The 115,343-nt window shown below is 46.0% G+C and carries 100 protein-coding genes, 4 pseudogenes and 1 riboswitch (1 of these 105 running past the window's edge); of the genes and pseudogenes, 23 read left to right on the top strand and 81 right to left on the bottom strand.

From position 1 onward, the window contains the following. The first annotated feature begins 921 nt into the window (after positions 1-921). Positions 922-1,164: an IS3 family transposase gene (locus BM358_RS27130; RefSeq protein WP_091002005.1), complete on the top strand. Its 243-nt coding sequence runs from the start codon at positions 922-924 to the stop codon at positions 1,162-1,164. Positions 1,165-1,953: 789 nt separating this feature from the next. Here BM358_RS27130 and BM358_RS06335 read toward each other — a convergent pair. Further along, positions 1,954-2,715 carry a collagen-like protein gene (locus tag BM358_RS06335; protein ID WP_028540716.1) on the bottom strand — a complete coding sequence of 254 codons (762 nt, stop codon included), beginning with the start codon at positions 2,713-2,715 and terminating at the stop codon, positions 1,954-1,956. Between the two features lie 482 nt (positions 2,716-3,197). Between BM358_RS06335 and BM358_RS06345 the strand changes: the two genes are divergently transcribed. Further along, positions 3,198-3,755, top strand: coding sequence for a MepB family protein (locus BM358_RS06345; RefSeq protein ID WP_049828348.1), 558 nt, complete (start codon positions 3,198-3,200; stop codon positions 3,753-3,755). 116 nt (positions 3,756-3,871) lie between these two features. On the opposite strand, the gene BM358_RS27135 is transcribed toward BM358_RS06345, so the two are convergent. The 5 genes and pseudogenes from BM358_RS27135 to BM358_RS06365 all read right to left on the bottom strand — a co-directional run bounded on the left by BM358_RS27135 (position 3,872) and on the right by BM358_RS06365 (position 6,362). After that, positions 3,872-4,096 (bottom strand): DNA methyltransferase, encoded by a 225-nt coding sequence (locus BM358_RS27135; RefSeq protein ID WP_370671133.1) that lies wholly within the window; start codon positions 4,094-4,096, stop codon positions 3,872-3,874. Next, complete coding sequence (locus BM358_RS27140; RefSeq protein ID WP_371263066.1) at positions 4,050-4,190, bottom strand: hypothetical protein; 141 nt, start codon at positions 4,188-4,190, stop codon at positions 4,050-4,052. The genes BM358_RS27135 and BM358_RS27140 overlap by 47 nt, the downstream gene beginning before the upstream one ends. A 481-nt stretch (positions 4,191-4,671) precedes the next feature. Next, a complete protein-coding gene (locus BM358_RS06355) occupies positions 4,672-5,127 on the bottom strand; it encodes a DinB family protein (protein ID WP_023989026.1) in 456 nt (151 codons plus the stop codon). Between the two features lie 56 nt (positions 5,128-5,183). Further along, positions 5,184-5,492: a YdcF family protein gene (locus BM358_RS06360; RefSeq protein WP_256253344.1), complete on the bottom strand. Its 309-nt coding sequence runs from the start codon at positions 5,490-5,492 to the stop codon at positions 5,184-5,186. A gap of 231 nt (positions 5,493-5,723) precedes the next feature. After that, positions 5,724-6,362 (bottom strand): annotated as a pseudogene (locus BM358_RS06365) (hypothetical protein). 135 nt (positions 6,363-6,497) lie between these two features. On the opposite strand from BM358_RS06365, the gene BM358_RS06370 reads away from it, so the two are divergent. Continuing rightward, positions 6,498-6,824, top strand: a complete 327-nt coding sequence (locus BM358_RS06370) for a hypothetical protein (RefSeq protein WP_023989029.1) — start codon at positions 6,498-6,500, stop codon at positions 6,822-6,824. Between the two features lie 61 nt (positions 6,825-6,885). Here BM358_RS06370 and BM358_RS26720 read toward each other — a convergent pair whose 3' ends face one another. From BM358_RS26720 to BM358_RS06385, 5 genes are all read right to left on the bottom strand, one after another. Next, positions 6,886-7,011, bottom strand: a complete 126-nt coding sequence (locus BM358_RS26720) for a hypothetical protein (protein WP_023989030.1) — start codon at positions 7,009-7,011, stop codon at positions 6,886-6,888. 170 nt (positions 7,012-7,181) lie between these two features. Continuing rightward, positions 7,182-7,352 (bottom strand): hypothetical protein, encoded by a 171-nt coding sequence (locus BM358_RS26380; protein ID WP_155613684.1) that lies wholly within the window; start codon positions 7,350-7,352, stop codon positions 7,182-7,184. 151 nt (positions 7,353-7,503) lie between these two features. Then, positions 7,504-7,716, bottom strand: a complete 213-nt coding sequence (locus tag BM358_RS06375; RefSeq protein ID WP_028540714.1) for a hypothetical protein — start codon at positions 7,714-7,716, stop codon at positions 7,504-7,506. A 30-nt stretch (positions 7,717-7,746) separates the two neighbouring features. Beyond that, a complete protein-coding gene (locus BM358_RS06380) occupies positions 7,747-8,022 on the bottom strand; it encodes a hypothetical protein (protein ID WP_023989034.1) in 276 nt (91 codons plus the stop codon). 123 nt (positions 8,023-8,145) lie between these two features. Further along, positions 8,146-8,343 (bottom strand): hypothetical protein, encoded by a 198-nt coding sequence (locus BM358_RS06385; RefSeq protein ID WP_023989035.1) that lies wholly within the window; start codon positions 8,341-8,343, stop codon positions 8,146-8,148. A gap of 471 nt (positions 8,344-8,814) precedes the next feature. Between BM358_RS06385 and BM358_RS06390 the strand changes: the two genes are divergently transcribed. Both BM358_RS06390 and BM358_RS26725 read left to right on the top strand, forming a co-directional pair. Further along, positions 8,815-9,249, top strand: a complete 435-nt coding sequence (locus BM358_RS06390) for a hypothetical protein (RefSeq protein ID WP_023989036.1) — start codon at positions 8,815-8,817, stop codon at positions 9,247-9,249. After that, positions 9,233-9,589, top strand: coding sequence for a DUF6199 family natural product biosynthesis protein (locus BM358_RS26725; RefSeq protein ID WP_231517128.1), 357 nt, complete (start codon positions 9,233-9,235; stop codon positions 9,587-9,589). The genes BM358_RS06390 and BM358_RS26725 overlap by 17 nt, the downstream gene beginning before the upstream one ends. Positions 9,590-9,818: 229 nt before the next feature. On the opposite strand, the pseudogene BM358_RS06405 reads toward BM358_RS26725, so the two are convergent. From BM358_RS06405 to BM358_RS06485, 17 genes and pseudogenes are all read right to left on the bottom strand, one after another. Next, a pseudogene (locus tag BM358_RS06405) lies at positions 9,819-9,953 on the bottom strand (DNA polymerase III subunit beta); the annotation flags it as partial. Between the two features lie 214 nt (positions 9,954-10,167). After that, positions 10,168-11,496: a type I glutamate--ammonia ligase gene (gene glnA, locus BM358_RS06410; protein ID WP_013310575.1), complete on the bottom strand. Its 1,329-nt coding sequence runs from the start codon at positions 11,494-11,496 to the stop codon at positions 10,168-10,170. Between the two features lie 117 nt (positions 11,497-11,613). After that, the gene (locus BM358_RS06415) at positions 11,614-12,027 is read right to left on the bottom strand and encodes a MerR family transcriptional regulator (RefSeq protein ID WP_007430683.1); all 414 of its coding nucleotides are present in this window, start codon (positions 12,025-12,027) and stop codon (positions 11,614-11,616) included. 83 nt (positions 12,028-12,110) lie between these two features. Beyond that, on the bottom strand, positions 12,111-13,364 hold the full coding sequence (locus BM358_RS06420) for a methionine gamma-lyase family protein (RefSeq protein WP_023989038.1): 1,254 nt from the start codon (positions 13,362-13,364) through the stop codon (positions 12,111-12,113). 111 nt (positions 13,365-13,475) lie between these two features. Beyond that, complete coding sequence (gene hflX, locus BM358_RS06425; RefSeq protein ID WP_023989039.1) at positions 13,476-14,762, bottom strand: GTPase HflX; 1,287 nt, start codon at positions 14,760-14,762, stop codon at positions 13,476-13,478. A 113-nt stretch (positions 14,763-14,875) separates the two neighbouring features. Continuing rightward, on the bottom strand, positions 14,876-15,859 hold the full coding sequence (locus tag BM358_RS06430) for an AAA family ATPase (RefSeq protein WP_025718768.1): 984 nt from the start codon (positions 15,857-15,859) through the stop codon (positions 14,876-14,878). Between the two features lie 115 nt (positions 15,860-15,974). Continuing rightward, a complete protein-coding gene (locus BM358_RS06435; RefSeq protein WP_023989041.1) occupies positions 15,975-16,670 on the bottom strand; it encodes a YdcF family protein in 696 nt (231 codons plus the stop codon). Next, positions 16,667-17,224 (bottom strand): ribonuclease FAU-1 family protein, encoded by a 558-nt coding sequence (locus BM358_RS06440; protein ID WP_028540711.1) that lies wholly within the window; start codon positions 17,222-17,224, stop codon positions 16,667-16,669. The genes BM358_RS06435 and BM358_RS06440 overlap by 4 nt, the downstream gene beginning before the upstream one ends. Before the next feature lie 164 nt (positions 17,225-17,388). After that, positions 17,389-20,049, bottom strand: coding sequence for a PBP1A family penicillin-binding protein (locus BM358_RS06445; RefSeq protein ID WP_028540710.1), 2,661 nt, complete (start codon positions 20,047-20,049; stop codon positions 17,389-17,391). Between the two features lie 190 nt (positions 20,050-20,239). Next, positions 20,240-20,485 carry an RNA chaperone Hfq gene (hfq, locus tag BM358_RS06450; RefSeq protein WP_023989043.1) on the bottom strand — a complete coding sequence of 82 codons (246 nt, stop codon included), beginning with the start codon at positions 20,483-20,485 and terminating at the stop codon, positions 20,240-20,242. A 20-nt stretch (positions 20,486-20,505) separates the two neighbouring features. Further along, the gene (gene miaA / locus BM358_RS06455) at positions 20,506-21,486 is read right to left on the bottom strand and encodes a tRNA (adenosine(37)-N6)-dimethylallyltransferase MiaA (protein ID WP_023989044.1); all 981 of its coding nucleotides are present in this window, start codon (positions 21,484-21,486) and stop codon (positions 20,506-20,508) included. Further along, entirely contained in the window at positions 21,470-22,321 is an 852-nt protein-coding gene (locus tag BM358_RS06460) for a class I SAM-dependent methyltransferase (protein WP_028540709.1), read from the bottom strand. Before BM358_RS06460 ends, miaA begins: the two co-directional genes overlap by 17 nt. 12 nt (positions 22,322-22,333) lie before the next feature. Beyond that, positions 22,334-24,508 carry a DNA mismatch repair endonuclease MutL gene (mutL, locus tag BM358_RS06465; protein ID WP_028540708.1) on the bottom strand — a complete coding sequence of 725 codons (2,175 nt, stop codon included), beginning with the start codon at positions 24,506-24,508 and terminating at the stop codon, positions 22,334-22,336. Between the two features lie 63 nt (positions 24,509-24,571). Then, entirely contained in the window at positions 24,572-27,391 is a 2,820-nt protein-coding gene (gene mutS, locus BM358_RS06470) for a DNA mismatch repair protein MutS (protein WP_028540707.1), read from the bottom strand. A 110-nt stretch (positions 27,392-27,501) separates the two neighbouring features. Then, positions 27,502-28,737: a putative amidoligase domain-containing protein gene (locus BM358_RS06475; protein ID WP_028540706.1), complete on the bottom strand. Its 1,236-nt coding sequence runs from the start codon at positions 28,735-28,737 to the stop codon at positions 27,502-27,504. Between the two features lie 132 nt (positions 28,738-28,869). Continuing rightward, complete coding sequence (locus BM358_RS06480) at positions 28,870-29,427, bottom strand: outer spore coat protein CotE (RefSeq protein WP_013310588.1); 558 nt, start codon at positions 29,425-29,427, stop codon at positions 28,870-28,872. 126 nt (positions 29,428-29,553) lie between these two features. Continuing rightward, positions 29,554-30,450, bottom strand: coding sequence for a LysR family transcriptional regulator (locus BM358_RS06485; RefSeq protein WP_028540705.1), 897 nt, complete (start codon positions 30,448-30,450; stop codon positions 29,554-29,556). A gap of 115 nt (positions 30,451-30,565) precedes the next feature. On the opposite strand from BM358_RS06485, the gene BM358_RS06490 reads away from it, so the two are divergent. Continuing rightward, on the top strand, positions 30,566-31,882 hold the full coding sequence (locus tag BM358_RS06490; protein ID WP_028540704.1) for an amino acid permease: 1,317 nt from the start codon (positions 30,566-30,568) through the stop codon (positions 31,880-31,882). Between the two features lie 21 nt (positions 31,883-31,903). On the opposite strand, the gene BM358_RS06495 is transcribed toward BM358_RS06490, so the two are convergent. From BM358_RS06495 to BM358_RS06515, 5 genes are all read right to left on the bottom strand, one after another. Next, positions 31,904-32,860, bottom strand: coding sequence for an aromatic acid exporter family protein (locus tag BM358_RS06495; protein ID WP_023989050.1), 957 nt, complete (start codon positions 32,858-32,860; stop codon positions 31,904-31,906). A gap of 117 nt (positions 32,861-32,977) precedes the next feature. Further along, positions 32,978-33,811, bottom strand: coding sequence for an ABC transporter permease (locus BM358_RS06500; RefSeq protein WP_013310592.1), 834 nt, complete (start codon positions 33,809-33,811; stop codon positions 32,978-32,980). 8 nt (positions 33,812-33,819) lie between these two features. Further along, a complete protein-coding gene (locus BM358_RS06505) occupies positions 33,820-34,632 on the bottom strand; it encodes an ABC transporter ATP-binding protein (protein ID WP_023989052.1) in 813 nt (270 codons plus the stop codon). Continuing rightward, on the bottom strand, positions 34,629-35,720 hold the full coding sequence (locus BM358_RS06510; protein WP_028540703.1) for an ABC transporter substrate-binding protein: 1,092 nt from the start codon (positions 35,718-35,720) through the stop codon (positions 34,629-34,631). Before BM358_RS06510 ends, BM358_RS06505 begins: the two co-directional genes overlap by 4 nt. A 146-nt stretch (positions 35,721-35,866) precedes the next feature. Next, a complete protein-coding gene (locus BM358_RS06515; RefSeq protein ID WP_028540702.1) occupies positions 35,867-37,384 on the bottom strand; it encodes a carboxypeptidase M32 in 1,518 nt (505 codons plus the stop codon). Between the two features lie 173 nt (positions 37,385-37,557). Here BM358_RS06515 and BM358_RS06520 point away from each other — a divergent pair, with 173 nt between their 5' ends. The 4 genes from BM358_RS06520 to BM358_RS06535 all read left to right on the top strand — a co-directional run bounded on the left by BM358_RS06520 (position 37,558) and on the right by BM358_RS06535 (position 39,836). Next, entirely contained in the window at positions 37,558-38,121 is a 564-nt protein-coding gene (locus BM358_RS06520) for a beta-class carbonic anhydrase (RefSeq protein ID WP_023989055.1), read from the top strand. A 250-nt stretch (positions 38,122-38,371) separates the two neighbouring features. After that, positions 38,372-38,944 (top strand): PadR family transcriptional regulator, encoded by a 573-nt coding sequence (locus BM358_RS06525; protein WP_028540701.1) that lies wholly within the window; start codon positions 38,372-38,374, stop codon positions 38,942-38,944. Between the two features lie 154 nt (positions 38,945-39,098). Continuing rightward, complete coding sequence (locus tag BM358_RS06530) at positions 39,099-39,554, top strand: hypothetical protein (RefSeq protein ID WP_023989057.1); 456 nt, start codon at positions 39,099-39,101, stop codon at positions 39,552-39,554. A 3-nt stretch (positions 39,555-39,557) separates the two neighbouring features. Further along, complete coding sequence (locus tag BM358_RS06535) at positions 39,558-39,836, top strand: YxcD family protein (RefSeq protein ID WP_013310599.1); 279 nt, start codon at positions 39,558-39,560, stop codon at positions 39,834-39,836. Positions 39,837-39,983: 147 nt separating this feature from the next. Here the strand turns inward: BM358_RS06535 and BM358_RS06540 are convergent, their stop codons facing one another. The 10 genes from BM358_RS06540 to BM358_RS06585 all read right to left on the bottom strand — a co-directional run bounded on the left by BM358_RS06540 (position 39,984) and on the right by BM358_RS06585 (position 51,000). After that, positions 39,984-40,898 (bottom strand): STM4011 family radical SAM protein, encoded by a 915-nt coding sequence (locus BM358_RS06540; RefSeq protein ID WP_049828346.1) that lies wholly within the window; start codon positions 40,896-40,898, stop codon positions 39,984-39,986. After that, a complete protein-coding gene (locus BM358_RS06545; RefSeq protein ID WP_028540700.1) occupies positions 40,895-42,313 on the bottom strand; it encodes an STM4012 family radical SAM protein in 1,419 nt (472 codons plus the stop codon). The genes BM358_RS06540 and BM358_RS06545 overlap by 4 nt, the downstream gene beginning before the upstream one ends. A 69-nt stretch (positions 42,314-42,382) precedes the next feature. Then, positions 42,383-43,165: an STM4013/SEN3800 family hydrolase gene (locus BM358_RS06550; RefSeq protein ID WP_028540699.1), complete on the bottom strand. Its 783-nt coding sequence runs from the start codon at positions 43,163-43,165 to the stop codon at positions 42,383-42,385. Continuing rightward, positions 43,158-44,498: an STM4014 family protein gene (locus BM358_RS06555; RefSeq protein WP_028540698.1), complete on the bottom strand. Its 1,341-nt coding sequence runs from the start codon at positions 44,496-44,498 to the stop codon at positions 43,158-43,160. Before BM358_RS06555 ends, BM358_RS06550 begins: the two co-directional genes overlap by 8 nt. A 66-nt stretch (positions 44,499-44,564) precedes the next feature. After that, positions 44,565-45,407, bottom strand: coding sequence for an STM4015 family protein (locus BM358_RS06560; protein ID WP_028540697.1), 843 nt, complete (start codon positions 45,405-45,407; stop codon positions 44,565-44,567). Between the two features lie 222 nt (positions 45,408-45,629). Beyond that, positions 45,630-47,096: an efflux RND transporter periplasmic adaptor subunit gene (locus BM358_RS06565; protein WP_023989063.1), complete on the bottom strand. Its 1,467-nt coding sequence runs from the start codon at positions 47,094-47,096 to the stop codon at positions 45,630-45,632. A 68-nt stretch (positions 47,097-47,164) separates the two neighbouring features. Then, complete coding sequence (locus BM358_RS06570) at positions 47,165-48,682, bottom strand: DHA2 family efflux MFS transporter permease subunit (RefSeq protein WP_028540696.1); 1,518 nt, start codon at positions 48,680-48,682, stop codon at positions 47,165-47,167. Positions 48,683-48,697: 15 nt separating this feature from the next. Beyond that, the gene (locus tag BM358_RS06575; protein ID WP_023989065.1) at positions 48,698-49,351 is read right to left on the bottom strand and encodes an HlyD family secretion protein; all 654 of its coding nucleotides are present in this window, start codon (positions 49,349-49,351) and stop codon (positions 48,698-48,700) included. 357 nt (positions 49,352-49,708) lie between these two features. Continuing rightward, on the bottom strand, positions 49,709-50,521 hold the full coding sequence (locus BM358_RS06580; RefSeq protein ID WP_028540695.1) for a hypothetical protein: 813 nt from the start codon (positions 50,519-50,521) through the stop codon (positions 49,709-49,711). 20 nt (positions 50,522-50,541) lie between these two features. Continuing rightward, positions 50,542-51,000, bottom strand: a complete 459-nt coding sequence (locus tag BM358_RS06585) for a flavodoxin (protein ID WP_034095047.1) — start codon at positions 50,998-51,000, stop codon at positions 50,542-50,544. Positions 51,001-51,614: 614 nt separating this feature from the next. Here BM358_RS06585 and BM358_RS06590 point away from each other — a divergent pair. Next, positions 51,615-52,478 (top strand): class I SAM-dependent methyltransferase, encoded by an 864-nt coding sequence (locus tag BM358_RS06590; protein ID WP_028540694.1) that lies wholly within the window; start codon positions 51,615-51,617, stop codon positions 52,476-52,478. Positions 52,479-52,487: 9 nt separating this feature from the next. Continuing rightward, positions 52,488-53,234, top strand: a complete 747-nt coding sequence (locus BM358_RS06595) for an RluA family pseudouridine synthase (protein WP_023989069.1) — start codon at positions 52,488-52,490, stop codon at positions 53,232-53,234. Positions 53,235-53,370: 136 nt separating this feature from the next. Here the strand turns inward: BM358_RS06595 and BM358_RS06600 are convergent, their stop codons facing one another. From BM358_RS06600 to leuC, 22 genes are all read right to left on the bottom strand, one after another. Further along, the gene (locus tag BM358_RS06600) at positions 53,371-54,873 is read right to left on the bottom strand and encodes a DHA2 family efflux MFS transporter permease subunit (protein ID WP_028540693.1); all 1,503 of its coding nucleotides are present in this window, start codon (positions 54,871-54,873) and stop codon (positions 53,371-53,373) included. After that, the gene (locus BM358_RS06605) at positions 54,857-55,342 is read right to left on the bottom strand and encodes a MarR family winged helix-turn-helix transcriptional regulator (protein WP_023989070.1); all 486 of its coding nucleotides are present in this window, start codon (positions 55,340-55,342) and stop codon (positions 54,857-54,859) included. Before BM358_RS06605 ends, BM358_RS06600 begins: the two co-directional genes overlap by 17 nt. A gap of 264 nt (positions 55,343-55,606) precedes the next feature. Beyond that, complete coding sequence (locus BM358_RS06610; protein ID WP_013310615.1) at positions 55,607-56,077, bottom strand: MarR family winged helix-turn-helix transcriptional regulator; 471 nt, start codon at positions 56,075-56,077, stop codon at positions 55,607-55,609. A 275-nt stretch (positions 56,078-56,352) separates the two neighbouring features. Beyond that, entirely contained in the window at positions 56,353-58,815 is a 2,463-nt protein-coding gene (gyrA, locus tag BM358_RS06615; RefSeq protein WP_013310616.1) for a DNA gyrase subunit A, read from the bottom strand. Between the two features lie 22 nt (positions 58,816-58,837). Then, complete coding sequence (parE, locus tag BM358_RS06620) at positions 58,838-60,817, bottom strand: DNA topoisomerase IV subunit B (RefSeq protein ID WP_028540692.1); 1,980 nt, start codon at positions 60,815-60,817, stop codon at positions 58,838-58,840. Between the two features lie 98 nt (positions 60,818-60,915). Continuing rightward, positions 60,916-61,905: an ABC transporter permease gene (locus tag BM358_RS06625; protein ID WP_023989072.1), complete on the bottom strand. Its 990-nt coding sequence runs from the start codon at positions 61,903-61,905 to the stop codon at positions 60,916-60,918. Beyond that, positions 61,898-62,974 carry an ABC transporter ATP-binding protein gene (locus tag BM358_RS06630; protein ID WP_028540691.1) on the bottom strand — a complete coding sequence of 359 codons (1,077 nt, stop codon included), beginning with the start codon at positions 62,972-62,974 and terminating at the stop codon, positions 61,898-61,900. Before BM358_RS06630 ends, BM358_RS06625 begins: the two co-directional genes overlap by 8 nt. Further along, on the bottom strand, positions 62,974-63,921 hold the full coding sequence (locus tag BM358_RS06635; protein ID WP_049828345.1) for a GDSL-type esterase/lipase family protein: 948 nt from the start codon (positions 63,919-63,921) through the stop codon (positions 62,974-62,976). Before BM358_RS06635 ends, BM358_RS06630 begins: the two co-directional genes overlap by 1 nt. Positions 63,922-64,096: 175 nt before the next feature. Beyond that, a complete protein-coding gene (locus BM358_RS06640) occupies positions 64,097-64,777 on the bottom strand; it encodes a TIGR00266 family protein (RefSeq protein WP_023989075.1) in 681 nt (226 codons plus the stop codon). Positions 64,778-65,004: 227 nt separating this feature from the next. Further along, positions 65,005-65,745 (bottom strand): CAP domain-containing protein, encoded by a 741-nt coding sequence (locus BM358_RS06645; RefSeq protein WP_028540689.1) that lies wholly within the window; start codon positions 65,743-65,745, stop codon positions 65,005-65,007. 208 nt (positions 65,746-65,953) lie between these two features. Next, a complete protein-coding gene (locus BM358_RS06650; protein WP_013310623.1) occupies positions 65,954-66,415 on the bottom strand; it encodes a GNAT family N-acetyltransferase in 462 nt (153 codons plus the stop codon). Further along, positions 66,408-67,592, bottom strand: a complete 1,185-nt coding sequence (purT, locus tag BM358_RS06655; protein WP_023989077.1) for a formate-dependent phosphoribosylglycinamide formyltransferase — start codon at positions 67,590-67,592, stop codon at positions 66,408-66,410. The genes BM358_RS06650 and purT overlap by 8 nt, the downstream gene beginning before the upstream one ends. Positions 67,593-67,721: 129 nt before the next feature. Further along, the gene (locus BM358_RS06660) at positions 67,722-69,560 is read right to left on the bottom strand and encodes an ABC transporter ATP-binding protein (RefSeq protein WP_028540688.1); all 1,839 of its coding nucleotides are present in this window, start codon (positions 69,558-69,560) and stop codon (positions 67,722-67,724) included. Then, positions 69,557-71,332: an ABC transporter ATP-binding protein gene (locus tag BM358_RS06665; RefSeq protein ID WP_023989079.1), complete on the bottom strand. Its 1,776-nt coding sequence runs from the start codon at positions 71,330-71,332 to the stop codon at positions 69,557-69,559. The genes BM358_RS06660 and BM358_RS06665 overlap by 4 nt, the downstream gene beginning before the upstream one ends. A 263-nt stretch (positions 71,333-71,595) precedes the next feature. Beyond that, complete coding sequence (locus BM358_RS06670) at positions 71,596-75,258, bottom strand: dynamin family protein (RefSeq protein WP_028540687.1); 3,663 nt, start codon at positions 75,256-75,258, stop codon at positions 71,596-71,598. A gap of 477 nt (positions 75,259-75,735) precedes the next feature. After that, a complete protein-coding gene (locus BM358_RS06680) occupies positions 75,736-76,008 on the bottom strand; it encodes a hypothetical protein (RefSeq protein ID WP_013310628.1) in 273 nt (90 codons plus the stop codon). A 56-nt stretch (positions 76,009-76,064) separates the two neighbouring features. Continuing rightward, a complete protein-coding gene (gene nth / locus BM358_RS06685) occupies positions 76,065-76,739 on the bottom strand; it encodes an endonuclease III (RefSeq protein WP_023989081.1) in 675 nt (224 codons plus the stop codon). Between the two features lie 213 nt (positions 76,740-76,952). Then, on the bottom strand, positions 76,953-77,603 hold the full coding sequence (locus BM358_RS06690) for a GerMN domain-containing protein (RefSeq protein WP_028540686.1): 651 nt from the start codon (positions 77,601-77,603) through the stop codon (positions 76,953-76,955). Between the two features lie 45 nt (positions 77,604-77,648). Further along, complete coding sequence (locus BM358_RS06695; protein WP_023989083.1) at positions 77,649-79,148, bottom strand: N-acetylmuramoyl-L-alanine amidase family protein; 1,500 nt, start codon at positions 79,146-79,148, stop codon at positions 77,649-77,651. A 293-nt stretch (positions 79,149-79,441) separates the two neighbouring features. Beyond that, positions 79,442-81,016 (bottom strand): N-acetylmuramoyl-L-alanine amidase family protein, encoded by a 1,575-nt coding sequence (locus tag BM358_RS06700; RefSeq protein WP_023989084.1) that lies wholly within the window; start codon positions 81,014-81,016, stop codon positions 79,442-79,444. A 232-nt stretch (positions 81,017-81,248) separates the two neighbouring features. Beyond that, positions 81,249-81,851 carry a 3-isopropylmalate dehydratase small subunit gene (gene leuD / locus BM358_RS06705; RefSeq protein WP_013310633.1) on the bottom strand — a complete coding sequence of 201 codons (603 nt, stop codon included), beginning with the start codon at positions 81,849-81,851 and terminating at the stop codon, positions 81,249-81,251. Positions 81,852-81,871: 20 nt separating this feature from the next. Continuing rightward, a complete protein-coding gene (gene leuC, locus BM358_RS06710; RefSeq protein WP_013310634.1) occupies positions 81,872-83,296 on the bottom strand; it encodes a 3-isopropylmalate dehydratase large subunit in 1,425 nt (474 codons plus the stop codon). A gap of 607 nt (positions 83,297-83,903) precedes the next feature. Here leuC and BM358_RS06715 point away from each other — a divergent pair. Then, positions 83,904-85,379: an FAD-binding protein gene (locus BM358_RS06715; RefSeq protein ID WP_028540685.1), complete on the top strand. Its 1,476-nt coding sequence runs from the start codon at positions 83,904-83,906 to the stop codon at positions 85,377-85,379. A gap of 475 nt (positions 85,380-85,854) precedes the next feature. Here the strand turns inward: BM358_RS06715 and BM358_RS26385 are convergent, their stop codons facing one another. Both BM358_RS26385 and BM358_RS06725 read right to left on the bottom strand, forming a co-directional pair. Next, on the bottom strand, positions 85,855-86,589 hold the full coding sequence (locus tag BM358_RS26385) for a fibronectin type III domain-containing protein (protein WP_226887760.1): 735 nt from the start codon (positions 86,587-86,589) through the stop codon (positions 85,855-85,857). A gap of 234 nt (positions 86,590-86,823) precedes the next feature. Then, positions 86,824-87,262: pseudogene (locus BM358_RS06725) on the bottom strand (sporulation protein). 837 nt (positions 87,263-88,099) lie between these two features. Between BM358_RS06725 and BM358_RS26390 the strand changes: the two are divergent. Then, a pseudogene (locus BM358_RS26390) lies at positions 88,100-88,361 on the top strand (hypothetical protein); the annotation flags it as partial. A 153-nt stretch (positions 88,362-88,514) separates the two neighbouring features. On the opposite strand, the gene BM358_RS06735 reads toward BM358_RS26390, so the two are convergent. Next, positions 88,515-89,069, bottom strand: a complete 555-nt coding sequence (locus BM358_RS06735; protein ID WP_049828342.1) for a DUF1003 domain-containing protein — start codon at positions 89,067-89,069, stop codon at positions 88,515-88,517. Positions 89,070-89,380: 311 nt separating this feature from the next. Further along, a riboswitch (M-box (ykoK) riboswitch) is annotated at positions 89,381-89,553 on the bottom strand. A gap of 453 nt (positions 89,554-90,006) precedes the next feature. Beyond that, entirely contained in the window at positions 90,007-91,425 is a 1,419-nt protein-coding gene (locus BM358_RS06745) for a helix-turn-helix domain-containing protein (protein WP_028540680.1), read from the bottom strand. Between the two features lie 345 nt (positions 91,426-91,770). Between BM358_RS06745 and BM358_RS06750 the strand changes: the two genes are divergently transcribed. The 8 genes from BM358_RS06750 to hydF all read left to right on the top strand — a co-directional run bounded on the left by BM358_RS06750 (position 91,771) and on the right by hydF (position 101,074). Next, positions 91,771-92,196: a MaoC family dehydratase gene (locus BM358_RS06750; RefSeq protein WP_028540679.1), complete on the top strand. Its 426-nt coding sequence runs from the start codon at positions 91,771-91,773 to the stop codon at positions 92,194-92,196. A gap of 696 nt (positions 92,197-92,892) precedes the next feature. Beyond that, positions 92,893-93,258 (top strand): hypothetical protein, encoded by a 366-nt coding sequence (locus BM358_RS06755; RefSeq protein ID WP_013310644.1) that lies wholly within the window; start codon positions 92,893-92,895, stop codon positions 93,256-93,258. 127 nt (positions 93,259-93,385) lie between these two features. Continuing rightward, the gene (gene fdhF / locus BM358_RS06760) at positions 93,386-95,548 is read left to right on the top strand and encodes a formate dehydrogenase subunit alpha (RefSeq protein WP_028540678.1); all 2,163 of its coding nucleotides are present in this window, start codon (positions 93,386-93,388) and stop codon (positions 95,546-95,548) included. Further along, positions 95,545-96,195, top strand: a complete 651-nt coding sequence (locus BM358_RS06765) for a 4Fe-4S dicluster domain-containing protein (protein ID WP_023989098.1) — start codon at positions 95,545-95,547, stop codon at positions 96,193-96,195. The genes fdhF and BM358_RS06765 overlap by 4 nt, the downstream gene beginning before the upstream one ends. A gap of 32 nt (positions 96,196-96,227) precedes the next feature. Further along, positions 96,228-97,733, top strand: a complete 1,506-nt coding sequence (locus BM358_RS06770; protein WP_231517124.1) for a [FeFe] hydrogenase, group A — start codon at positions 96,228-96,230, stop codon at positions 97,731-97,733. Positions 97,734-97,798: 65 nt separating this feature from the next. Continuing rightward, positions 97,799-98,389 carry a 4Fe-4S dicluster domain-containing protein gene (locus tag BM358_RS06775; protein WP_028540676.1) on the top strand — a complete coding sequence of 197 codons (591 nt, stop codon included), beginning with the start codon at positions 97,799-97,801 and terminating at the stop codon, positions 98,387-98,389. Beyond that, complete coding sequence (locus BM358_RS06780; RefSeq protein ID WP_028540675.1) at positions 98,386-99,834, top strand: aspartate ammonia-lyase; 1,449 nt, start codon at positions 98,386-98,388, stop codon at positions 99,832-99,834. The genes BM358_RS06775 and BM358_RS06780 overlap by 4 nt, the downstream gene beginning before the upstream one ends. Continuing rightward, positions 99,821-101,074: a [FeFe] hydrogenase H-cluster maturation GTPase HydF gene (gene hydF / locus BM358_RS06785; RefSeq protein WP_028540674.1), complete on the top strand. Its 1,254-nt coding sequence runs from the start codon at positions 99,821-99,823 to the stop codon at positions 101,072-101,074. Before BM358_RS06780 ends, hydF begins: the two co-directional genes overlap by 14 nt. Positions 101,075-101,221: 147 nt before the next feature. On the opposite strand, the gene hydG is transcribed toward hydF, so the two are convergent. From hydG to BM358_RS06835, 10 genes are all read right to left on the bottom strand, one after another. Next, positions 101,222-102,634 carry a [FeFe] hydrogenase H-cluster radical SAM maturase HydG gene (gene hydG, locus BM358_RS06790; protein WP_013310651.1) on the bottom strand — a complete coding sequence of 471 codons (1,413 nt, stop codon included), beginning with the start codon at positions 102,632-102,634 and terminating at the stop codon, positions 101,222-101,224. Between the two features lie 49 nt (positions 102,635-102,683). Further along, a complete protein-coding gene (gene hydE / locus BM358_RS06795; RefSeq protein ID WP_226887778.1) occupies positions 102,684-103,736 on the bottom strand; it encodes a [FeFe] hydrogenase H-cluster radical SAM maturase HydE in 1,053 nt (350 codons plus the stop codon). 256 nt (positions 103,737-103,992) lie between these two features. Then, the gene (locus BM358_RS06800) at positions 103,993-105,609 is read right to left on the bottom strand and encodes an alkaline phosphatase (RefSeq protein WP_028540673.1); all 1,617 of its coding nucleotides are present in this window, start codon (positions 105,607-105,609) and stop codon (positions 103,993-103,995) included. 117 nt (positions 105,610-105,726) lie between these two features. Then, positions 105,727-106,866 carry an amidohydrolase family protein gene (locus tag BM358_RS06805; RefSeq protein WP_028540672.1) on the bottom strand — a complete coding sequence of 380 codons (1,140 nt, stop codon included), beginning with the start codon at positions 106,864-106,866 and terminating at the stop codon, positions 105,727-105,729. Next, positions 106,856-107,926: a pyridoxal-phosphate-dependent aminotransferase family protein gene (locus BM358_RS06810; RefSeq protein ID WP_028540671.1), complete on the bottom strand. Its 1,071-nt coding sequence runs from the start codon at positions 107,924-107,926 to the stop codon at positions 106,856-106,858. The genes BM358_RS06805 and BM358_RS06810 overlap by 11 nt, the downstream gene beginning before the upstream one ends. After that, positions 107,913-108,695, bottom strand: a complete 783-nt coding sequence (locus tag BM358_RS06815; protein WP_023989106.1) for an ABC transporter ATP-binding protein — start codon at positions 108,693-108,695, stop codon at positions 107,913-107,915. The genes BM358_RS06810 and BM358_RS06815 overlap by 14 nt, the downstream gene beginning before the upstream one ends. Then, a complete protein-coding gene (locus BM358_RS06820) occupies positions 108,692-109,465 on the bottom strand; it encodes an ABC transporter ATP-binding protein (protein WP_028540670.1) in 774 nt (257 codons plus the stop codon). Before BM358_RS06820 ends, BM358_RS06815 begins: the two co-directional genes overlap by 4 nt. Beyond that, complete coding sequence (locus BM358_RS06825) at positions 109,450-110,316, bottom strand: ABC transporter permease (protein WP_028540669.1); 867 nt, start codon at positions 110,314-110,316, stop codon at positions 109,450-109,452. Before BM358_RS06825 ends, BM358_RS06820 begins: the two co-directional genes overlap by 16 nt. Further along, a complete protein-coding gene (locus BM358_RS06830; RefSeq protein ID WP_023989109.1) occupies positions 110,313-111,311 on the bottom strand; it encodes an ABC transporter permease in 999 nt (332 codons plus the stop codon). The genes BM358_RS06825 and BM358_RS06830 overlap by 4 nt, the downstream gene beginning before the upstream one ends. 4 nt (positions 111,312-111,315) lie before the next feature. Further along, a complete protein-coding gene (locus BM358_RS06835; protein ID WP_023989110.1) occupies positions 111,316-112,917 on the bottom strand; it encodes an ABC transporter substrate-binding protein in 1,602 nt (533 codons plus the stop codon). A 274-nt stretch (positions 112,918-113,191) separates the two neighbouring features. Here BM358_RS06835 and BM358_RS06840 point away from each other — a divergent pair, with 274 nt between their 5' ends. After that, positions 113,192-114,109 carry a LysR family transcriptional regulator gene (locus BM358_RS06840; RefSeq protein ID WP_023989111.1) on the top strand — a complete coding sequence of 306 codons (918 nt, stop codon included), beginning with the start codon at positions 113,192-113,194 and terminating at the stop codon, positions 114,107-114,109. Positions 114,110-114,447: 338 nt separating this feature from the next. Here BM358_RS06840 and BM358_RS26400 read toward each other — a convergent pair whose 3' ends face one another. Together BM358_RS26400 and BM358_RS06845 are read right to left on the bottom strand one after the other, a co-directional pair. After that, the gene (locus BM358_RS26400; protein ID WP_023989112.1) at positions 114,448-114,588 is read right to left on the bottom strand and encodes a hypothetical protein; all 141 of its coding nucleotides are present in this window, start codon (positions 114,586-114,588) and stop codon (positions 114,448-114,450) included. Between the two features lie 82 nt (positions 114,589-114,670). Further along, positions 114,671-115,343, bottom strand: partial view of a hypothetical protein gene (locus BM358_RS06845; protein ID WP_028540667.1) — the 3' portion only. 128 nt of this gene lie beyond the right edge of the window; the window shows 673 of its 801 coding nt (coding positions 129-801); its start codon lies off the right edge, out of view; its stop codon occupies positions 114,671-114,673.

The following is a 115,343-nucleotide window of genomic DNA, read 5'->3' on the forward strand; positions in this document are numbered from 1 at the left end:
TACAATAGTTACCTATATTATACAACATTAACGCGCTGTCGTCTTAAACAAAATCAACATAAAAATAGCTGTCGAGACTTTCTCGACAGCCTGAAGGACCTATCGGTCCTTTTTGAATATATGGCTAAACCTGTTTTTCATGTTTGAAAGGTTAAATTTTTTTTCGCAGGATTAGATTCCTCAGTTTCAAATATAGCTCCCCAAATTTTCCAAACTCGTATGTTTTCTGTTTTTATTATCAAGCATAATCAAATTATCTTTAGGCTGATTAAGCTCCTCTTTTAGACTCTTAGCCTCATTATAATGCTCAATGAAAGTTGCTTCGATGAAGTGAAGCTCGTTAAATATTTTGTTCTTGTCATTTTTGTAAACTTCAAAGATTTCTTCAATATTTGGAAAGTATACATCATCATTTTCTGTTAATCCGATAGTCCTTGGGATTCGCTTGTTTAAATCATGGATTGCTCCAGGTATACGCCAGATCCATGTATTCCTGCCGATCCCGGTTTCCTTTTCTAAGAGAAGATAAGTTAGTTAATGGTCTAGAGGAAAAACGAGGCAAAGCAAACGGGCCAGGCATCGGCAGACCTCGAACACGACCCGAATATCCGGAGGTCAAGCTGAAACGCCTCGAAGCGGAAAATGAAATGCTAAAAAAGCTCTTGCAAATGTGAACGGAGGAATGGATGCTGTACCCAAGAGTAAAAAGTTTGCGGTGATCCAAGAATTGCTTAGTAAGGGACATAGCATCGTACTACTATGGCAAGAAAGTAGCCTACGTTGTTTCTGGCAATCATCTGAACCGGGAGTTTAAGACTGACCAGCCGAATCAAAAGTGGGTAACGGACATCACTTACCTCATGTTCAATGGACAGAGACTCTACCTTTCCACGATTCAGGATCTTCTTAACAACGTAATGGTTGCCTACCAGATCAGCCGCAGAAAGATTTGAGCCTGGTGTTAGATACGGTGAAAAAGGCAAGGAAACGACAGGACGCGCGAGGTGTTACTGCATAGCGACCAAGGATTTCAATATCCCTCTCGCCTCAGCTCAACAGGTGGAGCATGCCATCCAGAAGTATATCCATTTCTACAACCATGAACGCTTTCATGAGAAACTAAACAACCTGACTCCTTATGAATACAGTACTCAGGCTGCTTAATTATTGCTTTTTGATAGCTGTCTGCTTGACAGGGGTCACTTCATGATTGCGGATGCTTCTTAATTTACTTTGCGAAGAAACCAAGATTAGATAGCGACTTGACCTTCTTCGGCTTTTTATTTTCCACCTTACCACCGTGGAGAATGATTTCGAATTCCCGGTTTCTGTTCTTGGCCTTCTTCGTCGTCAGGCTCATAATCTCCATCAGGTGGAAACGACTCCTTATAGAAATCGTTCTAAGAGGCCGTCCAACTCCTTAATGCCCTCTTCGTCTACATTCTCGTATTCATCCTCCGTCAGTCCTTCTACCAACACAAGATTAAAGGCTTCCTTATGCAATGCCTAAACTTTAGGCCAATCGACCTCGGCCCGTTCTTCTGTAGCTTCCCATTTTTCGCAACCAATCGAAAAAGAAAATTTATATTGATTGCCGCTTATGAGTTGTCGTACCTGACGGATCAAAGCAATAGTTCCTATTTTGTCACAACAAAAAAGAAGGTAGGAAAAGTTTCCTGACCTTCTTAGCATTCATATTTCTATGTCTGAATAATATCATTGCTTTTTACCATGTTACTACGGACTTTCCATTTTAACTTTAAAGATAGGCTTTGGAGTAATGGTAATGTTTAATGGATCTTATTACTACCACTACGTTCTCTTGCCATGCTACACAATCCCCATAAATACGTCTGCTCACTTTGGGTGTAATTAGACAAACTGACGATGTGAAATCGTACAGTCTTTTCTAAAGCGGCTACATATAATGTTCTATATATCATTAAGAATGGCTTAAACAGTCAACTTTAATATAGTAAGAGTAGTATTGGTAAAGTTATGAAGTTGGGCTGGGGTTGCATTTGCATTTACTAATTGAATAGTTGTAGGAACGACCCCTACAGTAATAATGACTTCTGCCGAAGTTGGTCCGCCACCGTTACCCGTGAAAGGTACTGGGGTAACAGGGAATCCATTTACAGTAAGGTTAAAGTCAGCATTGCCTTGGTTATGAATTGTAAAATCTATTAGATAGCTCCCCGTTTCGTTGATTGTTATCGTTGGAGATGGAGGAGTGAAAGTAAATGCACCACCAACATTAGCCAAAACTCCAGTAAAGGTAATTGGTGAGTTACCCGGAACTGTGTCAGTTCCCGTACCAGGATCTGCTCGGAAAACACTTAAGAAGTCTGATATCCCGGCGCCAGCAGGCCCTGTTGCCCCCGTTGCTCCTGCTGGTCCTACCGCCCCTACCGTTCCCGCTGGTCCTGCTGGTCCTATCGCTCCTGCCGGTCCCACTGGTCCTGCTGGACCTACTGCTCCTGCTGGTCCTGTTGGTCCAGGAATTCCTTGAAAACCTTGTAGCCCTTGCTGGCCTTGAGCGCCTGGAACTCCCTGTGGACCCGGCAGTCCCTGAGGTCCTTGAGGTCCTTGAGGTCCTTGAGGTCCTCGGATCCCTTTAACAATAACTTTCGGTAAAACTTTGACTTTTTTAACTACACATCTTCTAAATTTTCTCCGATGCATTTTCTTTTGCCAATAATAATGTCGAAACATATTTAATGATCACCTCCAAAGTCTAGTCAAAGTAGTTTATTGTGCAATTAACCAAAAAGATTGGGCTGTTGACTTCATCTTGGGAAAATAGGCATAGGTCTGACTCTATCGTGTTAGCATTATTACAGCTCATCCTTCTGAAGCTTATATCCAGTTCAATCAACCGATCCAGATTCTGCACTATCTGCATTTTTATATTTCTAGCCTGTAGGTCTTTGACCCACTGAGCTATACCAGCCTTAACAATCTTTCGGTACTGTACCATTGATCAAGGATACCCTCGACGAACTCTATTTCGCGCTGTAGTAGTGTCTCTTGCTATTCGTTGTCTGTCCCATTGTCATTGGGGAGACGTTCACACGTCTCCCTTTTTATTTATACTAGGCAGAATATACACAAACTTGTGAACCATCTGCGGTTACATTAATATAGTGAATGCTACGTTAAACAACGGTTTTATATATGGGGGAGAATAAATAACAATGGTTAACAAAGAAATATCTTCTGGTGACCAAAATTCTTGGACAGCATCTGATAAGATTCATACCGACCTGCTTGCCGCTAAAGTTTCAGTTTATAATCCATGCAATTTTAAATGTACTGGACCAATTCCAGAAAAACAAAACGCTGACTATGGGGCCTACTTCTTTAATTTAAATGCCCACTCTATACGATTCCGTATTGCAAAGACAACTCCAAAAAAGATCGGGCAATTTGTGACTATATATAAGAGAATTGGGGATGGACCAATACAACCCTATGACGTATCAGATCCAATCGACTTTTTGGTTATTAGTGCACGTAAAGACAGTAGCTTGGGGCAATTTGTATTCCCAAAATCCATTCTGATTAAACATAAAATATTATCTAACAAAGGTGAAGGTGGTAAAAGAGCAATACGTATTTATCCACCATGGGACACGCCTACAAGCCTCCAGGCTCAAAAAACTCAGACATGGCAGTTAAAGTATTTTCTTAACATACCTGTAAACGAACCAATAGACATTTCTCGTGCAAACGTACTTTACGATTTAGAATAATGTGTTGCAACATTAGAAAGACGTACCGGCTCCATGCCGGTTGCCTGCTGATATCGCATTTTAATCACATCACAAAATACCGGGTCCAGTTCCATGGTCCTGCAACAGCGGTCAAGCTAATCACAGGCCATAAGGGTAGAGCCGCTGCCGCCAAAGAAATTGACAACTACGCCACTAAGCTGGCTACTATTCATAATGGGAATAGCTAGTAGATCAAGGGGCATCTGAGTGGGGTGAACATACTTATTTACATTGCCCCGTGAAACTTCCCATACTGTCCTAGGCAGCGGTTCCTCAACAGGAAGACCAGCCTTCCATACCGTAGTCTGTGTTCCGATCACCGTATCGGGCTGGAGCCTTGCTTTTCAGATGAGCGTAAAAGATCGGCTCATGTTTAAAACGATACTGTGCCCAACCAAAGGAAGCAGCATTCATAGCATCCTCAAATTTTCTTTCTACAATAACAAAAGTATGTTTCTTAGTAGAAACAAAAGCCTGATGAACAAGTGTCATCAGGCTTTGCTAAAATCAGGACGGCTGCTTTGGTTTAAATAGAGAGCGGTATTATGGTAAAGAAATATTTGAAAAGTTAAAGACAGGAGAACATATTTATAAGGGTTTAACGTACATATTTTTAGAATATTAAAAAAAATATAAATCGCAAATATTGGATTTTGGTACACAACTTTATTGTATATCGCACAGGGGAAAATAATTGTAGTTGACTCGCTAGTACACAACTTTATTGTTCGAAGAAAACTCCATAAAATAAGTTTTAGACTGACCTTAGAAATTAGAACAGCGACAACCAAGGATGAAAAAATAAAGGTCCTAGACTGTCGCTGTTCCATTAAACTAACGTGTCCCGTTAGTTCAATACCAATCCCATTCCGAGTAATGGTGATTATTAGCCCTGTTAGAGCCTCGCGAACGTGATGTAATCGACTTGGGCAGGCTCTGCCGATTCGATCCGAAGTGCCCGGTTGATCTGCCCCCGGTGATATTGCCCATGTAAGAGGACCTGCGACAGGATGTCCCGGACGGACGTTCGGAACGGAACCCCGCTCTGGTTCGCATAGTCGATCATCTCGTCCAACTCGGATTCCTCGAACCCTTCGATATAGACGCGATATTGCTCGGCGTTTTCTTCGAACATCGTCCGGATCGCCGTCAGGTCTTCCGCTTCCTCCCACAACGAATATTGCGCGCTGCCCTTGCCCTGCAATCGGGACAGCCAGACTCGTTCCGCGACCGCGACATGCCGAACCAGCTTCAGAAGGTCCTTGTTCTTCACCTCACTCTTCTCAAGCACGTCCAAGATGCGTTCGTCCGCCCAGTACAGGTGGTCCATCATGCACTTGATCGTCTTCATTTCGGTTCCCCCCTCTTCGTTTCATCGATTACTTGAACCTACTGTTATTCGTTAGTTTAATCATTTGAATGAACTAAAACAACCTTTTTTGGATGAATTCCTTGTTGCTGTAACACTTCCAAGGAGAAACGTACATTTTCAAAGGTATTAGTTGCTTTATCTTCTTTAAGTAATGATTCTGAAGGTACTCCTAACGCTACCCCGACATTTTTTAGAAACTCCCATTCGGCTGTTTCTACATGAGGGATCGTACCACCAGAAGGTAGAATAAATTGAGCGATACCGCTATGGTACAATGTTGCGACTCTTTCCATTAATTGTGGATGACTTGCTTCTGGAATTAATATAATGTCTGACTGTTCCAACTCCGTTTAGAAAAACATAAAATTACTAATACATTCAAAGGGGAATGACATATGAAGAACTCCTCAGTATTAACGCCTCTGGAATCCGGTATTTTCGAAGTATTCAAAGACTATCTATTCTCTTTTTGGTTAAATTTTCCTGACCGTTAGCTTAATGAAACATCGTAAGACTATTACTTTATTTTCTTCTGACACCTCAATAAAGACCGCAAAGGCTTAAGCCCTTACGGTCTAATTTACTTCTGGCATCCTAAGTCCGATTTCACCTTCCTTGTTGCGGCCCCGACCATAGTCAATAACCACAAAATCCAAAGTCCGATTAATTTTAAGACTGTTTGCTATATTTACAATCGCTCGTCGTCGTTTAACTGCAAATGTCGTGGCTGAGATACTAGGCACATCTTTTCTGTATCCCTTCTCCATATACTGCTGGGCCTTGAGGTATTTTTTACCGTCTATGAACAGCAGCTTAGCAGCAAGTCCCTCGTGTGGATCCCTCATGTTGTTTACGGCGAAGCGGACATTGTTTGTGATGAATTGATAGAATTTGTAATTCATATGCCGTTTGTCCTTTAGGATTACAGCGTTTGCTGTTACACCTGCCGTTAACTCCTGACCTGACTCTCGTTTTGCAATTGCCCCCTCGGCGGAAAGTAACTCATACGCATACATTCCGTTTTCAATCTACTGGAGAGCAAACTCATAGTTTTTGATCACCTCGATCATATCAACATACTTACTAAGAAGCCACTTTGTTTTTCGAATATCTTCCTGCTCAATGTCCGAAAAAAAGTTTACCTGGATTATCTTTTGTGTATCAGAAGAGTCATCTTCAAGACTATTAACTATACACATTTGATCGTCATTCATCGTTTATCATTCCTTTATATAATGTGATAATTTGGTGAAATCGTTATTTTTGGTAGATATATGTAAATCAAAACACTATAATTACCTTACACCATAGTTTGCATACGAAGAAAACAAACTAAGGAGGCTTTACTTTTGAGAAAATCTATTATTGCTTTGGCTGCTGGCACAGTTCTTCTTGGGGCATTGTCTGTACCGTCTTTAGGTTTTGCAGAACAAGCCCCAACTTCAGCAAATATTTCTTCTCAGTCACCATATGATCCGCCTCAAGGGAACAAAAAATGGGTAAGTGGCATCAGAGGTGCAACAGTTAAAGAGGATATGAAATCGACAGTTCCAACTCAAAAATTTTACATGACAGGAGGATTTGGAGGAAATATTAATTTATATAAATGGCAACAAAAAGGCAACAACAAAGTATGCCCATTATATCAAGGCTACATTTACAAAATATTCCCTTAATAATAAAACTAACTTTAAAGTAAGCACTTTTTTTCAAAGGTGCTTACTTTTTTCATCGTTATTATTTGCCATATTTAATCCTCACCTCGCTTGCCGGCACAGTCTCAATCAACATATACCTATCTACTTGTACTACACCTATAAACAACAGTACAGCAGCTAATATAGTGGTATATGCGCGTATCATGTGGCATCCTCCTTGACCGCCGCATTCGCAAACACTTTAGATAACTCGATATTAATACACGCTTTGCCCTCTGCGTTCGGTGCATTAAAATAATCAGTCCACAGCTGGAAGGCTTTCATGAGTGACCCGTTTAGTCTGGCTATCTCTGCATCCTTTGTTGTATTAGGGATTCAGATTCCTTTTGAGTATCGACGAGTACCTTTATGTTTCCTTTCAATAATTTCATTTTCGGTGTTCGAAAAATACAACCGTTTTTCTATATCATCTACCCAACTTTTTTCTTTTTCGGCTTCCAGTATCCAGTAATCCATTCGCTTTTCCCAGTCTGGTTTATCTGTCATTGTTGTTCCTCCCCCAGCATTCGTCGTCTTCATCGTCTCCTATAAGACGTTCTGAGCAGCACGGACATAGACGATTGTAACAATCCTCGCATCGCCAAGTAGCCCGCGATTCAGGAGAATCCATCGCTTTCCACTCACTATAGGTTAATCTTCATCGCGATTGTTTCCCGTCGTATGAGTACCACAGTGTATGCATTCTCCTGTCACCCAATCGTCGTCTTCGAAATTTCAGTTCTTCTTCTTTTCGATCAATCTCTATATGCAGTTCTGACCAAAATAATCCTTCTGCCAAAATGCGAAAATCTTCTCCTTGCAAGTCTTCTGTGTCTTCTTGTTTTTCCTTTTCTGATTTGATCAAGTCCATGATCGAATATTCGTGTCCGCTTCCTGCTCATTATTCACTACGATTTTCATCTATATATTCTCCCTTTGGTGCCGTGTGACCGACACCCTGTATAGGCTTAATATTCAAATCACGATATCTTATCCCATGTTCAATGGGGCTGCTGCCTAATTCTTCATGTTCATCATCACATTCCCGACAGCAAGCAAACTCCCCATCGTATAACCTGCCTGTAAGTTTTTCTCTAGCTTCGCTTATCGGCTTTCCGCAGTTGGCACATCTGGACTTACCATCTTGTTTAATAGCCGATATCGGCCACACATTCATATCTATCATCCTTCCAACGTTCCTGGGTGAGCGTATTGTATTGGTGGTTACTCCCTACCTCATCCACGTAAAACCGCTCTATGTAGCGTTTGAGGTGTATTACCTCACTGTGCTTATCGCTCATTATAGGTATATTTGTCTAATATCTATGTCAATCAGTTCTAATCCCCCTAATTCTTCTATTTCTTGTGGGGTTATGATCATATTGGGCTTTTCAGACCGAATCTGCGCTCCGATCTCACGCATTCTATTCCCTTCGTATTCTTCTAGATAAACCAACTGTCTCACCGCTACTGTTTCATACACTTTGTATTTACTCACGGGTTATCTCTCCTTTGGTATAGGGGATGCATTGTGTCTCTCTCCTTTATGGAAAGTTGCCCCTCCTTCTTGTCCCCTATGGGTTCAAAACTTTTTAATGCAATGCTCCAAAATACTTTCATGGCATTGGCTTTGTATAAACGGTCTTCGCATCTTCATATGTCAGGCGAAAATATGCACTTTTCTCATCCCATCCGCCTCGTTTTGTAGCTAACCCTTTAGCAACAAGATCATTCCAAACCGATCGACCGTGTCACAGTAAAAATTGTTTTTGTCGGCTTCATATTGTAGTTAAGCACAAAGCGTGCTCACACTCTCCAACTGTTTCTCGCTAAGTTCCATCTTGTATCCTTCCTCTCTACCCTTCGGGGCCGATAATGACGCAATACACCGCATTAGCTTAGAGGCATATCTACCAAGCCCTCAACACTGAATATCTTCTGCATAAACTATCAAAAAGGAGATGAGATAATGACTAGATTGTTAGATGCTCGAACATCTCAAAATGCAAGCTATGGTAATACAATCTCAATTCCCTTGCCAGCCAATACTCCTGTAGCCATCGCAGAGCTTGGCTTAGACGTGACGGGCGCTGGGGAAAATATGCGTGTACAATTATCCGGGATTGCTGAGCTTTCATTTCCCACTACTCCACCATTTGACTCCGTTATTGCTATTTCTATTGTTAGAGGCACTCTCGACTCTCCTGTTGCTTATGCCCTTTACTCTGTTAGTGTCTCCGAGGCAAATCCCAACGCTGTGCAGGTCGTCACCATTAATGCTTCTGATTACAATGTCCCTCTACCACCATCAAATGAATTGGTGTATACCTTATATCTATTTTGCACAGCGGATGCTACCCGAATAGGAATAGAAAGTTTTAACGCGGTTGCCTATTCAGATTAAAATTACACCTTCAGATGGAGGGCAAAGCCCTCTTATTTTTCTTCTATCCGTCCTTGAGGGACGATACTTTCCATCTGTCGTTCTTTTTTGGTATAGTTTACTTAAAGGGGCTGATCCAATGGGATTCATGCTTATTTTTATTGCGATTGTTTTTTTCTCGCTTGGTATTTTAAGTAAACGAAATCCCACCTGGGGATGGCGTGCAAACGAAGCCTGGAAGATCAAAGGTGACTCAGAACCAAGTGATGCTTACATTGATGACATGAAATTTAGAGGCTCTGTATCGATTCTCTTTGGGTTCTTCTTTTTAACATGTGGACTTTTGGTTATATTCCTGTAAGTTCTACTATCTGTTTTCAATCCTCAAATTACCCACATCCATAAGGCACTTGCTGTTTGGCAGCGACTCCCAAAATGTCACTGCTCACGTTTTCAAAAACAGAAATCTGTCTCCTATCCATAGCTTTCAGCAATCGAACTTCCTTAATCTTCAAAGATCAGTCTGCCGCTGTAGTAAGTAGTAAAAATCATTTTTCTCGCATAGTATTTACTCATCTAACCAGCCCCCTTTAAAGAAGAACAATGTAGAAACTCGACTCATCACTTTGGAGTGTGAGTAGCTTAGAAGAGCCAGTATACCCGAGTGTAATGACTTCGTTTTCTAAGACTTTCAAGGCATCCAACACATATTTTGCATTCAACGTTAGTTTGAAATTTTTTCACAGCCTACGTTTATGCACACATTTCCAAAAATAGAGATGAATAGCATGGAGAAATATGAGTCTTTTACCGAGGGTCTATTTCAATAATATTTTTTGTGGGGAGATTATGGGGGAGAACTAATTAGTCTCAAATGACGGATGGATTAGCCACACAAAAAAAATCCCTCAACGCTCACGCGCCAAGGGATTTCACATTTTAGTAAAGCGTCAGATATTGATCCCGTTCCCATTGATGCACTTGGGTTCTGTACATATCCCATTCAATTTCCTTAAGCTCATAGAAGTAGGCCAGAGCATGGTCGCCCAGTGCGTCAGAGATAACTTCGCTCCGAATAAGCTCAGACAAAGCTTCTTTCAAGTCTGCAGGCAGACTTGGAATGCCTTCTTCAATCCGCTCTTCCTCAGACATCACGTAAATGTTACGATCAATCGGAGCTGGCAGAGCCAACTGACGTTTGATACCATCCAAACCGGCTCTCAGCATCACTGCCAAGGCCAAATAAGGATTCGCCGCCGGGTCAGGGTTACGAACTTCGACGCGAGTGCTCAGACCACGAGATGCGGGAATCCGAATCATTGGACTGCGATTGCTTGCAGACCAAGCCACATAACAAGGCGCTTCATAACCTGGTACGAGACGTTTGTAGGAATTTACCGTTGGATTCGTGATCGCTGCCATTGCACGTGCATGTTTAAGAATACCAGCCATATAGTGGCGGGCCGTCTGGCTTAATCCGAGTTCATCCGTTTCATCATAAAATACATTTTCATTATCCTTAAACAAGGATTGATTGCAGTGCATACCGGAGCCATTTACACCAAACAAAGGTTTTGGCATAAAGGTAGCATGCAAACCATGCTGACGAGCAATCGTCTTAACAACGAGCTTGAACGTTTGAATCTGGTCGGCAGCTTTAATTGCATCTGCATATTTAAAGTCAATCTCATGCTGACCAGGTGCAACTTCATGATGAGATGCTTCAATTTCGAAGCCCATCTCTTCAAGCTTAAGTACAATTTCACGACGGCAGTTTTCACCCAGATCCATCGGAGCCAGGTCAAAATACCCGCCTTGGTCATTCAGTTCTGTAGTCGGCTCGCCTTTTTCATCCGTTTTGAACAAGAAGAATTCAGGCTCTGGTCCGACATTCATCGAAGTGTATCCCAACTCTTCTGCTTCCTTAAGTACACGTTTCAAGATACCCCGCGGGTCGCCTGCAAACGGAACTCCGTCCGGCTTATAAATATCGCAGATCAAACGAGCTACACGATCCGAGGTTACCCAAGGGAATACAACCCAAGTGTCCAAATCCGGATATAAATACATATCAGATTCTTCAATACGCACATAACCTTCTATGGAAGATCCGTCAAACATCATTTTATTATCCAATGCTTTTTCCAGTTGACTAACCGGAATTTCAACGTTCTTAATAGTGCCCAGCAAATCTGTAAATTGCAAACGAATAAAACGAACATTTTCTTCTTTCGCAATCCGAAGGATATCTTCTCTGCTATAACTCACTCTAACCTCTCCCTTTCTGTAACGACTATATACGAATCGGCTGTTCTATAAATTACTTAAATGATGAGACCGGGTTTTAAAGTAAAGCGACCTTATACCAGGAGGTAAGTCAAAGCATTATCTCTTATTGAAGAACCGTGATAATTCGCCTTGGATCAGGGATACCTGTCCTGGTCTTTTGCCTGCAACAAGTTGTTGTTTCAGTAAGCGGTGAAGCTGAGTATCGGACATTTCACGGCGTTTGACTTCCGTATCTGCTGTAATAACCGTAGCTTCCTCCGATTCCTTGGTAACCGGATTCATGACTTGTTTAATTCCCGCAATGTTAACACCCTTCTCGATCAACGCCTTAATTTCAAGCAGACGCTCTACGTCATTAAAAGAAAAAAGACGTTGGTTTCCCGATGTACGGGCAGGAACTATCAAGTTATGCTGTTCATAATAACGAATCTGACGTGCTGACAAGTCCGTTAGCTTCATGACAATACCTATTGGAAATAAGGCCATATTTCTGCGAATTTCGTCGCCCATTTGTCATCAACCTTCCAGTGATCTATTATTCACCTTATTGTACATTTAGCTGATGCAAAGTGTCAATGACATGTTAGAAAAACTCACAATAATTTACGTTCTTTCATCGTTTGCAGAGCCATAAGCACTCCAAATTTAACATGAGAGTAGGTTAAGCCCCCTTGCATGTAACCAATATAAGGCTCACGAATCGGAGCATCCGCAGATAGTTCCAAACTTCCCCCTTGTATGAACGTACCTGCAGCCATGATAACTGGATGCTCATAACCCGGCATATCCCACGGCTCCGGCACCACATGGCTATCCACGGCAGCTGCACGCTGAATGCCCTGTACAAAAGCAATTAGATGCTCTGGTCCACTAAAAGAAATAGCCTGAATCAAATCCGTACGCTCTTCATGCCAGGCAGGTTTGGTCTCAAATCCCATCTCCTCAAAGACCGCAGCTGCGAATACGCTCCCTTTAACCGCTTGCCCAACCAGTGTTGGAGCAAGGAATAGTCCCTGAAATATGCCTCGTGTAGTACCTAGCATGGCACCTACTTCTCCACCGATTCCAGGTGCAGTTAATCGGTAGGATGCTAGCTCTACATACTTTTGTTTGCCGCAGATATATCCACCCGTTTCTGCAATGCCACCACCGGGATTTTTAATCAACGAACCTGCCATCAAATCGACACCTACCTGAGTAGGTTCCAACTTCTCGGTAAATTCACCGTAGCAATTGTCAACAAAGACAACGACGTCAGGTTTTATTTCCTTCACACGTGCTGTCATTTCTTCAATATCTGCTACACTAAACGAAGCTCTCCAATCATAACCGCGTGAACGCTGAATACCGATCACTTTGGTATTGGCATAGATCGCAGCCTCCACCGCTTCCCAGTCCACTTTACCTTCCGCTGTCAGTGCGGTTTCTCCATAAGTAACACCAAAATCCTGCAATGATCCTGTTCCGTCGCCGGGCTTACCAATCACTTTGTGGAGGGTATCATAAGGTCTCCCAGTAATGTACAACAGTTCATCCCCTGGACGCAGCACACCAAATAAAGCAGTGGCAATTGTATGAGTACCCGAGGCAAAATGCGGACGCACCAACGCTGCCTCCGCACCGAACACATCCGCATAGACTTCTTCCAGCACCTCACGTCCCCGATCATTGTAAGCATATCCCGTAGAACCCGCAAAGTGAAAATCGCTCACTTGCTTCCGCTGGAATGCCTGAATTACCTTCCACTGATTTGAATCTACAATATGATCTATGTGCTGTATACGTTCTTGTATTTTATGTTCTGCAGTTTCCTGAATTTTCTGAATTTCTGGACTAAAAACTACCATTTACCTTCTTGACCCTCTCTCTTACGCAGCCTTAGGCTATTCATGTTATATTATTGTTCACTTTGAACGATGAGCATTTTCATTTTATTGACCCAAAAACATCATTAGATGTTAACCTTCTGTGAACTCGCTGAGTGCATGACCGTACTTTTCGTACTCGCCTCTTTGAATTTCAACCTCATAAATAACATCATTGCCATCATACTCTGTCAGCAGTACATCTCCGATTCGATAAAGCACCGAGGTTAAATCCCCACGTTCCGCAGGAATGCGGAATCTCAGCGTATCCCCACTCAGATGCTCTTGAATCAGTTCACGAATGTGCAACAAATCCCCTTCATCAAAAGCACTAATTTTCAAATAGCCCTCCCCAGAAGGAAGCATTTCCAGTTGCTCAGGGGTACAGGCATCTTTTTTGTTAAATAATACGATCTGAGGCTTGTCCGCAGCCCCTAGCTGCTGCAAGATCGTCTCTACAACTTTCATCTGTTCGTCTCGCATATCCGAGGAAGCGTCCACGACATGCAAAATGAGATGAGCCTCATTCGCCTCCTCCAAAGTAGCCCGGAAGGAAGCAACCAAATCATGAGGAAGATTTTGGATAAAACCGACTGTATCCGTAAGAATAATTTCTTTTCCACTCGGTAGCTCCATTGTTCTGGAGGTAGGATCCAGCGTCGCAAACAGTTGGTTCTCAATATATACATCGGCTGCTGTCAGTTGCTTCAACAGCGTCGATTTGCCCGCATTGGTATAGCCAACAAGTGCAACCTGAACAATACCGCTCTTTTGTCTGCGCTCCCTGTGCAAATACCGGTGACGAGTCACTTCCTCCAGTTGGCGTTTCAGATCACTGATTCGGTCACGAATATGACGACGGTCTGTCTCCAGCTTGCTTTCACCAGGACCACGTGTTCCGATTCCGCCACCGAGACGCGAGAGATTTTTGCCATGTCCAGACAAACGGGGGAGTAAATATGACAACTGCGCCAGTTCAACCTGAATAATACCTTCCCGTGTTTTTGCACGTTGAGCAAAAATGTCCAGAATCAACTGTGTCCGGTCAATAATTTTGAGATCCAGACTTTCTTCCAGATTCCGTACTTGGGCCCCCGAGAGCTCCTGATCAAAAATAGCTGTATTCGCTCCCAATTCTTCAGCAACTGCACGCAATTCCTCTACTTTTCCTTTGCCAATAAACCATTTTGAATCCTTGGCTTCCTTATTCTGTGTCAGGACGCTCAGTACTTCAACTCCCGCTGTCTCAGCCAATTTCACCAGCTCATCCAACGAGTATTCCGTATTGATGCCAGATCGTTTGACTTCATCCGTAATCAGACTGACCAGTACCGCCTTGTCCTGCATTTCAGTTTGTGTATCATGAGTGGAGTTCGCCATATTGTTTGCTCCTTTATTTTCATGTCAACTCTCGAACAGAGACCGACCTGATGTTCAGGCCGGCCCCCGTTCGATGTCATACCATTCGATGTGATTCAGATTCCTATTATCGCCTATCTTTTGTCCATTTTCAAATCCTCTGGACGCAGCGTCATCAATTCCTGCTTGCCGGGTTGCCCGCTCCGGTACTGATTGAGCAACCTGACAGCTTGGTGCCGAATCGCTTTTTCAATCACGTTACGAACATAGCGTGCATTACTAAATGCATGAAGACTGTCATTACGCTCGTTTAGCAAATGCTCCTTCATTTTAATTATGGACTGAGGCATGAGAATATAGTCCCGCTCCTTGGCCATCATCTCGGAAATTTGGATAAGCTGATCTACAGTATAATCAGGAAAATCCAACTGGATTGGAAAGCGAGAAGGAAGACCAGGATTCGTTCGTAAAAAAAAGTCCATTTCCCCCGAGTATCCAGCGAGAATCAAAATAAATTGATTTTTTTGATCTTCCATGGACTTTACCAAGGTATCAATCGCTTCTTTTCCAAAATCCTTTTCCCCTCCGCGTGCCAAACTGTAAGCCTCATCAATGAACAACACGCCGCCAAGAGATTTCTTTACCAGATCTCGCGTTTTCTGTGCAGTGTGCCCAATATACTCACCGACCAGATCAGCCCTCTCCACCTCAATCAGATGACCTTTGCTCAGTACCCCCATTTTTTGCAGCATTTTAGCGATAATGCGGGCTACTGTCGTTTTCCCCGTACCTGGATTTCCTTTGAAAATCATGTGATATACGTGTGCATTGCTCAACAATCCCGCATCCGTGCGCATATGGGCGATTTGCAAAAAGGCATATACCTCAAATACCAGGTCTTTGATGTTATCCAAGCCGACGAGATGATCGAGTTCTTTCTGAATTTCCTGATAAAGACTGAGATACTGCGGTAGCGCCTGTGACTTGGTTGAAGCCACTGCTTCCGTCTCGTCCACAGTCACCGAAGCTATCGGCTCCGGGCTACGCAGCACGACATTAATTTGTCTGGAAGGTCTCTCCTCCGACCGCTTGCCCGCGGCGATTCCCCGTCCGTTCATGCATCCATCACCTCAACATTTCTTCAGGCACAGCTTACCCTATTAATGTATTCGGTCTGGCATGTCCTTATTAGCATAAAAGCAACGGGAACGTGCACAAAGCCTTTTCTTAAATTCAGGCAACCCAAGTTTGAGCGCTGATCCACCACCGTTGCAGCGTCCATTTAGCGTATGCCAATACTTCTCTTGATTGATGAATTGGCATATTGAGCACTTTGGATTCCGTCAGAGCCATCTGAGGATGATCAAAATTCAAGAATTGAGCAATCTCCATCGCCCGAGGGCCATGATAGCTATGTGTAATGATCACGGTGGAGGTCCATCCATATTCCTTCATAATGCGCTGGCTATAGAGCAGATTTTCGTAAGTACTGGTCGCATGGTTTTCCAACACAATATGCTGTACAGGGACCCCTTTATCTACCAAATAGCGTTGCATGCCCTCAGCCTCCGTATACGGAAAATCTGGTTTATCCAGTCCCCCACTTACAATTAGACGCTGTACCGTCCCGTTGCGGTATAAGTGCAAGGCTTCTTCCAGCCTTTCCTTCAATCCAGGGCTGGGCTCAGCTCCCCACATAGAAGCACCTAGTACGATACCAATTTGCACTTGCTGGAGCGGAGTGGTAGAGGCAGCCGTATTCATGTTCCACACTCGGATACCTGCCCATACCAATCCGACCAAAATGAAAATCATCAAACAAAGTACAAGACGCTTGGATACCATAGATATTTTCTTAAGGCGACTCTGCCTGCTTTTCAACTCAGGACGTTTGGGCCCAGTGTCTTTAATCCACTGCAAAACTTTCACCGTTCTCTCTTGAAATCACCGTTGTGAAACCATTCTGACCGGTGTTTCAGTGACATTTTAAAATAGGGGAACACGTGGGCATCTATCTGATGTAACACATCAGCCGCTGTACGGTTAGCCAATTCTGCCTCTTGCGTTGAGATATGCCCCCGTTGTAACGCCTCCTCCAATTCATCCTCATCCACTAGGAAGATTTCACCGTTTTTAAGCACCACAACATCCAAATACAAATCGTCAAACCATGGGACTCCTTGATCGGTCACACCCTGATTACGGCAGGTGTCAATGTACCATTCAACGATCTGCTCCCGATTGTCAAACATAGCAGTCACCACGTAGTGCTCACCTTTTGGATAATATTGCAGCCAGGAATATCCTTTATCGGCTATGCAAAACGTATGACCACCGTAACTTTTCCATAACGGCTCCTTGAGACTCAAAATTGTATACAGGGTCACATATCCTGTAAACGCGTCACTTTCTACATACCGGCAAGCAAACTTGCGATTGGTGATTCTGCGCCAGTTGGCCCGGTCTCCGAATTTGCGCTTCATAAATGATGTTCCTCTCCAACATTGGTAAAACCAGCTTACCATATTTAAACTGTACACTCAAAAAGAACCCCTTTAAAACAGCAAAAAAGGTATTCTCAGACCAGTTCACGGACTGAGAATACCTTTGATTTGAAACAAATTCAACTTGCATAAAGCAATACTTGCTAATTCCGATTGTGACGTCCACGATTGGAGTTCGAATGACCGTTGGAATTGCCTTCTTGAGTCCCATCCGTTGTGACTTCAGTCGTAGATGCATCCGTGTTTTCTGGATTTACCATAGTATCTTCATCAGAAATACCTGCATCCGGTGTAGTAGTCTGACCATTTCCCTGATTAGTATCGTTTCCATTGCCGGAATTACCACTATTGTTACCTGTGCCGCCAGCACCATTCCCATTAGTATCCCCAGGAGATGCCGGAACCTGACCTGAGCCATTATTGTTATTGATACCGCCAGGAGTTGTATTTCCCTGATCTGTACCGTTTTGTCCGTCTGTAGCCCCGCCATTATCCGGTAAGGTTCCATTCTCGTTTGGATCAGTCCCTGGCTGTGGATCAACCGGAGTAGTCTCAGCCGGAATTTCCACACGGATCGTATTAGAAGCCTCGGATTCTTTACCATCCGCCCCATAAGCTACTACATAATATTCATACGTGTTTCCAGCTATAGGAGACGTGTCTTCACCACTCGTGCCCTTCATGGCCTCCATGATTGCCGTAAAGCCTGTATCGGAAGTCCCCTTGCGATACACGCGGTATTGTACATTATCCCCCGTAGCCGCAGTCCAGGATAACGATACAATTTGGGTGTCCTGACTATAAGACCCGCTCAGTCCGCTCGGAGCGGTAGCCTGAACCGGCTCTTCTGGCTTCTGCTCAACTGGTGGTTCATATCCCTTCGGCTCGCTGAATTGCGTAACCGGGTGTCCCTTGAGAGCTTCACCCATGACCCTTCCGAAAAAGGCTGCCGACTGCCCACTGTAGTTTCTCAGCATATGCTTGCTGTCCGGCTTGTCATAACCCATCCATACCGCTCCGGTATATTCCGGTGTATAACCGACAAACCAGATGTCTCGGTTACCACTGTTACCGCTAATTCCACTTTGGGTCGTACCCGTTTTACCAGCTACAGGCCAGTCAATACGTGCTTTGCGACCTGTACCGCTATTGACTACATTTTGCATCATTTGTGTCATTTCATAAGCCGTTTTTTCACTCATTACAGATTTAGTTTCCTCTTCATGAGTATAAACAACTTGATCATCACTATTGTTAATTTGCTTAATAGAATAAGCTTTTTGGAATTGTCCTTTATTGGCAAAAGCGCTGTACGCCTGCGCCATTTCAAGGGTATTCGTTCCTTTGCTTAATCCACCCAATGCGATAGCAAGTGAGTGATCATTTTTGTCCATCGGAATGCCTACGCTCTCGGCAAATTGAACCCCTTTTTCCACACCGATTTGGTTCAGCAACCATACAGGCGGAATATTTTCAGACTTCGTAATGGCGTCGAGCATGCTGATGGTTGACGAGTAACCATGCAAGTTTTTCGGACTGTATCCGTTAAAACTCTGGCGTTCATTACTCAAAGGGGTATCCATCGTAAACTTACCGGATTCAAGAGCTGGCGCATAGGCTACAATCGGCTTAAATGCCGATCCTGGCTGTCTGCGGCTCTGAGTCGCACGATTGAAGGTTCCCTTTTTGTAATCCCGTCCGGGCGCCATCGCGGCAATTCCACCTGTCTGGTTGTTAATAATGACCATCGAGGCTTGAACAGGCTGATCGTCCGGACTTTTTTCGAACATGTCATCATCTGCCATCGCCTGATCCAGCGCATTTTGAGCCTGGGCATCCATTGTGGTATGAATTTTATAACCACCAATAATCAGATCATTACCGCTAACTCCTGGCAACGCATCCTCTGCCTCATCCATGACGTATTCCATAAAATTTTGATACTTTTGAACTTTTTCCGGCTGTTTGTAATCGTAATTTACAGCCTTGGCCTCTTCCATCTCCTGCTTTCCAATCATTCCCTGCTCAAACATCAGCTGGAGAACCACAGCACGCCGGGCCTTTGAGTTTTCTGGGTTACTAATCGGATTATACTTGGATGGCCCTTTTGGAATAGCTGCCAGTGTAGCGACCTGCCACAATTTTAATTTATTCAAATCCGTTTGCCCAAAATAGCCTTCCGACGCTGCCTTAATTCCAGAATACGAGCGTCCAAACCAAATCCGGTTCAGGTAGAGTGTAATAATTTCATCTTTAGTCAAATTCCGCTCCAGCGCCATTGCGATGGATACCTCTGTCGCTTTACGGAAAAAGGTTTTGTCACGTGTCAAAAACAAGTTTTTGGCCAGCTGCTGAGTCAGCGTACTGCCACCCTCCACTGCCGAACGGGCCACGATATCCTTAACGGCTGCCCGGCCGATAGACCAAATATCAACCCCTTGATGCTCCATAAAACGCTTATCCTCGGTTGCGATAAATGCTTTTTTGAGCAGCGGTGGAATTTCTTCACTTTTGACAGGATCGCTTTTTTGCACAGACAACTCACCCATGAGCACACCGTTGCGGTCATAAACCTTCGATGTCTCGTTCACTGTAATTTTGTCCTTGTTGGCTTTGTAAATTTTTTCGCCATTAACCATGACAAATAAGTATCCACCAAGTGCGCAAAATATGGCTAACGCCGCTGTAATAAATAGCGTCCACCCCACTCGCTTACCTGTTATTTTCTTTTTCTTGCCCTTCGGCTTCTCTTTAGATGTGTTTCTATTGCGATTGCCGGATCTGGACAATGAATCGTTTGGCATTCCCCTGACTCCCTTTCGCGAATAATCATATGATACCTAACATAAGCTTAAAGCTTGCTGTCGGCAGCATGAAAGTAAACGGAATGAAAAGAACAACCCTGATCAGGTTGCTCCCGGTCACATTCCTATACAGTTAGACGAGACGGGCGCCTGAAAAGTTTCATGAACCCGGGCGACCGTCAAGCCGTAATCAGTTATCGCTAGCGTTATCCTGTTGCTGTACAAGCGATACATTGCGTTGCGGTGTAAAGGTGGAGATGGCATGCTTGTAAATCAGCTGTTGCTTTCCATCCGAGTCGATAACAATCGTAAAATTGTCAAATGCTTTAATCGTCCCTCGCACCTGAAATCCATTGATGAGGTATACCGTTACAGGTATAGAATCCTTGCGCAATTGATTCAGAAACGTATCTTGGATATTAATGGACTTGTTCATTTTAGCCGTACCCCCAATAATCATTTGGATTGTTTTGAAGTATATTCAAGGTCTGTCCGGAACTTTCCTGCTATAATTTCGTGTATTCGGGCTGCATGAGCAGAAAAATTTCCGAAATCAGTGACATCTACCCACTGGATATCCTTCATATGGCGAAACCACGAGAGCTGTCGCTTCGCAAAATGACGCGTATCCCGTTTTAGCCAAGTCACCGCCTCTTCCAAAGACACTTCTCCCCGCAGGTAGGAGGATATCTCTTTATAGCCTAGACCTTGCATGGAGATGGCATCGCTTCGCACTCCCCGTTCCATTAAGGAGGTTACCTCAGCAACAAGCCCTTGATCGAGCATCCCGTCAATTCGGTCTTCAATACGTTTATATAGCATTTGCCTATCCATTGTCAAACCTACAATGCAGAGTTGGTAGGGAGATTCCTTTTTTTGACTGGCAAGTTGAGAGCTAAGTGTCGTTCCGCTAACATGGTAAATTTCGAGTGCCCGAACGACACGACGACGATCATTAGGATGCAAACGAAGTGCACTTTCGGGATCAACCGCCTGTAGTCGCGCATGAAGCGCCTCAGCTCCAAACTGTTCGGCATAGTCAAGCTGTTCCTGACGAAAAGCTTCGTCAGCCCCTACCTCGGAAAACTGGTATTCATAGCAGACTGATTCTACATATAAACCTGTTCCGCCTACGATAAACGGTAGCTTTCCTCTAGATTGAATATCAGGTATGAGACGACGACAGTCTTCCTGAAATTGGGCTACTGAATATGGGTATTCAGGCTCATGAATATCAATTAAATGGTGCTTGATTCCTTCCATTTCCTGTTCGGAAATTTTGGCGGTTCCAACGTCCATACGACGGTATACCTGCATGGAATCCCCGGAAATAATTTCTGCGTCAAATTGTCGAGCCATCTCGATGCTTAGTTTCGTCTTGCCAACCGCAGTCGGGCCAACAAGAACAAGTAGTTTAGGCTTAGGTGCCACTGTCAATATCAATCACTCCGTACACTGTTTTCGTTGTGCCCCGCTGCTCCACACGGAAGCCGAGGCGGGCAAATTCCCCGCTACCCCGTTTTTCTTTTAATACAATTGTTTTTCGTGCAATCCGTTTCGCATGAATAATACTTTCCTCACTCAACGCGTCTGGGTTAGCCAGCCCTCTCAATGGACCGATTGCGCTGGAATCGAGCAACGGATCACGGAACATAGGGTCAAAGTAAATAATATCTATACTGCGATCCGGCAAACTACGCAAATAGTCCAAATGATGACCAAAACGAACGTCAATGTTGGAAAAGGCCTGATCTACTTCAGCGTTGCCGGAACGGTAATGCCTCATTCCATCCTTGATTAAAGCATAGACGGGGAAAGAACTCTCCACAGCCGTGACTTGTCCAGAGCTTCCCGTTCCAATTGAAAATAGAAGAGAATCCGTACCAAGTCCTGCGGTGCAATCCAGCACAATATCACCCGGGACGATCCGGGCAGCCGTCAACATCGGGTCAGGTTCACCCTTTAATACTCGTTTGGCGCGAATGAAGCCCATACTCGGGTGAAAAACCATCGGTGATTGTTCTGGACTAATCAGCCTCACTCCGCCCTGCACCAGAACCAACGCTTGACGGACTCTGTGAGCCGCAATTAGCTTAGCTACCGATATGCCACGACGAGGGGCATACAGCACCCCTAACTCGGCTGCAAGCAGCTTCGCTCGCTCCATAACCTCTGCCGAGGGGGAATCCCCTGTCGTGACCAGTAATTCGACTTGCTTCTCCCGTAGCCTCGACCGCTCTTCTTCTTCACGGTTTTCCCGATCCTGCAACATATATATACTCCCTTACATTACTCTTTTAAACAGCTTCTCTAAATCATATGTGGAAAAGGAAACCACAATAGGTCGCCCATGAGGGCAAGTATATGGTTGTTTGCACGCTGCCAAACGCTCTAGCAGCACAATAGCCTGTTGGTCAGTCAGCTTCTGGTTTGCCTTAATCGAAGCCCGGCAGGAGCACATGATCGAGGCCGCTTCCCGCAGCTTAGCAAGATCAATGGCTCTTTCCTCCAGCACCCATCCGGCCATTTCCTCAATGACATCCGCTTCTTCCCCTTGGGGAAGCCAGTACGGGTAAGAGCTGACACGGAAGGTTTGACCGCCAAAATGCTCCAAATACACCCCCGCCTGTTCAAACCAGTGCAGCCTTGTTTTCAACTTTTCCGTCTCGGAAGGCGTAAAATCCAGTGTAATTGGCAGTAGCAGTTCCTGCGATACTGACGCAGGATTGCCGAATTTTTCATAATAAAATTCATAATTCACCCGTTCATGCGCGGCATGTTGATCAATTAAATACAAGCCCTGGTCGTTCTGCGCAATCAGATATGTCCCATGGTGCTGACCGATTAAATTCAGTTCAGGAAAAGTGGGCAACTCTGGAGCTTCTCCCGACACCGCTGCCAATTGCTCGGCATCTAGGCGTTGCTGGCGCGGCTTCTGATCCGCGAAATGACGGGAATCCGTAGCGTGTCCCGCAATCGGCGGCATAGAAGATGGGTAAGCAGCAGAAGCAGCCGTTTCCTGTATCCCTCCACTGTATAAGGAAGATGTGCCTATTGCGGCATTATCTCCTTCGGACGACTGTACAGTCGCTCCATCAGGGAGCGGCACGTCCCATCTAACTTCACTCCCGCTGTTTTCTTCTACAAAATCTGCATCCAGTTCATCATCACTAATACTTTTACCTGAAAGGTTGTTTGCCCGTCCAATGGCTGAGAGGCTATCCCTGCTCGGACGTTGCTCACGCTCCTGGCTACCTCTGTTATTCTCTTCGTTTCTGTTCAAGTAATTGGATTGGCGCGGTACCTGGCTCTCCGGCGAAGTCACGGAAAGTGGCAGTGCTCCCCCCCGGTCTTTGCCGGAAGAAGCATCCCCTTCCGCACTATTTCCCTTCGAGAAGTGAAACTGCTCCTGCACAAACGAGCCACTGTCCTTGCCACCGATCTCGCGCTTGACTGCCTTCGGAATCAGCACTTGCTGCCCTAAAACAGCTTTTACCGAATCTTCAACCAGCTGAAACAGTTCAGTTTCTTTGCTGAACCTTACCTCCAGCTTGGCGGGATGAACGTTAACATCCACCAAAGAAGGATGCATTTCCAGTTGGATCACAGCCAGCGGAAAACGATTGATCGGCAACAAGGTATGATACGCCTTGAGCAACGCCTGATTAAGCCCGTAGCTTCGCACAAAACGTCCATTCACTACCGTCGAGATCGCATTTCGATTTGATCTCGTCCACTCTGGACGGCTGACATAGCCGCTAATTCGGTAATCGAGGCTCTCTCCTTCCAGCAGCAGCATGGATTTCGCAGCAGAAGTTCCGTAAATAGCGGCAATCACCTGCAGCAAATCACCATTACCCAGCGTTTGCAGCAATGTATTGCCATTATGCCGCAATGTGAAGGCTACTTCTGGATGCGAAAGCGCCATTCGATACAATACATCCGAAATGTGTCCCAGCTCGGTCTGGATTGTTTTCATATATTTCAGCCGTGCAGGTGTATTATAAAACAGCTCCCGTACGGTAAAATCCGTCCCTTGTCTACTAGCAGCATCCTCGTGAAGCAACAGCTTACCGCCCTCAATCACTAATTTACGGGCACGTCCGTCATCTCCGGCTGCTGTAAGCAACTCTACTTTCGATACAGCCGCAATACTTGGCAACGCCTCTCCTCGGAAGCCGAGACTTGTGATCTGAAACAGGTCGCGACCATGTCCAATTTTGCTTGTCGCGTGCCGATAGAATGCCGTTTCCACATCTTCTGGCTCAATGCCACTTCCATTATCCGTCACCCGGATACTTTGCAGGCCGCCCTCTTCTACCCATACGTCCACCCGCGTGCCGCCTGCATCAATCGCATTTTCCACCAGCTCCTTCACGACGGAGGCTGGACGTTCTACGACCTCACCGGCAGCAATCTGGTTCGCAATATGTTCATCCAGTACCCGAATTTTAGACATCCTTTTAACCTCCTCCTGACTTCAAAGTGTGATGAAAAATAAGAATAATGTCACTTATTTTAACTACAGGCCATTGGCCTTGTTTTTAAGATCATTTAATAGCTGCATTGCCTGTAAAGGAGTCATATTCATGACATCAGCATTTTTCACCTTGCGCAAAATTTGGCGCACAATCGGATTAGCCTCTACTGTCTCTGCGTGTGGCTTGGAGGCGGCAAGCTCCTGCTCTCCGAAAATGGACAGCTGTACCACTTCGGTTGCTCCTTGCTCCAACGTGCTGGAAGTTTCCACCGTCTGCAGAGTATCTTCTTTTACCAGGGTGGCCTGCTGTGATAAAGACTGAGCTGATGATGCAGTTTCTCCGCTTTCTCGCAATGTCTGGCCTGAATTATATTCGGTCAAAGAAGAAATATCTTCTGTCCCTGAAACTGTACGAAGATCAGTCCCTTCCTTCCCTCCTACTACTGTCTCGGTACCTGCCGTTACTTGAGCCGCTGCCTGTTCAAAACCATTCAGCAGTCCATTCGCTCGCTCAATAATGTTATTGGGCAAACCTGCAAGCCGAGCACAATAAATACCATAGCTACTGCTAGCCGCTCCCGGTATGAGCTTGCGCAAGAAATTCACCTTGTCGCCGCTTTCCTGCACGGCCATAGAGTAATTTCGCAGCGAAGACAGGCCTTGCTCCAAATGTGCCAGCTCATGGAAATGCGTGGATACCAGCGCCTTACAGCCAATCGTGTCATGGACAAATTCGATGACTGCCTGTGCAATTGCCATTCCTTCACTGGTGGACGTACCTCGTCCCAGTTCATCAATAATGATCAAGCTTCGCGGAGTTGCCTTGTCCGTCATTACTTGGATATCTGCCATTTCGACCATAAACGTACTCTGCCCGCCGATGAGATCATCCGCCGCGCCGATCCGTGTGAAAATGCGATCCAGCATTGGCACCTTGGCACGTGCAGCAGGGACAAAGCAGCCAATTTGAGCCATAATTGCAATAAGTGCAACCTGACGCATATACGTACTTTTCCCAGCCATGTTCGGCCCAGTGATAAGTAGAATATGCGCATCGGCTTCCTCCAACACCGTGCTGTTTGCGATAAAACCGCCATCTTTCATTACAGCTTCCACCACGGGATGGCGACCCTGCTCCACTACGAAATCATATCCTGTAGTCAGCTCAGGTTTCACGAATCCCCGTTCCGAGCTAACCGAAGCCAGCGACTGATACACGTCAATTTCAGCCACTTGTTCTGCCAGCTTTTGCAAACGTGGAATTTCAGCGTTCAGTTTACTGCGAAGCTCGGAGAAAAGCGTGTACTCCAGATCAACCATTTTATCCTCGGCTTCCAGAATTAGAGATTCCTTTTCCTTCAACTCCGGTGTAATATACCGTTCCGCATTCGCCAACGTCTGTTTGCGTTCATATCGACCTTCTGGTAATGAAGCCAAATTGGATTTGGTCACCTCGATATAATAACCAAATACTTTGTTGTATCCAATCTTAAGTGACCGAATGCCGGTTGCTGCACGTTCCTTGGCCTCTAGCTCAGCGATCCAACGCTTACCGTTCACACTCGCCTCGCGCAGTTCGTCCAGACGCTGATGGTAGCCTTCCTTAATAAGACCTCCATCCCTTACGGAAATCGGCGGTTCATCCGCCACCGCTTCCTCAATCAACGCACACAGGTCTGTACAGCTATCCAGCGTTTGTGCAATTCGTCTCAGCGTCTTCGAAGGAGATTCAGCGCACAATTCGCGTAAAGACGGAATTCGGGCCAGCGACAGCTTGAGAGCGATCAGATCACGTGCATTAGCACTACCAAAGGCGATCCGCCCAACTAGACGCTCCAGATCGTAAATCTCTTTAAGCTGAGCACGTACATCCTCTCGGAAAATAAATTGGTGGTATAGCTTGTCCACCGCCTCCAAGCGCTCCTCAATAAGATTGCTGCTCAACAGCGGCTTGTCAATCCAACGACGCAACAGACGCGCTCCCATGGAAGTCTCTGTGCGATCCAACAGCCACAGCAGCGAGCCTTTCTTTGAGCGTTCACGTACCGTCTCCACCAGTTCCAGATTCCTGCGGGTAAATGGATCCAGAATCATAAAATGGTTTGGCTCATATACCGAGATTTGGGTCAATTGGCCTAACGATCTTTTTTGCGTTTCATTCAAATAGGAAATCAGGCGCGATACGCACCGTCTACGTTCCTCCGTAAGCCTTGCCCATGTGGCTTCGCCAAATTGATCCCGAACCAGATCATCCTTGGATTTGTCCCAAGCCGTATACACAACGCGCCGTCCAACGGGGGACATACGGGATGTCACAAAATCGAGCAGATGACCATCCCCCAACATTTCGGAAGGCTCATAAATGTTAATTTCATCTAGTAGCCATTCTTTCGAATCAGGCACAGAGGTCACATACAATTCACCTGTTGACAAGTCGCACGCCGCAAGTGCCAGCATCCCGTCCGTCTCTGTGACACATACCATATAGTTGTTGGATTTGTCACCCAGCACCTTGCCTTCCATTACCGTACCCGGGGTCACAACGCGGACAATATCCCGCCGCACCATCCCCTTCGTAGCTGAGGCTTCCTCCATTTGCTCACAGATGGCCACTTTATAACCCTTCTCAATGAGGCGCTGTATGTAATTTTCCGCTGAATGATAAGGCACGCCGCACATCGGAATTTTTTCCGTGGCGCCACCCTCACGACCCGTAAGTGTAATTTCCAGCTCCTTGGATGCAAGAATTGCATCATCGAAAAACATCTCGTAAAAATCTCCCAGGCGGAAAAACAAAAATGCATCTTTGGCCTGCTCTTTTATGGATAAATATTGCTCTATCATCGGTGTATATTTGGACATACCGTTTACTAACCCCCACACTTTGTTCCGTTTAAACTTATAATTATCTCTCATTATATCAAAAATGACAGTCGATAACATGAAACCATTCCTGGTGTCGACACTTCATTTTACGTAAGCTTCCAATACGGGCGCAAATCCCGTGATTCATCCCACTGTTTCCCCTTGCGGAGGCTGTCCAGCAATGGCGCTACATAAGCTTCATATTGCGAGTATATTTCCAGTGAAACCATGTCCAAAATAAGAGGTTCCATATACTCTTTAAGGACAAGTTGATTTCCTTCATAAAAGGCTCTGTGAGCCTCCTCCTCACCCAGCGGCCTACGTTGCAAACGCGGATATTGAGAGGCAATGAGAAACGCCATTCCAATCACACCTTTCGCCAGCTGTGGCGAGATAAGAAAACTGGGCAGTGTACGATATTCAAAGCCTCCATACGACTGACGGCGAAAATCACCTAAATTGCCATAATGCGGTCTGCGTCGAGCCGCACGCTTGTCTTCCAGTAGCGCCAAAGGCAGTGCCAAATAGTTATCTAGTGCCCGAAGCAAGGCACCGTTTAGCGAAACCCCGCTGAAATGCAGATGTCCGCCCAGCGGAAAACCCGGTTGCGGCATCCCCCCTGCCTGCCAGATGAGTGTGCGGTCGGCAATGCGCCGGGCTGCTGTTGCAAAAGCTTGACGCAGGTGCTTCAGCAGATGGGCCGGATCTCCACTCGGCGCAGGGCGAAGCTCAGCGACTGGATACAGTGTTCGTCCTCGACGAGTAACAGCATCGCAGCCGGCTATGCCGAGACGACCCAAATATCTTGAGGCCGGAACGACCCGTCCCTCGGGCATACGAACCAGCACAAATTCAGGGTCCATTCCGATGAGCAGTCGATCTCTTCCTCGTTGCGCTGAAAGATTCTCACTCTCAACATCCCCTTCGCGCGCAGCAATTTCATATAACGTGGCCAAACGTCTATCGTTCAGCCATGGCTGTGCCGAGATTTCGCGCACCTGACAGCTGCGCTCCCCCAGCGGCGTCAGTACCACCTCACCACTGTCCAAACCCAGTGTGTACAACGCTCGTACAGCCAGCCGCTCCATCCGGACATAGAGCGGTGAATGTTGATCCAGTTCAGACAGATCGTATGCGCGGACTTTGGAAGGGCCTTCGATGGCACGTCTACTAATTTCCAACACTCGCAGTAGATGGATTTGCACCGCGTAGCCTATCGCAAAATCTGCTATACTGCTATCCATCCACTGCACCGCTATGCCTGAACGCTCCAGTCTACGCTTTTTTTCATCATTTGGCATCTGTCTGAAGCGTATGAGCGCCTGTCTCGGCTGCTGCATCATATTCCCCCCTACGGACTACGTACGGATTTCAACCCAATTTCAACCCACAATAACAAAAAAGGAGGGCCTTTGCCCCCTGCGCAGAATCAGCCGGCGCAAAGAGTAAAGCGGCCCTCTTTTTGGTTACTTCTGTCAGAGCTCGTCGTCAATGAGGTCGGGGTCGAGCTCCTCATAGTCCCCCTCTTCCGCTCCAAAATCAAAGTCTTTGTCAAAATCATCGCTGCTACCATTCGGGAATACTTCTACAACAATCTTCGTTTCCGCCACCAGCTCCACCGCAAATTCCCGCTCGACCCGGATCATTACGCTGCCACCTCCAGAAGACACACTGGCCTCGACGCAACTCGGCTCCTGTGTAGCTTCGGCGGATACTTCCACTGTAGACGCCCGGTGCTTCGGATCAAGATACGAGAGCGGCACATTTTCCACGTACGACACCGTTTCCTTGGCCACATCGGTCTGCGAGTTTTTATCGTATGAGTACCAAATATTGATATCATACGTCCCGACGACCTCAATGCCGTCCCCCGCCGCCACAGCTTCATACTGGTGGTTAATAATCCATGCCCCTAAAATGCTCGTCGGATTATTCGGCGGAGTTACGGTATGGGTTACGGTAGAGAATCTGCGACCTTTACCACAGATCGCTTTGGTAATAATCTCTCTACGATTTTTATGACTTAATGCCATTCTTGAACCTCCTCCATACAATCAATCATTCCATACATATGTATGCAGGTTGTGGGCGAATGTTGAGTGAATAGGCGAAAAGGAAAAAATATTATTTGTATAAGCATATGCCGCGATGGCTTGAACTCATGCACGCCAATGTGTTACATGCTGCTCAACGATCTGTAAAAATTCACTAAGAGCCGGGGATTTCCACTTTTTCGTGTGATAGGCGACCTGAGTAGCCACCTGCTGTTCACTGTCATCCCAGGCTAAACGCGCCATTTTACCTTCTCGCAGCTCGTTTTGTACCGTTACCAGCGGAAGCAGCGCGATACCCAATCCAGCCATGACACACTGCTTGATGGCTTCAATACTCCAAAATTCCAGGCTAGGGTCTGAAAAAATACCGTGTTTATTCAAATACTGCTCAAAAAGGATACGGTACGTACATCCTGCCTCCGTATGCAAAATGGTTTCGTCTTTCAAGTCAGCAGGCTCTACCCGGGTATAGGTAACCAGCGAATGCTTAAGTGGAGCAACCAAGGCCATCGGCTCATGAATAAGCGTGGTGACATTCAGTTCTCTATCCTCCGTCTCAGGCTGAAGCAAAAAAGCCAAATCCAGCTCACCGGAGCGGATCAAATCGCGTAATTCCCAGCATTCGCCGGGTTTAAGAACAATTTTAACCTTCGGATACCGTTCCCTGTACTCACGGATCAGACTCGGTAGACGAAAAGCGGCCAGAGACTCTGGTGCTCCTATTTTCAGCGTGCCCGCCAATTCCGTTTCTGAACGAAGTGCATCCTTAGCCATAGCATGCATCTTGGAAATTTCCTGCGCATAGGGCAGCAGACGTCGTCCAGCATCCGTCAGCATGATTTTTTTGCCAATGCGATCAAAAAGCGGCGTACCCAACTCTGTCTCTAGCGCTTGAATTTGAGCAGTGATACTCGACTGTGCATAATCCAGTATACGCGCTGCTCGCGTAAAACTGCCTGCCTCAACTACATTTAAAAAGGTAAACAAATGCCGCGATTCCATATTCCGCTCCTTCAATCGGTTTTTCCGATGCAAGCAATCGTTATATTCCGTTTTTCCGATAGATTGATTATCTGATAAGCTGGAGAAAATAACAAGAGAAAGAAGGCTTTTCTGCATGACAAATGAAAGTAAACTTCAATCCACCATTGGTCTTCCACAGGCCATTGCACTCTATATCGGAGCTGTACTGGGTTCAGGGATATTGATTGTGCCTGGACTTGCCGCCCAAATGGCGGGACCGGCATCGCTGCTGGCATGGGGCTTTATGACCCTGCTCATCCTGCCAATGGCACTTTCCATGGGTCTTCTATCCGCCAAATTTCCGAATGCGGGAGGGGTATCGCATTTTGTCACGTTGGCCTTTTCACCACGTGCTGGTGCTTATATCGGGTGGTTTTTTCTCATGTCGGTTCCGATTGGGGCACCTGTTGCCGCACTCACTGGAGCCGGCTATATGACCGCAGCCATGGGCTGGGGAGATGAAAGCCGCATGATGTTAGCCGCTGCTATGTTGGCGGTGGGCCTGATCATCAACTGGATCGGCATGAAGGTCGCGGGACGTATTCAGATCGCTGTCGTCATAGCTATCGTTGCCGTCCTCATATTCGCCATTGCCGCAGCACTTCCTCAGATGGAAACAGTCCATTTCACCCCGTTTGTTCCACATGGCTGGTTCCCTGTCGGTCAAGCGGCCGCGATTCTGTTCTGGTGCTTCATCGGTTGGGAGGCTGTGTCCCATATGTCAGAGGAATTCACCAATCCCCAGAGAGCAGCCGTTAAAGGCGTGACCATTGCAGCCGTCATTGTTGGTTTGCTTTATTTCTTAACTGCGCTGGCTACTGTGGGCACACAAAGTTACCTTGCAGGGGATTCGGATGCTTCGCTCGTATGGGTGATTAGTCGGGCTATCGGGCCATGGGGCGCGATAATTGCAGGCTTGACGGGTATCTTTATTTGTACCGCTACTATTATTGCTTATGTTGGTGCCGCTTCACGTGTCGCTTATGCTTTATCCCGGCAAGGACAGGCCTTTCGCTGGATGGGCATGTTATCCCAACGATTCCATACCCCTATCGGGGGCATTGCTTTTCTTAGCGTCTGCTTCGTGATCATTATGGTGTTGTACAGTAGTGGTACTGTTTCACTCACTAACCTGATCCAGTTCCCGAACGCCACCTTTATTCTGACCTATCTAGGCGGTTGTGCAGCAGGAATTAAGCTTCTGCGTGGTAGTCGCTGGGGCGTTGCCATTAGTTGGATATCGTTCATCTCTACGGCGATCGTTTTCCCCTTTGTCGGATGGGCTATGCTGTACCCTTGCCTGATCACCGCTGTCTTATGGATCACAGACCGAATTCGGCACAAACGGACTTTGAGTCATCCGACTTCTACCATCACTGAACAAGAAAAGGCTACTGTCCGTCATGGATAGTAGCCGCTTAAGGCCTTTACTCTAATTTTTCACTGGAGTAGGGGCCTTGTCCTTTTTCGCAATTTTCAAATACTGATGAAGCTCATGTGTAAGCTGCAATAATGCCGAACGAATCTCAAATTCCTCCCGGGTTGCGGGAAGCTCCATTGCTTTAAATTCTTCACGAACCTGCTCCAGCAGCTTCTCAGTCTGTCCTGTATAATGTCCAGCCAAAACGTCATTGCTAAGCTGGTCGAACAGCTCGGCCAGCAGCTTGGCCTGCGGCATATGCTGATACATTTGTGCGATCAACTGCATCATGTTTTGGATCGAATCCAGTTGTTCTTTTCGCATATAAAAATACACGTTCCAGCCCTCTTGGGGACGAAGCATCTGATTTTCCAAGGAACGCCCTGCCTCCGTAACCCCTTTGGCTATCACGCTGTTCGCTTCAATAACTTCCTTGCCATCCCATATGTATGCTGGACTACGTAGCGTATTGGCCATATTTCTGAATATAACAGAAAATGTCCGATCCACCTCCTGCCGAATTTGTTGCATTGTATTATCAGAACCCGGCATATAGGCTAAGTTGACAATCATCGCGGAACCCAGTCCAATCACTAGCAGAGCTAGCTGGGTCAGCAGTACTTCCATATCAATCACGCCGCCGCTGAATACGCGAAAAACCACGACCGAGCCGGTGACGATTCCTTCTTTAAAGCCCACCCGTACAATGACTGGAAACGCCGTTAAAATATATAATGCTAGTACCCAATCATGAAATCCGAATACCACAAACAAAACACAAGCAAAAAGAAGCCCCACGACGGATGCAAAAAATCTCGCCGAAATGGTACGGAGACTTCTCTTGCGTGTGACATCCACCCCCAAAATCGCTAAAAGCCCTGCTGAGGTGGCTCCATGAATGCCAAAACCCTCCGCAATAAGTACGGCCATTAATGCGGCGATAGCCGTTTTAATCGTACGAAAGCCCATGAAAAAATTCTGTCCTCTCTAGATGAAATCTGTTTCCACATTTTAATGAATATTAAGTATTTCATTTTCATGGTACTTTATTTTCACGTTTTACACAAATGTTCAGAAATTTTATTATTACCGATGAGGACGACCGGAAAGCAGACGATGCTCCACATACACGACCGCCTGATACATCAGTGTAGCTACGACAGCAATGATCAACAAACTGGACATAACCAGCGTGAAATTGAACACCTGAAAACCATAGATAATCAAATAGCCTAAGCCGTTTTTGGCCACCAGAAATTCACCAACTATCACGCCAACCCATGCCATACCGACATTCACTTTCAGCGTAGAGACGATTGCAGGAAAGGATGCAGGTAAAATCACCTTTTGAAACGTATCCCGGCGTGATCCGCCAAACGTACGAACCACTTTGATCAGATTCGAATCAACTTCCTGAAAGCTGTTGTATACGACTAGTGTCGTAATAATGACCGTAATGGAGAGGGTTGTCATTAGGATAGCAGTAAATCCCGCCCCAAACATGACGATAAAAATTGGACCTAGCGCCACCTTAGGCATACTGTTGAACACGACCATATAGGGATCAAGCACCCTCGACAAAAACGGTGACCACCAAATAAGTACAGCCAGCAACGTACCTAACAGTGTACCGAGTAAAAACCCCGCCATCGTTTCTCCCACGGTGACACCTACATGTCCCCATAATTCACCACTGACCGCATCCTTACCGATCTGGGTGAAAATTTTGCTCGGATAGCTGAACAACAGTACATCAATCCACTTCAAACGGCCTGCAATTTCCCATAGCACAAACAAAAGCAGTAAAATAGCTGTCTGTACACCTGTCACTAACCATCGCTGCGAACGCCTGCTGCGTAAATACGCCTGATGTAGTCCTTGAATCCAACGTTGCTCAAGCTGATCCGCTTCGTCCTTCATACGTTAACTCACTCCTTTGCTCCCGAAGCCTCCAGTTCACCCCATATTTCATGAAAAAGCTCATTAAAACCCGGCTGCTCGCGTGCATAAAAAGGCTGAGCTTTTCGGATGCAATCCGGAATCTCGAAGGTACGTCGGACATGACCAGGATTTCGACCCATCACTATAATCCGGTCACTGACCGCAATGGCCTCGGCCAAATCATGTGTGACTAAAATAGCCGTCTTTCTCCGCTCGCGCAAGGTTTCCGCAATCAGATCTTCCAGCTGTAGCTTGGTTTGATAATCCAGCGCGGAGAAAGGCTCATCCAGCAGCAGCAGCCCCGGATTGGTCGCCAGCGTCCGTACCAGCGCCACGCGCTGACGCATTCCCCCAGACAGCTGGGACGGATGCAGATGCTCCTTCCCTCCTAGACCCATGCCTTCCAGCAACAGCCGTGTCCGCTCACGCGCAGCTTCATCCACTCTATTGCCTAGCTCCAAACCCAACAATGCGTTATCCATTATCGTCCGCCACGGGAACAGATAATCCTGCTGCAGCATGTAACCGACCTCTGGACTCGGACCACTTACCGGCTGACCTTGCAGCATGACTTGGCCTGCCGCTGGACGCAGTAGCCCCGCGATCATGGACAGGATCGTCGTTTTGCCGCAGCCGCTTGGACCAACCAAACTGACAAACTCCCCTGTCTCTACAGAAAAATCAATATTCTCAACCGCCAGCGAAGCTTCACGATCCGTTACATAGACATGCGTCACTTTCTCCATTCTCACCATCGGGATGGTCGCGTCCGAAGTGAGGCCACTCCGTTCCTCCATCATGACGAACCTCCAGCACCGACACCTGCATCCGTAGATTCAGTTGTGCTCTTTTTCACAGGCGGTTCAGTATTCCCGGTAGAGTTTGATGAAATCGCTTGTTGTGCAAAGCTTGGGTTCACTAGCTTATCTAGTACAACCGGACTTTTAAGCTCCCCTGCCGAGGTCATGACATCCTGTAAGTTCTTCCATTCCTTTTCCTCAATCATCGGGTTCAAAGCATAGGTACTCTGTTCCTTATATCGTTTGATACTACTCGTCAAAACAGCTAAATCTGTATCTTTAAAATAGGGCGTGATTGCTTCAGCAATCTGTTCAGGTGAATGCGTAGCAATCCACTGTTGTGCCCGATATACAGCATTTGTAAATTTCTGTGCAGCCTCGCTATTTGTGTTCAGGTAGCTTTGCTTAGCCATATATACCGTATACGGCAACTCGCCGCTCTCCACACCGATAGAGGCAACTACCCGTCCACGGCCTTCCTTTTCAAAAATAGATGCCTGTGGCTCAAACAGCTGCACATAATCCCCTGTACCGGAGCCGAAAGCAGAGGCAACATTAGCAAAATCAATATTTTGAATCAGCTTCAGATCCTTATGAGGATCAATGCCGTGTTTGCGAAGCGTAAATTCAAGTGACATTTGCGGCATTCCGCCCTTGCGTTGCCCCAAAAAGTTTTGTCCTCTCAGCTTTTCCCATTCAAAGCTATCCTGCGTTTGACGGGCAAATAAAAAGGTACCATCCTTCTGTGTCAGTTGGGCAAAATTAATGATAGGGTCCTCTGCTCCTTGCTGATACACATAAATAGATGTTTCCGCGCCGATCAGCGCGATATCCGCCTGATTGGACAATAACGCCGTCATCGCCTTGTCACCCCCGGGAATCGTTGCGAGTTGGACATCCAGTCCCTCCTGAGCAAACATCCCCTGGCTCAAGGCTACATACTGCGGCGCATAAAAGACCGTACGGGCTACCTCGCCCAGTCTGATCTCAATCGTCTGCTCCCCTCCTTTAGGGGTGCACCCACTGAGCAACAGTAATCCGAGTAGTGCCGCAGCCACCACAGCTTTGAAACGAGCGCCGTTTTTCATCCTTGTTCCCTCCCCACTTTTTTACATCGGTTGACTTCATATATTGTTATGCGACTGTCGTTATAATGGTTAATCGCACAAAAAAAAACCGCGTTCGCCTAGGAACGCGGGGTAGATGCATATATGATTATTTTATAGTTTCTAAATTACAGCTTGTATATGGAGGTATATTTCTCTTCCAGATAGTCGGCGAGATAATCCGGGTTCAGCTCCTCACCTGTAATGGCTACAATCAACTCGGATGGCGTCCGACTCTTGCCGTAACGGTAAATACGTTCGGTCAGCCATTGCTTGATCGGCTCAAGTTCCCCAGCAGCAATTAATTCATCCAGATTGGGCAACTCTTTGCGTAATGTCGCCAAAATTTGCGCTGCATACATATTGCCAAGCGAGTAGGAAGCAAAATAACCAAAATCACCACCGGACCAGTGAACGTCTTGAAGTACGCCCAGTCCGTCATTCGGTGGTAGAAGCCCCAGGTAGTCCTTATATTTCGCATTCCACACCTCGGGGAGACGCTTCACATCCAGCTTTTCATTAAACAGCATTTTTTCAATTTCATAACGGATAATGATATGTAAATTATATGTTAGCTCATCCGCTTCAATACGAATCAGTGAATTTTCCACACGGTTGACTGCCCGGTAGAATTGCTCTGCCGTAACCTTCGCCAAACGATCAGGAAAATGCTGTTGCAAATCATCGTAATACCGATCCCAAAAAGCACGACTGCGTCCGATTTTATTTTCCCACAAGCGCGACTGGGATTCATGAATCCCCATAGAGGTTCCTCCAGACAGTAGTGATCCTGCTAGCTCTGGAGCAATATTTTGTTCGTACAGCGCATGGCCTCCTTCATGCAACGAACTGAAAATAGCGCTGGTTACATCATCTTGCAGATAATGAGTTGTTATACGCACATCACCTGGATTTAATCCTGTTGCGAAAGGATGTACACTCTCATCCAAACGACCTGCGTCAAAGTCATACCCCATCTGTCCTAAAATGAACAGGCTGAACTTCTCCTGCTGCTTCACATCAAACACACCATCTAAAAAGCTCTTATCCGGCTGGTTCGATGAAGCCTGAATTTTAGACAATAGGGGCACAAGGCGCTTTTTGAGACGATCAAACACAGCATCCAGCTTTTCAACCGTCATCCCCGGCTCATATTGATCCAAAAGCGTGTCATACTCTGTATCCTTAACACCCCAGTAGCCGATAAACTCACGCTTCATGTCGACGATTTTAGACAAGTACGGTTCAAATCCGGCAAAATCGCTATGTTCCTTTGCGTCCTCCCACTTGCTCTCTGCCTGTGCTGCAAGAATGCTATACTGCCGATATCGGTCTGCCGGAACCGAACGATTCAGTTCATAATTTTTACGGCATTCCTCCACCAATCTGCGATCATTGTCCTCCAGTTGCTTCAGCTTGTCTTCTGGGGCAAAAAATTGCAGCAATTGTCCCATTTCATCCGAGATCATCAGCTTGAACATTTCAGTGGACAGCATACCTAACGTCTCCGACCGAATGTCAACGCCCTTTCGCGGGGCACCAGTCCGTAAATCCCAGTGCAGCAGACCTACTGCTTCGCCATAACTACTAATTTTGTGTGCAAGCTCCTTTAAAGCCGTCAATTGATCCAACGTCTGTTGCGCCATATTTGAGGTCACCTCTTTAACTTAAAATGGTTAAAACTTTACAATACCTATACTTGATGATACTTATATTAAAAAGTATAATCAACACACAACATGTACGACCAGCTCCTAAGACCTGAAATAAACGTTGGGCTGTACATATCAAACTTTATAAGAACCTGGAGGGAACAATCGTGGATCACATCAAAGACATTTTAGAGTACAATCGTGTTTTCGTAGAAAACAAAGAATACGAGGCCTATAGAACGGGCAAGTTCCCCAATAAAAAAATGGTCATTATCACCTGTATGGATACACGGCTAACAGAGTTACTCCCTAAAGCCATGAACCTGCGTAATGGTGATGTGAAAATCATCAAAAATGCGGGTGCGATTATTTCACAGCCCTTTGGAAGCGTAATGCGCAGTGTACTAGTCGCCCTGTATGAGCTGGGAGCAGACGAAGTAGTGGTCGTGGGCCATTATGAATGCGGCATGGCTGCATTAAATGCAGACCACATGGTCAATGAAATGCTCGATCGCGGAATTTCTCAGGAAGTGCTGAATACATTAGAAAATTCAGGAATTAAGCTAAATAAATGGTTGAAAGGTTTTGACAACATTGAAGAAGGGGTAAAAACTACCGTGAAGCTTATTAAAAATCACCCGCTTCTCCCCCCTAATGCCCCCGTTCACGGCATGGTTATTCATCCAGATACAGGAGCGTTAACGCTTGTCGTTGACGGGAATGAACAGTAAATAGGATACGCTTCGGCAGAAAGTTACCAGGTAGTTTAAGCTCGTACATACGAGCTTAAACTACCCTTTTTTATGAAAAAAAGCGCATATACGTGGAAAATGACAGGAGCCAATTTTGGCTAACCTGTGAACGACCTGTCTGAAAGTTGTCAAACCATACAGTTTCAGTGTACACTTTTCATGAAGCTGCAGAATACCTGCCGCAGTGCTGTTACAACCGTTACTATGATGGATGAAGGAGATAAGATCTATGAATTTACTATCGTATGGTCTGTTGGGGCTTCTCGCAAGAGAGGAATCCTCCGGCTATGATCTGATGTTGCGTATCCAGCCTTTTTGGCAGGCCAAGCACAGTCAGATCTATCCGCTACTGGCCCGTATGGAGGGCAAGGAACTACTAGCCTCCCGTTGGATTCAGCAGTCCGACAAGCCTGATAAGAAAATGTATACCATTACCGACAAGGGAATCCATATGCTTCAGCAATGGTCCCAGGAAGCGTTAGCTGCTCCGGTTACACGGGATGAATTAAGTCTTCGACTGTTCTGTCTTTGGTTGACAGACAAAAGTAGTGCCAATCGTATGCTGGAGGAACGCAAACGTCATTTTATTCAGAAAATCCAGCATCTAGAGGATATTCTGAACAACATTCCCGCAGAGAATTTACATTTTGGCAGTAAAAACTTTGGTGACTATATTTTAGTACAAAAAGGGCTTTTGAATGCTAAAGCAGGTCTGGAATGGTGCCAAATGGTTCTGCACATGCTGCTTGCCGGTGATGTCAGTGTGGACACTAATCCGTTTGCACTTAAGCCGCAAAGCTGAATGCTTTTGCTAATCCATGCATAGGATTTAAGGAACGTTATTATTTAATTTTTTAAAAATTAAAATTCTTTGAAACCCTTTTCCATGCCATTCGTATTACTAGTAAGCGGTTGTTTGACCTATAAAACAATTTACTAAGGGGGATTATATTTACATGAAAAAAACATTCACTTTGAAAAATATGATGATGCTGATGATGGCTTTTACCCTATTCATTGCTATGATCGCACCATCTACAGCTGACGCAAGGCGAGGCGGCGGGTTTAAATCCGGGCCTAAATCGTACCAATCTACACCAAGCAAGGCGAATGACAGCAATGGCATCAATAAGTCAGATAGCGGAACCAAGTCAGGGGCAACTGCCGGTAATACAAGCAGAACTGGTGGATTCCTTGGCGGTGGCGGCGGATTCCTGAAAGGTATGATGCTGGGCGGTTTGGCAGGTATGCTCTTCGGTGGATTGTTCGGTAACATGGGCGCATTAGGCAGCTTGCTTGGCCTTGCCGTTAACGTTCTCGCCATTTATGTCCTGATCATGGCTGGAGTAGGTATCTACCGTGCTATTAAAAATCGTCGCAGACCAGATGATTCCCGCGGAGGACGTTACTAAGCTATGATTTTGAGTATGGATGAGATTGTCAACGCTATTTGCTTGCATATGGCTGAACGCAAAGGTGTCCAGCCCACTGATGTGACAGTAGAATTAAGCTGGGAAGAGGATACAGGTTATTCAGCAGAAGTCCATGTACAGGGCCGCAGTCAATATCTGGTGGAAGCCAATATGATTGAAGCAATTCTGAGATACCTATATTCCGAATACAATATTCGTGCCTATCGTGAACAAATCAGATTGGATCTGGATGAAGAAATTACTGCTATTGTCCAAACTTGATTATTTCGCATAAGATCGTTGCACAAACTTATTATAAAACAGAAGAACCGACCTTTGCTTGAGGGCAAAGGTCGGTTCTTTTTTGTTGCTCGTTTCTCTAATAGATCAAGGTGCTATAGTATTACATATAGACGTGGACGTCCCTTGCTATATGGATTCATTTGCTCTATGAATAGCCTGTCTGCCAAATGATGGAACCGGAGCTACCTGTACCCGCGGCACCCTTTCGAGTAAGCCACTACCGTACATTTCCCGAAACGGCTGCTCTTCCATATGAATATAGCCTATATAGCAGCCGCATTCTTTCATTCGGCACGGACGTTTGCCACTCAGACCCTCAAGACCATCCCTGTATAAGTGTCCAAGCACCCGTCGATCCTGATAGCAGTGTTTTACTCTTCCGTCACCCTGGACATAAAATACATCTTCACCGGCGCGACATCCCCGCCCCTGACTGCTATAATCCTTTAAATTCCATTGAAAATAGGGGTCTATCGCAGTTAATTCAGCAACCTCAGCATCTGTATAATAATGTGGACGATCCTTGTAGGCGTTGATCCACAAATAAACATCCCTTGGAAGTTGCGATCGCAAGGAACGAATAGCCGGAAATGCCTGTCTTAACCCGACGGTACCGACACTATAGGAAATACCAAGTTCATATAGCTTTATAGCCTGCGATATAAAAACTTGCTCTTTCGTCTCTCCAGGGTGATATGTAGCCCACAGCGCAGCAGTCTCCGGGTTCAGTTCTTGCGTCCAATCCAGCTTAGTCGATAGATTCGTCTGTACCGCCACTTTTTCCACATGCGCCATGTGGGAAAACTCAATCATGGTCTTGCGATACCAGGAATGAATTAAGGCTTCTCCATACGGATTAAAAAAAATAGAGAGACGATGCCCCAAAGCGCCCTGTTCCCGTACCCAATCAGCAAACCGTTCCAACTGGGCCCGATCCTTGTTCAACGTTTCCCGACTATCAACGTTTTTACTGAACGGGCAGTAAGGACAAGCATAGTTGCAAGAGGTCAACGAACCACGATAATATAAGGTCGCTCTCATGCGCCTACATATCCTTCCATGCGCTCACGTACTGACGTGGAGATCATCCAGTCCCCAATCGCATCGGAATAGGCCATTCCTTCCTCTGTAAGTCGCAGCGTACCCTCCTCGACGACAGCCATACCAGATTCCAGCAGCAACGACATTCCTGTAAAATCGTCCGACAGGGATACACCGAAGCGCTCTGCATAGGCCGATAGCTCCAAACCTTCACGATGAAGAAGCGCCTTTAAGATAAAGCGTCGCTTACTCTCATCCACATTTAAAATAAAGCCGTAGTCAGCCAGATCATGACGTTCCGCAGCAACATAATCTGCGATAATACTACGCGTAGCTGCTGCACTAACACCATAACGGCTAGCATAGTGGACATTGCGTGTATAGGAGCGTGCACCACACCCAAGACCGGCCATACCTTCCTCCTGACAACTATAGGGCAAAAGCTCTTTGCTGGATATACCATCATTTTTAGCAAAACGGCGCATGGAATATTGTACATATCCTGCCTGTTTGAGCCGTTCACGCGCCACTTCATACAAAGTAAGGCGAATATCATGATCCAGCCCGGTATAGCCTGGCTTTAAAATCGTATTTTCTCGAATATATAACGGGTAAAGAAAAATCTCTCCTGGCGAGTAAGACAGTGCTTCCTCTAAAGAATACAGCCAGGTTTCCACCGTTTGACCAGGCAGGCCATAGATCAGATCCACGTTCAGCAAAGGAAAGTTGTATTCCACCAGCCGCTCAAGTGCTTCTCTAACAAGTTTTGGCTTCTGAGGTCGGTATATGGCGGCACTTTCTGATTCCACAAAGCTCTGAATTCCCATGCTGACACGATCTGTCCCGCGGCGCTTGAGCACCTCCAACCTATCCTCAGTCACAGTATCAGGAGAGGTTTCCACCGAAATAGAAGCTCGTTTAGGGTCCAGTCCCATTATATTTTCCGCAATGTCAAACAAACGCTCCACCAAAGGAGCCTCCAGTAAGGTCGGTGTACCGCCGCCGATCGCAAAACGCGAAAAAGGCCGACGGCCCATAATTGGTGCCCATTGCTTGGCTTGTCTTTCTAGCGCATCCACATACTCCTTATGTACATCCAGACGCTTGTCCGGCAAAGTGAAGAGATTACAAAATCCACAGCGAGCCGCGCAAAATGGAATATGCATATACAAAAAATTGCTTTCTAACTCCTCCTTCTCCCACAACTCCTGCAACGAGAGCGGTGTATCAAACGGGCGATAGGCCGTTTTATGTGGGTAAGAGTACAGATAGGAGCGATAGGGAGCTTCACGGATCGTGCGTGCCCATTCAACAGGAGTTTCAGGCCACTGAAACCTAGACGGTGTTAAGTTTGTATCTATCTCCTGGGCTGCCGCACCCGTTGGATGCGAGTGATTCAGATTCATGGCTTTCATTTCTGCTCCTTCCTCGCGCTGGATTGATTTCTTGATATTTTACCAGTGCAATCTATATTTCTATTTGCTCTATAATATAAATTCGCGGTAAGGCACATTCCAGACTACCTCATGCGCCAGACGATGTCCTTCATAGCCGTCTTCCCCATAAGCTGTACCATGATCGGAAAAAACCATACAAAACGTTTTGCCCCGATTTCGTAAGGCATCAAACAAACGTCCAAGTTCACCATCCACATACCGTAAGGCTGCCCGTTGAGACTCCACTGAATCTTTAGCTGCGCCTTTCACAAAATAATGATTAGGCCCATGAATCGCTGATACATTCAGAAACAAAAACAAGCGCTGCGACGGGTCTGTATTCCCCAACAGTTTCAGAGCATGATTCACCTGATTCTCCGTCGAACGGGGGTTGGTAACGCCAAAGTTCATACGCCAGTAGCTTTCTTGAAAATATCCAGGCAGCACCTTGGCAAGCTTATTTTTCTTCGTGAAAAAAATAACGCCGCCGATACAGATGGTCCGATAACCTTCACCCTCTAGCCCGGACACAATATCCGGGGCATCGAACAGCCAGGTATGTGGATGCGTACGCAGTCCCGTATCCTTTGTGTGAAACAGTCGGATATGTGAAGTCTTATCCGTATTCGCCGGAGTCGGCAAAAATCCGCCAAAAAAAGCATGATGTGCAGCATAGGTAAAGCTACCCGGTGTATGGCGTTTTTCCCACGAGCCGGAGCCGCACAAATTCGGACAATTCTCTTCCTCCAGCTTTGCTACATCATAACGCAGGGTATCCAGCGTAATCATGACAATATCATGAGAGCCGACAATTTGGTTCATATCAGTCATATCTGTCTTTCCTTTCCCTAACCACGCTCCTATTAGCGAGGTGCTGCATTTCCCATTCATACGGATTCCAACCCTGATGTTCAACCCGGTACAGCAAATCACCGAACGGATTAACATCCAACACATAGGGACGACCCCCATGAGCCGGAACAAGCACATCCAGCCCAGCGACCATGGACGCCGGAAAAACACTCATAGCAGCTTTCGCAGTAAGCTGGACCGATTCCACCGTACTCTGTGGTAATCCGGCTTCCTTCAGCGAGAGCCGCTCATTACGCAAATGCAAATTGGTAATGGGGCTGTGGCTCAAACGCAAAACCGCATGGCAAGCTTCTGATCCGCACACGAGTTGACGCACATCATAAACACGCCCGTTCAGGGTCGCTTTGGGAATCCAGCGCTCCACATGTACCCCTTCCAGGCATAGCCAGTTAAGGATAGCATGAATGTCCTGCTTATTCGTATAACGACGTAATCGTCCGGCATTATAATACACGCGCTGTCCGTGTATGATTTCCGTTCCAATCGTGGTCACCGCCAGTTCCGCGTGTGTATGGGGATGTACCTGATAGGCCATGACACCAGAAGCACCGGACCCACAAAATATTTTCACAAATACGCGGTGAAACCCGCTCTCCTTCATTGCCGTGTGCAGATCATCAACATCACGAAATGCACCACCTGAAGATGCAAGTACTGGCGGGACCCTTATGTCTGCCTTGCCTAAATCGGTGCTACAACGCCGTTTGTCGAACATTACGGCCACTTCCGCCGGATCATTCATCCAGTGTGACGAGGGCCAGAGCAGAGCCACTTCATCCCGCAGCCAGGCCAGCAGACGGCAATAGCCCCGGAACCATTGTGCCGGGTGCCAAATACGACCGTGCTGCTCCTGCAGACGTCGCGCTTCTGCCGCCGCTATACCTGTGCCTTGTGTCCATTCGGGCCATGGCAACAGAGAATCGTCTCCCTCAACATCCGAGGCGCCCAGAGCAATCAACTCACGCTCTACCTCAAAGTTTTCGCCCGGTGCATCCAGACGAAGCAGCGGACCACTGTCCATCTGCCCCGCCAGTAACTGATCAATGCTCTCTTGCACAAAAGAACTGCCATTCACGCTATCCTGCGTAGCTCGTGCAGCTATTCGCAACATCAGCTCGCTCAGACCTTGTTTCTGCCGAATAGCTTCCAGCACATTCTTATAGGAAACCTCCAGAGCGGGCGGAAGCTTTAATCTGCTTCGCGCCTCCTGCAGCCCGGTAGTTCGACGATTCCCCGGATTACCGAACAAGATAAACGGCTCGCTGACATTACAGTCTGACATCCTAACCATAGAGCCGCCTCACTTTAGATCATTTTAATTTTGAAAACAGTCCGTTTTAGAAATCCATTTAACAAATTACTCAGTCAGTGATGGATAGCGCCAATCATCTTCCTCATCCGCTTCTTGTTGATCTTCCACGTTCACAGATAGACCCGAGCTTTTCCAACGTTGCATCATTTCACTAGACATATAATGATAGCTCAAATCCAGATGCTTCAGCCCTTTTATACTTTCACTAGCCAGCAGCGCTTCTGCACCTTTATCAGACAACGTACCTTGTGAGAGATCCAGCACTTCCAGCTGTCCAATCACAGGGGCATTAGCTGCTGCAATTGCAATTTCATCCTGTATTTCACTATCTTTGAGTCCCAAGTATGTAAGTTTGGGAAAAGGATTGCTGTCCAAGAACGGCAAAATATCATTGAGGTTACCGTCAAAACCATAGTCCTCGACACCCAAATACAGTTCCAGCTTGCGTAGTTCAGGCAGTTCGGCATTACATATTTGCTGAAGAACCCTCACAGGCAGGCCACCACAGATAATAACCAATTCCTGAAGATGGCTATGACGAAGCGGCTCCAAGCTCAGGTCCTGGCTTCCTTTGATATGAAAGGACTCCAATGCTGGAAACGCTTCTAACAACGGGGACAGATTCGTCTGGTTAATCCATGAAACCTCACACTCATCATATTCCATATCACCAATAAACAGTTTGCGTATCTTAGGGAATTGATCTTTGAGCTTCACTAACACTGGGATAAAATCCTCTGGTGAACTTTCATAGGCGCCGCCCCAATCTCCAATGATGAGATCAGTAATTTGCGCGCTCTCCGGCTTGGCTGCCAGTTCCTCAATAGATTTAGCCATCGTTTGGCCATTCTCATAAGCTTCATAATCCACTACCAATTTCACTTCCATCTTACAATTCCTCCGATCGCTTGTCTGAGATCTCGTAAACTATCTATTTCCAATTTAGTCTATCCTATTCTACCAATGTTCGTCAAAAATAGTCCCGCTTCGACATCAATCCTATGTAAAATGTGCTCAATGAAATAAAAACAAGACAGCCCGCTAAGCAGGCTGTCTTGCATATTCACAATAAACTTCTACTATTATATAGTACGTGAGTTTAGAGCCAAATTATTGGCTAATTGTAATCGGTGAGTTATCGGACAGCAATGCCAGATTATTCACGATCACATTCTCCTCATTGCTCAAACCACTGGTAACGAGTGTTTGGGAACCTGCCGTCTGAACAGTCTTCACTTCCTTACGTTTCGCATGGTCTCCGTTTACAACATATACATATTCTTTTCCTTGATCCTTTTGAACTGCCGCAGTAGGAACCACAATGCCTTCTTGTGCATTGGCAGCGACAAAGCTGATATCAGCCAACATACCGGATTTCAGTTTCGTGTCTGGATTCGCTACTGAGATTTTTACAGGATAGCCTTTTCCACTTGCATCCAACGGGCTTACATTTTTAACTGTACCTGTTGTTACAATGTTGGAAGCTGCAACACGAACCTGTACCTTGTCACCTGCTTTTACATTGTTGATCTGTTCCGCTGGAACATAGATCAAAGTATTGACTGTACTCAGATTAGCGATGACCAGTGCAGGAGACTGAGCGGATACCATTTCGCCCACTTCTGCATTTTTCGTACCCACAATACCATTGATCGGTGATGTAACAACGGTGTCATCCAATGCATCCTGAGCAATGTTCACATTCAGCTGAGCCTGCTTAAAAGATTGTTGGCTGGACTCGATAACCGCAGTATTTTGAGATACTTTGAGCTGATTTTGCGCATTACTGTAACCGCTATTGGCATTACTATAGCTATTTTTTGCTGAATCATAGCTGTTGCGAGCTGTAGTTAGGGCCTTCTGCGCAGCTACCAACTGATCTTGCGCATTAGCCTGAGCATTTTGTGCATTATTGTAAGCCGCTTCCGCATTCACAACTGCTGTTTTGGCTTGTTCTAATTGTGCTTGGGTACTCGCACCTGCATCAAATAGACTTTGTGTACGTGTTACATTTTTCTGTGCATCTGCCAAAGCTTGCTGCGTTTGTTTCACCGTATTGGCTGCTGAGGAGACACCATGTGTTGCTTGTTCTACGGCTGTAGTGGCTTGATTAATAGCCCCCTGTGCCTGATTGATTGCGCTTTGGGATTGAATCACGCCGCTCTTGGACTGCACTAAGCCCGAGTTTGCTTGAACCATCGTAGATTCGTGGGATGCTTGAGCGGTGCTTACTCCGGCTGCTGCCGCAGCTGCTGCGGCGCGGGCTTTCGCAACATTATTCCGCATGTCCTTATCATCAAGCTTGAACAGTACTTGACCCTTTTTAACCTCGGTGCCAATATCCACAGGCAGTTCAACCACTTTGCCGCCCACTTTAGGCACGATGTTCACCGTCTCCGAAGGTGTTACGGTTCCTGTATAAATATTTCCCTGTCCGATAATTCCCTGCTGTGCTTGGCTGATTTTAACCGGAACGACCATATCCTGAGCCGCCCCGCTATTACTGGAGCAGCCTGCCAGCACTGCGCCGCCGAGCACTAAAGCCGCTAATGTACTTTCTACTCTCAATATTTTCATGATAATTCCCTTTCTTTCTGTCCGTGGAAATAATGTAAGCCATCCAGTCGTATTTTATAGTTCTTTGGTTATGCTTCCGGCTGTGTCTTTGCTTTCTTCCTCTGAATAAACAAAAAGATTAGTGGAATCGTGCAAAACAGCGGTATGGATGAAATGAGGAACGTATCCCCAATTCCTCTTGATGTAGCATCCAGTGTGATTAAACTACTTATGGATGACATCCATGAGTTGCCCAATGTCGCTTGTAGCGTATGAGCCGAGTCTGGTGTAATGGACTCCGAAATTTGCTGGGCATGAGCAGCCGAACGGCTTTGCATAATGGCGGTTAGCACCGCAATCGCCATAGATGCAGCCACAGTACGTACCAGATTGGACGCTGTAGACGCATTGGCTACCTTGCTAGGATGAACGGCATTCATGCCGACCGTGGACAATGGCATCATGCAAATACCAATTCCCAGACCCCGTAATGCCATTACGGTTTCCAACCAGGCATGAGAAGTATCTGGCGTAAGCTGGTGAAGATGATAGGTCATAAAGCTGGTTAGCGTCAGGCCCACAAGTCCCAAAGGCACAATGCCGAACTTATCGAACAGCTTCCCGGCAATAGGCATCATAGCCGCCATGGCAATGGCCTGTGGAATGAGGATAATACCGGTATCAATCGGTGACACACGCTGGATATTTTGCAAAAACAACGGTGTTAGGAACGTTCCTCCGTACATCCCCATCATGACCAGACTGGAAGCAATGACACTAATCGTATATTTTGAATTCTTGAATAATGAGATTTCAATTACCGCATTATCCTTGCCGCTTTCTACATAGATCAGAAAAACAAGTGCCCAGAAAGCAACAAACAGCAAGGATACAATTCCAAAAGAAGTCCAGCCATCACGCTGTCCGTTTGTCAGTGCGTACAAAAGTGTTCCGGCACAAGTTGCGGCCAGCAAAAAGCCCGGTAGATCAAACGGCTTCGGCTCTACTTTAGGCGGTTCTTTGATTAGAAGAATAACCATTAAAATTGCAAATAAAGCAACTGGCACACTGACAATAAACAAGAACCGCCAGTTAAACCACTCAATTAAATATCCGCTGAGCGTAGGCCCTACAGCCGGCGCTGCCATTGCGGCGATCCCCCATATACCAAGGGACATACCGATTTGTTCACGCGGCATAATTTTGTAAATAATCGTCATACTCAGCGGCATAATAACACCACCGCCCAGACCAGCCAGCACCCGTGCTGCGATCAGGGAAGAATCACTCCATGCAAAAATACATATTCCCGTTCCCAGCGAAAATACGCTGAGCGCAAGAATCAAAAACTTTTTGTATCCGAGGCGCTGCTCCATATATCCGGTAATCGGTACAATTACACCAGATGCAAGCGTGTAACCTGTAATAACCCACTGAATACGTGTCGTCGTAGATCCTAAATCCGTCGTCAATCTAGGAATGGCGACATTGATCAGACTGTTGTTCAGAATGGCGACAAAGGCGCCTAAAACGATAGCGAAAAAGGCAAGCCAGCGTTCTTTGGAAGAATCTGTCGAAGGAGCAGCAGCAATATCATTGGCAGCCACATGGACCCCTCCTTTTTAAGGTGTATGAATTTTTACTTCCACGTTCGTTCCAGGGATAAGCTTCATATCCTTCGGCTTGTTCACAGCAATCTCTACAGGCACACGCTGAGTCACCTTGTTAAAGTTACCACTTGTGTTCACTGCAGGAACGAGTGAGAACACGGCGTTGGAGGCTTCGCCCACTTTACGAACTTTACCCTGAATCACCTGGTCACCTGCTGCATCAAGCGTAATATCAACAAGCTGTCCTGGTTTAATACGGTTAATATCGGTTTCTTCAATGTTCGTGGATACGTACAAGCTGTTCATATCCACCATAGTTGCAACAGCACTACCCGGCGATCCGATTTCATGCTCTTTCGAATAAATCTTAATAACGGTTCCGTTGATCGGCGCGCGCAGTACAGACTTGCTGATCATACTCGCATCCAGCCCCGATACATCCTGCTCGGCAATCGGTTCATTACGCTGAACAACATCTCCTTCTTCCACATCAATGTGGCTAATTTCTCCGGAGATTTGCGGCATTACCTTATATTGATCGGCTTGAATGCGCGCATCGTCACTTTTAACAAAGTGTGTTGCTTGATACCAATAATAGTAGCCAATAGCTCCACCGCTCAGAATGAGCAGTACAATGAGGATTGGCAATACAGTTTTCTTACTCACTTCTTCCACCCCTGTTGTCCAAAAAATTTTATTATTCAACGCTAATATTTTAAAATTGAAATATTAGGCCATTAAACCAAATAGAGAACGTAAATAAACACATGGCAACATTCCATGCAAAAGACAGGACTAACTTTATGTACATAGGACAATCTGATCCATGATCCACAAACCGTCTTTTTATATTTAAATATTTTCATATAACTATTGTACATTGAAATATTATAGATATATTTATCTATTCAGGCAACATAAATTTTCAGTTTTTTCATAATTTTTTTTCATAAAAAAGAGCCTTGTTTCCAAGGCTCTTTCACGAAAAGGGATAGTTTACAATTAAAGGGTTACACAGTAACGTTATGAGAAAGGCGTAGGTACAGCTGACCGTTGTTTGCAGTTTTTCGCCCCCTGCCCTTCCTTCGTGTTCCTATTCATTCTATTCCCTTGAGAAGCTTGCTTTTCCATGCAACCCCCGCAACGGCAGCGTTCTGTCGTCCCATGTACATCCTCTTTGGAATCCCGTAATAGCAGCACGTAATCCAGAGATTGCTGTAAAGAAGAAGGTCCCGGAATGAAACGGACCTTCTTGCCTTCTAGCAGACAATATACCTCAATAAGCTGAGGAAGAGCTCCAAATGCATAATAACAAAATACATTTGTCATATGTTGGAACGTACTAATAACGTTAGGGTTATAGTCAACGATGTACTTTTGAATGAGCAGGGAATCTGCTTCTGCTGATAGTTGCCAAGCAGCCTGAACAATAAGCGAAATATTGACCTCTAACTCAGGCACAGACGTACAAAATTGTTCATACAGCATTACAGGTACCAGCAAGTCATTATTTAAGCCACAAATTTTTGACAACTCACCTGACACTTTATTTTTGACATCCCAATAATGGAACAAAGATTCAAAGCTGTCTGACTGCTTGGGCCACCATTTCTCCAGCACATACTGGACAGGGACTTCCCGCCGCACCTCTACTTCCATTCCAAAGTATTCGTTCAGCGCATGCCCTATTGCATATTGAACCCGTTGCCGCCAATTCCAACCCTCACGCCCTCTTTTCCTCTGTGATTGACGAATTGGCTGTGGAGTTCTCCACATCTCCTCAAGCTGATAGTCGTGCAGAAGAGGAAAGGCGCTTAAGCCATCGCTATTGCGCATACCTATCCCTCACTCTCTTCTCAGGACACCCCAATACCCGCCTGTGCAAATTGTCTTCCGTAAGCTCGGCAATTCTCCTTATCATCATCCAATGGATTAAATTCAATCTTCAGACTCTCCTGAATGACCGATGCGCCGCGTTCTTTGACTTTTTCCTCTACCAAGTCCACTGCGCCACAGAATTGCGTATAAGATGTATCTCCACTGCCAAATACTGCGGTCTTTTTACCAGACAAATCAAGCTCGTCTAGTTCCTCGTAAAAATCCAAAAATTCATCAGGAAGCTCACCATCTCCCCATGTATATACACCCAGTAGGAACCCGTCATATGCGAGCAGTTCTTGCGCGCTGCAATCATACGAAGCCTTCAACTCCGCCTCGTGCCCTGCCTGACGGACGCCCTCGGCGATCAATTCCGCGATTTCCTCTGTATTACCTGTCAAACTGGCATAAGCAATCATGATTTTACCCAAGTTCATCCCTCACCTTTATTTGAAATATGGGATGCTTTCACTCCCTGTTACTCAAATAATATTTGATAATGATTCTCATTGTCAAATGTTAATTTCAAAAACTAGGTTTAATCTTATGGAAATATACGCAAAACAGCCGCATTACATGCGGCTGTTGGCAGATAAACTCTATGGATAAACAAATTATTAGTTACAACATAGGTCATTACCTTATAATGCGCTCCGCCAACATGAATCCACGCTTCGGCAGAAGCTTCGAACAAAGGCTTCGTCTACCACAAAACGCTGGCTACAGGCAGTTTAGGCAGTTTGTGTTTAATTAAGTGGAACTTCAGCTGTGTTGATAAAAAATATTATGTACGTACAATCCATTCCGTCTTTCATTATTATGATAAAAAACGGATGGTTGTACGTACAAGTGGGATTGATTTCATTTTAATATGGAAGCGCTATAATTACAAGTGCATCCTAGAAAAAATATTTTGGACCATTTGACTACTTACTTATTTATGTAATCATTCGATTGTTGCTGAGGTTTGTTGTACAATAGACTCCATATGGGGATTTCTGTGCAGCTTGCTGCCTGAATCCTGAATTGACTGCTGAAGGATGGATTGTACATGTATGTAGCACAAGAATGGAAAGACTATGAAGTAATGGATACAGGCGGTGGTGAAAAACTGGAACGTTGGGGTGATATTGTCCTGCGTCGTCCCGATCCGCAAATCATATGGCCTTTGGCCCAGGAAACAGCCGAATGGCGTAATGTTCATGGACATTACCACCGTAGTTCCTCCGGTGGTGGCAACTGGGATATGAAAAAACCTATCCCCGAGCGCTGGACAATTAGCTATGGACCGCTTAAATTCCACATTAAACCGACCAGCTTCAAGCATACCGGTCTTTTTCCAGAGCAAGCAGCGAACTGGAGCTGGATGATGGATAAAATCAAAGGCGCAGGCAGACCAATTTCCGTACTGAACCTGTTTGCATACACGGGAGGAGCCACGACTGCTGCTGCGTATGCTGGAGCTAGTGTAGTTCACGTGGATGCCGCCAAAGGCATGGTGCAGTGGGCAAAGGAAAACGTTCAATTGTCCGGTCTGGCTGACCGTCCGGTACGCTTCATTACGGACGACGTATTCAAGTTCGTGCAACGAGAACAACGTCGGGGCAACCGTTATGATGCCATTATTATGGACCCTCCTTCTTACGGACGCGGACCAAACGGAGAAACTTGGAAGCTTGAAGAAAGCTTATACCCGTTTCTCGAATCCTGCATGAGCATTATTTCAGATCAACCGCTGTTCATGCTGATTAACTCTTATACTACAGGTATTTCGCCTACTGTATTGCGCAACATGCTGAGCATGACCATGCAACAAAAGTACGGCGGCCAAATTAGCGCTGGTGAAATTGGATTGCCGATCACACGCTCGGGATTGAATTTGCCTTGTGGTATTCTCGGACGCTGGGAGGCTTAAATTCCTCTTATGACTCAAAATGAACTTACCCGGCATGAGCATGCACAGCCGAATATTCCTGTCCTCTATGAGGACAATCATGTTTTGGCGGTTGTAAAGCCTGTCAATGTTCCAACGCAAGAGGATGCCAGTGGTGATCCTGATCTGTTGTCTTTACTCAAGGAAGATCTAAAAATTAGACACAATAAGCCTGGTAACGTTTTTTTGGGTTTAGTTCACAGACTGGATCGGCCTGTAGGTGGAGCCATGATTTTTGCTAAGACGTCCAAAGCTGCTTCTCGCCTGTCTGAGTCGGTTCGAAGTCGTCATTTTCACAAACTGTATACAGCAGTTCTGAATGGCGTTCCTACGGCCCCACAGGGCCGTCTAACCCATTATCTGCTAAAGGATAGCCGTACCAACACGGTTCAAGCGGTTCGGCCTGGCACGGCTGGTGCGAAGGAAGCCATTTTGGAGTACCGCATGATCGGACAAGCAGATGGACTCAGTCTCGTGCAGATTAAGTTGCACACCGGACGCTCACACCAAATTCGTGTGCAAATGCAGGCGATCGGCTGTCCCCTCTACGGTGACCAAAAATATGGCGGTAATCTGAGCCGGCCCGGTCAACAGCTCGCGCTCTGGTCCTTACTCGCTGGAGCACCGCATCCGGTTAGCAAGGACGATATGAGATTTCACTCGTTACCTCCAGTCCAATTTCCATGGAATGAATGGCCCCGGTCGCTTTATGAGAACATGATTACGTCTGAAATTTGAACCGGAAAACCCTGCCCTATCTGGATATCAACATCTTCAACCCCATTTGCACAAAGAACCTGCAACGCATGTAAACAAACATGCATTGCAGGTTCTTTTTTTGCAGAAAATTAAATTAATGCGTCATCTCATCCTTTTATGACGAGGAAGCCACGGACTGTCCCTTCTTGCTGTTTACCAGCTGTTGACGGGGATGGGCGTTTTGTGCATTCGTATTTTTGATGAAAAACGCTAAAATCAGAGCGGCCACACTCAACACTGTTGCAATGATAAAAGCCGAGTTAATCCCATAAATTGTAGCTTGGTTGCCTGCAGCCAGCATCCCCGCTTTATCCGTCACGGTCAGTCCCTCAGATGTAACAATCGATGTCAAACGGTTGCTGCTCTGTGTTGACATCACTGTCACCAGAATTGCCGTCCCAATCGAGCCAGAAATCATACGCAGCGTGTTACTCATCGCCGTACCATGTGCATTCAATCGTTGCGGAAGCTGATTCAACCCGGCTGTTTGGATCGGCATCATCAGCAACGACATCCCGAACATCCGCACCGTATAATTGATTAACAGTGTCATATAGGTGGTTGTTTCGGTCAACCGTGTAAATTCCCAAGTCGTTATAGCCATGATCAGCAAGCCAATTACAGACAACCAGCGTGCTCCGATTCGGTCAAAAATAGCCCCCGTTACAGGAGACATGAGCCCCATCAGAATCGCTCCCGGTAACATTAGCATACCGGACTGGAGCGGTGTAAAACCCCGAATATTTTGCAAATAAATCGGAAGCAATATCATACCGGCGTACAAAGCCATCGTCACAATCACGTTAATGATTGTCGTCAAGCTGTACACATCGTATTTAAAGATACGGAACTCCAGCATAGGCTCATCTGCCTTCAGTTGGCGAACAATAAACAAAATAAGCGCAATAGTCCCAACGATAAGCGTAGACAGGACCGGAATACTTCCCCAACCCGATGTTCCTGCATCACTAAAGCCGTATAATATTCCACCGAAACCGAGCGTAGACAAAATGATGCCGGGAATGTCCAGCTTTGGCTTGGACTGCTCCGTTACATTTTTCAGAAAAATAAATCCGATCACAATCGAAATCACTGAAATCGGCAGGATGATCCAGAACAAAACCCGCCAGTCATAATGCTGTACTATATAACCGGATAAGGTTGGCCCAATGGCTGGAGCAAAACCCATCGCAATCCCCAAGGTTCCCATCGCCCGGCCACGACGCTCTATTGGGTAGATGTTCAAGATAACCACCATCATTAAGGGCATCATGATACCTGCTCCCGCGGCCTGAATAAGCCGACCGATCAGCAATATGCTGAAGCTTGGAGCTACAGCACATAACAGCGTGCCTATTGAAAAAATAGTCATCGCGCTAATAAACAATTTACGAGTGGAGAAACGGGCAATCAAGAACGCGGTCACCGGGATCAATACCCCATTCACGAGCATAAAGCCCGTACTAAGCCACTGAGCTATATTGGCATCTATATTCAAATCACTCATCATTTTCGGTAAAGCCACACTGATTAACGTCTGATTTAATATCGCTACAATCGCACCAATCAACAGAGCGGCCACAATGGGTGCTCTGCGTACATTACCTGGTAGTGTCATTTGAGGACTGCTCAAGTTGATTCATTCCCTTCGGTGTTAATTTCATGATCATTTGTTTATGGATATCCAGGACCATCTCTAGCTGCTCCTTCGGGATGTCCAGAATGGGCAAGACGCGCTCCATCCACATGGCGTCTACTTTTTGCATGATATCTTTTCCTTCCGGCGTAAGCGTCAGCACTAAGGATCTACGGTCATGCTCATGCCGTCCGCGAGCAATATATCCCGCCTTGGTCAAGCGGTCAACTACCCCACTCATAGAGCTGCTTCCCACATGCGCTATGTCTGCCAGCTCGGATAATCCGATGTTGGGGCGTTTATTCAGAATTGCCAAAGCCATATGCTGAATGGCCGTCAGATCCAAATGCTGCTCCTCATTCCAGAAGGAATAAAATATCGTTTTGTTAACCTCCCTTACCGATTGAATAATCCGGTACACCTCAAGTCTGTCTTCCTCTCTATCACTCACTGGAACCATCCTTCTTTCTAATATCCAATTGACAATCCATATACATATACTAGAAACTATTTGTATACGAAATGTTATTTATTCATAACTATTATTTTATCATCTCTTATGTAAATGTCAACATTCACCCAAATATCACCTATACTTCAACACAAAAAAGCGCGGTATGAATACCACGATAGGTATTTACATCCGCGCACTCCTACTTACCTTAAAATGATAATCTGCTGCGTACAGCTACTTTTCATGTAGCCGCCATTCTAGTTATTCTGCTCGCTCTATTGGTTCCTTTACTCCCTCAGCCTCACTTGTCATTACTGAAGTTTTCGCCTTCGTTGTAATTTTCCCCAACAAATAAACCAGCAAATTTTGATTGTGCTGAGAAATTCGGTTTAGTGCAGAACCCAGAAAATCATCCCGGATTCGCAATCCACGCTCTACTTCTTCTCTCCCTTGATCCGAAATGACAATCCATACAATTCTACGGTCCTTTACGTCTCTGAAACGGGTGACCAGTCGATTCCGCTCCATCCGATCCAGCAGCATCGTAACCGCGGCTGGTGTGGTGGCGAGATATGGGATTAGTTGAGACGGTTTCATACGGCCGTATTCGTTCAAAACCTCCAGCACCGTAAGTTGAGCTTCCGTTAGTGATGGAGCCAGCTGCTGCTCCATATGAACCTTATAATCCTTAGCCATTCTGGACCAGATTTTCGCAAATTCGGTCGTTTGCATTTTGCCTCACTCCTTTAAATAACAGGGTCAGTAAAAGCATCAAAGTTACCGTATGGGCCACCGTCCGGATTGTATTTCATCACATTAAATTTTCGCCATTCAGCCCCGGTTTCCTGCCGTTTTTGGAGCACGAAATGAAAAGGGGAAGGAAGTCTCACCTCGGTTTTGAAGGCTGGTCAGGGTTCGACAGCATGACGGCAAAAAGGTCCTCATTCGTGCCGGAATGGCACGAGAGGACCTCTCTTTTTCGAGCTAAAAAGCGCTTGACTTTCCTATTATTCTATGGACTGAGAAGCTTGCGGCTCACTACGCAGCAGCACATTCACAATTTCGTCCTTCTTCTCCACTGGAGCTAGCAGCTTGCCTGTATCCTTTCGGTCGGTCAAAGGAGCCTTTTCCGAAAGGAAGGACATCGTTTGTCCTTCTGCTGTGATTGCAAATAATTGAACAGCTTCACGGCAATAGAAGGCAGCCACGATTCGAGTTCCATTCGAACGTACTCGTTTGCCTTCCTTGAACTCAAAGGTGGTGATACCTTTGCCGCCTCTTCCCTGTGTAGGATAATCCAGCAGAAGCGTACGCTTACCATAACCGGACTCGGTCAGCACCAACACTTCTCCTTCATCCTCTTCTACCCACAACGCCGCGATAATTTCATCGCCTTCGGCTAGCTGTATACCTTTGACACCAGCCGAGACGCGCCCCATCGCATTAACCTCTTGCTCCTTGAAGCGTATACTCATACCCGCGCGGGTAATCAGCATAATATCCCGGGTACCCTCGCTTAACGTTACCGATAACACCTCATCGTCCCCTGCTACTTTGCAGGCGGCTACGGCACTGGAACGTTTTGTAGCATATTCTTTTAATTCTGTACGCTTTACTTGGCCCTTCTTTGTTACAAATACCAGGCTTTTGCCAATTTCCTCGATGTTTTTGAGCGGGATGACACTTACGATACGATCTTCCTTCGATAACGGAATGACGTTGACAATTGGAGTGCCCGGCTCTTTCCACTTATACTCTGGCACCTGATGTACAGGTAATAAAAAGTATTGTCCGCGCTGGGTGAAGACGAGCAATATGTCCAGCGTATTCACATCAAGCAATTGGGTAACGTAATCCCCTTCTTTAACACCAGAACTTGAACGTTCCCCGCCTGAACGAGTGAATGACAACATACTTGTACGTTTCACATAGCCATCTTTTGAGAGTGTCAGCAGCACATCCTCTGCTCCCACCATGACTTCCAGGTTCACCTTAATCTCTTCTACCTCGCCCTGGATATCTGAACGACGGTCAATGCCGTACTTTTCACGAATTTCCAACAGTTCCTTGCGAATCAGGCTGATCAGCTTGCGATCACTTTCCAGAATAGAACGATATTGTGCGATTTTTTTCTGGATGTCACCCAGTTCTTTTTCAAGCGTGGTGATTTCCAGATTGGTGAGACGATACAACTGCAAAGTCAAAATAGAATCTGCCTGACGTTCGCTAAAACCAAACATCCATTGCAAATTATTTTGCGCGTCCTGGCGATTTTTGGAAGCTTTAATGGCTGCGATGACCTCATCCAGAATGTTCAGCGCCTTGACCAAACCTTCCAGCACATGGGCACGATCCTCTGCCTTTTCCAGTTCATACTGGATACGGTGAGTGACAACTTCGCGTTGATGGGCGATATACGCTTCCAAAATGGACTTTAGCCCAAGCTGATGTGGCGCTTTGTTCACAATAGCTACCATGTTGAAGTTATATGCCACCTGTAGGTCGGTTTTTTTCAGCAAATAAGCTAAAATCCCTTCCGCATCGGCTTCCTTCTTCAGCTCCACAACAATGCGCAAACCATTTCGTCCGCTTTCGTCACGAACCTCGGCAATCCCTTCCACCTTTTTCTCCAGACGGATATTCTCCATGGCGGTTACGAGCCTTGATTTGACGATCTGGTATGGGATTTCGGTAATGACTAGCTGCTGCTTACCTCCGCGCAAGGACTGAATTTCCGTTTTGGAACGAATATAAATACGTCCTTTTCCCGTGCGGTAAGCGTCCTTGATGCCTTCGCCACCCATAATGAGTCCGCCAGTCGGGAAATCAGGACCTTTGATAAAGGTCATAATCTCTTCCAGCTCAATCTCTGGCTTTTCCATCACCGCAATGCTGGCATCAATAACTTCGCGTAAACTATGTGTAGGGATCTCTGTCGCAAATCCCGCCGAGATCCCACTGGAACCGTTCACCAACAAATTTGGATAACGAGACGGCAACACAACGGGCTCTTTGGCCGAGTTATCAAAATTGTCCTTGAACAAAACCGTACGCTTTTCAATATCGCGCAGCATTTCCATTGCGATCGGAGACAAGCGAGCCTCCGTATAACGCATAGCTGCCGCCGGATCATCATCCTGGGAGCCCCAGTTACCGTGACCGTCCACCAGCACGTGACTCATTTTCCAAGGCTGCGCCATCCGTACCATGCCGTCGTATATCGACGAGTCACCGTGGGGGTGGTAATTACCCATAACGTCCCCAACGGTTTTGGCCGATTTACGATATGCTTTATCCGGCGTATTGCCCGAATCGTACATTGCATAAAGAATACGACGTTGTACGGGTTTTAATCCGTCCCGTACGTCGGGTATCGCCCGATCCTGAATAATATATTTGGAATATCGGCCAAAGCGGTCACCGACCACTTCCTCCAGAAAAGCTGGCAAAAACTGCTCCGATAAGCTCATGTATACACCTCTTTTGATAGCACTACTCTACGTATTCCGTAAAATCTACGTTTTCCACGATCCAGCGCTTGCGCGGATCCACCTTATCACCCATCAAAGTGGACACCCTGCGTTCAGCCTTGGCTGCATCCTCTATCTGAACGCGTAGCAAGGTGCGTGAATCGGGATTCATCGTTGTTTCCCATAACTGATCAGGGTTCATTTCCCCAAGTCCTTTATAGCGCTGAAGCTCAAAATTTCGTCCAAATTCTTTTAAATAATTATCAAGCTGCTCGTCAGTCCAAGCATAACGCACCGTTTCGAGCTTACCCGACTTTCGAGTTATTTTATACAATGGCGGTTGAGCAATAAATATGCGTCCTGCATCAATAAGCTCTTTCATGTACCGATAAAAGAACGTCAACAACAGCACTTGAATGTGCGCACCATCTGTATCTGCATCGGTCATAATGATGATTTTGGAATAATTGCTGTCTTCCAGCGAAAACTCTGTTCCTACTCCCGCACCAATAGCTGCTGTAATAGCACGGTACTCATCATTCTTCATAATATCCGCCAGTTTGGATTTTTCCGGATTCATCGGCTTGCCCTTTAGCGGCAATATGGCCTGAATTTTGGAATCCCGTCCCTGCTTGGCTGATCCTCCAGCCGAATCGCCTTCCACAATAAACAACTCATTACGTGTAAAATCCTTGGACTGCGCAGGCGACAATTTACCATTCAAATTGGAACTTTCACTGCGTTTTTTGCCGGAACGCATTTCATCCCGAGCTTTACGTGCAGCTTCACGCGCTCTGGATGCTTGAACTGCCTTCTTGATCAAAGTTTGTGCTATCTGCGGATTTTCTTCCAAAAAACGCTGCATCTGCTCAGATACGATGGCATCCACTGTACTCCGTGCCGAAGCGCTTCCCAGCTGATCCTTTGTCTGGCCGACAAATTCAACCTCAGCCATCTTGACACTGATTACAGCCATCATGCCCTCACGTAGATCGTTGCCCTCCAAGTTTTTATCCTTTTCTTTCAACATCACCGTTTTCCGGGCATAGTCGTTCATGACACGAGTGTAAGCGGTTTTGAATCCCGTTTCATGCGTACCTCCTCCACGTGTCGGAATGGAGTTAACGAACGAAGCAATCGTCTCTGTATAACCAGCATTGTACTGGATGGCAATCTCTACTTCAATGTCTTCTTTCTCGGCATTAAAGTGAATAACGTCATGCAGCACATCCTTGCCCTCATTCAGAAAAGCAACAAACTGACTTGCGCCACCCTCATAAAAATACTCATCTGACTTTCCGCTGCGTTCGTCTTTAAGTTGAATACGAAGGCCCGAATTTAGAAAAGCAATTTCCTGAAGGCGCTCAGCCAACGTATCGTAGTTAAAATGAATGCCTGCCTGAAAAACACGAATATCCGGTTTAAATGTAATTTTCGAGCCCGTCTTGTTAGTATTGCCCAGCACTTCAAGGCCTGTGGTCGGTTCCCCGACATGCTCCACGCCCTTCTTGTCCTGCCAATATTCAAACCGCTGACGGTGAATCTTGCCGTCCCGGTAAATTTCTACTTCAAGCCATTCCGAAAGAGCGTTCGTTACAGACGCACCTACACCGTGCAGACCCCCGGATTTTTTATATCCCGAACCGCCAAACTTACCTCCGGCGTGCAAAATGGTGAATACAACCTGAGGCGTAGGAATTCCCGTTTTGTGCATTCCCGTAGGAATACCGCGCCCGTTGTCTGATACTGTAACGGAACCGTCCTTATGCATTGTAATATCAATGCGAGAGCAAAACTTGGCGAGATGTTCATCCACCGCGTTGTCTACAATTTCCCATACCAAATGATGCAGCCCCGAAGAACTGGTGCTCCCGATGTACATGCCCGGCCGTTTGCGAACTGCCACAAGCCCTTCGAGCACTTGAATGTCGTCCGCGCCATATTCCGAAGCTCCGCTTTGTGTGCCGGACACTCCCGCAGACAAGTCGATTTTGTCGACCATTCATGCTCCCCCTTTGTCTAATCGTAACCGTGTTTTGCCTTATTCTTGATGATTTTCACCAAAAATGCAAACAGATGTTTTCTTTTACCTTGTCCATTTTAATTCAATATATCCCGTTTCGTAAAGACGGCGAATGAAACAATCAATGCCGCAGCCCCCCAAATGCCCAGTACAGCTAAAGAAAAGGGTAAGGTCATTCCCTCAATGGGGGCGGGGCTTCCAGATAAATAATCGGTTAATTCGAGGTTAACCATAAATAAATATTTAGCACTCTGCCAAGATGAAGCCATGTTTGTCAAAATAGTGCCCGAAATAAGTGCAGCCATCATGACCACGATACTTGCCGCCGTACTTCGTACCAGGACAGATACCATGAAGGCTAACGAAGCTACCACAAGACTGACGAACCAGATCAATCCGGCTTGCAGCATCAGATAATGCCATTGTGGAATCGCGTGTACAGCAGACAAATCCACCGTCGATCCAACAATTTGAAATCCGGTAAATACCGGAACATTAAAACCGCGAAAACCAAAAAACAAGCCTGATATCAGATAGCTAATTACAAATACAGCTAAAATGATGAGCGAGACGAACATATACAATGTCAGCAGCTTGCTCAGCAGTATTTTCCACCGCCTGACTGGGCGAGTCAGCAACATTTTTATCGTGCCTGTCGTCCGTTCTCCAGAAACCAAGTCGGAGGCAATGGCCATAATCAACAGCGGAACGAACAGATTAATAGAATTATCCATAAACTCTCTGGTAAAGGTGACACCACTCGGCTCATTAGGATTCACATCATTTTCCAAATAATATTGCATCTGCTGCACAAAGACCCGACGGTAGGTCTTCCATTCCTCGGGAACCCGGTCACTTCCCAGCGAGTTTTGATTATCGGTAATCGCCTGACGCAGTTCGAGTCGCCAATCATTGCCGAATTTTTCGCGATTGTTTTCTGCCACTTTCATCTGAGCGTACGTAAAAATCGGCACAAGCACAAGTAAAACAAGTAAAATGACATAAAATCGTTTCTTCTTGATAATTTTGAGCGTTTCATTTTGTACGAGCGGTAAAATGTTATTCAAGTATCTCACCTTCCGTCATTTTCAGGAATAGCTGCTCCAGTGTAGGATTGATTTTGGTTACACCTTTAACGGAAATACCGGAAGCCGTCATTTGTGTCACCAGCTCCGCAATATGCTCTTCATCCATTTCTGTAAAAATTGCATCGGCTCCGCTGCCTGCCACAATGCTGTCATCAATTAATTCATCGGCGTTCGTAATTATTTGCACATGCGGAGAATTTTGCAATATGGCAAGACCCTGATCACGAGGCTCCAGTTGCCATACGGCCATGTGCGAGTGCGTATCAACCAATTCCCGTACACCACCTACAGCTAGCACCTTTCCCCGACTTATAATTGCCACCCGATCACATAGCAGCTGGATTTCGCTGAGCAAATGGCTGGAAACAAATACAGCCATGCCTTCTGCCGCTAGCAAACGGATAAAAGCTCTCATTTCCTTGATCCCCTTGGGGTCTAACCCGTTCGTCGGTTCATCCAAAATGAGCAATTTCGGTCTACCAAGCAAGGCTTGGGCTATACCAAGACGCTGGCGCATTCCGAGAGAATACGTACTTACTTTATCATGGATACGGCGATCGAGCCGAACAAGCTCAACGACTTCGCGGATACGCGGCTCGTCTACACCAGGCTGCATACGGGCAAAATGCTCTAAATTCTCCCACCCTGTCAGGTAGCTGTACACCTCTGGATTTTCCACAATAGAACCAATATGCCGCAAAGCCTGCTCAGGGTCACGATTTACATTATGTCCACAGACAGTAATCGTCCCTTCCGTAGGCTTAATTAAATCGACCAGCATACGAATAGTCGTCGTTTTTCCAGCCCCATTAGGACCGAGAAATCCGAAAATTTCACCCGCACGAACGTCGAATGTTACATCATGAATGATCATTTTGCGTTTGATACGTTTCTTAACGCGCTGAACAGAGAGAACTGTTTCGTTATTGCTTCTGTCTCTGCCTGCGCTGCCAACCTGATTGGCGGAATGGAAACTGGACACTGCATCCCTTGATGTCGGATTTTGGGTTATTCCAGCCCCGGTCTTGTCAGCAGATTGGATGCTCATTACTTGTTCCCTCCCTTTTTCACTTCAGCGGGTTGGCTACTTGTAGACTGTTGTTCATTTTCCACTTTATCGGCATCCTTCGTGGTTGCAACTGCAAACCCTTGCGCGATACGTTCAGCGATTGCCTGATAGCCCTGTCCGTTTGGATGAAAATGATCGGAAGATAAATAGACGGGCAAATTTTGCTGGAACAAATCGAAAGTTGGAACCAGAGTCATATTGCTGTTTTGGTTGGTAATTGCCATGGCAGCCAGATTCCATTCTGTGACCACAAGATTACCAGGAATTTTCATTTCCTGCAGATCACTGAATGGATTATATAATCCGACATAGATAATTTTAGCATTCGGATTGATTTTCCCTACCTTTGTCAGCACTTTTTGCAGACGTTTGGCGGCATCAGGCACAGCTTTACGCAAACCACTGAGTGTAGGTGGCTCTTTGCCAGTTTGGGCAGCCTGAGCCCCCTGAAATAAATCATTTCCGCCAATCGAGACAATAATGACGTTAGCCTTTTTCAACACATAAGAAACACCAGGCTCATCCAGCTTGGTCAATAGTCCTTGAGTCGTCAGTCCATTAATCCCCAGATTATTTATGAGCTGAGCCTTATGGCCTTCCTGATTATTTAACAAGCTCACCGACCGACGCACAAAACCACTTCCGGAGTCATCCCCTGTGCCTTTGGCTAGCGAATCTCCAATGGCAGCTACCCGAAACTCTCCCGTCTGATTTGTAGCGGATGGCGCAGTTTGTGTCTGCGATGAACCGGAATGCACAGGTTGAGTGCTAACCATTGGCTCTGGAGCCGTGATACTTTGTACTGCTGTAATAAATCCGTACAATAATAGCAATGTGGCGGCAATGGAAACGGAACCGACAGACCGCCAAATCCATTTTGATGAATTCACTCGTGTTCCCTCCTGATAGCTTAGTGAAATAAACATAAGGCTTCTCATATCATTTTACAAATAAACCGTTCGGAATAAAAGCGCAATAAACGCTTAGAGTCACACATAATTTCCCATGAACATGCAAAAAAAGGATGGCAAATGGCCACCCTTATATTATACTTTCTTGTGCGAATAGTTTATCCTCACAACTCTAATCAGACGAACCAAACTATTTACTATCAGGGATGAAACTTTTGATCCATTGTCCAAAACTGCCCGGATTTCGACTTTGAATCAGTACCGTCCCTTCACCGCGAAAGCGGCATACAAGCGCTTCTCCACTCGTTACGCTGGACAACCAGCCTTTAGATGCTTTTTCAATTTTATAATCCATATAATCCGGCCATGCCACCAGATGAGCATTATCAATAATACGCTCCTCTCCTGGCGCGATGTAAATGGGATGAATGGCTCCGTAAGAGGACAGGAATACCGTACCTCGACCACTGATTTCTACGATAAAAAAACCTTCACCAGAGAATAAACCTTTCATCAGGTTTTGCATTTTGGTGCTAACCTCAATACCTTCCGTGCAAGCCAGAAAACCGTCCTTTTGGACCAACAGTCTATACGTGCCATCCAGTTCCACCGCTTGTACATCACCTATACTGGCAGGGGCTAATAACACCTCAGCCGATCCCCGGGCTGCCCTCAGTTCTTGAAAAAAGAATTTTTCTCCGCTCAGCATTCTGCCTAAACCACGTAACAGTCCACCGTCTACCGTCCCCTTTATATCTACACTGGAAGACATGGAAACCATCGCTCCCATTTCCGCTTTAATCATTTCTCCGGGGTTCAACTGCACCTTGAGCATAGCAAAGGCACCTTCATGCACGATTTCGTAGCTCATTTGTTCACCTGGCTTTCCATAAGTAGTCTGCAATCCATTCAACTTGCTGATATCATACTATAAATACGTCCCTTATGTCTTTTCTGGTATAAAGCAATGGTTATGCCACTGGAGGAATAAGAGACACCAAAAGACCCGCTGAACGTGTCAGCGGGTCTCCAGATTAACGTCACGTCACTATCTTTTCGTAGCAGCGACATGACGTTGTGAACGTATTTACGATCATCTTAGTTACGTGTGAACTCTTGTACCCAATATCCATTGTAGTAAGCCACACCAATTTGTGTATATTCTGCCTTCAAAATATTCTCACGGTGTCCCTGGCTGTTCATCCAGGCTTTCATCACTTCTTGTGGTGTTTGTTGTCCCATGGCAATATTCTCACCCGCATACGTATAAGTTACACCGAATTTTTTCATCATATCAAATGGTGAACCATAGGTCGGAGATGTATGGGAAAAGTAATTGTTCGTACTCATATCCTTCGCCTTGACTAAGGCTACTTCTGTAAGCTTCGCATTCGATGCGAGGGGCTTCAGACCTTTTTGGCTGCGCTCGTTATTTACAAGCTTTACAACCTCAGCTGCAAATTGGGACTTGCTCAGTTGTGCATCCGATCCTGCTGACTGGCCCGCGCCTGAGTTTGTGCTTTGTTTTTGGGTCTGTTGCTTGTTACTAGACTGCGAAGCCTTTTGGCTACCCTGTTTGGTTGTTGCTTGTTTACCGGATGAAGGATTTGCTGTTTTGTTTTTAGCCTTGTCCTTTTCAGAACCATCCTTAATTACGGTCTTTGTTATTGTAGTCGTCCCGTTGGACATATTGACGGTATATCCGTTATTTTGAAACCATTGTTGCAGTTGGGCAGTCAAATCGTCAGCTGGTGAAGCTGATGCCGGAACGATGAATCCTGCGGATAAAATGGCGCTTAGACTTCCCATCACCAGTGTTTTTTTCAACATATTCTTCATTTCGTCATCTCCTTGTTGTATAAATGCCTTGGTGTGAACGCGTCTGGTTACAACTTTGTAATCTTTACTCTAGCAGTATATCATGTTTTATAGAAGGATCAATGGTATAAAAGTTGGAAAAAAAATAGCCCCGCTCGGAATTGACCCATGCGGAACTAAGTTAAAAGTAGTGAGGCTTTAAGTATTAGATTGTCTTGTTATAGGCTGATTATCTAAGCTTTTTGCTGAAACGGTAGCCTTGCTTTTCAAAGCCGATTCGATTGTAGAATGCTCGGGCCTCTACTTGTTTGATGCGGTTATTCGCTCCGGTAATGAATAAATGATAGCATCCTTGCGCACGTCCCCACTCCTCACCACAAGCCACCAGGCGCTTGCCAATGCCCTCGCCGCGATACTCCCCGCTCACGACCAGCATGGTGATTTGTACGGCAGGATCAGGATAAGCCAAGCTTTGAGCCGTATGCATGCCGATTACTCCGACAACACGACCATCCATTTCTGCAACCATCATATTCGCTTGACTGTCCTCCCGCGTTGTTCCCATAACTTCTTTCATTACACCACAAGTCATCGGGTATCCGACTTCTCTTAGTAGTCCAGTTACGGCTTCGCAATCGCCAAGCTCTACGGAACGAATTGTCAGTACTGGAATCATCACATTGTTAGACATGATTTACCTCCACTTTCAGCATATTAGCAGCTTCTTTGGCCGTCTTCCGTGCTGTTTCCACATCTTCTGCAGCGCTAAGCGCTACAGCCATCCGGCGTCCCGGCTTGGTTTCAGGCTTCCCGAACACTCGCACCTGTGTCCGGGGTAGCAATAATGCATCATGCAGACCGCTTATTACAAAATCCCGCGTAGCCACTTCTGCCTTCAAAGTAGCTGAAGCTCCTGGTGTAAGCAGCGTGACGGATGGCACCGGGAATCCGAGAATGGCCCGCACATGAAGCGCAAATTCCGACAAATCCTGCGTGATCATGGTCACCATTCCTGTATCATGCGGACGAGGGGATACTTCACTGAATATGACGCCATCAGCTGTTAAAAACAGCTCTACGCCAAACAATCCGTAACCACCCAGTTCATCCGTAATCGTACGGGCAATGTTCTCCGCCTCCGAAAGCTGCTTGTCCGTCATGCCATGAGGCTGCCAGGATTCGACATAATCCCCATCTTTCTGAATGTGGCCAATCGGTGGGCAAAAAGTCGTACCCGAAACCGATCTGACGGTCAATAAGGTAATTTCGCTCTCAAACGGGACAAAAGCTTCAACAATGACACGTGTTGTTTTGGCACGCGCGCCTTCCAGCGCCGTATTCCAGCAGGATTCTGCATCTTCGAGTGCCCGGCATACAGACTGCCCTTTACCCGACGAACTCATCAAAGGCTTGACCACACATGGCGTGCCCAGCTCATGAACCGCCGACCGCAACTGGTCAAAATTATCTGCAAAACGATAGGCAGCAGTCGGAAGCTGTAATTTCTCGGCAGCCAGCCTGCGGATACCTTCCCGGTCCATCGTAAGACGGGCGGCACGGGCCGTTGGTACTACGTGAAATCCTTCTTGCTCTAATTCTTCCAAAGCACCCGTAGCAATAGCTTCGATTTCAGGTACAATTATGTCGGGCTTTTCCTTACGAATTAGTGCCTTCAACGCCTCAGCATCCTGCATATCCAGACAGTGAGAGCGATGGGCCACCTGCATTGCTGGAGCCAGTTCATAGCGATCTACAGCAATACATTCCACGCCAAGCCGCTGAGCTTCAATAATGACTTCTTTTCCCAATTCGCCGCTACCCAGCAGCAGCATTTTCTTAGCCTTGGCAGAAAAAGGAGCACCCCACATCTTGAACTCTTCCCCCTCTGACGAAATTGCTCTGATCTCTTTTCATCTTTATTTTCAGGGTTTAGCTCCAAGAATGCAATAGTGCTCGGCATTTAAATTTACAAAAAACGCGATTTTTTGATCTTTTTTTTACAAAAATCTGAACTGTGCTTCCACCAGCCCCCGATATATTCCATGTTTTTTCATCAATTGTTCATGATTACCACTTTCTTGGATTTCCCCATGATCCAGTACAACAATATGATCAGCATTCCGGATGGTGGACAAACGGTGAGCGACCATAAACGAAGTTCTGCCTTCCAGTAAAACCTGAAGAGCCTCCTGAATTTTCAACTCCGTTTCCGTATCAATACTGGCTGTTGCTTCATCCAGAATAAGAATTCGCGGATTTGCCAGCAAGGCACGAGCAAAGGATAAGAGCTGTCGCTGGCCCATGGACAACATTCCCCCCCGCTCTTCTACCTCTGTTTCATAGCCAGCTGGCAAGTGAACAATGAACTCGTGAGCATTGACCGCCTTGGCAGCCGCTTCAATTTCCTCATCCGTTGCATCCAATCGGCCAAATCGGATATTATCGCGTATCGTCCCCGAAAAAATAAATGTATCCTGTAGCACGATGCTAATCTGGCTTCGCAAGCTCTCCACCGTGACATCACGCACATCATGACCGTCAATCGTAAGCCGCCCTGACGTAATGTCATAAAAACGGCTTAGCAGATTAATAATTGTACTTTTACCTGATCCGGTATGACCCACAAGCGCTATAGATTGACCCGCTTCAACAGAGAGATTGATACCTTTAAGCGCCTGACGTCCCTTTTCATATTCAAAAATGACCTTTTCAAATTGGATATCGCCCCGTATGGGCGGCAAATCTTTTGCTCCCGGTTTGTTCGCAATATTCGGCTGTTCATCCATAAACTCAAAAATTCGTTCTGACGAAGCCATCGCAACCAGTAGCTGATTATACATTTGGCCCAGCCGATTAATCGGCTCCCAAAAGTTCCCTACATAGTTAGCAAACGCAACCAGTAATCCCACCGTAAGCTGATCTGTCTGAATTAAATGCGCTCCAAACCAAAACAGCACAAGCGTACCAAATCCTCCGGTAATATCAATAAGTGGGCCAAAGACCTGATTCATGGCAGAAGCCTTATCCCACGATTTTTTGCTAGAGCTGTTCATGTCGTCGAAATAAGCCATGTTTTCCTGCTCCTGCGTATACGCTTGTGTCACACGAATCCCCTGAATGGACTCATTCAAATGAGAGTTGATACGCGAGTTCTTCATACGGACTTCTTGCCAAGCGCGGCGGATGCGTACGCGCAGCTTGGTCGAGATCAAAAACATGATCGGAACGGTCACAATTACCGCCAAACCGAGCTTCCAGTTAATAAGCAGCAAAATGACAATAATTCCGATAAGCTGTACGCAGTCAATTAGGACATTCACTGCACCGTTCGTAAAAAGATCCTGTAGCGAGTTAATGTCATTCGTCACGCGCACTAATACAGAACCTGCTGGTCTCTTATCAAAAAAGTTAAAGGATAGCTTTTGAATATGCTTGAATAAATCTTCACGCAAATCGTAAATAACCCGTTGACCGATAATATTGGTGAATTTAATGCGGTACGTGCTGGCTGCCCATTGAATTAAATATAACAAGAGCACGGCACCCGTGATGAGCAGTAGTAACTTTACGCTGGGCAGTGCAGGCCATGCGGGAGCAATTGCCTTATCAATGGCCAGACTGATCAAATAAGGAACGGTCAGCTTGGTAATGGTGCCGAGAATCATCATGACCAGAAGGATCGGCAGAATCTGACGGGCATAAGGCTTCATGTATGCCAGCAAACGTTTGAATTCTGACCAGTTAAACGGTTTGTCAATGACATCATCATCTTGATAGACAAAGCGTTCATTCGTTGGCTTTTTTAACGGTTTGACTTTTTCTGCGGGTATATTCATGGTCTCACCTGCCCTTCGGATACACCGTCTGGAGCCTGAGCTATGTAATCGGCGTATTGAATATGATACACATCCTGATATGGACCTGGAGTAGCAATGAGCTGTTCATGTGTTCCACGCTGGACGATTCGTCCTTCCTCAAGCACCACAATCTCATTGGCATGACGAAGTGAAGAGATTCGATGAGCAATTATAAATGTTGTTCGACCACGCATAACCTCTTGAAAACCGGTCTGTATTTCATGCTCTGTCTCCATATCAACCGCACTGGTAGCATCATCCAGTACCAGAATTTTCGGATTTTTGAGTAGTGCGCGCGCGATGGCGATCCGTTGTTTCTGCCCTCCGGACAGTCCCAATCCACGTTCTCCGACGACAGTGTCATATCCCAGCGGTAGTTCAGTTATGAATTCATGTGCCTGAGCCAGTTTGGAAACGCGTATGATGTCATCCATACTGACATGACTTAATCCATATGAAATATTGTTGCGTATAGAGGACGAAAACAAAAACGTCTCCTGAAACACGGAAGAAATTTGAGCACGTAAATCGCGAATCTTCAAGTGACGTATATCCTTGCCATCCAACTTGATACTTCCTGCATTCACATTATAAGCGCGCATGAGTAATTGAATAATGGTAGACTTCCCTGACCCCGTTCCGCCTAAAATTCCAATGACTGATCCCGGAGGTGCGTCTAAATTGATGTCAACAACAGCAGGGAGCTTATTTCCGTAAGCAAAGGTAACATGTTCAAACGTAACATGTCCTTCCACCTGATCGGCATCGAGTTTAAGTGCTCCGGCTTCATCGGTTACATCTATGGACTGATTTAGCAGTTCCAAGACCCTTTCACCAGAAGCTTTGGACTGCGTATAGTTATTGATATGAAAGCCAATGCTCCAGATGGGGCCGATAATATACCAAATTAAGCTAAAGAAAGCGACGAGCTGCCCCAAGGTCATTGACTTCTGAATGACCAGATACCCCCCCATGCCCAACAGCAGGACCACACTGACAGAAGCTATCAGTTCCATTGCGGGGAAAAACCGACTCCATAAGGAAGCAGCCTGAATTTGATTACTTTTGTATTGCTCATTACGTACTGAAAATTTCTCAACTTCATATGATTCGCGGGCAAAAGATTTGACGGTTCGCACACCTGTTATATTTTCTTGGACCGCTGTCGTCAAGGCGCTAAGGGCAATCCGCATTTCCTGAAAGGTGGGATGAATCCGGGATTCAAACTTGAATGTGACGAAGAGTAGCAATGGCATGCTGATCATCGTAATGAGGGTGAGCTGCCAGTTAATATACAGCATCATCATAGAGCCGAATACGACCATCAGTAGCACATTGAGGAGTTGGGCAAAACCAAACCCGATAAAGTTACGAATTGCCTCCAAATCACCAGTCAGTCGGGACATGAGATCCCCCGTTTTGGCAGTGTCATAATATCTGAAGGACAGAAATTGCAGCTTTTCGTAACAAGCATTGCGGAGTCGGTACGCCAAGTAGTTACCTAGCCGTCCACCAAAAAAACCATGTAAAAATTGCATGAACCCTTTAATGATGACTACTCCTAGCACAGTCAGAGCCAGCGCCGGGACTTTCCCGAAGTCACCGGGGATGATAGCGTTATCAATTAGCCTTTGGAGCAGGTTCGGATACACCAGTCCCAGGGCCGTCGCTATCGCAAGGCATAAAATAGAAAGAAACAGATAGTGTCTCCTCTCGCGAAAAAAAACTTGCAGTTGCCTGAGCACTTCCATGTCAATGTCCCTCCATTAGTTGCACGACGTTGTTATATGGCTTAGTGAAGTTTACCATTCGCTTTCCAAGGGGGCAAAGAGGATAACAAGCCGTATTCAGGCAGGTTATCAATTGGTGGGTGATTAGACAAATTAAATCGCTTTCTTATTATTGAATATGGCTATTTACTCAGTATTGCTTTCTTTTTGGAGCATGCATAAAACACCGGGTTGTCCCACAACCCGGTGTCCTGAACTTAAATAAATGGTGTACTTATTTATCTTTACTCCAAAGCCGCAATCTTGCCAGCAAGCTCTTCCCAAACCTGTGGCTGCTCACCGCCCATAAGGGCATGCTCCATGCCACGAGTCGTCTCCAGCATTTGCTCTCGAAGCTGAGCTTTCTGCCACATTTGTTCCTCCTGCATCAGCGTAACGTAAAAAGAAGACATTCGTTCTCGTTGCTGATCCACAGCTTCCCCGATTCGCTGGCGTAATATCGGCTCCAGTTTGGTTTGTAGATTCGCTCGCCCAGTTCCTTCAAAAAATAGCTTTGGATTTTTAAAGCTATTCCAATAGTCCTTCCAATGAATAGACTCCTGCAGGGAAATTTCATTCAGCTCGGGAACAGCCCAGTTTCTGGATTCAGGAATCGTACAAACTAGTCCTTGCAACTGATCGTTCATGTGTTCTACGCACTGTTGTATAGTCTTGTGTACCAAAATTTGGCCCGTTTTTTCCAGCCGGAGTGTGGTTGCCAGCAATTCCTGAGACAGCTCCAGTTCGATTAAACGCATCAGCTCACGACCACAAGATGCAAAAGCCGAACGAAGATCACCTACTCCTTCACGCAGAACAGATGGATGAAAAGCCTCTGCCATAAATTCTCCAGTCCGATAGGACAGCCTTTGACGTACATGATACAGCAATTCATCGGTTTCACCCGATAACACAGATGCACCGTTGCTGTCAGTCAGGCCTAGGAGCGTATGCTCCAATTCTCCACGGATGCGAGTTAATCGCTCTAATCGAATCTCACGTTCTTCCTCGCTATACCGGGCATCGGTTGCATGTTGCTCTATGCGGTTCCGCAGCCGACCCAGTTCCTGCATAGCAGAAGCAATGGACAAACCTGCCAGCTCTTCGGCTGCAAATGCTGAAAAATCATCTTCAAATGCATCAAAACGTGAAGCTGAACGCAGCGAAGCCTCTCCCTGTTCGGCAGCTTCCAACGCCAGCATACTGGAAAGCGGATAAATACGTGGTTTTCGGATTCCATTCGCCTGTAGTTGTTCCTGTACATGCCGGGTAACAGAATGCAGTTCTTCTTCAGAAGAAGCCAGATCTGATGCATTAACTATAAAAAACGTCTGATCCAGCGCCAAGGTCTCTTTAACTCGACCTAGTTGGTTCAGGAACTGGCGATCACCTTGCGTAAACGCATGGTTATAATAGGTGACAAATACAAGAGCGTCCGCATGCTTCATATAGTTGAAAGTCACGCCTGTGTGTCGTGCATTCACAGAATCCGCTCCTGGCGTATCCACTAGCACGATGCCCTGACGGGTCAGAGCGCAATCATAATAAAGGTCGATATGCTCCACAAAGCATGATTTGTGCTCAGACGCAACAAAATCCCGATACTGCTCTAAATCCACCTGAAGCTGTTGTCCCAGCAAGCTTTCAGCTTCTTCCCATCCGGCTGCGGCAGCCTTCAAAAAACTATAATGAGGCCTACCCGCAGGATGGATGCCTTCCGGAGATAAAGCATGAACGGCTTCTTGCCAGCCCGCTGCCGCGGGTTCCCCCAATCCTAATAACCGAAATGAGTATTTAAGATCTTCCCGCAACGCGTCCACTGGTTTCATATGGACGTCAGCCGTGGCATGGCGCTCAGCACTTGCAGGCGCCATTATGCGGTTAATCGCCGCTGTCGTCGGATGCGGCGATACGGGCAACACAGCTTCACCCAGCAAAGCGTTGGCGAAGCTGGATTTCCCAGCGCTGAACGCTCCGAACAGCGCCAACGTAAACTGCCCGCCCTCCAGCGCAGCGGCGCGGGCATGTAAATCCCGTACCGCCGCTTGCATGGCAGGGTACGGGCTTACCAGGGCAGCGGCAGCCTTCAATCGGGCCGCTGCTGCATCCAGCCGCGTGCGGCGGCCTCCGGCGGCAGGCTGTGCTGACGCCGTTCCTGCTAGCGGCTGCGCCGATGCGTTGCGCGAGCCAGCGATGTCAGAACGCGCAACGCCCGTTGGTGCCGCAGCTGGCGGGGCAGCAGCGGCGGTATCGGACGCCGGTGCAAGCGCGTCCGCACGGGGCAAGCCGCCTGGCGCGGACGCCTGCGGCAGCAAGCTGCGCAGCAGGCTGGCGTGCGAAGCCGAGGCCTGCACGCGGGTGCTGTAGCGGCTCGCCGCGTCCGCCTGCGCCAGCAGCGCAGTGCGTGCATCCGCGAGAGCCGCGCGGCGGGCTTCGGCTCGCACTGCAAGCTGGGCCAGCAGCTGGTCTACCAGCGTTAGCGCCTTACGGCGACATTCGGCGGTCACAGCAGCGCGTAGATCTTTGCAATAGTTCAACGTATACTCCGGCGACAACGCATTTTCCTTCACCGTCTGCTCTACCAGTTGCCGGTCCGTCACAGGGCGGATGTCATCCAGCTCCTGCTCCATCGCAGCGGACCACAAACCCTGACTGTCACCCCAAGACCTCAGTAGCTCCCGTACATGGGGAAGCAATTGTCCCTCCACCTGATCAGTCAGCATTCCTGTCAGCCGTTCCAAACGGCTTTCCTTTTCTCGCTCAGTCTTTCCTCCTGCAAACCATATTCCTGTTTTGAAGCCCGGCTTGCGGCTCTCTAAGTATTCGCCTGCCGCTTCACGTAGCTCCGCTGGCGTCAAATGTGCGTGTTCCAGTAAATGATCCAGCTCTTGACGCAGTCGTTTACGCTCCTGCTCCGGAAGCACCTTCCAGTGTTCATCTTCTTGCTGCAAGGTTTTCTGCTCTATATCCAGGCGCAAAATGGCTTCTTCTCCACCTGCTTCTTTTAACAGTGTGTTCAGTTCCTCTTCTTCAGCTGCCTGCACAGTCTCCACGTGTTGCTCTACCAAATGATGCATAGAGGACACTAAACTGTATGCCAAAAACTCTGTTTTTCGCTCCAGCAATTTCGGAATCAGGTACGTCAACTGTTTCCACTGGTTCCATGGATGATTCTGCTCCTTCAAGGAAGTAAAGAGGATATCCGTATAATGAACCTGCCAGGCATGAAAGCTGGTCTCCACCTCATTACGATAACGTGTAAATGAAAGCTCTCGCTCCCGGTGTTTATCGATTTGATTGATGATCAAATATAATGGCTTGCCCCAATCCGACAAACTTTTGGCAAAGGACAAATTATTTTCAGATTGGACATGATTGTAATCCATCACATAAAAAACAATATCTGCCCAATGTAAAGCAGAATGTGTCGCCAGCGCATGTCCGTGGTCTGTGGAATCTACGCCTGGTGTATCCAGCAGCACTCCTCCGCTAGATAATATCGGAACATCCTCCCACACTTGAACCGATTCATAGGCTCCACCATTTTTACAATACTCAGCAAGCTCGGACAGGGAGGCTTCCATGCTTTCCGGCTCTGGATTTTCCGCTGATTTGGCTGGATGAATGAGCGCTCTCGGACGTCCATAACGGATGGACACTACATTAGCGCTCGTAGGCACCGGTCCAGACGGCAGCACAGTTTTACCACACAAGCTGTTAATCAAGCTCGATTTACCCGCTGAAAAATGTCCACAAAAGGCAATGGTCAGCTCCTGCGCATATGCTTTTTCCAGCAGATCACCTATCGCCTTCGCTCCCGCTTCATCCTCGGCTTTACGCAATGTACTCTGTATCTGTTCTATCGTATCCAACCACTTTCCCGCATCTCCTGTAATCGTTTGCATCATAAGCTACGGTTCCACTCCTTATCACTTGTCTGCACCAAATAGCTATATTGTAGCATTCCTAAGCCGTTGTGAGAATCATCACATCAAAAAAACTAAACAGCGCTCCCCGCCAGTACCTGGCTTTAGGGAACGCTGTTTTCGTACATGATAATAATAAGTTCATTTTATACTGTCCAAACGGATCATTAAAAATAAATATTTAGGCAACCGAATGCAATTCATCAAAGCCCTCAAAGAGCACCGACGAAGCAAGATATGTATACAACGGGTGAGCCTGCTCATCACGTACATTCACCTTTTAGAACATGGGGAACGCGACACCATAATTCAGGGTCAAAATGTATGCACACTTCATTGGAACGAGGCTCTATCCATATCAGGATGGTCTGCAAGGTTCATATATGCGCCTTCGGGCTGGTTAAACCAGCCGAGCCGCCTACACCGGAACATGCAACGCATGTCGTCCGCGAATTGAACTTAATTGGCTGCAGTCTCAAGCACTGGCAGCAAAATTTCAAATACTTGACCATGCTGTAAAATCGTAATCCCACGGGATTTGTCCTTCATTACGACCACTTCTGGCTTTTGTGACATACGCTCCAGATAATGTTCAGGTACATCACCGGAATGACTAACTGTGATTCCCTCAAGCTCGCGCTCTTCGTTTTCAGCAAATTCTGTTGTTACAATTTGCTCAAAAATATCAGAGAACGCTTCAAAATTGTCTGTATATACCGAAATGCACTTCATACTCTTCATCCTTTTCTACACATAAATGGTTAAACCCTCTGTTACTCTGTGGGTCTTTAAGCTCTACGTTCCTTATCTTTTCTGATAAGAGACGTTTTCATACGTTTCTTGCCTTCCCTGCACACATCAAGTAACGGACATACCTGACATTGAGGATTTTGAGCTTTACAATGGTAGCGTCCGAAAAAAATAAGCCTGTGGTGGGTCAAAGACCATTCATCCCTAGGTACCCTCTTCATCAGCTTTTTTTCCACCTCAAGCACTGAATCATCCCACCCTGCAAAACCGAGCCGTTTGGAAATACGCTCTACATGCGTATCTACCGCAATAGCCGGTACATTAAAAGCAGTAGATACTACGACGTTAGCCGTCTTACGGCCAACACCGGGTAGCTTAACCAGTTGATCGTGCTCCGAAGGTATCTCTCCCCCGTACTGGTCTATTAAAATACGACAGAGGTTATGAATATGCTTGGCCTTGTTTCGGTACAAGCCGATTCTGCGAATATCCTGCTCCAGTTCCTCAAGAGGAACAGCCAAATAATCCTCAGGTGACTTGTATTTTTGAAACAGGTCTGCCGTTACTTTATTGACCATCTGATCGGAGCATTGAGCAGACAATAACACGGCGATCGTTAATTCAAAAGCATTGTCATGGTTCAACTCACAATGGGCATCCGGAAACATCGTACCGATGGTGTCCAATATATGACGTGCGGTTGCTGCATTCACGGAAATCCTACCTCCTACCAAAAAAAACGTCTTGATACGGGATAGCCCGCATCAAGACGGTCACTCTAAATAATCATCCGGAAAGAAACGAATACTATTTGTGCATGACTGCCTGCATAGGCGAGAAATACACTCCTATATTATCATTATCTGTCACAGATTGCACGTGAAAAGTGTGTAAATCTCCAAGAAATTTTCATACCGTCTGATCGGTTAGCGGCTCATGGGATGATCCAAATCTACATGTCCCATTAAGGACTCTAAAGATTGACCATCTACGAGCAAATCCAGCGTTTTGACTTCCTTGAATTGGAACATCGTTTTCTTCAAGGCATCGATAGCTAATTCCTCGCCGCCAGCTCCCAATCGAGCCTCGTCCGGCAGAGAAATATCAAAAGTCAATGCACCGTTATCTAATTTGATCTTATGCACGGAAATTTTCTCGGACCACAACGGGATAAGAGCAGAATCCCCACTCTTTTGCAGAGCTTCAAACGTTTTTTGCAATTTTTCCAGCTCGCTTGGATAGGTAATTTCCTTTTTCTGTTCTTTCAAGCCGTTCTCTTGTGTATCCGTATAGTACACCGTAATCTGCTGTGTTTGTCGATCTCCTGAATTTTCCGTGTCCGTCTTGGTCTTTGTAGGCTCTGTTGACGGAGATGCAGGTGTTTGACTCGCCCCATTATTTTCAGCAGATTGAGCCGAAGGTTCAGGGGTCGTCTGTTCAGGTGTACTATTTTGTGCATTCGAAGTTTGTGTTTCCTGAGATGGAGTCGCAGGAGCCGTTGTTTGCTTAGAGGCACACCCTGCACCTGCAATGGCAAACAGTGCCAGCAGACCTGCAATTACGATTTTCTTGTTCATATGTCCCCCTCCTTGCTTGACGTTGACAAGCGATTTGTTGAAGATCTATTTTACGTCGAGATACTCTGTGATTCCATCTGCAATCCCTTGAGCTACCCGGTTTTGAAAATCTTCATCAAACAGTGTGGCTTCCTCTTTTGCATTACTCAGATATCCTACTTCAAGCAATACGGCTGGCATAGTCGTTTCCCGAATTACATGGAAATTGCCATAACGAATGCCTCGGTCTGTCAGACCCGTCGCAGGAGCAAAGTACTTATGCATAACGTTAGCGAACGCTTTGCTTGCACTACGCTGGTAATACGTCTCTGTACCGTTGGAAGCTGAGCTACCGCTGCTGTTAGCATGAATGGACACGAACACGTTAGCATTAAGGTTTTCAGCTACTTTTACGCGCTGTTTAAGCTCCAAGAATGTATCATCACTGCGTGTCAGCACAACCTCAAGCTTGGGGTTCTGCTTTAATATACTTTCTACTTTCAGAGCCATAGCTAAGTTGAAGGTCTTTTCATAATTTTTTCTTGAAACACCAACTGCTCCAGAATCTTTTGCTCCATGGCCAGCATCAATAACAACGACCTTTTTACCATTGCTGTTAGTTGGTGATGTCTGCGTGTCATCCGGCTGTGAGCCATCTGGTAACGTTGCGTCTGGCGTGGTATTCACAGAATCTTTGGAAGCCAGATCGACGATAACACGATTCGAACCATCATTATATGCGGTATAATTCATGGCATGCTTCAAATCAATAACAACGCGCACCGTTGAAGGTTCCTTTTGGAATAAAGCATAACGGATACCGGACACATCCGCTTCATTCTCAATGTCCAGCGAACCATTTAAGTTGCTATCCAGCTTTTGCTGCTCTCCGAAATTGTCAGCAAACGCAGTCGCTGGCAAATCCACCACTACCCGATCAGGGCCTGCCATCGTAAACGCTTTCGGCTTGACGGCACTGGCTGTTGTGATGGTTAAACGGTTTTGGCTGAAACTAACTCCCTGCACCTGTGTAACACCTGAGTTCGCATTATTCGTTGGTGCAGTAACACTACCAGTACCTGTACTGTTATTTCCGGACTTGGGAGGTGTAAATTCCCCGTTTCCAGACCCGCTACTGCGGGTATATAATTTTACGGACTTGGAGCTGCTGTCCCATTTTACGTCCAGTCCCATTTGCTCGCCGATAAAACGAAGCGGTACAAGGGCATAATTGGAACGCAGCAGAGGCGAAGCATCCAGACTAATGTCGCTTCCATTGACAGTCGCCGTCTTACTTCCGATTATCATTCGGATCGAGGTACTGTCTTTCTCAATCGTTATGGTTCGCGCCTGCTGCTTCCATGTCACGTCATATCCCAAATTTTCAGAAATTACGCGTAGCGGGACCATTGTACTTCCGCCAATTACTTGTGCCTTAGCACCACTAGGGACACTTAACTGTTGATCGTCGAGATAGATTTGTGTTCCACTCGAAGCCGCATGTCCATAACCCGGAACCGCCCACATGAAGACAAATAATAACAACAAAAAACCAAATTTCTTCATTCGTCACCCTTCCATTCATAATTTTTTTGCCACATGCTCCGGTGCGGCGACCTGATATACGCGCTTATGTAATATCAGACAACCTTATAGACGTTATCTCACACCAAAAGTTGCGAATATATTCCATCATAACAGAAATATACGTGCCAAAGAACTATTTTTGTCGAATTTTGACTAAAAATATAGATCATTCGCTTTCCGTCAAAAGTCACAGCCAAAAGAACTAAAAAAGCTACTTTCACCCCCATGAATTTTCATTAAAAGGTGGAAAGTAGCTTTTATTGTAAACATCCTTAGTTAAGTGATTCAGTTGCTCCTGTGCCTGTTCCAAGATACTCCTTCAACCCATCGACAATACCTTCGGCGATCTTTTCCTGTGTTTCTTCTGTGAACATGGCTGCTTCATTTGATAGATTACTAAGGTAGCCACATTCCAGCAATACAGCGGGCATTTGTGATTTTCTCGTCACCACATGGTTTGCCACCCTGATGCCATTATCCTTAAATCCGGTAGCCGCTACAAGATATTTATGCATCGCCTTTGCCAGTGCCAAACTGTCCTGGCGTGCATAATAGGTTTCAGAGCCATTGGTTTTTCCTTTATCTGAAGCTAGCATACTATTACCATGAATGGATACAAACACGCTTGCCTGTTGACTATTAGCCAGTTGTGGTCGTTCATCCAGCGTGGGATACGTATCTCCATTGCGAGTCAATACGATTTGAATGTCAGGATCATTTTGTAGAAGCTGCTCGACCTTTAACGCTACCGCCAATGTAAATTCCTTTTCATGTCGCCCAGTCACACTACCTGCCCCAGGGTCCTTGCCACCATGTCCGGGATCAATGACGACGATTCGCCGTCCTTCGACATTCGTTGGTGTTACCACTACCGGATTCACACTACGCTCACGCAATTGAAGGGTGATATCGCCTAGGCCATTGGTTGAAAGATCGTAATCACGTGCTTGATTTAAAGCAATGACAATGCGTACGCCCCCATTTTGTCCATCTGTGGGAGCAAATCTAATTTCCTGCACATCCTCGCCGTCACTATTCGTCAACGCCCGCGTGCCATCGGTGCGAATCGGGAACGGCTGAAGAAAATCAGTCGCCAGTGAAGCCCCGGGTAAATCTACAACAATACGATCATTCCCCGTCATTTTGGATACTTTAGGGGTAACATCTTTGTTCAGAGAAATCTTTAACGTTTCACCCCCAAAAGTAATATTTTGTACAAGCAACGCATTTGCTGTGGTCTGTTCTTTATTTTGCTGCTTGGCTGGTGAAGATGCGGCTTCAGTATGCTTGTCTGCTTCAACTGGATTTATTGTCGTCGCTGTTGCTGAAGACGTTTTATTGGTGCTTGTTGTACTCTGTGTTGACGTTTGCGACGATGGTTGGGATTGAGACTGTTTACTCGCTTGTTGAGTTACAGCCTTTTGACTGAGATTTACGGATTTACTTTTATTATTCCAATCTACTTTTAGCCCCATTTGCTCCCCAACAAAACGCAATGGGACCATGGTCGAGCTTCCCCGAAGCACAGGAGGTGCATCCAGACTAACTGTTTTTCCATTCACATCAGCCGATGTACGGCCTACATACATGGACATATCGGTACTATTTTTTTGAATTGAGATTTTATAGGATTGTGGTTCCCACTTGAATTGATATCCAAGCTGCTCCCCAACCACCCTTAGCGGTACCATGATTTTTCCATTGACCATTTCAGGCTTGGCATCTGCAGGCGCTTCCACCCTTTTGCCATCTAAAAACAAATCTGCTCCAGCCGCATTCGCATGAGGGGAGGACGGCCACAACCAAATCAGGATAGCCGCTAGTATCACCCAACCATATTTCTTCATTCTCATTCCCCTAACTTATATATGTATTTTTTGGTATTTCTCACAGACACAGTCCTTCAATCATTTTACATTTACAATACCATGCTGAGTCGAACCGTCAACCCCTTATTTTCCAATTTATTTTTTGAGCATGATAAAAGCCCGCAGGCAAAAGTAATGCCAGTACGGGCTTTCTGTCTAACAAATGAGCTAGCTATATGACTACGTATTGAAACTGAACTGGGAATTAACCCTATGCGCCTTGTTTCGCAGCACGTTTTTGTTCATAAGCCAGAATTTCAGATTCATGCTGGAGTGTCAGGCCAATATCGTCCAAGCCTTGCAGCAGGAACTGGCGGCGATGTTCATCCAAATCGAATTCAATTTTCAGACCATAATCGTCAGTGATCGTTTTATCATTCAGGTCGATGTTTAATTGGTAGTTATCATGCTGCGCCGTGCGCTGAAACAATTCCTCTACTTGCTCTTCAGACAGCTTGATCGGCAATATACCGTTTTTAAAACAGTTATTATAGAAGATATCCGCATAAGACGGAGCAATTACGCAACGAAACCCATAGTCCATAATCGCCCACGGCGCATGCTCACGTGAGGAGCCACAGCCAAAGTTAGCGCGAGAGATCAGCACAGACGCCCCTGCATAACGAGGCTTGTTCGGTTCAAATTCAGGATTGATATTGCCCGCTTCATCAAACCGCCACTCGTAGAACAGAAACTGTCCAAAGCCCGTACGTTCAATTCGTTTCAAAAACTGCTTAGGAATAATAGCATCTGTATCCACATTCACCCGATCCACAGGTGCTACAATTCCTTTTAATGTTGTGAAAGCTTCCATCGTAATTCCTCCTCTGTATCCTAGCGGACTACTTCTTCCTGCTTGAATTTCCAATCCCGTACATCAACAAAATGTCCATGAATCGCCGCAGCGGCTGCCATTGCTGGAGATACCAGATGAGTCCGTCCTCCGCGTCCCTGACGACCTTCAAAGTTACGATTAGAAGTCGATGCACAACGCTGTCCCGGTTGCAGTACGTCTGGATTCATCGCAAGACACATACTGCATCCCGCTTCACGCCACTCAAATCCTGCTTCTGTAAAAATGACGTCCAGCCCTTCTTCTTCAGCCTGAATTTTCACACGCCCCGAACCTGGTACGACGATGGCCGTTACTTTGTCAGAAACCTTGTAACCTTTGGCAACCTCAGCGGCTGCACGCAAATCTTCAATCCGCCCATTGGTGCAGGAGCCGATAAACACATAATCAATCGCAATATCCGTGATCGGAGTACCTGGCTTCAAATCCATATATTCAAGCGCTTTTTCAGCTGCTTTACGTTCGTTTTCGGTTGGCAGTTCTGCCGGAATCGGTACGGTTGAGGAAATATCTGTACCCATCCCCGGGCTGGTGCCCCAGGTTACTTGCGGAATCAAAGCATCTACGTCAAACTCCAGCACGACATCAAACTCAGCGCCTTCATCTGTGACAAGCTCTTTCCACTCAGCAACCGCTTGCTCGAAAGCAGCTCCTTGTGCTACATGTTGACGTCCACGCAAGTAATTGAAGGTGGTTTCGTCCGGTGCAATCATTCCTGCTCTGGCTCCGCCTTCAATGGACATGTTACACACAGTCATGCGCTCTTCCATGCTCAATTCGCGGATAGATTCACCTGTGTACTCAATAACATAACCTGTGGCGAAATCTGTACCGTATTTGGCAATGACACCCAAAATCATGTCCTTTGCTGTCACACCAGGTTTGCGGCGGCCTACAAAGCGAACTTCCATCGTTTTGGCTTTAGCTTGCTGGAGACATTGTGTTGCCATTACGTGCTCTACCTCACTGGTTCCGATACCAAAAGCGAGTGCTCCGAACGCCCCGTGTGTGGAGGTATGGCTATCACCACAAACAATCGTTTTGCCCGGATGAGTCAGACCAAGTTCAGGCCCCATAACGTGAACGACACCTTGATCCACCGTATCCAGATCATACAGTGTAACACCGAAATCACGGCAATTTTGAGTTAATGTATCAATCTGCTGCTTGGAAATCGGGTCCGTAATATTGTAACGGTCCTTAGTCGGCACGTTATGATCCATCGTTGCAAACGTAAGCTCTGGGCGACGTACCTGACGTCCGCTAAGACGTAATCCCTCAAACGCCTGCGGCGATGTTACCTCATGTACGAGGTGAAGATCAATGTACAAAATACTCGGCTTTCCCGCTTCCTGATAGATGACATGGTTATCCCAAATTTTCTCGAACATGGTCTTTTTACTCATCATTATTCACCCCTGTGTTTTTCGAACCTAGTGGAGAGAAGCTAACGGCTCTCTCTTGAATGTCAACAATATACCACGGGATGTTTGATTGGTCTAAGATATGATATCTATAGAAGTGATAGGTTAAGGCTATAAGGATGGATACTATGAACTCTGTCGCCTTTTCTAAGGTACTGCCAGTTATTACATTAAGGATTTGTTTGAATATTCATACTGCGAAAGCTGAGTCAATTATATATTCTCAGATAATGTTGACAATATAAGGAATAAACTTGTACAATTAGGAAAATATTTTTTTGGATTCCATTCTTCGTTGGTAACAAGGATATTGGAAATCGTAATAAGAATCATCTTAGCGATTGCTATAATGGTTCTTTTTTTCCTCTACTTTTGCAAAACTGTTCGTATTTGATTTTGTTAGCTCTTAATAACTATATAAAGTATAAAACGAAATATAGTTATATAATTTGATATAAATTACAGGCAATTAACAACGGAGCAAGAATTTTATGAATATCATCATGATGCGTTTTGTTGCAACAAATAGAAAACTGACTACGAGATTCAGCCGAAGATAACATTCACATCCTAAAAGGGAGTTGGAATGATGAAACAAAATGGAATATCCGTTGAAAACTACACTCCAATTTTGATTGTCGGTACGGGGATCTCAGGGCTTACTGCTGCTTATTATTTGTCGAAAAATAATATTAAGTACACGATTGTAACAAAAAAGAATGCACCCAAACAAAGCAACTCCTTTCTTTCAGCCGCAAATACTCGGGTTCCATCAGAGAATGAAGTTAACAATATTATTAATCTTACTATTGATAAATGTGGAGCAGATCGATCAGTAATTGAAGCGCTATATAGGAATTCCAACATAATTATAAATTTCTTCAAAGAATTAGGAATTCCTTATGAGAAAACATCCTTTGGTATCATGCCTGAATGTTTGATTAAATCACATGGGGGAAAGAAATTAATCAATTGTTTGTTACAACATATTGAACAACCGATGTGTAATAAAATTTTGATTCATTTGGAAAAGTACGATCAAGGAATTATCGCAATATTTTATGACACACAATCAGATCAATTTATCAGAATATTTACAAATTATTTGGTATTAGCTACGGGAGGATATGCAGGACAATTCTGTTTCAATGATAATTCGCCGGGTTCAACTGGTGAAACGCTTATCTTAGCTAAAAAAATAGGTGCAAGATTAAAGGGAATGTCTACAGTAATGTGTCATCCTTGGTCTATATATAACGGAAGGCAAATTTTATTGGGCGGGGTTGTATCTTTGAGTCAAGGGAAAATAATAGATGAGGATGGAGTTCAATTATTAAAAGATAAGTATATTTGTGATGCAATTGCTCGAGATGATTACCACGAAATGATTGATGAGATTTTAAAATTCCAACTTGAATGTATCAAACAAAAAAAAGACATGTACTTGGATATGAGCCATGCTGATGAAAATGTTTTAAATGAAAAATTCAAAAAATATGGATTTAGTCCTAAGGTAGTTAAAAATAAAAGAATTAAAATTACACCAACGATGCACTATTCTTCAGGAGGAATCGAAATCAATGCTAATGCTGAGGCTATAAACTTGAATCGTGTTTTTGCTACTGGAGAAGCTCAATTTAATGGTGATCTTGGTATAGGAAGAATCCCTGGGCAAGCATTCGCATCGGGGATCGTTTTTGGTAAATTAATTGCGGACAAAATAGCTAATGAAGGTGTTTTCAATACTCAATATCAAACTTCATTTAAAGATCCACCTGAAACGATGCATCTGTATTCAAAAGAAAATAATGACTTTCCGATTGAAGAGTTTCAGAAAAAGTTGTCAACTCTGATGATGGATTTGATCGCTTCCAATCCACCTGTGGTTTCTCTATCATTCCTTAGAAAAAAAATACAAGAAAGTCAAAACATCATATTAAGTAGAGCAAGAGGATCAGGAAAACGATACGAGGATATTTTAACATTGTCTTTTGGATATTTTGTTGCAATGGAAATTATAGAAGATCTTGAAGCAAAGTCAGGCTTGTTGAGTATCCAAAAATAGGATAAAAAGAGTCGCCTTTTTGGCTAATGGAAAGTACCACCCAACCATTCCAAAAAGAGGCGACCCTCATGGATTAGCCTAGGGCCGAACGGCGAACCTTATAGATTCCTCGGGAACTAATGTGGCTATGCTCAAGAAATTAAATTCAACACGCTTTAGTCATTATGACCAAAAGGATAAAAAGCACAGGGCTAAACAGCAATTCGAAAAAATGCCGGTGGAGCTTAAGAATCTTTATAAATGAATTAATTTTAAGATGATTACCAGCAAAATGAACAATGCCAATACAGCAGCTATCGATGTCCAAACTCTTCCGGTGATTCCCTCGTAGTCTCTTTTCATTTCCCCCACACGTAACGCCTCCTTTACTTTAGGGTACTATACTCCATAGGCTATGCGAGGTCTTGGTTAAAGGAAGGGCTTCTTAACAAAAAAAAGCTCCGCCGACCAATTAAGGTCAGCTGAGCTTTTTGGTTTATTTAGAGTATTCACTTACATCGAACGTAAGGATACGATCAAACAGCATGTAGTCCTTGCGGCTGCTGAATGGGCCTTTATTGTTATCGTGCTTATTGATTGCGTATGAAGCTGATCCAGAACCAGCCTGTTTGTTTTCGTACCACGAGATAAAGTCATTAACCTCTTTCATGCTTAGGTCAAACTCTTTTTCCAAGCCTGTTGTCATAGTGACCACCAATATTGCACGATCTCCAGTAGTTGGCTCTGGATCAGGTTGACTGCCTCCTCCTCCTAGTGGAGTTGCTGAAGCTTCATTGGAGTATTCTGAATCCACACCATTTACTTTAGCACTCACAACAAAGTAGTATTTCGTTCCATTGGTCAGACTTGGAATGATGAAGTTTCCATAGGCATCTTTTGTTGCTGTAGCAGTTTCAGTGTATTTACCTGACTCCGTTCCGTATTTAACTGTATAGCTTTCTGCATTCTCTATTTGATCCCATTTTAAAGTAACCTTGCCGTCTCCAGCTTTTGCTGTAAGATTAGCGGCAGTATTAACATCTACTAATTTACCATTTTTATCAATATCAATTGCATCCAAATCATAGTGACCCCCGGTAAGCTGTGGTACAGTAATTGTTACATTATGTCTTCCTTCTGGTAGTCCTGTTTTTTCATATGATAGATTTTGTCTTAAAAGCGTTCCATTTTGAGAAAATACTTCATCAATATTATCTATTGTAATTTGCACATTAGTTGGTCTATCTAGGTATCTTGTACCAATCAGTCTCAGTTTTGTTCCATAGAATGAGAACTTAATCTGCGCTCCCGATTGGGTCGTATATTTTGAAGTGCTGTATAACAGATACTACGGTAATACATTCTTTAGAATGTGTCTAAACATAAACTTGCTAATCTATAAATATAATCAATATATTTGCATATTTATTTTTTATTGGGTATTAAAAAGGACTCATGCCAGCTTCTATACTGGTTGAGTCCTTGTTTTTTTTACAATAAACCTCACTTTAGTCCCGATCTTCATACTCATCTAACTGATGACTTACCCATGATCCTGCTCCCCGGTTATCACTAGGCTTTATGTATCTGATATCAGCACCTGCGCCACCTTCTGCACACATTGCCATTGGCGATTCATCGCGATCATATCCCTTTTTCGTCGGATAGCCCTTGAGCGATTCCTTCCTGTTTTCTTCGGCTCCATCCCGATCAATTGTACACACCGCAGAATGTCCGGCTGCTATTGCATCCCCTGTTTCTGGATAACGTGAGCTTGGGAACTCCAGCGTATACCCAACTGCTGCTTGTTGGTTGATTGCTGCCGGTTCAGCATAAACACCCTGTACGGAAAAGATAGCTGCCAGTAACAATACGATTAATCCTTTTGCGATTCCTTTTATCATACGACCCTCCATAGTATTTAATCTTCTCAATACTATATTGGGAGACATGTCGAAGTATCGCGTATATTGTCACATAATAAAAAGGACTCATACCAGTTTTCGGGCAGAGCTCATTACTCCAGAAATTAAAAACCACATTTAAACTTATTTTTGAATATATAGACATTAATGTTTAGACTCCCTTTTTCAATTTTGTATGATTACTGAGCAAATAAACAAAAAGGGGATTTATACATGAAAAGAAAGCTCAATTTAATTTTATGCTTCACTTTACTTATTACTATTTTCCTCCCATTGTCATCAGTGAGTGCCTATACGGGAGGTTATGCCAACGGAAAAAGTGTTGATGCAATGATACCTGACATATATTTTATAGGAAGACCCCATGCAAGCAAAGCAAGTACAACACTTATAACAGATAACAATGAAGAAACAAACTATTTACTTCCTAAAGATAAGATGGTTATGATTGATTTAGGTACAGATAGAACTATTGATTCTTACAAGCTTAAAAGTGATTCTAAAAATTTAAGAATTAGTTTCTACGACCGAGACACAGGTTATATAGGCATATTTGAAACCAACGTAGGAAATGGAGAACTGAAGAAGCTTCCAAATGAAAAAAAAGTAGAACGCGTTAGATTCGTCACTCTTTATTCACTTAGTGGTGAAGACATAAATATAAGCGAACTTGACTTTTTCAACAGTAAAGATACAGTACCAGCACCGGAACCTTCTCCAACACCAGATCCTAAACCGACACCTGAACCAACACCGACGCCAAATCCAACACCAAGTCCTGAGCCTAATCCGTCTGAACCTACTGAGCCGACCGAACCAGCACAACCAACTGGCGACCGAGCTATTCTGACTGTAACAATGGACAATGGACAATGGATTTGATAAGGAATTCGATCTAAGTAAAAAAGAACTCAGTGCATTCATTGCTTGGTATGACGCTAAAGATGCTGGTAGAGGCCCTTCATTCTTTGCTATCGATAAACACAATAACAACAAAGGTCCATTCAGCAACCGTAAGGACTATGTAATATTCAATAAAATACTCACATTTGAAGTAAGCGAGTATTCAACAAAATAATAAACAACAAAGGACTTCATACTGGTTACATACCAGCGGAGTCCTTTTTCACATCTACTCTAAATTCAAATTGATTCGGAAGAAATAAGATTCGTTAATCGGAATCGATTCAGGTAAAAACTTCTCTACGGGGCCTCTATATAATCTAAAGTGTCATTTATGTTCTTCATTCGGTTGTTTTAGAACAAGTAAGAGTTTTTTAATCTCAATCAGTTCGCCTTCGATCCGATGAAGGTGGCTCTGCATATCGTCAATCTCTTGTTCGGCTTTGTAGTTGATCGCGAAGTCAATGATCGATTCATGCTTATCCCTTGCAGCTTGGCGGTTCTGACTCATCATAATGACCGGAGCCTGAAATGCTGCAATAAAGGACAAACACAAGTTCAACAAGATAAATGGAGGTTCATCGAAATGAAAGCGAGTAAACGGCAAGCTGTTCAAGAGTATCCAGAGGGTCAGAAAGATAGCGAAATAAGTAATAAATCTCCAGCTACCGCCGAATGATGCAATCCGATCTGCAAGACGATCTTGCCAGCTTGTCGTTCTTTGGTACGCTTCATCTAAATGAGAAAGAATGCTATTCTCGTAACTATCGACTAGCCGATCAATACGACGGGTATTTTCCTGATTCAATTCAATATCAAAGCCTTGAATATGAGCAGCACTTTTATTTTGCTGTTTTTTTTGAAAAAAATTCATTTTTGACATGTCAACTGCCTCCTTGTTTTAAGGCAGTCGGGCCCAATACTAACCCGTAGGGGAGGAATAGCAACCATACTCAATTATGGTATCTAGTTTTAACCCGACTGCCAATAGACTCCCTGGTTCTGGATCCGGTTCAGACGAACTTCGACTACTCATTGAATGGTTCAACCCCTCTCCCCTTAACATGTTGTGGGCTCCATATTTTACTGATCACACTGGAACCAAATCATTGCCAATACTACAACATTGAAATAAAAACGCCCCTCAGCTAACTGAAGGGCGTCGTTCTGCATGCAGGATAAAGCATACAAATATCCGATTCCCCCAAGTCGAGCTTTAGCACTATACGACGTAAAAGAACCAAAGTTCTTTAGCCACATTAAGAAGAGCCTTAATCCGGCAATTCCTGTTATACCCATTGGCATCTTTCGATGTTTCCGGGCAGTGGCTTATGTTCATATAGGAGCCTCACCTAACGAGGACATCAATATTTCCTTAGCAAGCATACTGCTGTCTAAATGTGCTGTCAAACCCAAATATATTTGCTATATTCCACATGTGTTTGTGCCTGGTGACAGCGACGCTGGCACTCCCCCTTATAACGCAAAAATAATAAGTCGTGGGGCCGCAGTTGCGGCAAACAGATGGTCTAAAACTTACATCATATCATCACCCAACGGTTTTACTACATATACTCTTACCTGGCTTAATGCAGCAGCAAATAGTTCTATATCCGACTTTAACACTTTATATGTATGGTTCAAGCTGATCACCTCAGATAGTTATTCTGCCGTGTGTGGTAATTCCTGCACTAAAGAAAGCTCTGCCGACCATCAGGTTAGCAGAGCTTTTTCTTTAAAATCCTCCAATGGTAACGTTAGGCTGAATACTATGGTGGTGGTTAAAGGCTTGGTCCGGCATAGTAACAATAAACAAAAAGCTAGCCGCGATGACTAAAAATACCATTTTTTTGAACATTGTTTTCCCACACCCTTTCAATAAAATTGAAATACTCAGCTTTAGTTTCAGGAACTGCATGGGCTTGAAAACGAACAAACAACCCCATACAGTTTATAAAGTAAGTTTCATTATTTATTATATGTGACTTTACCATTGCATTCATCAAATATTTAAAGCCATCAATGTACTTCCCTCGGTATAAATAATAAAAACCTAATTCGTAACCAAACCACGCGATATAATCCGGTATCACTTGTCGGGTATACATATCATCTGATGATGGTTGCTGTGAAAAAGTCGCAATTAGCGTTTCAAATCGTTTGAGTATATTGTCTACATCTATGCTAAACTGGTTTGCTGCGATTATAACATTCAGCAGTTTTGAAAGCTTTTCATTCTCGTTAGCGGCTGATGTTGTAGCAATATATTCAACATAATCGTTCAGCAGGCTTATTTCTCCTGACAACAGCTTATATACGTAAGTATTTCCTACCGCCCACTGACTGAACAGGTTTACCCAGTGTTTTGTATCCTCGTCATCCTCTTTAACCCAGTCTAAATCCGCATAGGCGTATGTATATTGTAGAGCTTGTTGATAATCGCCTTGGGCTTCACAAACACTAGCACACAACAAATCGGCGTAAGCAATGTATCCAAATAACGGATTTCTGGTTTCCTTTTCATGCTCCCTGTTCTTTCGATTCTTCTGCTGATGCTTTATGGAATATTGTACTTCAGCTTTCCCTCTCATTTGCCTTGCCATTTCCTCAACCTTGTCCCACTTACGCAAAGACCTGTACACATTAGCCAAATCCTTTAACGCATCAAGTTGTTCTAAATCATCTAGGCGCTCGACATAAGGCTCAAATAGTATAGCTGCCTTGTGGTTGCGGCTTTGGTCGTCACCAATCTGAATCGTGAATATACGATATTGACAGACTGCCAATCGTTCTGAATGTTGATATTTCTCCGCTTCAGCTACCCCCTCATAGAGCAGCAATGCAGCCGCATGTCTTCCCTGCGCCAACAATTCTTCTGCAATTTCAAATAGCTTGGGTGAATACAGTAGATTGTCCATGATGGCTCCCACCACTCGACGGATTGCATCCAACTTGTCCAACTCCGCACAGCGAAACAAAAATGGCTCGATTCGTCTCATATTCGGAGGATGGTCGATGATGTAGTTTTCTATGAACAAGTCATAAAAGTGACCTTCCGGTAACCCCATAGCCTCGGTAATGCGATCTATCTGGTTAACAGACATAGATTTATTGCCTGACACTATGCTACTTACTATCCCCCTATTCATGCCCGCTATATGCCCAAACTCCATCATGCTCAAACCTTCTTGTTTTAGATATTGTTCCAATTCTGCTCTAATCGTGGGTGTAACTTTCATAGATAAACCACCCTCCATACAGAAGTACCAATATTTATATATTATTGCATTCTATTGTTGTCCATAATTTAACAGTTGTCAATAATTTTTATTTATTTGCATCGAATGTCGAAGTATATAAAATAAGCAGTTCCAAAGAGTCACTCTGCATTGAAGTCAAATAACCCTGCCACTGTTACCGGTGAGACTTATGTTAATGGAAATATAATCCTTCAAAAAGCAGACACTTACATTGATCTGACTGTACAAAAGTACGGAGGGTTACTTGCTGAGTGGGACTACAAATGATTGGTGATATTATGCTACTCTATAAATAAGCAAATAATTTAATCAAGAGGTGTAATAATGCGGTTTCATGAATTTTATATCGGACAAGTATTTAAAACCAAGTCTTTAAAATTAACTAAAGAGGATATTACCAGATTTGCAAGGGAGTTTGACCCGCAATATATGCATTTAGATGAAGAGAAAGCATTACAAGGTAGATTTAATGGAATTATCGCTTCAGGAATTCAAACATTAGCTGTTTCTTTTAAGCTTTGGGTTGAAACAGGCAGTTACGGTGATGAGGTTATTGCTGGAACTGCTATGAATAATATTAAATTTATTAAACCAGTATATCCAGGCGACGAATTGTACACCATTGTTGAAGTGATTGGAGTAAAAGAGATGAGGAATGGAACAGGACTCGTTACTGTATTGCTGTCGACTTTCAACAACAAAGAGGAGCAAGTTTTTGAAGGCGATTTATCCGTTCTGGTTAAACAGTAAAGTTTCATAAAAAATCAATTATTACAAGTTTGAAGAGGTCCATGCATTTTAGCACGAACCTCTTCTCTTTATTCTAACGTGGCTTGACTTGCGGCTTCATGTTCAGCCACACGTTGCAGTAATTCCTACTAAGTCTTCATTTGACGACCTTGACGTGCCCTTCTACAAACTGAATATCGCATAGATTCTACATCTTGAACCCGTACTTTTCCACCATTTTGGATAACATATCTATGCCTTCTGGAGTTCGACTAGCATTTCCGTCCAATGTAATAATAATAAATTGATATTGCAAATCATATAAATGAATAATTTACTATAAATCTCTGAGATTCGCACTGTGCTATTTTAGTATAGAGGGCTTTGAGAATGACATTTACTAATCTCAGCCCATAGTTTGTCATTCAACTGCTTTTGTATTGGATCTGGACAAACAACGCGATGGAACGAGAAGCATCATACAAACCATAGAGGTATAGTTGCTTCAAGAGCGGTCTAATCTATGTAAAATTTTGGTTCAGTGTAATGAATTTCACATCTTTCCGGGTCAACCTGTTCTACCATAGAAGGGTGATACGCCGTGCTGGGCAGACCACTTTGGTCGGGACGGTTACGTCTTGTTCTAAACCAGCTACACAGGCTGTCTGGCATGCGCGGCAAGTACGCCTTTATTTTGATTCGAAGCGGAGTGTCCAGATGTTGAATACCGAATTGGAATACCGTGAGCGCATCAGGAAGTTGGCCGTGTGTATTGTCAAGCACTACCGGGGAAAAGGACCGGACAACGTCAAGGTTTCACTGGATTCGCCGCTCCGGATTACGGTAGAAATTCGAGGTACATTGTCTAATTTGTCCGAAATTCTCGTTCATGAAGGGGCTGAGGACAAGGTCAGGGAATATTGGGACGTCCTTCGTCCCTATCTAGAAAAGGAGTTTATGAACGAAGCCGAAAAAACACTCGGCAGTCCCTTCACTTATACTTGGGAGGTCTGCCCCTCCGTCCATGGAGACGGACACATTATCATTACTCTAGAACTACAACACATACACCGGTTGGATTAGCGGGAAGGAGCTTGTCTCCTCGCTCGCGGATAAGCCAGTACAGGATGCAGCGTAAAGCGGCATTTTTGTATTGGCTTTTTTTATGTTACGAGTTTCATCTATTTCATATAAAAGAGGTGCTGCACTTATGGCAGACAAGGTATTGACCGTATGTCCCTACTGCGGGAGCGGTTGTCAGCTTCATTTGCTGGTGGAAAAAGGACAGGTAATTGGCGCAGAGCCGGCTGGTGGTCGTACGAATGAAGGAACACTGTGTCTGAAAGGACACTATGGATGGGATTTTTTGAATGACCCGCAAATTCTGACTGCACGCTTGCGCAAGCCCATGATTCGCAAAAATGGAGTTATGGAGGAAGTCGAGTGGAAGGAAGCCATTCAATATACTGCCGAACGGCTGTCAGCAATTAAGGAAAAATACGGACCCGACTCCATTATGGGAACGGGCTCCGCACGCGGTCCGGGTAATGAAGCCAATTATGTCATGCAAAAGTTCATGCGAGCGGTCATTGGCACGAACAATATTGACCATTGCGCTCGTGTATGCCACGGCCCTTCTGTAGCAGGTTTGACTTACTCGCTCGGAGATGGAGCTATGTCCAACTCTATTCCTGAAATTGAACACTCTGATCTCATTTTCGTGTTTGGATATAATGCACCCGAAACACATCCGATCGTCGCAAGACGCATTGTAGCTGCCAAGCAAAGAGGCGCCAAAATTATTGTATGCGATCCGCGCATGACCGAAACAGCTCGTATTTCGAATATGTGGCTACCCTTAAAGGGCGGTTCGAACATGGCTTTGGTGAACGCTTTTGGTCATGTACTTGTGCATGAAGGACTGTACGACAAACGATATGTTGAAGCAAACACAGAAGGCTTTGCCGAATACGTAGACAGCATTAAAAAATATACTCCCGAATATGCGGAAGGCATTACGGGGGTCAAGGCAGCCGATATCCGGGCGGCTATGAGGGAATATGCAAAGGCTCCTACCGCTACAATTTTGTACGGAATGGGCGTATGTCAATTTTCACAGGCCGTTGATGTGGTAAAGGGGCTCGCTTCCCTTGCACTGTTGACTGGAAATTTGGGCAAGCCGAATGTGGGTATCGGACCAGTACGGGGACAAAACAATGTACAGGGGTCCTGTGATATGGGCGCTTTGCCGAATGTGTATCCTGGCTATCAGGATGTAACAGATAACACAGCTCGCAAAAAGTTTGAAAAAGCATGGGGTGTTGAGCTGCCACGTAAAAAAGGCTATCCACTTACGGAGGTACCACACCTCATTCTGAAGGAGAACAAGCTGAAAGCTTATTACATTTTTGGCGAGGACCCTGTACAAAGCGATCCGAACGCCGCCGAGTTGCGTGAAGCCCTAGACCAATTGGAATTTGTCGTGGTTCAGGATATTTTCATGAACAAAACAGCGCTGCACGCCGATGTCATCCTCCCTTCTACTGCCTGGGGTGAGCATGACGGCGTATATTCTTCGGCAGATCGGGGCTTTCAGCGCATCCGTAAGGCCGTTGAGCCACAGGGTGATGTAAAACCAGACTGGGCTATTATTAGCGAGGTTGCTACCGCCATGGGCTATCCTATGTCCTATGCAAACACAGAAGAAATTTGGGATGAAATGCGCAGTCTCAGCCCATTATTCTCCGGTGCCAGCTACCAAAAAATGGAGCAGCAAGGCGGCGTGCAATGGCCCTGCCCTACTGAGGATCATCCAGGTACACCGTATTTATATAAAGGAAATCAATTTTCGACACCTAGTGGCAAAGGCAGATTATTCGCCTGCGAATGGCGTCCACCACAAGAACAACCGGATGCAAAATACCCGCTTGTCTTGTCCACAGTCCGTGAGGTAGGTCACTATTCCGTTCGTACCATGACTGGCAATTGCCGCGCGCTGCGCCAGTTGTCTGATGAGCCTGGCTTTATTCAGATTAGCCCAGAAGACGGAGCAGATCTGAATATTCTAGATGGCGAAATTGTTGCTATATCCTCTCGCCGGGGACGCATCATGGCACGGGCACAAATCAGTGACCGTGTGCAACAAGGTGCGACCTACATGACCTATCACTGGTGGGTTGGAGCATGCAACGAGCTGACCGCTGATTTTCTCGATCCGGTATCCAAAACCCCGGAATTAAAATACTGTGCCATCCGTCTGGAACGGATCGCCGACCAAGCGCAGGCTGAACGTGATGTACATGAATCGTACCAACGGATTCGCAGACAGATGAACGTCCAGGAAGCTGTTTTGGCTGATAAGGTGACGAGATGAGCGGCACAGGGAATATGATGCACCGTCCGACAGATACCCGGTCAGCTTCGACGAGTAGAATGGGAGCAGCCAGTAGAACAAGCGCTGTTGCTTCTTCTTTTGTAGTCGCGGACGCCGGACAGTGCATCGGCTGCAAAGCCTGTGAACTGGCGTGCTTCGCCGTTCACAGTCAGGCTAACGGCATAGGAGCTTCGGTCGGAACCGTCAGCGTACCTGTTGTACCCAAGGTGTATGTTGTACGTACAGGGGAAATGTATGTGCCGGTGCAATGCCGGCATTGCGAAAATGCCCCCTGCGCACATGCTTGTCCGGTACAGGCCATCCGTCAGGAGGACGGCGTCGTCATGATAGATGAGGAACGATGTATCGGCTGTACCTCCTGTGTTTTGGCCTGCCCCTTCGGGGCAATTGAGGTGTCTCCGGTCTACCGGGCAGGACACGTTGTAACGCAGTCCGGCCTGACTCACCGTGCAAATCGAGTCGCCCTTCCCCGCACCGCAGCAAGCAAATGCGATCTGTGCGCGGAAACAGAGAACGGACAGCCTGCATGTGTAGAGGCCTGCCCGAATCATGTCCTACGGCTGGCCAAAGGTATATCCGACTCACCTCCAGAGCCTCGGCGGGAAGTCTTTTTCCCACGCCTATAAGGTCAAAATCAGCCGCAGAAAGGTAGAAAACCATGTCAACCACAATAGACAAGATCTCTTCGCCTCCTTGTATGAAGACGACTGATTGCACAGACCCTGTCATTCATATTGACCCTACGCTCTGCACAGGATGCAGACGTTGTGCTGGGGTTTGTCCAGTAGATGCCATAGAGGGATTGCCCGGAGAACCGCAAACCGTTAATACAGACCGATGTGTTATTTGCGGTCAATGTGTACAAATATGCAGCGTATACGCATCTGACTGGGCAGGTTCATCTTCACAGGAAGGCGCCGCTAGACGGCTGGAACGTATCCAAGAACGCGATATGCCTGCCGACATCAGAGAGCCACTATTCGCTGCCTATTATAGCTACAACTTGAATAAGGTAGCCGATATGATGACCAAACCTGGACAGTTTCGGATCGTCCAATGTGCTCCAGCCATTCGTGTTTCACTCGCGGAGGAATTCGGAATGCCGTTCGGCACCTTGACGCCTGGGAAAATGGCTGCTGCTTTACGCCGCCTTGGCTTCGACCGGGTATACGACACCAACTTTGGAGCTGACGTGACCATCATGGAGGAAGGCACTGAATTGATTCGTCGCGTGACCGAAGGCGGTCCCTTACCCATGTTCACATCCTGCTGTCCAGCATGGGTCCGATTTGCAGAGATTGAATATCCCGATCTGCTAGACCATCTATCCAGCTGCAAATCTCCGATGCAAATGTTAGGAGCGCTAATCAAATCTTATGGCGCACAACTGGACGAGGTGGAACCTGCGAATATATACAGCGTTGCCATCATGCCCTGTACTTGTAAACAATTTGAATGCGATCGTCCCGAAATGGAATCTGACGGTTACCGTGATGTGGATGAGGTACTGACCACGCGTGAACTTGCAAACTGGATCAAGCAGCGCGGAATTGATTTTGCGAACCTGCCTGATGAAGAATTCGATTCACCGTTAGGACAATATTCAGGTGCAGGCTCCATTTTTGGAGTCACTGGAGGAGTCATGGAAGCTGCCATCCGTACAGGTTACGAGCTGCTGACAAATGAAAAACTGCCGAAGCTCCAGCTCGATTTTGTACGTGGTGAGGAAGGCATTCGAGTAGCTGAGGTTCAGGTAGGCAAGCTGCAGCTCAAGGTAGCGGTCGTCGCCGGGCTACAACATGCCTATCAGCTACTGGATCGTGTCCAGGCGGGCGAATGTGATTATCATTTTATTGAGGTGATGGGCTGCCCTGCTGGATGTATCAGCGGAGGGGGACAACCCAAGCTCATGTTAGAAAAGCAACGAATTGAAGCTTATCGGGCACGTAAATCCTCCATCTATGGACATGATGCTGCACACCAGGTACGAAAATCGCATGAGAACCCTCACATCATCAAACTTTATGATGAATTTCTAGGTGAGCCGCTGGGTCATGTGTCGCATCATCTGCTGCACACCACCTTCCAACAACGGGGGACCGGCAAGCAAAGCCACAGCAACACTATTTCCACCAAAGGGGATGCGGATTACTCCATTCATTAATACATTAAGTTATTTTTATGCTGTATACATTATTTTTGTCGTTAGTTAGAGAGGAGTCGAATTGTATGAACCGTTTTGTTTTAGCTGATCCCGATCAATGTATCGGCTGTCGTACCTGTGAAATCGCATGTGTCATCGCACATTCAGCGGAGAACCCTTTTATCTCGCCGGATGATGAGTTTCATTTTCACCCTCGTCTGAAGGTTATCAAATCATTTGGGGTCACTGCACCCGTTCAGTGTCGTCACTGTGAGGATGCTCCATGCGCCAACGCTTGTCCGAACGGCTCTATTACGAACGCAGATGGCTGCATTCTCATTAATAGCGAAAGCTGCATTGGCTGTAAAACCTGCATGATCGCCTGCCCTTACGGCGCGATTAACATGGTACCCGAGTATCGAAACGGGCAGCCTGTCGTGCAGGATGGATTGTATACCAATATGTCAGGACGCTTGCAACCCAAAGAGCGCATGATTGCCAGCAAATGTGATTTATGCGAAGGCGTGGACGGCGGTCCGGCCTGTATTGGTAAATGTCCAACACAAGCCCTCAAGCTGGTCGAGCCAGATCTGGTTCATGCCCGGGTTGAAGAAAAACGCGCTGCAAGTGCACGTCAGCTACTGCATATGACACGCATTCCGGCAACGGGTTTATGACCGAAGGTTTCCCTCTGCCTACAAATACGCGAACCGAGCGGGATGCGCTAGGAGAGATGGAAATTCCCGCAGATGCCTTTTACGGTATTCACACCGCACGCGCGATGAACAATTTTGTGGTCAGTGGCAGGCCCGTGAACCAAAACTTGATCCACGCTCTTGTGTTGGTAAAAAAAGTAGCCGCTCAAGTGAATGGTGAGCAGAAACGGCTTCCTGCCCAACGGGCCTCCGCCATTGTAAATGCCTGCGACGAATTACTCGCCGGGAGGCACCAACATATGTTTACCGTGGATGCCATACAAGGCGGTGCAGGCACCAGTACCCATATGAATGTAAATGAGGTCATTGCTAATTTGGCCATCGTACAGCTAGGAGGCAGACCAGGGCAGTATGAGATTATACATCCTCTGGATGATGTGAACTGCTGCCAGTCTACGAATGATGTCTATCCCACAGCGCTACGAATTGCAGCGATACGGCTGCTTCGACCTTTATGTGACACGATGTCTTCGTTACAGGATGCTTTACAGCACAAAGAAACGGAATATGCTGACCTGCTCAAACTAGGCCGCACTCAGCTAATGGATGCCCTGCCCATGATGGCCGGGCAGGGCTTTGGTGCCTACGCAAAGGCTATAGCGCGCGACCGCTGGCGTCTCTATAAAGCTGAAGAGCGGCTGCGGGAAATCCCTATTGGAGGCACGGCGATTGGCACAGGTATGAACGCGCCCCGCGCTTACAGCTATCGAATGGTCGAAAAGCTGGCGGATGAGACTGGTTTTGGACTGAGTCGCAGCGACCACCCGATGGACCCGATTCAAAATATGGATGTCTTTGTGGAGGTGTCTGGTCTACTCAAATCAGCCGCCGTGAATTTGTACAAAATATCTGGCGATTTTCGCCTACTGGCCTCTGGTCCTTTCGGTGGTATTGGCGAATACACGCTGCCTCCAGTTCAGGCCGGATCCTCTATTATGCCTGGCAAGGTCAATCCGGTAATAGCTGAAATGGCAGGACTAACAGCCATGCGTGTGATAGCCGAAGATGCGGCTATCACTATGGCCGCTGCCTCCGGTCAGTTGGAACTAAACGCATTCCTGCCGCTGATTGCCGAATCGCTGCTGGAATCGCTACATATTCTGAACAGCGCGGTTCGACTATTCGAGGAAAGATGCGTACGCGGCCTGATCGTGCGTGAGGAACGCTGCACTAAAAATCTGCGTAACTCAGCCGTGATGGCTTCTGCGCTGGTCGCGGAGCTTGGCTATGATGAAGCTGCCTCCATTGCATCTGCAGCCATTGTGCAAGGTCGCACACCAGAGGATATTGCAGAAGATCGCGGCCTACTGACCCGTTCGCGGATTGACCAATTATGCCATCCCTATACAGTAACCAAACCCGGAATTCCGGGGCAGGAAGAAGGAACTCACCATGGGAATGAATGATACCCCTCGTAGCAACCGACCACATATTGTCCTGCTCGGTCGCCGCAACGCAGGCAAATCCAGCATTCTGAACACCCTGACGGGTCAGCCCGTCGCTGTGGTATCTCCTGTAGGAGGAACGACCACGGACCCCGTTTTCAAACCGATGGAGCTGCTCCCAGCGGGTCCCATTGTTCTGGTGGATACCGCCGGACTGGACGATGAGGGTGAGGTCGGGGAGCTGCGCCGCAACAAAACGCTAGAAATACTTAATAGTACAGACTTGGCCTTGCTCGTTATCGACGCCACCGTTGGAGTCGGACCATTCGAGCATGAGCTACTCGAAAAGCTCCGCACCAAAAAGATTCCTGTTATTGGGGTATTGAATAAGATAGATACCCTTACTGAATCAGATAAAACGGCTACAAAGCTGGCAACTGAACTGGATCTCACCCTGATTCCTTTCAGTGCATCTTTGCTCCAGGGAGACACGGAACTGAAAAAATCTATCACTAATACACTCCCCCAAAATGAGGATCGTTTCCGTATCGTCGGTGACCTGTTGTCACCCGGCGATGTTGTTGTGCTGGTCGTTCCCATCGACAAAGCTGCACCAAAAGGCCGTTTGATCCTGCCACAGCAGCAAACAATCCGCGATACACTAGAGAGCGATGCCATCGCCGTAGTGACCAAAGAACATGAACTACGATTGACGCTGGAGAGATTGGGACGTAAGCCTCGCTTGGTCATTACCGATTCACAGGTTTTTATGAAAGTAGCGGCCGACACGCCCAAGGATGTACCTCTCACATCTTTTTCCATCCTGTTTGCCCGTCATAAAGGCGATCTGGACGAACTGGTACGAGGTGCAAGAGCCATTGATCGCCTCAAGGATGGAGACCGTGTACTCATTGCCGAAGCCTGCACTCACCAATGCCAATCTGACGATATTGGTCGAGTGAAAATTCCCCGCTGGCTCCGCCAAACGATAGGCAAACGTCTCATCATCGAGCATGCATCCGGCTCCAGCTTCCCTGATGATCTGAGCGAATATGCACTGGTTATTCATTGCGGTGCATGCATGCTCAATCGGCGTACGATGCTTCATCGAATGTCGGAAACGAAAGCTGCCGGAGTGCCGATTGTGAACTATGGTATTTTCATCGCTTATGTACAGGGGGTCTTTCCCCGTGCTATTGAATGCTTCCCATCTGCTATGCTGGCATGGGAGCAAGCTGTAGAAGCCGGCAGTTATTCCTAAAAGACCTTATCTCGTCATTAATATTTTTTTCCAGATACACAAAAGCAGTCGCGCTGATTCCAACGCGACTGCTTTTTATTTTCAAGTTCGATTATAAATCATGAGAATTTTGATAACGTGAAATGATACTACGAATAATATAAATTGCTAAAAATACAAATCACGCTCGCCTGCTTCCAGTCGTTCCAGTCTGTCAAGCGTCAAACGGCGCGTCGATTCACGTGGTATACGCTCCAGATTCTCTCGCAGAGCGGCAGCTCCCAGTTCACGCGCCTCCTCATCCCCATAATCCAGTAGATATTCTTGGAAGGTCAACAGCGAATTCGGCTGACACACATTATGAATTTGTCCTGATTTGGCAAGTTCCATGAAACGATCTCCAGTTCGCCCCTCGCGGTAGCAAGCTGTGCAGTAGCTCGGCATATATCCGCCACGGCACAGACTTTTAATAATTTCCGATGGTGAGCGATGATCCCCTACCTCAAATTGAGGCTTATCATCAGTTTCCTGTTTTGCATATGCCCCTACGCCTGTAGCTGAACCTGCACTAATCTGCGACACGCCTAGACCAATGACGCGGTCCCTATATTCCGGCTCCTCGCGTGTGGACAGGATCATACCAGCATAAGGGACAGCCAGTCGAAGAACGGATACAATTTTCATAAAATCCTCATCGTTGACCAGGTACGGATATCGCTCCAGGTCTACATTTTCAGCCGGACGCAATCGTGGAACTGAAACCGTATGAGGGCCACACCCAAAGGCTTCTTCCAAGTGCTCGGCATGTTTCAGCATCGCTACGGTTTCATAACGGAAATCATACAGACCGTACAACACACCGATCCCCACATCATCTATACCCGCACGCATGGCTCTGTCCATTGCGGTGGTGTGCCAATCAAAGTCCCGCTTTGGTCCCTGTAAGTGAAATTTACGATAGCTTTCCCGATGATACGTTTCCTGAAATAAAATATACGTACCAATGCCTACCTCTGCCAGCTTCCGATAGTCCTCCTCGGTTGTGGATGCAATATTCACATTGATCCGTCGAATGCTGCCGTTATCTACCTTGACCTCATAGATCTGGCGCAGACAATCGACGATATAGTCAATGGGACAATGGACTGGGTCTTCCCCCGCTTCCAGCACGAGCCGCTTGTGTCCCAGTTCTTGAAGCACTCTAACCTCCTCTACCAATTCCTCCGGTGTCAGACGGCTACGAGTAAAGCTGTCATTGGTATGTTTATAACCACAATATTCGCAGTTATTCACGCAGTGGTTGCTTACATATAAAGGGGCGAACAGTACAATTCGGTTGCCATAAATTTGTTCTTTGACTGCCCTCGAAGATTTGAACATCTCTTCCAATAATTCAGGATCATCCACATGCAAAAGAGCCGCCGCTTCACTCGCACTCAGTCCCCGGCAGGCTCTCCCCTTTTCTAAAATTTCTAAAATACGGTGTCGATCTGTTGCCTCTTGTTTCCCCTGCTCCACTGCTGCCATAATCTCTGCTTCATTAATAAAATCCGCCGACACTTTCTCCCGTACTCCACTCACGTATACCCATCTCCTTATTTATGGTTACTGCAATGTTTCCGTTATGGCCTCACAAAGTTTCCTGTCTCATAAGCTGTCGTTGCACCCTCAAACTATCGCCACGCCCCATATCGACTTCAAATCCCGCTCCACGGATCCGCAGCTCCAAGCAATGTCGACATTGGGCAGACTCATCGCCCAAACATATTTTATTCTCATAAATCGCATACTTAGGTCTCACCGCTAGTGGCGACAAATTGGGCATCACCACATTTGCCCCTGCCTGAAGCGCCTTCTCCCTGCCTTGGGGATGAATCGTTCCCATTGCCGTGGACGCCGGAATAAGTGCATCTGGAACGACCAATCGGGATAACGAAATAATATCGAGTGCCTTTTCCATGCTCCCCTGACTGGCATCCCGAAGCGGCGTGTTGCTATGCGGTAAAAAGGGGCCAATCCCGATCATATCTGGTGACAGGCTGTGCAGATAGACCAAATCGTCTGCTAATTCACTATTCGTTTGTCCTGGTAACCCCACCATACATCCGGCCCCGATCTGAAAGCCGATTCGTTGCAAAGCCAGCAGACGGCTGCGCCTGCTTTCCATCGTCATCGTCGGATGCAGCTTGGCGTACAAACGGGGGGAAGCTGTCTCATGCCGCAGCAAAAAACGGTCCGCGCCCGCCTCGTATAATTGCTCATAAGTTTCATCATCCCGTTCACCGATGGACAGTGTAACCGCCACATCCGCAAAACGGCTTTTAATTTCGCGAATCAATTTCGTCAGCCGGGCTGCTGTAAACCAGTAATCTTCCCCACTTTGCAATACAAAGGTCCGATAACCGAGTTCATACCCCTCCGCACAACAGGCCAGAATTTCTTCTGGCTGCAAACGGTAACGATCTGCCTGTTTATTCGAAGCGCGCAGCCCACAGTACATGCAGTCCTGACGACATATACTGGAGAATTCAATTAATCCCCGTAAAAAAACACCTTTGCCATAGCGCTCCAATTTGGTGCGAGCTGCCAGGTGGCGCAGTTGAGCCCGAAGCGTTGGCTCATCATCCAGACGTGTCAGCAGCTCCATCATTTCCATATGCGTCCATTCCTTGCCGTCAGCCAGACGCAGTAATAATTCGTCCGTGACTCATCCCTTCTTCCCTCGTCCATCCGGACTTCACATCATCAGCGGCTTGTACCGTACATGTATTATTCTAGCAATATCGGAGAGGATGTAACGTGATTAGTTTCACAAAAAATCCCATTTTATAAAAACCTCCTCCAACTTCTGCCCCAAAAAATACACATTTATATCAACACACAAAAAAGCTGTCTCTTCCTCTAATGGAAGAAACAGCCCTTGTCGATGGTTCTGCTTATTACTGAATCAAATCAATCGCCTGCTGGGGTACAAAATAATCAACGCCGTTAAATACAACTACACCGTTGAGCGTGGTATTTTTACCATTCAACGTAGCGACATTTTTGTATACCGGAAGCTCCAGCTTGTTACTGCCTTTGGTCACCGTAATGACTTTCGTGTCCGCAGTAAACTTGGCTCCTTTAGCTTCAAAAGCGGCTTTTGCAGGAACAAAAAGCTGCTTGCTGACCGTACCCAAATCCAGTCCAAGTACACGTGTCATATATTTATTAACATCTGTATTGTCGATTACACCGGTTGGACGGTCTCCGTTCGGCGCATACGTGTACAGCACGACATCGCCTCCTGTATGTCCGCCTGTAGTCCAGCCAATATTCGCACGTTTGCTAATGATCGGTCCAACAGCATAGTTCATGCTGCCTTCTTTGGCATCCTTAATGGTTTTTACTTCTTCGTCTGTCAAATCGGTGATGCCAAAATATGTGGAAAGCACCTCTTTAATATTGCTGCGATCTGCATTCAGCTTGGCTTCCAAGCCCTCACCCGTCAGCTTCGCTTTTTTCAGCGGGTCTATAAAAGAAGCTAAAGGTGTTTTGTCATAATTGCTAGTTGTATCGCTGCTACCAATCGTCAATCCACCGTTTCCGTGGTCTGTCACTGCTACGACGACTGTATTTTGGTTTTGTTTGGCGTAATCCACAGCAACTTTCACTGCATCGTCAAACGAAAGCACGTCACTAATAATTCCGGTTGGATCATTTGCATGGGCGGCCCAATCCACCTTACTGCCTTCTACCATTAAGAAGAAGCCTTTATCGTTTTTGGACAACACATCAATGGCTTTCGATGTCATTTCTGCCAGACTAGGTTCCTTGGATGCATCGCGATCCAGGTTATACGCAAGGGCTTCGGGAGAAAAGCTGCCCCAGAGCTTGCTGGAGGTCGAATTTTTCAACCCTTCAGGTGTCGTGACAAAGTCATAACCCTGGTCTTTAATTTGGGCTACCAAATCTTGGCCATCTTTACGCCCTGCTGCCTCCAAAAACTTACCGCCTCCGCCTAACACTACATCAACCCCGTTGTAGGCTTGCTGCATGCTGAGTGCATCATAATTTTTACGATCAGGATAATGTGCAGTAAAATCAGCTGGTGTCGCATGCATAATCTCCGAAGTCGCAATAATTCCAGTCGATTTTCCTGCCAGCTTGGAAGCCTCAAGAATGGAAGCTACAGGCTTTTTGGCGTCACCCGCTGCAATGGGTTGTTGTCCGGGCATTGTCGCTTCATCAGGAAGGACACCTACATACCCAGTATGAGATTTATGTCCTGTGGCAAAAGCAGTACCCGCTGGAGCAGAATCGGCAATTGGAGCATCCGCAGAATGCGTACGCACCATGCCGCTTGCCATGCTGTCTAACGTTAAGGAAGATCCTTTGTACCATCTAGCCAGTGCAGTGGCGTCATTAGCCATACCGTCTGGAATCAAAATAATTACGTTTTTAATCGACGTGTCCTTTTCGACTGCCATCGCCGTCCCACCGCTTACTGCTAGCATCATAGTCGCTACGAGTGCTGCCACCGATTTTTTCGTATGTATCCCCCAACATTTTAGCATTCAATTTCCTCCCAGACACTTTATTGTACAATCAGAACTAAGTCTAATCATACTTTGTCAGGAGAATGTTAAGGGGATTGTCTAACTATATTAAAGATGCTCTCTGGAGTATTGGTCTCACTCAAATTGTCCCTGAATTACCGATACGATACTTTCACGGAGTGCTTTGGCGTTTTGTGACTTATACGGATCAGCATTAAAAAGGATTGTATCTGCTGTGTAGTTTTCTTTTATACGTCCCAATCTGTCCCCATATCCCAAAATTTCAGCGGCGAACTCCGTGGCTGCCTGCCAAGCCTCTTTTCGAGTTAATCCACAGTCTATGAGTGTGTCTAATTCCTCAAGGTTACGTCCATGTAACGAAGGTGTGGCAAAATCTGTACCGAACGCAATTCGTACGCCTGCTCTTTTGGCATAGCTAACGGCTTTAGGGTGGGCTTCGGCGGCGCGGGCGGCGCGGTCACAAATTTCCCTGTCGAGTAAAAGAACTCCAGACGGGTCTGCAGCAATACGATAGATGGAAGCAGTAGGCACAAAGGCTGTCCTGGATTGCGCAAGCCGGTTGGCTTGATCCTCGGTCAAATACATTCCATGCTCTATAGATTCCACTCCAGCGTCAATAGACCAATCCACAGTAGGTCCGCCCCAGGTATGAACCATGACTTTTATGTTGCGTGCATGAGCACTATGCACAATTAGAGAGAATTCTTCCTCAGAAAAAATCGGGTCCAGCACTGTATCTGGCGACGAGCCTAGTCCCCCCGTTGCAAGAATTTTAATCCAGCTTGCCCCGGAATCAATAATTCCTGTTACCCGCCGTTCCAAATGCTTAAGACCTCGTGCGTCTCCGGCTCCAAGCATATCACCACTGGTATAAACTCTTAAAGGCTGGCTATAATGCTGACCTATATGCTTCACCGTACTTGGCAAAAGCCCACCTGCATCACGCACTGAAGTCACTCCAGCCTGGAAAGTAGCCTCAAAGGCTTGCGCCTGCATCACTTCGATCTCCAATTCATCGCGCTTCTCCTGATCAGTATGATTAAAATCCGTCCATGCCAAATGCGTATGAAGATCAATTACGCCGGGGCTAATCCATAAGTCGCCATCTGGACCATTTTGTTGAGTATGCGAGGATAAGGACTCTGCAATGGACGAAAAACGACCATTGGTGATTGTTATATCAAATCGTTTCCCATCAATCCCCGCCACAAATATATTTTTATAGGTTAACTCTTTTTGAATATTATTTTCCATCTTCATTCCCCCAAATTAACCTTTGGGCGGCAAGCGCATGATAAGGGTCTTGATGTACAAGCTCAGCAAGCGTTTGGATAGCTTCTTCAACGCTTTGTTGATTTGCCTTCGCCCCAAAATGGTTAATGCGTAAGAGTTTATTATGCAATTCTCCATCTCCGGGTGCGACAATGCCTATGGGCTGTTCGATATTGAAATTACCGCCTTGAGGAATCCGAACCGTTGTAGTCAACGTTGAGTAGCTATCTTTATTCCGCTGCCACGGTTCAAGGCCCAAGGCTTTAATGCCAGCAATTGCAGCAGATGTAGTTAAGCGATGGCGGCGGTTGACTGCTTCCAGACCTTCTTCTTCAATAAGCTTTAATGACTCTATAAGCGCACGGGCTTCCAAAACAGGGATGTTGGCAGGAACTCGCACGGGCGTCACATGATTAGGGGAACGCTTTAAGTCAAGCAAAGACAGTATGGAATTGCGCGGCGCATTTTTGTTGGAGGCCAGAAACTCCCAGCCACGGGGAGAAATCCCCACAGCGCTGATCCCGTTAGGCCCGGATAGTGCTTTTTGCGCCCCTACAGCTACAAAATCAATTCCCCACTCGTCCATGAGCACCGGTTCGCCCCCGATTGCAGAAACTGAATCTATCACGGTTATAATGTTTGATCTACGCGCAAGCTCCATGATTTCCCTTGTTGGATTAGAGCCTCCTGTGACCACTTCCGCCTGCACAAAAGAAAGCGCACATGGGTTATATCGCTCAATCGCTGCGGCGACTTCATCTACAGTTACCACATCATCAAAAGATGTTTTGAGTTCGATGACTTCTGCTCCGCCACGCGCAAGCCAGTTACCAAAAATCGTTCCATATGGACCTGTCACAATGTTTAGAATTTTACGGTCGGGCGCAGATATGCCTGCTGCTATGGCTTCAATTCCCAGGATCGCCTCGCCCGGTATGATTACCGGGGATTCTTGGGTGGACAGGAGTTTGGAGAGCAAGTTAGTTAGCGTATCAAACTCCGATATTGTAAGAGGTACAAATCCTTTATTATTTTGACTCATAAATACCTCCTGCAGAATGGGATATTGGCATTTTAGGAACAGCGGACAAAAGCTCACGGCTATAAGGCGTTTCAGGACGAGAAAAGAATTTCTCCTTGGGGTTGATCTCAACCAGCTTCCCCTGCCGCATTACAGCAACAATATCGCTTATGGCATTTATAACTCCCAAGTCATGAGAGATAAAAAGCATCGTAAGATTAAGCTCCGATTTGAGTGTGCTCAACAGTTCAAGCATACTCCGTTGTACCGAAACATCCAGTGCGCTCGTTGGTTCATCTGCGATAAGTATGCTTGGCTCAACGCTTAATGCGCGGGCAATTGCTATCCGCTGACGCTGACCGCCGGAAAATTCGTGAGGGAATCTGCCAAGGGCGCTTTCATCGATGTGAACACGTGTAAGCAGTTCCCTACATTTCTTGTCCACTTGAGCTCTGTCAACAATCTTGTGAAAAAGTAAGGCTTCGGCAAGGATTTGCCTGATCGTATGCTTTGGATTTAGCGAGGAATCCGGGTTTTGAAAAACCATTTGTATTCTTTTATGCTGCTCCCGGCTCCGTCGCTTGCCCAGAACCTGAGAACCCAGCATGATCCGGCCCTCATCCGGGGCGATCAGCCCGGCTATTACCCGCGCGAGGGTAGACTTTCCTGAACCCGATTCTCCCACAAGACCAAGCGTGGTACGCTCCTGCAGCTCCAGGCTTACTTGATCAAGCGCGGTGAACTTACCATAAGCAACCGTTATATTTTCTATCTGCAAGGCTGTTTTCATAAATCCGCGCTCCTTTCAAGATCCGGGAGAGGAAGCACTGAGCTTATCAGCAACTGTGTATACGGATTTTGCGGGTTTTGTAAAAGGGGCAAAGTGTCTCCCCGCTCTATGATTCTTCCCTCTTTCATAACGCAAAGCTTTGAGCACATCGAAGCAGCTACAGCAAGATTGTGCGTAACAAACACCATGGCAAAACCCAGCTCCTTTTGAAGACGTGAAATAACGTCAAGTATTTGCCGTTGAACCGTTACGTCAAGCGCAGTTGTTGGCTCATCACAAAGAAGGATGCCCGGCTTGCACGCCAAAGCCATCGCAATAACAACACGTTGACACTGGCCGCCTGAAAGCTGGCGGGGGTAACGGTCAGTATGCTTTAAGGAATCGGGAAGACCGAGCATTTCAAGCAGTTCCAAAGCTATTGTGCGCGCGACCTTCCGACTCACCTTCTGCCTGTAGTACACAACCTCGGCAAGCTGCCGGGCCACCGGGCAGAGAGGGTCAAGTGCCCTTATCGGGTCTTGAAAAATCATTGCGCATCTGCCATTGCTCCTAATATGCCCGCCAACTTGTTCAATACCGGAGGGAAGCAACCCTATGATGGAGCGAAGCGTGAGCGATTTTCCAGATCCGGATTCCCCCACAAGTCCTATACTTTCGCCCGCTTCAACTTTGAGACTCACATTGGTGACCAATTTATGATTCGATTGCGTCGCGAGCGACAAATTTTCCACTTCTAAAATTGGATTCATAGCATTCATTTTCTTCTCCATATATCTGCTAGCCCATCGCCCACAAGGGATAAGGCTATCCCTGTATATACTACCGCAAAGCCCGGGATTGCTGAAAGCCACCACTTAGTAGATATAAAGGGCTGCCCATCAGAAATCATAGTTCCCCAATCCGGAGTTGGCGGCGCAATGCCGATACCTAGATAGCCTAGCGTAACAATGGCTACAAGCAGAACAGCCATGTCCGTCATAAGCACTACCACCGCTTGCGGTAACACATTCGGCAGAAGATGGCGCAGTATGATTTTAATATCCGGGATTCCCAGAGTTTTTGCAGCGGCTATCCATTCCTGCTTGCGAAACGATGCGCTAAGACCCTTGACCACGCGCGCGTATACAATCCAGCCAACCAGGACAAATGTAATGTATATCCCCTGTTCACCCGTACCGCTTGCAAACGCCACTATAATTACAATCAAATAAAAAGGGAACGCAATAAACGTATCGGTCAAAAGCGTGATAACCGTATCTACCCATTTACCATAATACCCGGCAAGCATTCCCAGAAACACCCCCATACAAAAAGGGATGATCTCCGCCAGCACCATAATCTTCAAATCAGTCCGTGCGGCATAGATCAGCCGTGTAAACAAATCACGCCCCAGTTGATCGGTTCCCAGCCAGTGTTCGAAGGACGGGGGTTGTAAAGTTGCCGAAATATTTTGATCAGAAGGCTGGTAGGGGCTAATAACCGGTGCGAACACTGCAATACCTATGAGTAACGCAAACATAATACTGCCCCATAAAAGAGATGGAGTATTTAGTATTTTTCGCCAAGAGCGGTTGCTATGACCCGCCTTCTGAATCTGAAGATCTAATTGCGTGCGTTTCATTGTTCTCCTTTCGTCCTGGGATCAAGATACCCAGAAGCAACCTCAATCACGAAGCCGATGATGACCACAGATATCGCACAATAAAGAGCAATCCCCTGTATAACAGGAAAATCCCGGTTTGAAATGGCTGAAAATAACAGGCTTCCGATACCCTTGAGGCCAAAAACCTGTTCAATTACCAACGTGCCGCCCATCAGGTAGGCAATGTTTACGCCAAGCAGCATAAGAGCGGGAAGAGCGGAATTGCGCAGGACATGCTTTACCAATATAACCCGGTCGGGGATTCCCGCTGCCTTCAAGGTTACAACAAAATCAGATTCCAGCACTTCCAGCATCTGCGCTCTTAAAGAACGAACAAGCGAGGGAATTTGCGACAATCCGACAGTGATCGCAGGAAGGGCGAGACTGTACAAGATTCCAAGCCAGCCCTCGCCGACTCCCCCAACGGGGAACCAGCGAAGCCGAACGCTAAATACCAGAATCAGTAGCAGTCCAACCCAAAAAATCGGCATACCGAGCGTTACAGCAGGCAAGATGCGTATAATGTGGTCAAGCAGTCCGTCTTTATGTGTTGCCGCAAGGGTGGCCAGCACCAGCGAAACAATGATGGAAAAAAGACAGGTCATTGCAATGAGCAGCAGCGTCACAGGGGCCCGCTCTGCAATCAACTCTCTTGAAGAAGTCTCAAAAACAATCGAAACGCCGGTATCACCGTGTGTAAAGAAATTGTGCACAAAGCCTATAAACTGCTCCCAAAGAGAACGATCCAGCCCCAACCTATGGCGCATACTCTCAATAGCCTCAGCTGTGGCGTATTCCCCCAGAATCATTTTGGCGGGGTCTCCCGGCACCAGCCTTATGATGAAGAAGACTGCCACCACCACACAGATGACTACTGATGCCGCTCTTATCATAGCGCGCACAAGCCATTTGTGTGGGAAAGTTAGATTTGCAGACAATCCGGCAGACTTTTTAAATAAATTGTGGGCCGTCAAGGATCTAATTACCTTTCACACGTACATCTTCAAAACGAGCGCTGTTATTGGGAAGCACGACCAGGCCATCAATGGAAGAACGAACACCTTTCAGAATATCCGGATAATAAAGCGGGATGTAAGGTACCTCGTCTGCAAGGATTTGTTGAAGCTTGGCGTAAATTCCCGCACGTTCTTCCCCATCAGGTGTTTTTTGCCCCTCGTGCAGGAGCTTGGTAACTTCATTGTTCGTGTAATGAGTCCAGTACGACTTGCTAAAGCCTTCCGGATCTGTCTGGAAAGCGAGGATCGAGTTGGCTTCTGGAGAATCCGCCTGTCCGCTGTTGATCATTGCCGAAAAATCATAGGCAAAGAAACGCTCGCGAAATGAGGCCAACTCAACAGATTCGATTTGAATGTCTATGCCGATCGTTTTGGCGGCCGCCTGAATAATCTGTGCCTCCTGAGTTCTTGAGTTGTTACCAGAGGCAATGAGCAATTTTGTAGAAAACCCATTAGGGAACTTTGATTTTGCAAGCTCTGCTTTGGCAGCGTTCGTATCAAAGCTGAGCGCTTTAATCGTATCGTTCGTGTTGTAGGGAATGGCTGGCGGCAAAAGCGAATTGGCTGGCTTTGCGAAACCAAAGGTAACCGCATTGGTCAATCCATTACGGTCAAGTGCCAACGCCAACGCACGGCGAACGTGCACATCCGAAAAATGCTCGTCCAGGGTATTGAAGAACAATTGCTCTGTCACCCAGCTTCCATTGGTCGCCACTTTGGTATCAGTTCCTTGTTTTAATTCATTTACATTTTCAAGAGCTACAGACTCAATAGCGTCTATCGCGCCAGCCTTCAGCTGGTTAATCGCTTGGCTGTCATCTTCAATGAGCTTGTAGACAAGTTCATCGATATATGGCTTGCCTTTCTGCCAATAGTATTTATTTTTGCTGAAAGTAAGATCACCGGCAGAATCCCATTTCTTAACGACGAAGGGACCGGTACCGACCGGATTCTTAAAGAATTCTTTTTCCGAGACACCACCAAAATCCTTTGGAAGGATGCCATTGGAGAAATTCGAGAGTTCAGAAATAAACGGCGTATACGGCGCTTTAAGCTTAATTACAAGTGTTTTTTCATCTTGAGCCGAAAGCGAAGCCACCTGTGCCGCTATTGCAAGAGGACCTCCTACATTCAAATGACGCTGAATTGAAAAAACCGCGTCCTCGGCAGTAACTCCTTTGCCGTCTGAAAATTTCAAGCCATCGCGTAAAACAAAAGTATAGGTTAATCCATTCGCGCTAATATTGTGCGACGCCGCAAGCCAATCCACAATTTTTCCATCACCGTTAAAGGCAACCAGCGGCTCAAATACTTTGTCGATAGCAAAAGCATTATTTGATGTAATCTGATTATGCAAATCAAACGAGGTTACGGAAGCCGGGCGGCCATATGTAAAGGTTCCCCCTTCCGCGGGTTGATCAGCGGTTGTGCTTGGGTTAGTTGCGTTTGTATTTTTATCTGCATCATTTTTGGAGCCGGAGCATCCTGCCACGAGAACCAATAAAAGAAATGCTAAAGATCCAACCAAAAACGGTTTCCTAAAAGATACAATAAGTTTGGACATCCCATTTTCCCCTTTTCTCCAATAAAACATATTGTTTTAATATGAATAATATTATGGATGAACCCATTTGCCATGTCAAACAGAATTAAATACCATAATTTATAAAATCAAAGATAAAAGTAAACATAGGGATTTTCCAGCTTGTGAACACATGGAGTTCATATGGGATTGGGAATTTCATTATATTATTGTATAATCAGTCTATGAAGTAATAGGTAAAGCTTATAAGACGACAACCATTATAAAATCGTATATAAAAGGGGTTTAAAACTCGATGGAATTCAGACAACTTCAATACACCCTGCAAATTGCAGCGGAAAAAAACTTCTCACGCGCAGCAGAAAAACTGCATATTGCTCAGCCCTCTTTGAGCCAACAATTGTCCAAACTGGAAAAAGAACTTGGGGTACTTCTATTTCAACGCAACACCAGCACGGTGGAATTAACACATGCAGGAGCAAGCTTTGTGGAAAAGGCAAAAAAAATAGTCGATGCAGTTGAGCAGCTCCGGCAGGAAATGGACGACATTTCTCAACTGCGAAAAGGGAAGGTTGTGGTTGGCAGTATGCCCATCACAGGTTCTCATTTGCTGCCGCATGTGCTGCCTGTATTCAAGAAAGCTCATCCGGACATTGAAATCGTGTTGGTCGAGGATTCATCCATGAATTTGGAGAAAAAAACTGCCAGTGGGGATACAGATCTCAGCCTGCTATCTCTTCCATTAGTAGAACCTACACTTTCCTATGTGCCGATCGGTGAAGAGTGGATTGATCTTGCCGTTCCTCCAGGTCACCCCCTAGCCCTGCGTAAAAACGGAGACCATCCGAAGCCTGTGCATATGGAAGAACTGAAAGATGAGCCTTTTGTCGTTCTGAAAAAAGGGCAAGGCTTTCGCAAGCTGACGATGGATTTGTGTCATCAAGCTGGCTTTGAACCCAATGTGGTGTTTGAGAGCACTAATATGGAGACGCTCCAATCGCTTGTAGCGACAGGTATGGGAGTGACACTCGTCCCCCGTTTTATCGCCCGGGCCGCCAGCAGCGAGTTTGTTCCAGCATTATTGCCACTCGCCGAACCTACCCCTAGCCGTACCCTAGCCATTGCCTACCGAAACGGACGTTATTTGTCTAAAGCTGCCGAAGCCTTTATTGATACCTTCCGAGAAACGGTCGAGCAACTTTCTCAAAAGTAGCTTCAAATGTGAAAAGGACCGTCTTCCTCCTCAGCCAAAGCCAGAGAAGAAGACGGTCCCGGGGCTTCGCCCCTATGCTTTCAATACTTCATTTATTTTACGGGTTCGATTACACTGTTGCGATGTTGCTTCCATCTGTCCTTAACGAACCACATTTCATGTTCATTTGAATTTCATGTCAGCCTCGCCTGATTACTTTACGCTTGCTCGGAAACTCCACTTTATCCATCCCGCATCACTTCTTTCCTTAAGGTCTCTAGCCTTGGTCTCCCAAGATGTCCTACCTCAGTTCCAATGTGCTGTGTGATCCCAAAGTGCCTGTCCTCGCCTTTTTGTGATCAGGGTCTCCCTAAATCTGGTGGACTTTTATCCTGATCATAGCCCATTTCATAATTGTTTCCGACAACCTGTCTATTTAAGCCTCTCGGCCGTGACAGGCCATCCCTATTCGCCAGTTCGGATCTACTTTGGTTATCCATCGTTATCAACCTCCTGGTGTCGGGATACTATTATAATACACCTATGGGCTGTATCTGAAACAGGTATCGGAAAACTTTTTTATTATCGAGAAGAACCAAATGCTTGCTGTACCTCGGCTTCACTCACTTGTGTTTTAAAGACCAATTTCGAAGGATCTTGAGGTGAATAAATGACCTCTATAATACTTCCCTGCTGCAGCTTGGATAGTTGGGAAGAAAAAACAACCTTTTGCGTGGTTACATTAAATGTATCGCCGTTGTTTTTCGTAACACTCAGCGTAAATTGAAGCTTAATTTTATTAGGTCCTGCTTCCCCCATGGGTGTAACATCCAGCACCTTCGCATATGCCTGCTTACCGGTTTTGGCAATTTCCATCAGCTCAGGCGATACGCCCTGCTTGACCATTTGCTCATTCATTAACGCTTGCAAATCCGTCTGCGACACCTGGCCTTTCAGGTCAAGTCCTACTTTCAGTTTATCTTTCTCCGATACGACCAACGGAATGATCGAGCCTGGCTGAAATTGAGCCATGGAAGTCAAAGGAATAATTGTCGTCAAAGCAGTATCATATTTGTCTTCTCCATGTTTGGTTACGGTCAACCCGAGCTTTACCTGCGGCTGACTGTTTACATAAGTCCCTGTTAGCTGAACACTTGTAATAATCCCAACCCCAGGAACACCCTTCTTAACCTTACCGCCTTCAAAAAACACACCTAAAATTCCAGGTAGAAAAATAAGCGCAAAGCCTATATAA

This window comes from Paenibacillus sp. cl130, from assembly GCF_900116035.1.
Lineage (GTDB): Bacteria > Bacillota > Bacilli > Paenibacillales > Paenibacillaceae > Paenibacillus > Paenibacillus polymyxa_B.

Bases quoted from the DNA above. Each gene is read 5' to 3' on its own strand.
- BM358_RS06335 (WP_028540716.1), bottom strand. From the start codon at position 2,715: ATGTTTCGACATTATTATTGGCAAAAGAAAATGCATCGGAGAAAATTT.
- BM358_RS06345 (WP_049828348.1), top strand. From the start codon at position 3,198: ATGGTTAACAAAGAAATATCTTCTGGTGACCAAAATTCTTGGACAGCA.
- BM358_RS27140 (WP_371263066.1), bottom strand. From the start codon at position 4,190: ATGAATGCTGCTTCCTTTGGTTGGGCACAGTATCGTTTTAAACATGAG.
- BM358_RS06355 (WP_023989026.1), bottom strand. From the start codon at position 5,127: ATGAAGACGATCAAGTGCATGATGGACCACCTGTACTGGGCGGACGAA.
- BM358_RS26720 (WP_023989030.1), bottom strand. From the start codon at position 7,011: ATGATACGCGCATATACCACTATATTAGCTGCTGTACTGTTGTTTATA.
- BM358_RS26380 (WP_155613684.1), bottom strand. From the start codon at position 7,352: ATGACAGATAAACCAGACTGGGAAAAGCGAATGGATTACTGGATACTG.
- BM358_RS06375 (WP_028540714.1), bottom strand. From the start codon at position 7,716: ATGGACTTGATCAAATCAGAAAAGGAAAAACAAGAAGACACAGAAGAC.
- BM358_RS06380 (WP_023989034.1), bottom strand. From the start codon at position 8,022: ATGAATGTGTGGCCGATATCGGCTATTAAACAAGATGGTAAGTCCAGA.
- BM358_RS06390 (WP_023989036.1), top strand. From the start codon at position 8,815: ATGACTAGATTGTTAGATGCTCGAACATCTCAAAATGCAAGCTATGGT.
- BM358_RS06415 (WP_007430683.1), bottom strand. From the start codon at position 12,027: ATGGGCGACGAAATTCGCAGAAATATGGCCTTATTTCCAATAGGTATT.
- BM358_RS06420 (WP_023989038.1), bottom strand. From the start codon at position 13,364: ATGGTAGTTTTTAGTCCAGAAATTCAGAAAATTCAGGAAACTGCAGAA.
- hflX (WP_023989039.1), bottom strand. From the start codon at position 14,762: ATGGCGAACTCCACTCATGATACACAAACTGAAATGCAGGACAAGGCG.
- BM358_RS06430 (WP_025718768.1), bottom strand. From the start codon at position 15,859: ATGAACGGACGGGGAATCGCCGCGGGCAAGCGGTCGGAGGAGAGACCT.
- BM358_RS06440 (WP_028540711.1), bottom strand. From the start codon at position 17,224: ATGAAGCGCAAATTCGGAGACCGGGCCAACTGGCGCAGAATCACCAAT.
- BM358_RS06445 (WP_028540710.1), bottom strand. From the start codon at position 20,049: ATGCCAAACGATTCATTGTCCAGATCCGGCAATCGCAATAGAAACACA.
- hfq (WP_023989043.1), bottom strand. From the start codon at position 20,485: ATGAACAAGTCCATTAATATCCAAGATACGTTTCTGAATCAATTGCGC.
- BM358_RS06460 (WP_028540709.1), bottom strand. From the start codon at position 22,321: ATGTTGCAGGATCGGGAAAACCGTGAAGAAGAAGAGCGGTCGAGGCTA.
- mutL (WP_028540708.1), bottom strand. From the start codon at position 24,508: ATGTCTAAAATTCGGGTACTGGATGAACATATTGCGAACCAGATTGCT.
- mutS (WP_028540707.1), bottom strand. From the start codon at position 27,391: ATGTCCAAATATACACCGATGATAGAGCAATATTTATCCATAAAAGAG.
- BM358_RS06475 (WP_028540706.1), bottom strand. From the start codon at position 28,737: ATGATGCAGCAGCCGAGACAGGCGCTCATACGCTTCAGACAGATGCCA.
- BM358_RS06480 (WP_013310588.1), bottom strand. From the start codon at position 29,427: ATGGCATTAAGTCATAAAAATCGTAGAGAGATTATTACCAAAGCGATC.
- BM358_RS06485 (WP_028540705.1), bottom strand. From the start codon at position 30,450: ATGGAATCGCGGCATTTGTTTACCTTTTTAAATGTAGTTGAGGCAGGC.
- BM358_RS06490 (WP_028540704.1), top strand. From the start codon at position 30,566: ATGACAAATGAAAGTAAACTTCAATCCACCATTGGTCTTCCACAGGCC.
- BM358_RS06495 (WP_023989050.1), bottom strand. From the start codon at position 32,860: ATGGGCTTTCGTACGATTAAAACGGCTATCGCCGCATTAATGGCCGTA.
- BM358_RS06500 (WP_013310592.1), bottom strand. From the start codon at position 33,811: ATGAAGGACGAAGCGGATCAGCTTGAGCAACGTTGGATTCAAGGACTA.
- BM358_RS06505 (WP_023989052.1), bottom strand. From the start codon at position 34,632: ATGATGGAGGAACGGAGTGGCCTCACTTCGGACGCGACCATCCCGATG.
- BM358_RS06510 (WP_028540703.1), bottom strand. From the start codon at position 35,720: ATGAAAAACGGCGCTCGTTTCAAAGCTGTGGTGGCTGCGGCACTACTC.
- BM358_RS06515 (WP_028540702.1), bottom strand. From the start codon at position 37,384: ATGGCGCAACAGACGTTGGATCAATTGACGGCTTTAAAGGAGCTTGCA.
- BM358_RS06525 (WP_028540701.1), top strand. From the start codon at position 38,372: ATGAATTTACTATCGTATGGTCTGTTGGGGCTTCTCGCAAGAGAGGAA.
- BM358_RS06530 (WP_023989057.1), top strand. From the start codon at position 39,099: ATGAAAAAAACATTCACTTTGAAAAATATGATGATGCTGATGATGGCT.
- BM358_RS06535 (WP_013310599.1), top strand. From the start codon at position 39,558: ATGATTTTGAGTATGGATGAGATTGTCAACGCTATTTGCTTGCATATG.
- BM358_RS06540 (WP_049828346.1), bottom strand. From the start codon at position 40,898: ATGAGAGCGACCTTATATTATCGTGGTTCGTTGACCTCTTGCAACTAT.
- BM358_RS06545 (WP_028540700.1), bottom strand. From the start codon at position 42,313: ATGAAAGCCATGAATCTGAATCACTCGCATCCAACGGGTGCGGCAGCC.
- BM358_RS06550 (WP_028540699.1), bottom strand. From the start codon at position 43,165: ATGACTGATATGAACCAAATTGTCGGCTCTCATGATATTGTCATGATT.
- BM358_RS06555 (WP_028540698.1), bottom strand. From the start codon at position 44,498: ATGGTTAGGATGTCAGACTGTAATGTCAGCGAGCCGTTTATCTTGTTC.
- BM358_RS06560 (WP_028540697.1), bottom strand. From the start codon at position 45,407: ATGGAAGTGAAATTGGTAGTGGATTATGAAGCTTATGAGAATGGCCAA.
- BM358_RS06565 (WP_023989063.1), bottom strand. From the start codon at position 47,096: ATGAAAATATTGAGAGTAGAAAGTACATTAGCGGCTTTAGTGCTCGGC.
- BM358_RS06580 (WP_028540695.1), bottom strand. From the start codon at position 50,521: ATGCGCAATAGCGATGGCTTAAGCGCCTTTCCTCTTCTGCACGACTAT.
- BM358_RS06585 (WP_034095047.1), bottom strand. From the start codon at position 51,000: ATGAACTTGGGTAAAATCATGATTGCTTATGCCAGTTTGACAGGTAAT.
- BM358_RS06590 (WP_028540694.1), top strand. From the start codon at position 51,615: ATGTATGTAGCACAAGAATGGAAAGACTATGAAGTAATGGATACAGGC.
- BM358_RS06595 (WP_023989069.1), top strand. From the start codon at position 52,488: ATGACTCAAAATGAACTTACCCGGCATGAGCATGCACAGCCGAATATT.
- BM358_RS06600 (WP_028540693.1), bottom strand. From the start codon at position 54,873: ATGACACTACCAGGTAATGTACGCAGAGCACCCATTGTGGCCGCTCTG.
- BM358_RS06610 (WP_013310615.1), bottom strand. From the start codon at position 56,077: ATGCAAACGACCGAATTTGCGAAAATCTGGTCCAGAATGGCTAAGGAT.
- gyrA (WP_013310616.1), bottom strand. From the start codon at position 58,815: ATGAGCTTATCGGAGCAGTTTTTGCCAGCTTTTCTGGAGGAAGTGGTC.
- parE (WP_028540692.1), bottom strand. From the start codon at position 60,817: ATGGTCGACAAAATCGACTTGTCTGCGGGAGTGTCCGGCACACAAAGC.
- BM358_RS06630 (WP_028540691.1), bottom strand. From the start codon at position 62,974: ATGAGCATCCAATCTGCTGACAAGACCGGGGCTGGAATAACCCAAAAT.
- BM358_RS06635 (WP_049828345.1), bottom strand. From the start codon at position 63,921: ATGTTTATTTCACTAAGCTATCAGGAGGGAACACGAGTGAATTCATCA.
- BM358_RS06640 (WP_023989075.1), bottom strand. From the start codon at position 64,777: ATGAGCTACGAAATCGTGCATGAAGGTGCCTTTGCTATGCTCAAGGTG.
- BM358_RS06645 (WP_028540689.1), bottom strand. From the start codon at position 65,745: ATGAAGAATATGTTGAAAAAAACACTGGTGATGGGAAGTCTAAGCGCC.
- BM358_RS06650 (WP_013310623.1), bottom strand. From the start codon at position 66,415: ATGTCTAACAATGTGATGATTCCAGTACTGACAATTCGTTCCGTAGAG.
- purT (WP_023989077.1), bottom strand. From the start codon at position 67,592: ATGTGGGGTGCTCCTTTTTCTGCCAAGGCTAAGAAAATGCTGCTGCTG.
- BM358_RS06660 (WP_028540688.1), bottom strand. From the start codon at position 69,560: ATGAATATACCCGCAGAAAAAGTCAAACCGTTAAAAAAGCCAACGAAT.
- BM358_RS06665 (WP_023989079.1), bottom strand. From the start codon at position 71,332: ATGGAAGTGCTCAGGCAACTGCAAGTTTTTTTTCGCGAGAGGAGACAC.
- BM358_RS06670 (WP_028540687.1), bottom strand. From the start codon at position 75,258: ATGATGCAAACGATTACAGGAGATGCGGGAAAGTGGTTGGATACGATA.
- BM358_RS06680 (WP_013310628.1), bottom strand. From the start codon at position 76,008: ATGAAGTGCATTTCGGTATATACAGACAATTTTGAAGCGTTCTCTGAT.
- BM358_RS06690 (WP_028540686.1), bottom strand. From the start codon at position 77,603: ATGAACAAGAAAATCGTAATTGCAGGTCTGCTGGCACTGTTTGCCATT.
- BM358_RS06695 (WP_023989083.1), bottom strand. From the start codon at position 79,148: ATGAAGAAATTTGGTTTTTTGTTGTTATTATTTGTCTTCATGTGGGCG.
- BM358_RS06700 (WP_023989084.1), bottom strand. From the start codon at position 81,016: ATGAAGAAATATGGTTGGGTGATACTAGCGGCTATCCTGATTTGGTTG.
- leuD (WP_013310633.1), bottom strand. From the start codon at position 81,851: ATGGAAGCTTTCACAACATTAAAAGGAATTGTAGCACCTGTGGATCGG.
- leuC (WP_013310634.1), bottom strand. From the start codon at position 83,296: ATGAGTAAAAAGACCATGTTCGAGAAAATTTGGGATAACCATGTCATC.
- BM358_RS06715 (WP_028540685.1), top strand. From the start codon at position 83,904: ATGAAACAAAATGGAATATCCGTTGAAAACTACACTCCAATTTTGATT.
- BM358_RS06735 (WP_049828342.1), bottom strand. From the start codon at position 89,069: ATGTCAAAAATGAATTTTTTTCAAAAAAAACAGCAAAATAAAAGTGCT.
- BM358_RS06745 (WP_028540680.1), bottom strand. From the start codon at position 91,425: ATGAAAGTTACACCCACGATTAGAGCAGAATTGGAACAATATCTAAAA.
- BM358_RS06750 (WP_028540679.1), top strand. From the start codon at position 91,771: ATGCGGTTTCATGAATTTTATATCGGACAAGTATTTAAAACCAAGTCT.
- BM358_RS06755 (WP_013310644.1), top strand. From the start codon at position 92,893: ATGTTGAATACCGAATTGGAATACCGTGAGCGCATCAGGAAGTTGGCC.
- fdhF (WP_028540678.1), top strand. From the start codon at position 93,386: ATGGCAGACAAGGTATTGACCGTATGTCCCTACTGCGGGAGCGGTTGT.
- BM358_RS06765 (WP_023989098.1), top strand. From the start codon at position 95,545: ATGAGCGGCACAGGGAATATGATGCACCGTCCGACAGATACCCGGTCA.
- BM358_RS06770 (WP_231517124.1), top strand. From the start codon at position 96,228: ATGTCAACCACAATAGACAAGATCTCTTCGCCTCCTTGTATGAAGACG.
- BM358_RS06775 (WP_028540676.1), top strand. From the start codon at position 97,799: ATGAACCGTTTTGTTTTAGCTGATCCCGATCAATGTATCGGCTGTCGT.
- BM358_RS06780 (WP_028540675.1), top strand. From the start codon at position 98,386: ATGACCGAAGGTTTCCCTCTGCCTACAAATACGCGAACCGAGCGGGAT.
- hydF (WP_028540674.1), top strand. From the start codon at position 99,821: ATGGGAATGAATGATACCCCTCGTAGCAACCGACCACATATTGTCCTG.
- BM358_RS06800 (WP_028540673.1), bottom strand. From the start codon at position 105,609: ATGCTAAAATGTTGGGGGATACATACGAAAAAATCGGTGGCAGCACTC.
- BM358_RS06805 (WP_028540672.1), bottom strand. From the start codon at position 106,866: ATGGAAAATAATATTCAAAAAGAGTTAACCTATAAAAATATATTTGTG.
- BM358_RS06810 (WP_028540671.1), bottom strand. From the start codon at position 107,926: ATGAGTCAAAATAATAAAGGATTTGTACCTCTTACAATATCGGAGTTT.
- BM358_RS06815 (WP_023989106.1), bottom strand. From the start codon at position 108,695: ATGAAAACAGCCTTGCAGATAGAAAATATAACGGTTGCTTATGGTAAG.
- BM358_RS06820 (WP_028540670.1), bottom strand. From the start codon at position 109,465: ATGGAGAAGAAAATGAATGCTATGAATCCAATTTTAGAAGTGGAAAAT.
- BM358_RS06825 (WP_028540669.1), bottom strand. From the start codon at position 110,316: ATGAAACGCACGCAATTAGATCTTCAGATTCAGAAGGCGGGTCATAGC.
- BM358_RS06835 (WP_023989110.1), bottom strand. From the start codon at position 112,917: ATGTCCAAACTTATTGTATCTTTTAGGAAACCGTTTTTGGTTGGATCT.
- BM358_RS06840 (WP_023989111.1), top strand. From the start codon at position 113,192: ATGGAATTCAGACAACTTCAATACACCCTGCAAATTGCAGCGGAAAAA.
- BM358_RS26400 (WP_023989112.1), bottom strand. From the start codon at position 114,588: ATGGATAACCAAAGTAGATCCGAACTGGCGAATAGGGATGGCCTGTCA.